Genomic DNA, 113,165 nt, shown 5'->3' on the forward strand with positions numbered 1-113,165 from the left:
GTCGGTGAACAGGGCGAGCACCGTACCCTCGGCGAACTCGAACTCTTTACTCTCAAAAGGCAGTCCACCGATACCGAGCGGGGGGCCTATGGGCAGGTCGAGCGCCACAGCCTGTCGGGCCCCTGTCCCGCGGCCGGTGGCGACCGGCGGTAGGTGGCCCGCGCTGGCCATGGCGCATGTGCGGGAGGTGGGGTCGTACACGGCGTACAGGCAGGTCGCCCCCAGTGCTCTGTCCGTCGTCTCGTCGCCAGGTGTCCGGTGTATTCCCACGCGTGCCTGGCTCACCAAGTCGTCGAGTCGGGTGAGGAGTTCGTCCGGCGGCAGGTCGAGGGCGGCCAGCGCCCTCACGCTTGTGCGCAGTCGTCCCATGGTGGCCGCGGCGTCCACTCCTCGCCCCGCCACGTCGCCGACCACCAGCCCGACCCGGGCGCCCGACAGCGGGATCACGTCGTACCAGTCGCCTCCCACTCCGAGAGGGCCGGTGGTGGGGACGTAGCGGTGCGCGAGTTCGATCCCGCTCGGTTGTGGAAGCACATGCGGAAGGAGTCCGCGCTGTAGTTTCAGCGCTGTGGCGTGCTCGCGGACGTAGCGGCGAGCGTTGTCCACGCACACCGCGGTGCGCGATGCCAGTTCTTCCGCGAGTGCGCGGTCCTCCTCGGTGAACGGCGCGCGGGGCGGCTGCCGAATGAGGGTGACCGTGCCGAGCGCAGTGCCGCCGAGAAGTAGAGGCAATGCGAGCAGACGTTGGTGCTCAGTCGTCGACGGACCCCCGATGACGCCCAACAGCGGATCATTTCGCGCTACGGAAGGATCACCCTTGGTGTGCTCCACCATGAGTCGCAGGGGGGCCGTCGGTGCGCCGGAAGCCGAGGGCGGGGCTTCTTCTCCGGCCAGTACCGTCTCCGAGACCTCGATCCGTATGGAGTCGGCGAAATCCGGAACCACGAGCTCTGCGAGTTCCTGCGCTGTCTGCCCGATGTCGAGCCTGGTACCAATACCGCTGGCGCGGCTGAGCAGCGCCAGACGAGACTGTGCCTCGTAGCGTTCCGTGATGTCGACGGCCGCCTCACAAATGCCGAGTGGGTGGCTCGCGTCGTCCTGGAGACGGAAGTATGAGCACGAGTAGACCCGGTGGCGCTCGGAGGTGGCGGGGATGGGCCCACGCCAGTGGACGTCGAGTACGGTCTCGCCGGTGAGCCATACCCGCTCCACCACCTCCTCCATGTCGCGGTAACCCGGAGGAGAGAGGATGGTGCCATGCGGATAGATCACACTGCTGGCCTGTCCGAGCCACTCACCGGCGTCGGCGCGCCAGCCCATGACCTTCTGCACGAGGGCATTAGCCCATCTGAGCCGGCCGTCCGGGCCGTATACGCTCAGCGCGACCGGCGCCTGTGTGAAGAGGCCGGACAACATCGACTGGTCGGCCATCCACTCCCTATAGGGGGCGGCCGCCGCCGCCATCACGATCCAGGCGGGCCTTCCCTGTTCCTGCTCCACCGGAATGATGTGCAAGACCGTCTCCACCAGCGACCCATCCGGACGTCGAACGGTACGGGTCTCGCTCCGGGCTTCCTCGGGTGCCAGGGCTTCCGCTACCCCGAACGCTTGCGTGTCACCCTGGGCCCGAACGTCTCGCAGGACCTCGCTCACTGCGTGGCCGAGCACATCGGGGGTCTCGGCACCGTAGAGATCACGAGCCGCAGGGCTCCAGCCAACGATCTTCCCCTGCGCATCCACCAAGATCATCGCTGCCGCGGTCATGCCGAAAGGGTCCTGATGATCGGTCCCGCGTGATGTATGCGTCGTGGCCATGTGACCTGCCCAGTACGGGAGCATCTGAAAATAAGGCTACGCCCGGACACCCGGATCTGTCGTAGGTCAGGTCTCGCGACCGCGATGGCCCGGCGTCGTCCGACCACCGGGACCCGGGCGCAGGCGCTTCTTCCTGATGGGCGCAGGCGAGACGCATGCGTCCGCCTGCCGCGCCCTTCCCCGCTTACCACGCGCTTCGGTGACGCTGTCGTGGTGCCACGTGGAACACGCATATGGAAGCCCGCCCCTGGCCAAGGCCGGTGTCGGCCCGCAGTGCGCCGAGGGGGCGAATGCCCGGCGGTGGGCGGCGGTCGCGGAGGACGGCTTCCGTGCGCTGCGGCACGCCTGCGCATCGATGATGCCCGAGGCTGGGGACTCCGTCATGCACCTGGGCCCCTCGCGTGCCTCCCGACCGTTGTCCGTACGGCCCCCTCACAGCGGGGCTCAGCGGGTTCTGGCAGGGGACCGGTGTTCGGCGTCGAGGAGCCGAGATCGGCCTTCCGGAGGCACTCTGATGCTGACTTTTGCTGACTTTGGCGGACTCGGATGCCTCTGACCTGCGGAAACGCCGACTGATCAAGTGGTGGTGGAACTTCGTGGGCCGCACGGACGAGGAGATCCGCCAGGCGCGGGAGGACTGGATGACGGGCGACCGCTTCGGTGAGGTGAAGGGGTACGACGGGGGCCGACTGGACGCGCCGGAGGTCCCGGCGGCGCAGCTGAAGGCCCGGGGGCGCGTGCGCTGACCCGGGGTTTCGTCCACCGAGCCGAAAGAGAGCGCGAGTCGCTGCCCGTACCCCGGCGCGGCCTGGGCGTTACGGGGTAGGAGAGCGGCATGGACAGCACCCTTTGGCTCATCGTGGCCGTGGTTCTCGTGCTTGTGGTGGCAGGCGCCGCGGCCGTTCTGCTCGTACGTGTGTTCCGCGCCCGCAGGATGCTCATGGATGCCGGTGTCCCGTTGCAGTCCAAGGCACTGTTCTGGGCGGCGGTGGTCTACACGATCTCGCCGATCGACCTCATTCCCGACCCGGTCTACCTGGACGACATCGGCGTCCTCCTGATCGCCTTGCGGGCGCTGCACGCGGCAGCCGCCAGGAACGGGGCGAATCTCGAAAGGCAGCCCGCGCAATCGGAAGAACCTTGATCAGCGGCTCGGCGGGGGTGCCGCCGCGGCAACGAGGCCCGGCTCGATGGAGGCCTGCGACACGGTCGAAGGCGTCGTCGGGCGACACGACTCGACGACGGACCGCAGAGCCCGGTTCCTCACCGTGGCGGCGTCAGCCCTCGCGGTGCGGGTACAGAGACGCGAGCTTGTTCCAGCACTGCTCCAAGTGAGCGTCGGCTTCCCGCAGGGCCGGCTCCGAGAACGACGCGTGCAGCACGGCCACGCGGTCGGGAGCGGGACCCTCGCCGTCCGGTGGGGACGCCGCCGGCCGCCAGGACGCCTCGGCGGCGCCCGCATCGTGTGGGCCGCGGGCCGTGCGGATCACCCGCCGCCGGACGAACAGCACGGCGGTGGCGAGAGCGGCGGCGGCGGTGAGGGCGCGCAGTCCGTTGTGTGCGGCCAAGACTTCCTCCCGTGCTTCAGGCTCCAGAGGTGCGGCGGCGCCGGCCCTCGGGGAGGGGCCGGCGCCGCCCTGGGACGGTTCAGTCGGGCCAGGTCCCGGTCAGGCGGCGGACGCCGGTGGCTCCCGCCCGGTCGACGGCCGCCCTGACGGCCGCGAAGATCGCGCCTTGGAGGGCCGCGGAGACAAGGACCTCCTTCCAGGTGCGCTTCTCGTCGGTGGGGTCCGGGGCGTCGTCGTGGCCGATCACCTTCCACGCCTGCTTGAAGGCCGCGCCGGCGATCAGGCCGCTCGCGACGCCGAGTGCCAGGCCGATCGGCCTGTAGGTGATCTTGGATGGTTTCACCGTCGCCTCCGGCTGCGACGCAGGAGCACGAGGACGACGACGGCGGTCGCCGCGACGAGCAGGGGGGTGCGCTTGCCCTTGGCCATGGTCACGGCGGACCCGGCCTTGTCACGGACCGGCTCCGGGGTCCTCTCGGCGGCGAGGTGCCCGGCGCGGGTCGCGGTCTCGCGGACCTGCGCCGCGGCATGGGCCGCCTTGTCCAGGACCGGGTCCGGGGTCTTGTCCTTGACCAGCTGGGCGGCGTGCGCCGTCGTCTCCCGGATCCGGTCGGTGACGACGACGGCCTTCTCGGCGGCTTGGTCCTTGAACTCGGTCGCCTTCTCCTTGGCCTGTGTCTTGACGTCGGCCTTGGCCGCCAGCGCTTCCACGGTCATGCCGAGCTCATCACGGGTGTGCTCGACCTGCTCTCGCAGTTCTTCGGGAGTGGGGGCGGCTTCCTTGTCGCCCTTGGAGGGAGTGCTCATCGGTGTGCTGCCTCCTTGATCTCGGCCATGTCGGCCTTGACGCTGTCGATGGTCTGTTCCGGCACGGGGGCGCCGGCCTTGGCGATCTGCTTCTTCCCCGCAGCGGCCGTCACCGCCGCTACGGCCGCCAGCAGGGCGGCGACGATCAGGGCCGAAGCCCATACCGGGAGGAGCAGGGCCAGGGCTGCGATCAGGGCTCCGACCAGAGCCTGCGCGGCCAGGAAGCCGACCAGGCCGGCTCCGCCGAACAGGCCGCCTCCCACGCCGAAGCGCCTGCCCTTCCGGGTCATCTCCGCCCGGGCCAGCTGTATCTCCTCACGGACCAGTGCCGAGATCTGCTGTGACGCTCGGGAGACGAGGTCACCCACTGATTCCTCGGTGTGGTGGTCCGGGTGTCGTCCGACCGTCTCGTCCACTCTTCATCCTCTCCGTGTACGTGCCCGTCACGTGCCGCGGTGACCGCACCTCGGCCGCCGTTCGTGTCACCTCCGCGGTGCCGTGCCGGTCGGCGGTCGGAATCGGCGCTGGTGCCGTCGGGCGGGACATGCGTTCCGCTGTCACGACGCGCCTACCCTGCAAGTGGCCGCTCACCCGGCCGGAATGTCGGCCGCCCCGCCCGTAGGCGTCCCAGGCGCGCTTCACCCCAGGTGGCGGCGGTCCACATCGCTCCACTTCCGGTTTCCCGGGGCTCCGCATGTCGGCTGCGGGCCCGTACGGCGGGCGGGCCGTCAGGGGCCGGGCCGGACGCCCGGCGGGCGCGGCCCCGTGTCATCGGGAGCCGGGCCGGCCCATCGGCTCCGGGGAGTCCGTCACGATCTCGGGCTCCAGGCCTTCGGTGGGGGTGGTGCGGGAGCGGCCGATGTCGGCGCGCCACGCTTCGAAGGCGAGCGTGGTCGCGGTCACCACCGCAAGTCCCAGCAGCCAGCCCCCGACCACGTCGCTCACCCAGTGCACCCCGAGCGCGACCCGCGTGTAGCCCACGCCGAGCACCGCCACCGTCGCCAGGACCCACGGGAGCGGCCGCCAGGCACGCGGGACCAGGGGGAGCAGGACCAGCAGCAGGACGGCGCAGGAGGTGGTGGCCGTCATGGCGTGCCCGGAGGGGAAGGAGAAGCCGGGCGCGTGGGCGACGGGGTCCGGCAGGTGCGGCCGGGCACGCTCGACCACGTTCTTGACCAGCAGCCCCACCAGCCCGCCGGTCGTCGCGGTGACGGCCGCCCAGGCGGCGAGACGGAACGCCCGCCGCCACAGGAGCCACACCACCGCCCCGGCCACAAGCAGCCGCATGGTCAGCGGCCCCCACGCGACGTGCGTGAGGAAGTCGAGCACCCGTACCCAGGCCGGACTGCCGAGTGCGGAGCGGTGCAGCCGCTCGGCCACGTCCTGGTCGAGACGGTGCAGCGGGGCCCAGTGCGACTCCACCAGCACCAGGGCGAGGGAGAACGGCACGGCCGCCAGGGCGGTGAGGGCCGCGCCCGCCGCCAACCGCGCGCCGAACCGCGTGTCCGGCCCGCCGCGGCCGGTCACGAGCCGTCCGAGACGGTGCCGCCATGTCCGGGTGGAACGCTCGCTCATGGTCGGTACGGTTCCTTTCCGTCGGAGAGGTCGGGAGGACCGGTCGGCTCAGACCCCGGGGTCCTCGGTGATCGGTGTCGCCACCCCCGCCCGTACGGCCTCCAGCTGGGCGGCGAAGGAAAGGCCCAGGAACAGCGCGAGCGAGGTGAGGTACGACCACAACAGCAGCGCCATGAACGCGCTCAGCGGCCCGTACACGGTGGTGAAGGAGCCTCCGGAGCCGACGTACAGGCTCAAGGCCCACGTCGCGCCCAGCCACAGCAGCAGATGGACGGCGGCACCGAAGGCGAGCCAGGTGTAGCCCGGTTGGGCCCGCCGGGGCGAGCGGCGGAAGACGGCACTGGTGGCGATCACCGCCAACAGGATCCCCAGGGGCCAGCGCAGCATGTCCCACACGCGGGCGGTGGCCGGCTCCAGGTGGTAGACCTCGATCAGGGCCCGGTTCAGGTCGGATCCGAGGACGGTGACGCAGAAGCTCAGGCCGAGGGGCACTCCGGCCAGCACCGCCATCACCAGCCCACGGGCGTACTTGTGGAGGAACGGCCGGTCGCGCTCCACGCCGTATATGCGGTTCGCGCCGCGCTCCACCTGGCACATGGCCGTGGTGACGTTCGCGACGGAGAACAGCAGGCCGAGCCAGAGGGCCGCCGCGCCGCCCTCCCCGGCGTGCCGCCGGCTCTCCCGCAGGGCGTCGTCCACCACGCCCTGGCTCGGGCCGCTGATCCGGCGGATCGTCAGCTCGGCGATCCGCCCGATGTCCTCGGTGTGCAGCACTCCGGACAGCCCGATGACGGCGATGGCCAGCGGAAGGATCGCCAGGACGGTCTGCAGGGCGAGGGCCCGGGAGTGGCTGAACCCGTCGGCGTAGCGGAACCGGACGAAGGAGTCCCGTACGAGGGCCCAGCCTCCGTAGTGGCGGAGCGCGGCCCAGGCCTCCTCGCCCGACAGGGCGTCCCCCTGCTGCCGCAGTTCGGCCTCCACGGCGTGGACCTCACTGCGCTGCGGGACGCGCGTCGCGGTGCCCATGGGCTCCTCCTTCCTCTCCCGCTCGCGCCGGGACGTCTGCCCCTGTCGGGGTGCCTGCCGGGGCCGCGGCGTCCGCTCCCGCCGGATCGTCTGCTCGTGTCGGAATGCCTGCCTGTCTCGGGATGCCCGCCCGTGCCGGAACGCCTGCCCGTGCCGGGATGCCCGCCCGTGTCGGGAGGCCGGCTTCCGCCGGGGCGCCTGCCCGCGCCGGGGCCGGCAGGCACACCCGCAGCGCCCCCGGCTCGACCTCCGCGGTCAGCCGGGTGCCCGCGGGGAAGACGTCACCGTCGAGTTCGCGCGGCTGGGGCCGGGCGAAGCGGAGGTCGATCCGGGCCGCGGCGAAGTACTCCAGCGCGCCGTGCGCGAGGGTCCGTTCCCCCGCGCCGGACGCACGCTGCCGCCGTCCGCCAGGTAGGCGCGAGACGAGGTACCCGGCGGCGGCGAGCCAGCCGGTCAGCCCGCGCGGGTCGAGCAGGACGACCTCCAGCCTGCCGCTGTCGGGCCGGGCCTCCGGCAGCAGCGGCAACCCGCCCTGAAGGGTCCCGACGTTGCCGATGACGACCATGCGGGCCCGCCGCTCCAACGGGGCGCCCCCGTCCAGCCGGATCGACAGCCGCATCCGGGCGTCCCCCAGATGCCGTACGGCCGAGACCAGGTACGCGGCCCAGCCCAGGCTCTCCTTGAGCCCCGCCGAGGCGTCCCGGACCATGGCGGCGTCGAACCCGGCACCCGCCATGACCGCGAACCGGGTCGGCGCGATCCCGTCGCCCCGAATCCGTCCCACGTCGAGCCCGACGGCCCGTCCGAGGAGGGCCTCCCGCAGAGCGGTTACGGGCTCGGTCGGCAGCCGCAGGTTGCGGGCGAGGAGGTTCCCGGTGCCGCAGGGGACGATCGCCAGGGGGATCCCGGTCCCGGACACCACGTCGGCGCACGCGCGTACGGTGCCGTCCCCGCCGCAGACGACGACCAGGTCGGTGTCCGTTACGCCCAGGCACGAGGACAGGGCACCGGACGGATCCCCGGCCGTCGTCTCCGTCCACTGCTGCTCCGCGTACCCGTGCTCGTGCAGCAGGGCCCGTACCCGGGCGGCGGTCCCGTCGCCGCACGCGCGCGGGTGGCGCACCACCACGGCCCGCCGCGCGCCGTGGGCGGACGGGCCCGGGGCGGGCGGTGCCGCCTCCTCCCGTGGGCGCGGCAGCAGGGCGGCAGCCACGAGGGCCAGCGTGCAGGCCCCGTTCAGCAGTCCCGCCACCACGTCGGAGGTGTGGTGCATGCCGCGGTACGCCCGGGAGAACGCCACGAGCACCGGGATCACGAGGAGCAGCCCCACCAAGAGGTGTCGCCGAGCGCCCCGCAGGCGCCGGGACGCGAGGACGGCCAGTCCCCCGAAGAGGGCGACGGAGGCCCCGACGTGGCCGGAGGGGAAGCTGGAGGTCGGCGGCGCCGGGTCCAGGTGGGGCACCTCGGGGCGTTCGCGGCTCACGACGAGGGTGACGAGCAGGAAGACGGCGGACTGCGCGGCCACCGCCACGGCGAGGAACGCCGCCTCCCGCCATCGGGGCACATGGGGCACCAGGAGCAGGACGGCCGTGCACATGAGAGTGAGGGCGATCACGCTCTCCGTGCCGGCCAGCAGGGACGCCCCGTCGGTGAGCGCGGTGGCGAAGGGGGTGCGACGGTCGGCGAGGGCCCGGTTGACACCGTCCTCCGCCGACAGCGGCCAGTGGTGTGCGAGGGGGCCGGTCACCAGCAGCCCCAGCGCGGCGACCACGGCCGCCTGCACGGGCAGCAGCAGGAGCAGCCGCCCCGGCCTGGCTCCCGTCTCGTGTGAGTTCGTCATTGAGGCCGTGTTACCTGCCGGGCGCGGGTCATGCGCCCGCCGGGCCGTTCCGTACGCAGTACGCAGCACGCAGCAGGCGCTCGCTCAGGGCCCAACCGCGACCCGTCGGACACGACCTAATCGGTCTGTTCCTGGGGTGCCGGAGTACCCGGGCCGGCAACGGGACGGTCCTCGCCCTGTTCGCCGGTGTCCTTCTGCCGCTCACCGTCTTCCTCGGCTTCGTCGGTCCGGGGGCGCTCGCCTCCTGCGCCCGGGACGTCCGGGGCCTCCGGCCCCGGCGTGGGCAGGTCCGGCGTGACGGCGTCGCGCGTCGCCGGGACGGGGTCGGGAAGCTCCGGCTCGGGGGTGCTGGGCATCAGACTCTCCTCGTTCGATTCCACAGGGGTTCCGCACCTCGGCTGCCCCTCTCCGCGGCCCTCATGCCTCCGCTGTAGGGGGAGCAGACGGCTGATGCTCGGCCGGGCGGAGCGAACGCCGTCGACGGCGGCCGAGGGAACGGAGGGTGAGAGCGGTGACGCCGGGCAGGAGGGCAGCGTGACATCGAACACTCTCCGCACGCGCCGGACCACTCCGGGAAACCGGGTCGTCGAGCCGCTGAGACGCGCACGCGCGAACCTGCGGAACACCGCCGTACGCCTCTGGGACGACAACATCGCCGACTACGCGGCTGCCCTCACCTACTACGCGGTGCTGGCGCTCGTGCCCGCCCTGCTCGTCTCGGTCTCCCTGGTGGGACTGGCCGGGAACGACACCCGCGAGCGCCTGATCCGCGACCTCACCTCCTACGCCCCTCCCCAGTCGGCTCAGGTGCTGCGAGAGGCTTTGGAAGGCCTCACCTCGGCGCCGTCCTCCCTGTGGGCGCTGCTCGTCAGCGGCGTTCTGAGCGCGCTGTGGTCGGCCTGCAGCTACTTGGCGGTCTTCCGCCGCGCCCTGCACGCGATGCACCGGCTGCCCGACACGCGGCCGCCGCTGCGTGCGGCCCACGTCCTCGTCCTCACCGCCGGCGTGCTGTTGGCCCTGCTCGTCGCGGGCACCGCGAGCCTCGTCGCGACCGGCCCCGTGGCCCGTCGGCTCGCGGCGGCCGCGGGCTACTCGGGCACGGACGCCATGGCGATCCTGCGGTGGCCGGTGCTCCTGGTGATCGTCACGGCGCTGATCCTCGTCCTCTACCGGACCGGACCCGCCCAAGCCCGCGGCACGCGCCGGGGGTTTCCGGGCGGCGCCCTGGCGGCCTTCCTCTGGCTCGGCGCTTCGGCGCTCTTCACCCTCTACACGCAGTTCGGGACCTACAGCCGCCTCTACGGTTCGCTCGCAGGGGTCGTCGTCTTCCTCGTGTGGCTGTGGTTCGGCAACCTGGCCCTGCTCGCCGGCGCGCAGTTCAACGCGGTGCTCGCACGCACCGGAGAACGAACCGGCGAGGCGCCGACGGAGGCCGGGACCGCCTTCTCCTACAGGTAGCGGCGGATGGGGAGCACCGCGGTCTCCCGGGCGCGCTGCAGCAGCGAGCGCCGCTTCCAGCGGCCCGGGCGGATCGGTTCACTGAGCTCGATGTCCTCGTCGTAGTGCGCGTCGAGGGCGGCGGTGAACTCGGCGTCCATGACGGCGAGCATGACCTCCTCGTCGTGGTCGAGGGAGCGGCGGTTGAAGTTCGTGGAGCCGATGAGGGACACGACGCCGTCCATGGTGACGACCTTCGCGTGCATCATGGTCGGCTGGTACTGGTGGATGCGCACGCCGCAGGCGATCAGCGCCTCGTAGTGGTGCTGTCCCGCCAGTTGGCAGACGCGCTTGTCGGTGTGGGGGCCGGGCAGCAGGATCTCGACCTCCACGCCGCGCCGGGCCGTCGCGCAGAGCAGGTCGACGAAGTAGGTGTCGGGGGCGAAGTAGGCGGTCGCCAGACGGATCCGTTCCTCGGCCGATTCGAGGATCACGCGCATCAGGGTCTGCATGTCCTGCCAGCCGAAGCTGGCCGAGCCGCGGACGACCTGCACGATGGCGTTCCCGCTCGGGCGGTGGCTCACGAACCGGTCGCGCTCGTCGAAGAGTTCCGCGTGGCATTCGGCCCAGTTCTGGGCGAAGGCGGCGGCGATGCCGTCCACGGCGGGACCTCGGACCTCTACGTGCGTGTCCCGCCACTCGTCGGGGTTGCGCGCGTCACCGCACCATTCCTCGGCGATCCCGACGCCGCCGGTGAAAGCGGTCTGCTCGTCGACCACGAGGACCTTGCGGTGGCAGCGGTGGTTCTGCTTGAGCGGCGAGAGGTAGAGGGGCTTGCGGAACCAGGCGATCTCGACTCCGGCCCCGCTCATCCGGTCCAGCAGGTCCCGCTCTATCAGGCGGCTGCCGAAGCCGTCCAGCAGCAGCCTCACCCGTACACCCGCACGCGCCCGGTCGGACAGGGCCACGGCGAAACGCCGCGCGATGTCGCCCCGCCAGTAGACGAAGGTCATCATGTCGACGGTGTGACGGGCACTGCCGATCGCGTCCAGCATCGCGGCGAAGATCTCGTCCCCGTTGCGCAGGGGACGTACGGCGTTGCCCTCGGTCGCCGCGACGCCGATGAGCCTTTCCAGGCGCCGCCGTATGCGGTGGATCCGTTCGTCCGCCGGGCCGCTGCCGGCCGTTGCGGTCGTCGCACCGTCGAGCGGCGGCTCTCTGTAAGACATACCCGTACTCCTCGCTCGGGCCATCGGCGATCAGGACCCTATCCGACGGCGTCCCGCGCGACTCCGGCGCCGGATCCCGGAGTGCGCGCGGGACGGGGCCCCGCCCCGCCCGGAGGGGGCACGTGCTTCGGCCCGGACAAGGCCGAACAGCCTGGACGCCCCGGAGGGCCGGCGACGCCACTGGAGGCTCGGGGGCGGGTGAGCTGACCCGAGGTCCCCGACGTCGCCTGATCGGGCCGCACGTCAGGGCAGGGGGGTGCCGCCGGTGGCGTTGACGATCTCGCCGGTGATGTAGCTCGCCTGGGGTGAGGCCAGGAAGACATAGGCGGGTGCCATCTCCGCCGGTTGGGCGGGGCGGCCCAGCGGGGATTGCGTGCCGAACTTCGTCGTGTCCGGCATCGTCGCGGGGATGAGCGGCGTCCACACGGGTCCGGGGGCGACGGCGTTGACGCGGATGCCGCGTTCGGCGAGCATCTGGGCCAGGCCGTGGGTGAAGGAGATGATCGCCGACTTCGTCATCGCGTAGTCGAGGAGGTGGGGGCTGGGCTGGTAGCCCTGCACCGAGGTGGTGTTGATGATCGACCCGCCCCGTGGCATATGGGCCAGGACCCTGCGCGTGAGCCAGAACATTCCGTACAGGTTGGTCTTCATCACCCGGTCGAACTGCTCCGTGGTGATCGCCTCGATCCCGTCGGGCTGGGACATCTGGTAGGCGGCGTTGTTGACGAGGATGTCCACTCGCCCCAGCTCTTCCACGGCACGGTCGACCAAGGCCGCGCATTGGCTCTCGTCACGGATGTCGCACAGGACGGGCACCGCCGTCCGGCCGGCGTCGCGGACGAGGCGTGCGGTCTCGACGGCTTCCTCGGTCTCTTCGGCAAGGTGGGTGAAGACGACGTCCGCTCCCTCCCTGGCGAATGCCAGGCATACGGCCCTGCCGATTCCGGAGTCCCCTCCCGTCACCACAGCCGTACGGTCCGAGAGCACCTCGTGGCCCCGATAGGAGTCCTCACCGTGATCAGGGCGGGGGCGCATCTCCTCCGTCGTGCCGGGGTGCTCCTGATCCTGGTCGGGGAACGGGGGTCGAGGGTGGCGTGTCACCGGGTCGGGGGCCCCGGGTGGGTTCTCAGGCATGGAGGTCTCCGTAGGGCCGCCCGAAGCCGGGCCGGCGGTCGAGCTGTCGGCCATGGACGCGGGGCGCGACAGGGTCGTACCAGTGGCCCGGCTCTCGGGCAGTCGCTTCGTCGGATGCACCGGTCAGTGGCCGAGGGCGTTCTTGAGCTGCTGCTTGGTCATGGTCGAGCGGCCGTCGATACCGCGCTTCTTCGCCTCCTCGTAGAGCTCGTCCTTGGTCCGTTCGGAGGAGCCCCCGCCCCCTCCGGACTTCTGGCCACCCCGCTGCGAGGCGGACTTCCCCTGCGTGGAGCTGCGGCTGGCCGTCTTGCTCTCTCCCGACCGGGCGCGCTCCTTGTTGACCGTGCGCGAAGCCATCTCCTCGGCGCGGCTCTCCGACATACCGCGCTTCTCGCCGGACTCCTTGATGTGCTCGTACTGGCGCTCGCGCTTCGGGCTGGAACCTCGAGGCATGATGAATCCCTTCGTCGATGGGGTGCTGTTGTCAGGGTGCGGCTACCCGCATCGACCCGCACCTCACGAGACGCGGTCGGGTATTTCGTGCCGGGCGCCGTGATTCCCCGCGGTCGCCCTACCGAGCCCGCGTGCCGCATGGAATCACCGTCGGCGGTGAGTCGTAGGTCATGAAACCGACGACGAATCCTGAGCGAGGGGACCGAGAGCCCGGCACCGGCGGGTCCGGCACGGAGGGGCCGTCCAGCCTGGTCGAGGAGAGGGCGCCGGACAAGCTCTCGCAGATGCCCGGAGAATCCTGGAAGGCCGTGCTGCGCGGCACCCTGAAGGAGTTCAAGGAAGACGAGCTGATCGACCGCGCAGCGGCCCTGACCTACTACGGCGTCCTGGCCATCTTCCCGGCCATCCTCGTACTCGTGAGCATTCTGGGGATCGTGGGCGAGTCGGCCATCAAGCAAGTGCTGGAGAACCTCCAGAAACTTGCACCCGGCCCCGCACGTGACGTGATCACCGACGCGGTGCAGCAGCTACAGGGCAACAGCGGACTGGGATCCGTCACAGCCGTCGTCGGCCTGGTCCTCGCCGTCTGGTCGGCCTCCGGATACATCGCGGCGTTCATTCGGACATCGAACGCCGTCTACGACATGCCGGAGGGCCGTCCCGTATGGAAGATCCTCCCCCTGCGCCTTGCCCTGACGGTGACGCTCATGATCCTGCTCGTGGCCAGCGCGCTGATCGTGGTGTTCACCGGCGGCCTGGCACAGCAGGCCGGTGATGCCCTCGGGGTCGGGGACACGGCGATGACGGTGTGGTCGATCGTGAAGTGGCCGGTCCTGGTGCTCCTCGCCACCACGATGATCGCCCTCCTGTACTGGGCCGCACCGAACGCGAAGGGCCGCGGCTTCAGGTGGGTCACGCCGGGCAGCTTCCTCGCGCTCGTCCTCTGGATGATCGCCTCGGCGGGTTTCGCGTTCTTCGTGGCGAACTTCGGCTCGTACAACAAGACGTACGGCGCCGTGGCCGGTGTGATCATCTTTCTGGCGTGGCTGTGGATCACCAACCTGGCCATCCTCCTCGGCTTGGAGTTCGACGCCGAGATGACTCGCCAGCGCGCCATCGCCGGCGGCCACCCCAAGGACGAAGAGCCCTATGTCGAGCCCAGGGACACGCGGAAATGGACGGAGGAGGACCGCCGGCGCCTGGAGTGAGCGACGACGCCCGGGGTGAGCGCCGGGGGCCGGGTCAGTCGGTGGCGAGGATGATCGCGTACACGAGGAAGAACAGGGCGAGCACGACGGCCAGGGAACAGATGATCAGCAGGGGGCCTGCTGCCCAGCCCCGCCGCGGTGGGCGGTACGGGCCGGTGCCCGTGCTCGTACCCGACTCCGCCGGCGGAGTCGTGCCAGGCCCGGATCCGTCCTCGGCGGGGTTCCAGGGATCCGGGTTCGGGTCGGGGTTGCTGGGTCCGGTCATGACGTTCACCTCCGGCGAGCTGCCAAGGGTGGAGGGACGCACGGTCGACGGCGTCCATCCGATACGCACGATGCCCGGCGGCTGTCCGCTGCCGAGGTGTCCGAAACGGCCCTTCGCGACATTTGCCGAGGGGGGCGTTGCCGTCGGGAACGCCGGGAGTCGTGACGGACGTGCCCGCAGCCGTTCGGGCCGCCCCTGAGGGGAATCGCCGCCCGCGAGGGGAATCGGGGACGGGTGATCATGAGGTGCCTGGGTAGGCGCAAGGTGTGATCACTGTGGGCGTGGAGGAGGAATACCTGCTGGTGGACCCGGTGACGGGCGTCCCGGCCCCGGTGGTGGAGGCGGTGCGCCGCGTGGCAGGGCTCGGCCCCTTCGCGGAGGGCGTCGAGATCCAGGACGAACTCTTGCAGGCCCAGATCGAGGTGGCCACGCCGGTGTGCTGGAGCCTCGACGAAGTGGGGGGCCACCTGCTGCGGCTGCGCCACGCGGTCGCCGCTGCCGCCGAGACGAGCGGCTGCCGGGTCGCCGCCACGGGGGCGGCGCCGTTGCGCGGCGGCCTGCCCGTACCCGTGACCCCCACACCGCGCTACCTGAGGATGGAGGGCGAGGCTCGCCAGCTGGTCGACGAGCAGCTGATCTGCGGGATGCACGTGCACGTAGGAGTGCCCGATCCGGAGACGGGCGTGGCGGTGCTGAACCGGATCCGGGGGTGGCTGCCCACCCTGCTGGCGATGTCCGCGAACTCGCCCCTGTGGGACGGTCGGGACACCGGGTTCGCGAGTTGGCGCACCATCCTGTTCGGCCGCTGGCCCGTCAGCGGTCCTCCGCCGCACTTCGACGGGGTCTGCGACTACGAGGAGCGCATCGAGCGGTTGGTGGCCTCGGGGATGATCGCCGACCGGGGGCAGGTCTACTGGCAGGCGCGGCTGTCCGACCGCTACCCCACGGTCGAGGTGCGCTGCCTCGACGTCCAGCTTCGGGCCGACGACGCCGTCATGTTCGCCGGTATCGTCCGGGGGCTGGTGGCCACGGCGATCGCGGAGGAGAAGGCCGGTACGCCCCTGCCGGTGGTGGCGCCGGAGCTGGCGCAGGCCGCGAACTGGCACGCGGCCCGGCACGGTCTGAACGGGATCCTGCTGGATCCCCTCGGCTGCCCGCACCGCAGCGGAGACGTGCTGTACGACCTCCTGCGGCACATCACACCCGCCCTGGAGGAGGCCGGCGATCTCCGCGGAGTGAGCGGTCTCGCCCACCGGCTCCTGCGACTCGGCACGCCCGCCGAGCGCCAGCGCCGTGCTCTGGACGAGGCAGGGCTGCCGGGGCTGATCGACCTGGTGACCGGGGCTCGAGCGTTCGAATGAGCCGCTCGGCAGCAGTCACGCCGTTCCGGAGACCCCTCGGGAACGGGGGGGTACCGATCGAACGAGTGGCGCTGTCGGCTCGGCCTCCGCTCCAGCCGACAGCGGCACGAGACGAGAGATGGCGGCTCCCATGGCCCTTACAGCACTCATCGTGGTCGACATGCTCAACACGTACGCGCACGAGGACGCCGAGGCTCTGGTGCCGTCCGCACGCGAGGCACTTCCCGGGATCACGGCCTTGCTGCGGAAGGCCCGGGCCGGCGACTCGCCCGTCATCTACGTGAACGACAATTTCGGTGAATGGCGCTCGCACCACGGCGAGATCCTGAGGACCGCCCTCGACGGCCGCCACCGCGACCTGGTGGAGCCGGTCGCGCCCGACGAGAACGCGCTGTTCGTGGTCAAGGCACGGCACTCGATCTTCTTCGAGACACCGCTGGCCTACCTGTTGGGCCAGTTGAAGGCCGAGCGACTGGTCCTGTGCGGACAGGTGACCGAGCAGTGCGTACTGTATTCGGCTCTGGACGCCCACATCCGGCACTTCGACGTGGTCGTGGCGGCCGACGCGGTCGCTCACATCGACGCGGACCTGGCGGCGGCGGCCTTGCGGATGATGCGTGTCAACATGTCCGCGACCGTCTGCCGCGCGGACGAGATCGCCTTCGACGCACGACGGTCGGAGTGAAGCGGGAAGCCGACCGCGCCTCGACGACGGACGGACGTGACCTCACGACGCTTCGGGATCCCGAGGCTCGAGAGGGCTCAGCGCCGGTCCCTGAAGGATCTCGCCGTCGACGCCGAAGCGGGAGCCGTGGCAGGGGCACTCCCAGGTGCGTTCCGCGTTGTTGAACGCGACGAGGCACCCGAGGTGGGTGCAGACGGCGGACACCGCGTGAAGCACGCCCTGGTCGTCGCGATGCACGGCGCAGGGACCGCCCTTCCCGCGGACCACGGTTCCCTCGCCCGGCCGCAGGTCGCGGACGGGCCCGTCGGTGCCGTCGCCGAAGGTCTCCAGACGGTCCTTGACGAAGTGCTTGCCCGTCTCCCACTGGTCCTTGAGGAGCTCCGGCGCGGAACGGAGGGCCGAACCGAGGCGGCCCGGAGCGTAGAGATCGGTCCATGGCTCGCGCTCGCCGCGCACGAGGGCGGCGATGACCGTCCCCGCCATGACACCGCCCGTCATCCCCCAGCCGGCGAAGCCGGTGGCGACGTAGACGTTCTCGCCGCTGGTGGGCATGACGCCGATGAGGGGGAGGGTGTCCGTGGCGCTGTTGTCCTGCGCCGCCCAGCGGTGGGTGATCGTGACGTCGGGGAAGTGCTGCTTGCTCCAGTTCTGGAGACGGGCGTACCCGGCCTCGGTGTCCTCCCCGGTGCCGGGCCTGAACGCCTCTCCGGTGACGATCAGGAGCCGTCCGCCGTCCGGGAGCGGCGCCGTGCGGACGGAGCGCTTGCCGTCCTCCTCCGTGATGTACATGCCGTCCGGGTCCCGCGGGGCGGGGAGGGGGCCCGCGATCACCAGGTCGCGGTGCTGAGTCAGCCGCGTGGCGAGCAGCGTGTGGTCGAAGACGGGGTGGTGGGTGGCCACCACGACGTGCCGGGCGGAGACGGTGGCCCCGGTGTCGGTGTCGAGCCGGCAGGGATCCCCGCGGTCGAGTGCCACGACGCGGGTGCCCTCGTGGATCCGGCCGCCGCGGGCCACGATGTCGTCGACGAGCCCGCGCAGGTACGCGAGCGGGTGGAACTGGGCCTGGTCCTCCACCCTGACGGCGCCGGCGACGGGAAAGGGCAGGCCGGTCTCCGTGACGAACGAGGCGGTGAGGCCGGCCGCCCGTGCCGCCTCCGCCTCCGCGCGCAGGGCGGCGACGCCCTCGGGCTGCCGGCAGTAGGTGAGCGCCGGGCGTCGTTCCAGGTCACAGTCGAGGCCGAGTTCGTCGACCACCTCGACGACGTGCCGTAGCGCGGCGCTCTGGGAGGTCGCGTACAGGCGGGCGGCGTCGTCTCCGTGATCGGTCCGGAGCGTGTCGTACACGCTGGTGTGGAGAGCAGTGAGCTTTCCCGTCGTATGGCCTGTGACCCCTCCCGCGAGCCGGCCCGCCTCCAGCACGACGACGTCGAGCCCGGCCCGGGAGAGCTCCCACGCCGTGCTGAGACCGGCGATACCGGCCCCGATGACCACCGCGTCCGCCTCCACCGCTCCCGCGAGGGAGGGGAAGGACGGCAGGGCGGCCGTCTCCATCCAGTAGGAGCGTCCACTTTCCGTAAGTCGGTTCATGTGCGGCACCTGCCCGGTAAGGCCGTCCTGACGCGCCGGGGCGAGATCCTTCGGGAGAGCCGCTTGCGGTGGGCGCTCCGTGCGTACCGGACAAAAGATGGGGAATATGAGTTTTCGTTACAATTCACGTGTATTGATGGCGGTGATGTGTCAGGGTGGGCGAGCCCCCGACGCGAGCGGCGGGTCGATGTCCTTGTCGGATTCGGGGTGGAGGTGTCCCGTCCTATGAGCGATCCGGGGCCGACGGCCGTGTCGACGTCGAGTGAGGAGATCGCGGGCGCCCCGTGCTGGGTCAGCCTGCTGGCCCGGGATCTGGCTGCCGCGCAGCGCTTCTACGCAGGAGTTCTGGGCTGGGAGTTCCGGCCCAGCGGCCGCCTCGGGGACGGTTTCTCGGTCGCTCTGCGTGAGGGGGTGCCGGTGGCGGGTATCGGGGCACTCGCCGAGCGCTTCGACATGCCGGAGGCGTGGACGCCGTACTTCGCCGTCGCGGATGCCGACGTCACCGCCGCTCGGATCGGTGAACGCGGGGCGACCATGGCCGTGGGCCCCCTCGCCTTCGGCACCGGCCGTGCGGGACTGGCCGCCGATCCCGCCGGAGCGGTCTTCGGGTTCTGGGAGGGCGAGGTCGTCCCGGACTGGTCGGTGGGACGCGGCGGTGCCCCGGTGCGGCTGGATCTGCACACGCGCGACGCCTTCGAAGCCTCGATCTTCTACGGCGAGGTCCTGGGCTGGGCAGGGGGAGCGTCGGATTGCTGCGCGGCCTCGTACGAGCACGACCGCGTCGTCCTGCGCCGCGGCCGCGACACGGTCGCGCGCATCAGCGGCGGAGTGGTCGACGAGGCGCCGGACCCCGCGATCCGCCCCCGCTGGCACGTCAGCTTCCCCGTACCCGACCTGGAAGCGGCGATCACCGCCGCGAAGAGGTCGGGAGGCGCGGTCGTCACGCCCGTGGGTTCGTCCACAGCGGGTCGGTGGGCCGAGCTGGCCGCCCCCGGCGGAGCGCGCTTCACCGTGGTCGCGCCCCTGGACACACCGCACTCCGAAGCCCCCGAAGGCCGCGACGCCCCGGGCGGGGCCCGCCGGACGACGCCCTGAGAAGCGGACTCGCCCTGAGGAGCGGACCTGACGGGTTGTGCGCTGTCGTGCCAACCCCTGGGCGCCGGGGGGCAACCAGGTCGGTCGGGTCGCTCGTAGCGTGAAGAAGTGCCGAGCCGCTGACGTGGCGGGCACGTTACCGATTGCTTCGAGAGGACCCCTCATGTTCGACCTCGCCAAGGTGCACGCTGCCCCGAGCAAGGATCTGCTCACGCCCGACAACGCGGTCATGCTCTTCGTGGACCACCAGCCGCAGATGTTCTTCGGCACCGGCAGCGGCGACCGGGCCGCGATCATCAACAGCACCGTGGGCCTCGCCAAGGCGGCTCGGGCCTTCGACGTGCCGACCGTCCTGACCACGGTGGCCGCCGAGTCGTTCTCCGGACCCCTGCTGCCGCAGCTCGCCGAGGTGTTCCCCGAGAACGAGGTCGTCGACCGCACCTCGATGAACGCCTGGGAGGACGAGGCGCTCGTCGCGGCGGTCAAGGCGACCGGGCGCAAGAAGATCCTCCTGTCGGGTCTGTGGACCGAGGTCTGCCTGGTGCTGCCCGCGCTCTCGGCGCTGGAGCAGGGGTACGAGGTGTACGTCGTGACCGACGCCTCCGGTGGCGTCAGCCCGGCCGCCCACGAGCACGCGCTGCAGCGGATGGTCGCCGCCGGCGCCGTCCCGGTGACCTGGGTCCAGGTCCTCCTGGAGCTGCAGCGCGACTGGGCGCGTCAGGAGACGTACGGCGCGGTGATGGAGATCGTCAAGGCCCACGCGGGCGCGTACGGCCTGGGTGTCGTGTACGCGCAGAGCGTCATCGGCGCGCACGCGGCCGGCTGACCTCCGTGGACACCGGCATTCTGATCCTGCGTCTGCTGGTGGGACTGCTCGTCGCCGGCCACGGTGTGCAGAAGGTCAGTTCGCACCTGGGCGGCAAGGGTCTCGACGGCGGTACGGAGGAGTTCCGCGCCGACGGTTTCCGCGGCGGTGCCGTGACCGCCCTGGCGGCGGCCGGTGGTCAGATCGGCTCGGGCCTGCTCCTGGCCGCCGGCTTCCTGACCCCGCTCGCCGCGACCGGGGCCATCGGGGTCATGACGGTCGCGCTCACCGTGAAGTGGCGCCACGGTCTCTGGGTGCAGAACGACGGCTACGAGTACCCGCTCGTCCTCATCGGCACCGCCGCCGCGCTCGCCGCCACCGGACCCGGTGCCTGGTCCCTCGACGCGGCCCTCGGCCTCACGCCGTACCCGCTGTGGTGGGCGGCCCTCGCGCTCGCGGCCGGTCTCGGCAGCGGACTCCTCACCCGTCTCGTCCTGCACCGGCCCCCCGCCCCCGCGACCGCCGAGCGCTGAGCGCTCAGCGCGAGACGCACAGACCGGGCCCGGTCGCCCGCGCACCCCCCGACCGGGCGGCCGGGCCCACCCCACCCTCTTTCTCCCGAACAGGAGCACTCGATGGACACCCTCACGACCTCGCACGCCGGCGGCCAGCCGCTGCTGCACCAGAAGGGCGCCGAGACCCAGGCGTTCGGCACGCTCAAGCAGCTGCCGATCGGCCTCGGCCACGACACCCGCATGTACGGCTGCCAGCGGCTGAACCGCGTTCTCGCCGACACGCAGATCCTCTATTCGCTCTACAAGAAGCACCACTGGCTCATGCGCGGGGCGACCTTCTACTCGCTCCACCTGATGCTGGACAAGCACGCGGAGGCCCAACTGGCCATCGTGGACGCGCTGGCCGAGCGGGTCCAGAGCCTCGGCGGCGTCGCCGTCGGCGACCCACGCCACGTCGCGGAGCTGACGTCGATCCCCCGGCCGCCGGACGGCGTCGAGCCGGTGCCCGTCATGCTGTCGCGGCTCCTCGACGCGCACGAGCGGATCCTGATCGACGCCCGGGACGCCGCCGCCCGGCTCTCCGGGGAGGGCGACGAGGGCAGCGCCGACCTGCTCGTCTCCGATGTCGTCCGTACCGGCGAGGCGCAGGTGTGGTTCCTGGCCGAGCACCTCGTGGACACCCCTCTGGTGCGCGGCTGATGGACACGTACGACGTCGTCGTGGTCGGCGGCGGTCCGGCCGGCGAGGTCGTCGCCGACCGGACCGTCCGGTCGGGGCTGACCGCCGTCGTCGTCGAGGCCGAGGCGGTCGGCGGAGAGTGCTCCTACCGCGCCTGCGTGCCGAGCAAGGCCCTGCTGCGACCCGGCGCCGCCCGAGCGGGGGCCCGCTCGGTCGACGGGGCCCGGCAGACGGTCACGGCGCCACTCGACCCGGCGCGCGTCCTGGCCCGCCGCGACCGCTTCACCGGGCGCGGCGACGACACCGGCCAGGCCGACTGGCTCGACGGTGCGGGCGTCGCGCTCGTACGGGGACACGGACGGCTCGCCGGTGAGCGCCGCGTGGAGGTGACCGGCGACGACGGCACCGTCCGCACCCTGCGGGCCCGGCGCGCGGTCGTGGTCTGCACCGGCACGGAGGCCGCGCTGCCGTCGGTCGAGGGGGTCGACCGGATCGGCGTGTGGACCAACAGGCAGGCCACCACGGCGGACGCGGTGCCCGCGCGGCTCGTCGTCATCGGCGGGGGAGTGGTGGCCTGCGAGATGGCCACCGCGTGGCGCTCGCTCGGCTCCTCCGTCACCCTGCTCGTACGCGACCAGGCCCTCCTGACCGGCTGGGAGCCGTGTGCCGGCGAAGAGGTCACCCGGGGTCTGGGCGATCTGGGCGTCACCATCCGCTTCGGGGTGTCGGCCGTCCAGGTCGCCCGTGACGACGACACCCGCACCGTGACCGTGGACACCGACGACGGCACCACCCTCGTCTGCGACGAGGTCCTCGCCGCCGTCGGCAGGCGCCCACGCACCCACGACCTCGGCCTGGCCTCCGTCGGACTGCCGGCGGGCGGCCTGCTTCCCGTCGACGACACGTGCCGGGTCACCGGGGTCGAGGGCGAGTGGCTCTATGCCGTCGGCGACGTGAACCACCGTGCGCCGCTGACCCACATGGCCAAGTACCAGGCCCGCGCTTGCGCGGCGGCGATCGCCGAGCGAGCCGCCGGGCGCCCGGCCGACACCGGCCGCCGGCAGCCGTGGAGCGCGGAAGCCGACCAATTCGCCGTCCCTCAGGCCGTCTTCACCCGTCCCGAGATCGCGAGCGTCGGACTCACGGAACGCGCGGCCCGCGAAGCGGGTCTCTCGGTGCGCGCGGTGGAGTACCGCGTCGACGACGTCGCCGGGGCCGCGCTCCACGCGGACGACTACCGCGGCCTCGCCAAGCTCGTCGTCGACGAGACCCGCGGCGTCGTCGTCGGCTGCACGCTCACCGGCCCGATGGCGACCGAGCTCCTCCACACGGCCACCGTCGCCATCGTGGGCGAGGTCCCGCTGGAACGCCTCTGGCACGCCGTGCCCGCCTTCCCGACGGTGAGCGAGGTCTGGCTACGCCTCCTGGGGGCGTACGGCCTCTGAGTCGAGGCCCGCTTGACCGGCGTACGCGCTCGGCTTGACCGGCGTACGGCCTCTGAGCCCAGGCCCCGCTTGACCGGCGTACGCGCTCGGCCCGATCGGCGTACGGCCTCTGAGCCGAGGCCCGCTTGACCGGCGTACGCGCTCGGCCCGATCGCCGCACCCTCCCGCCCGGCCGCCACATTCCCCCGCCCGCCCGGCCGCCACATTCCCCCGCCCGCCCGCCCGGCCACACCCGACGAACGCTCCATCCCGACAAGGAAACCCCATGCATCCCACGAGGCGCACCCTCACCCTCGGCCTCGCCCTGCCCGCGACCCTGGCCGCCCTGGTCGGCGCCGCACCCGCGGGCGGCCCGGCCGCAGCCGCAACCGACCGGCACGGTCCCAAGCCGACGATCGTCCTGGTCCACGGGGCGTTCGCGGACGCCTCCAGCTGGAGCGGCACGATCAGGCGGCTGCAGCGCGCCGGCTACCCCGTCCTGGCTCCCGCCAACCCGCTGCGCGGTCTCGCCGCGGACACCACTTACCTGCGCGGCGTGCTGGCCGCCGTCGACGGACCCGTCGTCCTGGTCGGCCACTCCTACGGAGGCGCCGTCATCAGTGGCGCCGCGGTGGGCGACAGCCGTGTGAAGGCTCTCGTCTACATCGCCGCGTTCACCCCGGACAAGGGCGAGAGCGCGGGTGAACTCGCCGCCAAGTTCCCCGGCTCCACCCTCGGCGACACCGTGAACCCGCGGTCGTACCCGCTGCCCGACGGCGGCACCGGTACCGAACTGGTCATCGAACAGGCTTATTTCCAAAGGCAGTTCGCCGCCGACGTCCCCACGACCGAAGCGGCCGTCATGGCCGCGACCCAGCGCCCGGTAGCCACCGCGGCGCTGGAGGAGAAGGCCGGGGAGGCGGCGTGGAAGACGATCCCGTCCTGGGCGCTGGTCGCCACCGCCGACAAGAACATCCCGCCGGCCGCCGAGCGGTGGATGGCCCGGCGCGCCGGCTCGCACGTCACCGAAGTGGACGCGTCGCACGCCGTGGCCGTCTCCCGTCCGGCCGTGGTCACCGACGTGATCCTCGACGCCGTGCGGGCGACCCGCTGAGCCCCCGACCCGTGCCCCTCCGTACATCCCCTGAAGGAGACCCCTCATGAAGAACCGTCCGGTCCTCGAACCCGCCGCCCAGGTCTTCGCCGACGCGACCGCCCAGCCGCCGTACCTCTACCAGATCCCCGTCGCCGAAGGCCGGAAGGCCGTGGACGGCGTGCAGAGCGGCGAGGGCGTGCCCCTGCCCGAGGTCGACGAGGAGTGGGTCACCGTCCACGGCGGCCCGACCGGGGACGTCCGCGCCCGGATCGTCCGCCCGCGCGGCGCCACCGGCGCTCTTCCCGTCATCCTCTACATCCACGGCGCGGGCTGGGTCTTCGGCAACGCCCACACCCACGACCGGCTCGCCCGCGAACTCGCGGTCGGCACCGGGGCGGCCGTGGTCTTCCCCGAGTACGACCTCTCGCCCGAGGCGCGGTACCCCGTGGCGATCGAGCAGAACTACAGCGTCGCCCAGTGGGTCGCCCGCGAGGGCCACCACAAGGACCTCGACGGCACGCGGATCGCCGTCGCGGGCGACTCGGTCGGCGGAAACATGAGCGCCGCCCTCACCCTCATGGCCAAGCAGCGCGGCGACGTGACGTTCGTCCAGCAGGTGCTCTTCTACCCGGTCACCGACGCGAGCTTCGACACCGACTCGTACCACGAGTTCGGTGAGGGCTACTTCCTGCGCCGCGACGCGATGAAGTGGTTCTGGGACCAGTACACGACCGACGAGGCCGAGCGCGCCAGGATCACCGCCTCCCCGCTGCGCGCCTCCACCGAGCAGCTCACCGGCCTGCCGCCGGCCCTGGTCATCACCGCCGAGGCGGACGTCCTGCGCGACGAGGGCGAGGCGTACGCGGCGAAGCTCCGTGCCGCCGGAGTCCCCGTCACCGCCCTGCGCGTCCAGGGTGCCATCCACGACTTCGTCATGCTGAACGCGCTGCGCGAGACGCAGGCCGCGGAACTCGCCATCGGTCTCGCCACCGACGCCCTCCGCAAGGCCCTCGCATGACCGGCCCGTCGACGAGCATGCCCGTGGCGGGCCTCGTCCCGGCCCCGCGTCGGGAGCACGAGCACGCCGACCTCCTCGTCCGCAACGCGAAGGTGTTCACCGGTGACCCCGACCGGCCCGGGGCCCGTGCCGTCGCGATCCGCGACGGCCGGGTCGCGGCCCTCGGCGACGACCGCGATCTGGCCCACCTCGTCGGGCCGGGCACCAAGGTCGTCGACGCTCTCGGCCGCAGGGTGGTCCCCGGTCTCAACGACTCGCACCTGCACGTCATCCGGGGCGGCCTGAACTACGTACTGGAGCTGCGCTGGGACGGGGTGCGGAGCCTGCGCCACGCCCTGGCCATGCTGCGCGAGCAGGCCGGCCGGACCCCCAAGGGGCAGTGGATCCGCGTCGTGGGCGGCTGGACCGCCGAGCAGTTCGTCGAGCGCAGGATGCCGACCGTCGCCGAGCTGAACGCCGCCGCACCCGACACGCCCGTCTTCGTCCTGCACCTCTACCAGTCCGCCCTGATGAACCGGGCCGCCGTACAGGCCGCGGGATTCACCCGCGACACCCCCGACCCTCGCGGCGGGCAGATCGTACGGGGCCGGGACGGCGAGCCCAACGGCGTCCTCCTCGCGGCGCCCGGCGCACTCATCCTGTATTCGACGCTGGCTAAGGCGCCGGCCCTCGACGAGGCCGACAAGCGGACGTCGACGCGCCACTTCCTGCGTGAGCTGAACCGGTTCGGGCTGACCTCCGCGGTGGACGCGGCCGGTGGGTTCCAGAACTTCCCCGACAACTACGCCACGGTCGTCGACCTCGCACGGTCGGGGGAGCTGACCCTGCGGATCGCCTACCACCTCTTCCCGCAGACGGCCGGTCAGGAGCTGGCCGACCTCAAGCGGTGGACCGAGATGGTGAAGCCCGGGGACGGGGACGAGTGGCTCCGGCTGAACGGCGCGGGCGAGAACCTGACCTGGGCCGCCGCCGACTTCGAGAACTTCTCCGAACCCCGGCCCGAGCTCGCCGGGGGCTACGAGACCGAGTTCGAGAGCGCCGTCCGTCTCCTGATGGAGAACGGCTGGGGCTTCCGGCTGCACGCCACCTACGACGAGACGATCCGCCGCGACCTGGCCGTCTTCGAGAAGCTCGCGGCCGAAGGGCTCTTCCCCGGCGGCAACCGCTGGCTCTTCGACCACGCGGAGACGGTCTCGGCCGACAGCCTCGACCGGATCGCCGCCCTCGGCGGCGCCGTCTCCATCCAGAACCGCATGTCCTTCCAGGGCACCGCCTTCCGCGACCGCTACGGTGCCGAGGCCGCCGCCCACACCCCGCCGGTCCGGGCCATGCTCGACCGAGGCCTGACCGTCGCCGCCGGAACCGACGCCACCCGCGTCTCCTCGTACAACCCCTGGGTCGCCCTCCACTGGCTGGTCACCGGGCGCACCGTCGGCGGCACCGCGCTCTACCCGGCCGGGAACCTGCTCGACCGGGAGACCGCCCTCGGCCTCTACACCCGGGGCGGAGCGCGGCTCACCGGCGAACAGGACGTCAAGGGAACCCTGCGAGAAGGCTCGTACGGCGACCTCGCGATCCTGTCCGACGACTTCCTCACCGTGCCCGAGGACGTCATCCCCGACATCGAGTCCGTCCTGACCGTCGTCGGCGGCCGCATCGTCTACGCGACCGCGGAGTACGAGGGTCTCGACGAGGCCGTTCCGCCGGTGAGCCCCGAGTGGAGCCCGGTGGCCCGCTTCGGCGGCTACCAGAGCGGCGCCCACCAGGCGTCGCTCGTGGCCGAGGCCGTCGCCGAGTCCGAGCAGCACCGCCGGTGGCGCGTCGCCCGCGGCTCCGTCCCCGAGACGACGCCGTCCTTCGTCGACCCCTGCTTCGACCACTGAAAGAGACCGCGCGATGAGTACCGCCTCCCCCGCCGCCGACGGCGGCGACACCCCGGTGACCCCGCCGGACGTCTCCCCGGGGCGCCGTTTCGAGCCGGACCTCCGGTCGATGACACGGATCAACCTGCACCCCATCGCCTCACCCATGCCGCTCGGTTTCTTCACGATCGCCATCGCGTCCGTGATGACGGGCTGCCTCCAGCTCGGCATCTTCGGTGAGGAGGCCCGTGCCGCGGTCGCCTTCACCGTGCTGCCGGCGTTCGTCCTTCAACTCCTGGTCAGTTTCCTGGCCTTCGGCGCCCGTGACGTCATCGCGGCGACGCTGATGGCGGTGTTCGCCGGCAGCTGGTTGCCCTACTCGCTCATCATGCTCACCGGTGCCGCCGACGGCCTTCGGGTCCTCGGGGTGTTCAACCTGGCGCTCCTCTGCTTCGGGGCCCTGATGACCGCCGTGACCCGACCCAAGCGCGCGCTGTGGTTCGTCCTCGCGGTCTCCCTCCCGCGCTGGGCGGCCACCGGCCTCGCGGGCATCACCGGCGCCGAGTGGCTGACCCGCACGTCCGGGGCGCTCGGCCTCGTGGTGGCGCTCGTCGCGATGTACACGGCGTTCGCCCTGATGCTCGAGGACATGCGCAGCGAGCAGGTCCTGCCCATCGGCCGCAGCGGCCCGGCCCACCTGGCCGTGGAAGGAGACCTCGGCGTCCAACTCCGCAACCTGGAACGCCAGGCGGGCGTGCGCCGCACGCTCTGAAGGTCCCACCCCGGCCCCCCCTCCCCTCCCCTCCCCTCCCCTCCCGTCACGCCCCGAGGAGTTCCCCCATGCCCCGACACGCCCGCCCCACCGTCGTCCTGGTCCACGGCGCCTTCGCCGACGCCTCCGGCTTCGCCCGCGTCGTCCCCGAACTGACCGCCGCCGGCATGGACGTGGTGGCGCCGGCGGTGCCCAACCGCGGCCTCGTCGACGACGCCGCGTACATCGCCTCGGTGATCCGGGCCGTCGACGGCCCCGTGATCCTGGTGGGGCACTCCTACGGGGGCGCCGTCATCACCCTCGCCGGGACGGAGGACAACGTCCGGGCCCTGGTGTACCTCGCGGGATACGCGCTGGAGGAGGGGGAGAGCCTGGGCGAGCTGCAGGGTCGCTTCCCCGACTCGGGTCTCGCGGACGCGCTCGTCCACACCCCGTTCCCGGTGGCCGGCTCCACCGAGACCGGCACCGACGTCTCGGTGGAGATCGAGAAGTTCCCCGCCCTGTTCGCGGCGGACGTCGACCCCGACCTCGCGGCGGTGCTCGCCGTCTCCCAGCGGCCGCTGGCCGCACGTGCCTTCTCGGAGGCGGCGCCCGTCGCGGCGTGGAGGACCAAGCCCTCGTGGGGCCTGGTCGCCTCCTCCGACCGCACGATCAACCCCGATGTGGAGCGCTTCGGGTACGAGCGGGCCGGCATGACGACCGTCGAGGTCGACTCCTCCCACCTGGTCATGCTGTCCCATCCCAAGGCCGTGGCGGAGCTGATCCAGGACGCGGCCCGGTCCACCGCCCACTGACCCGATCGTTCGAGATCGAACGATTAGTCGATATTGTTCGAGCGCTGGTAGCTTCTGACCGCCCCCCGAGAGCTCTTCGGCGGGGCGATCGGAGGAGATACACCCATGTGGTTCGGCGCGAGGCCCGCGCTCGTCGTCCTTGCCCTCGCCGCCCTCGCCGCCGCCTGCGGTGTACCGCAGGACGGTGGTTCGCGGTCGCACGCCGCCGTGGACTGCGGGCCGTACGCCAGGTACGGCAGGAACCCCGGCACCAAGGTCACCGTGTACGCGGAGAACAGGGACCGGGAAGCCGACCTGTTCGAGGAGACCTGGGCGGACTTCGCCGACTGCACGGGAATCGACGTCCAGTACGAGGGGGACGGGGAGTTCGAGGCCCAGATCCAGCTCCGGGTCGACGGCGGGAGCGCCCCTGACGTGGCGTTCTTCCCCCAGCCCGGGCTCCTGGAGCGCTTCGCGCGAGCCGGGAGGCTCAAGCCCGTGAGCGCCAGGGTCGCGGCCCTCGCGGAGCAGGGCTGGTCGGCTGACTGGAACGGCTACGCGACCGTGAACGGCACCCTCTACGGCACACCGCTGGTCGCGAACGTGAAGTCGTTCGTCTGGTACTCCCCGAAGTTCTTCCGCGACAGGGGACTGAGCGTTCCCCGCACGTGGTCCGAGCTGATGGCCGTGACGGAGAAGATCGCGGCGTCGGGCGTCAAGCCCTGGTGCGCGGGCATCGAGTCCGCCCAGGCGACCGGTTGGCCCGTGACGGACTGGATCGAGGACGTCCTGCTGCGCCAGCAGGGCACGGACGTCTACGACCAGTGGGTCGCCCACGAGATCCCGTTCAACGACCCGCGGGTGATCAAGGCCATGGACACCGTGGGGTCCATCCTCAAGAACGACCGGTACGCCAACGGCGGATTCGGTCCGGCCCGGTCGATGGCGTCGATCTCCTTCCAGGAGGCCGGCACACCGATTCTCTCCGGCGACTGCGCGATGCACCGCCAGGCCTCGTTCTACGCGGACATGTGGCCGAAGGGCACCGAGATCGGACCGGACAAGGACGTCTACACCTTCCTCCTGCCGGGAGCCGATGCGGCCGGCCGCCCCGTACTGGGCGGTGGGGTGTTCACCGCGGCGTTCGCCGACCGTCCCGAAGTGCGGGCGTTCCAGGAGTATCTGGCCTCCGCGGACTTCGCGAACGCGCGCATGAGGAAGGGCCCGTTCGTCTCGGCGAACAGGGGAGTGGATCCGGCGAACGCCGCGACCCCGGTCGACAGGCTCTCGATCCAGCTGCTCCAGGACCCCAGGACGCAGTTCAGGTTCGACGGTTCGGACCGCATGCCGGCGTCGGTCGGCGCGGGGACGTTCTGGAAGGGAGCCACCGACTGGATCGGCGGCGCGAGCACCCGACAGGTCGCCGACTCCGTCGAACGGTCCTGGCCGAGCCGCTGATGTCGTTCGACGCCGTCGCCCAGCAGCCCAAGCTGCTGTACCTGCTCCAGGGCGTCGCCGCCTTCGCGGCGGTGGTCTCCCTGATCCTGCTGGCGCTGCACCGGGGGCCGGTACGCAGGAGGGCCGCGGCCCTCCTCCTGCTCGCCCCCGCGCTGCTGCTGCTCACCGTCGGTCTCCTCCTGCCGGGTCTGCGAACCGTGGCGCTGTCGTTCACCGACAGCGGGGGAGACGCCTGGGCCGGCTTCGACAACTACGTGTGGATGGTCACCGACCCCCGGGCGCTGGTGGCGCTGCGCAACACCCTGACGTGGGTGGTGCTCGTGCCGCTGACGGCGACCGCGGTCGGTCTGCTCTACGCGGCGGCCGTCGCGCGGTCGCGGTTCGGAACGTTCGCGCTGTCCCTCCTCCTGACGCCGATGGCGATCTCGTTCGTCGGCGCGGGTGTCGTCTGGAAGTTCGTCTACGCCTACCGCCCCGCGGAGGTCGGCCAGATCGGGCTGCTGAACCGGCTCGTCGTCGCGTTCGGCGGCGAGCCGCGGCAATGGCTCGTGGACTCCCCCTGGAACGTCCTGTTCCTCATCGTGGCGATGGTGTGGGCGCAGGCGGGCTTCGCGGCCGTGCTGCTGGCCGGCGCGATCAGGGCCGTACCCGACGAGCTGACCGAGGCGGCCCGACTCGACGGCGCGTCCCCCCGGCAGATCTTCCGGCGGATCACCCTGCCGTCGATCAGGCCCACGCTGCTCGTGGTGGTCCTCGCCCAGGCGATCGGCACCTTCAAGGCCTTCGACATGGTCAGGAGCATGACCGGCGGACAGTTCGACACGGGCGTCATCGCCCACGAGATGTACGACCAGGCCTTCCGCTACGGCGAGACGGGCCGCGGCGCGGCGCTCGCCGTGCTCCTCCTCGTCCTCGTCACCCCCTTCGTCGCCCACCAGGTCAGGGCGCAGCGGAGGGCGGGGTGAACGGCGTCCGGGAGCGTCTGGCCTCCCGCGCCCTCACCTCGATCGCCGTGGTGATCGCGGTCCTCTGGACGACCCCGACCCTCGGTCTCCTGCTCTCCTCGTTCCGCCCCGAGGAGGAGGTCAAGACGACGGGCTGGTGGACCGTGTTCGGCAGCCCGCACCTCACTCTCGACAACTACGGCCAGGTGCTGTCCGGCGGCGCGAACGGGTCGGGGCGGCTCGCGGAGCACTTCGTCAACTCCGTCGTCATCACCCTGCCCTCGGTGCTGTTCCCGCTCGTCCTGGCCTTCTTCGCGGCGTACGCGCTGGCCTGGATCGACTTCCGAGGGCGCGACGCCCTCGTCGTCGGCATCTTCGCGCTCCAGATCGTGCCGCTCCAGATGGCCCTGGTCCCGCTCCTGAAGCTCTTCTCGCAGGGCTGGCTGTTCCTGCCCGCGTGGCACCTCACCGGTCCCGCGCGGTTCGGCCAGGTCTGGTTCGCCCACACGGTCTTCGCGCTGCCGTTCGCGGTGTTCCTCCTCCACAACTTCCTGTCGGGGCTGCCCCGGGATCTGATCGAGGCCGCCCGCGTCGACGGCGCGTCGCACGGGACGCTGCTGCTCCGGATCGTGCTGCCCCTGGCCCGCCCGGCCCTGGTCACCTTCGCCGTCATCCAGTTCATCTGGGTGTGGAACGACCTCCTCGTGGCACTGACGCTGTCGGGGGGAACGGCCGAGACGGCGCCGATGACGGTCAGGCTGGCGGGCATGGCCGGGACGTACGGCGACGAGTGGCAGCGGCTCACCGCAGGAGCCTTCGTGGCGGCGTCCGTCCCGCTGCTCGTGTTCTTCTCCCTCCGGCGGCACTTCGCACGGGGGCTGCTCGCGGGATCGGTCAAGGGGTGAGGGCCGCCCGGACCGAAGGCCACGGTGTGGCGGCGGGGCTGAGCCGGCCCGGGCTGCGGGGCCGCGAAGCCGAGCTGGCGCGGCTGCGCGCCCTGGTCGAGGCGGTGCGCGACGGCGAGGGAGGAGCCGTCGCGCTGCTTCTGGGCGAGCCCGGCATCGGGAAGACCGCGCTGCTGCGGGAGACCGTCTCGCTCGCACGGGCCCACGGATTCGTCGTCAGCCATGGACGCGCCGAGGAACTGCACGAGCTGGCGCCGCTCGCCTCCCTGGCCTCGGGCCTCCTGCACGGTGACCCGCCGCTGCTGTCCGGCGCGGACTTCGCGGACCTCGCCGGCCACCACGACCAGCGCATCTGGCTCGTCGAACGGCTGGCCCAGCTGATCGAGGAACGCTCGGCGGGCACGCCCGTACTGATCGCGGTCGACGACGTGCAATGGGCCGACCCGCTGAGCCGGTTCGCCCTGAGCGTCATGCCGGCACGGCTGAGCGGCTCCCCGGTCCTCTGGCTGCTCACGGGCAGGGAGGACCCGGAACCGTACGGGCAGGGGCAGCGGACGACGACCCTCCCCCTGCGCCCGCTGCCCGACGCGGCCCTGACCGAGCTGGCACGCGACGTCCTCGGCGGGGACGTGCCGGAGCGGGTCGCGGAGCTCCTCGACGGGGCCGGCGGCAACCCCTTCCTCGCGACCGAGATGCTCGCGGGCATCGAGGCGTCGGGCGCGGACGGGACGGAGCCGCCGGAGCGGCTGGTCCTCGGAGTGCGCGACCGGCTGGCCGACCTCCGGCCGGACACCCTCCACTTCCTGCGGATCGGCTCGGTCCTCGGCCGCGCGTTCTCGCTCGCGGACGCCGCCGCCCTGTGCGGCCGGCCCGCCTCCGGACTCAGCGCCGAAGTGGACGAGTCGATCGCCGCCGCCCTCCTCCACGACGACGGCGAACGCCTCCTGTTCCGCCACGACCTGCTCCGCCAGGCGGTGTACGCCGACCTCGCCCCCTCCGTACGCCGTGCGCTGCACCGGGAGGCGGCGAGCCGGCTCGTCGCGGCGGGCCGCAGCTCCGCCGACGCCGTCCCGCACCTGCTGAAGAGCGCCGAACCCGGCGACCAGGAGGCGATCGGGCTGCTCGACACGGCCGCCACGGACGTGATCTCCGTGATGCCCGACCTCGCCGCCGACCTGGCCGTACGCGCCCTGGAACTCGTACCGCCCCGTGCGCCCATGGCGTACGACGTCGGCGAGCGGGCCATCATCGCGCTGACCCGGGCGGGCCGCTACACCCAGGCACGGGACACCGGCGACGCGCTGCTCGCCCGGCAGCCGCCCCTCGACGTCTTCGCACGTCTGCAGTCCGTGCTCGGCGACACGCTGTGGCACCTCGACGACGTCCACGAGCTGACCCGCCGCTCGACGGCGGCGCTGGCAGCCGTCACCGACCCGGCGATCCGCGCCCGGCTCACCGCCCGGCAGGCCCTGGCCCGGTCCCGCGGACGCGACCTCGCGGCCGCTCGCGAGACCGGCGAACGGGCGCTCGCCGAGGCGGAGCGGGCCGGTGACCGGGAGGCCCGCGTCCTCGCGCTCTGGGGCCTCGGCGAGATCGCCCTCAACGCGGGCGACTGCGCCGCCGCCGTCGAACACCACACGGCGCTGAGCGTGTTCGACACGGCCTTCCTGCCCGAGGAGGCCGTCGCCCGGATCCACATGGACGACTTCGACACCGTACGGCGCACGCTCCGGACGGCCGGCGACGCTCCCCTGCGCCCCGCCATGCTGATCTGGGCCCAGGGAACCCTGAACATGGCGCTCGGCCGGCTCGACGACGCGGACGCCGACCTGGTCACCGCCGAGCGGCTCGAAGCCGACCTCCATGTGCCCGGCAACCTGGTCAACATCCGCGTCAACCGCGGTCTCCTCGCCTTGCTCCGCGGCGACCGCGAAGCCGCGCGGGACCACCTGGCCGTCGTGCGGGCGACCGTGGCCGACCGGCCGAACACCGGCAACCGTGCCACGCACCGGTACTTCGAGGCCGTCGTCGCCGACGCCGACGGCGACCACGCGACAGCGGCCGACCTGGTCCGATCGGCGCAGCGGGACCACCCCTTCCTCCGGTGGCGGCTCCTGCGCCCCCATGTCGTCCAGGCCGTGGGGATCGCCCTGCGCGGCGGGGACCGGAACCTGGCCGAGGCCCTCGCGGCCCAGGCCGCCGAACACGCCACCCGCAACCCCTCCGTGCCGACCGCCCAGGGGACGGCCGCCCACGCGGCCGGCCTGGTCAACGCCGACCGCGCACTCCTGGAGCGGTCGGTCCGCATCCTCCTCACCGGCCCTCGGCCGCTGCCCCTCGCCGCCGCCTCCGCCGACCTCGGGCGCGCTCTCCGCGCGGCGGGTGACCCCGCCGCGACAGCCGCCCTGACCAGGGCCCACGACATCTACGCCCAGGCGGGGGCCGACGCCGAGGCCGACCGGGTCCGGGCCGATCCGGAGCCCGCCGCACGACGCTCCGGTCGGCGCACGAGAAGCCCCCGGCCGCGCCCCGACCAGGGCTGGGACGCCCTCACGGCCTCGGAACGCAAGGTGGCCAGGCTGATCGCCGCAGGTCACACCAACCGGTCGGCCGCGGAGACCCTGGTCGTCTCCCCGCACACGGTCAACACCCATCTGGCGTCGATCTTCCGCAAGCTCTCGGTGCGGTCGAGGGTCCACCTGGCGCGGATCGTCCTGGCGGAGGACGACGCGGGAACGGCCACCGGCGGCTGAGCGAGCCCTGCGCCCCCGTGCAAGGAGTGGTGCGCGGTACGGCAAAACGAGGTGCGGGACCGGTCCTAGCGTGACGGTCACACCGCGCCGCTCCGACGCGCGGACCAGCCACCCCGAAGCGAGGAAGCACCTTCATGCCGTACATCACCGTGGGCCAGGAGAACACCAACCCCGTCGAGCTGTACTTCGAGGACCAGGGCGCCGGGCAGCCCGTCGTCCTCATCCACGGCTTCCCGCTCGACGGCCACTCCTGGGAGCGCCAGAGCGCCGCGCTGCTCGACGCCGGCTACCGCGTGATCACGTACGACCGCCGCGGATTCGGGCAGTCCTCGCAGCCGACCACCGGCTACGACTACGACACCTTCGCCGCCGACCTGAACACCGTGATGGAGACCCTCGACCTGAAGGACGCCGTCCTCGTCGGCTTCTCCATGGGCACCGGCGAGGTCGCCCGCTACGTCTCCGCGTACGGCTCCGGCCGCGTCGCCAAGGTCGCCTTCCTGGCCTCCCTGGAGCCCTGCCTGCTCAAGAGCGACGACAACCCGGAGGGCGTCGCCCCGAAGGAGTTCTTCGACGGCGTCGTCGCCGCGGTCAAGGCCGACCGCTACGCCTACTACACGGCCTTCTTCAACGACTTCTACAACCTCGACGAGAACCTGGGCACCCGCATCAGCGAGGAGGCCGTCCGCCACAGCTGGGACACCGCGGCCCGCGGCGGATCCTTCGCCGCGTCCGCCGCACCGGCGACCTGGTACACCGACTTCCGCGCCGACATCCCCGCCGTCGACGTGCCGGCCCTGATCCTGCACGGCACCGCCGACCGCATCCTGCCCGCCGAGGGCACCGCGCGCCCCTTCCACAAGGCGCTCCCGTCGGCCGACTACGTCGAGATCGAGGGCGCCCCGCACGGTCTGCTGTGGACCCACGCCGAGGAGGTCAACACCGCCCTCCTCGCCTTCCTGGCGAAGTGACGCCCCACCGTTGACCCGCCGGGTGACGCCGGAGCACCCGGCGTCACCCCGGCCCCCGGTTCCCCCGGGCGGGAACCGCACGAGCTCAGGAGAGCAGACACCCCATGCAGTTCGGCATCTTCACCGTCGGGGACGTGACCCCCGACCCCACCGACGGCCGCACTCCTACCGAACGCGAGCGCATCAAGGCGATGGTCGCCATCGCGCTCAAGGCCGAGGAGGTCGGGCTCGACGTCTTCGCGACCGGCGAGCACCACAACCCGCCGTTCGTGCCGTCGTCACCGACGACCATGCTCGGCTACATCGCCGCCCGCACCGAGAAGCTGATCCTGTCCACGTCCACGACGCTGATCACCACGAACGACCCGGTGAAGATCGCCGAGGACTACGCGATGCTCCAGCACCTGGCCGACGGCCGCGTCGACCTCATGCTGGGCCGCGGCAACACCGGCCCGGTGTACCCGTGGTTCGGCCAGGACATCCGCCAGGGCGTCCCCCTCGCCAAGGAGAACTACGCGCTGCTGCGCCGGCTGTGGCGCGAGGACGTCGTGGACTGGGAGGGCACCTTCCGTACGCCGCTCCAGGCCTTCACCTCGACACCGCGGCCCCTGGACGGCGTCCCGCCCTTCGTCTGGCACGGCTCCATCAGGTCCCCCGAGATCGCCGAGCAGGCCGCCTTCCACGGCGACGGCTTCTTCCACAACAACATCTTCTGGCCGGCCGACCACACCAGGCGCATGGTGCAGCTCTACCGGCGCCGGTTCGCGCACCACGGTCACGGCCGACCGGAGGACGCCGTCGTCGGCCTGGGCGGACAGGTCTTCATGCGCAAGAACTCCCAGGACGCCGTACGGGAGTTCCGTCCCTACTTCGACAACGCGCCGGTGTACGGCCACGGCCCCTCGCTCGAGGACTTCACCGAGCAGACCCCGCTGACGGTGGGCTCTCCCCAGCAGGTCATCGAACGGACCCTGTCGTTCCGGGAGACCGTCGGCGACTACCAGCGCCAGCTCTTCCTGATGGACCACGCGGGCCTGCCCCTGAAGACCGTGCTCGAACAGCTCGACATCCTCGGCGAAGAGGTCGTGCCCGTACTGCGGAGGGAATTCGCGAAGGGACGTCCGGCCGACGTGCCGGAGGCCCCCACGCACGCGTCCCTCCGAGCCGTCCGGGAGGTGTCCGCCGCATGAAGCTCCTCGTCGTCTCCGCGGGGCTGAGCACCCCCTCCTCCACCCGCCTGCTCGCCGACCGGCTGGCCGAGTCGGCCGGCGCCGAACTCGCCGCCCGGGGGCAGGCGGCCTCGACCGAGGTCGTGGAGCTGCGCGCCCTGGCCCGCGACATCGCCGACCACCTCGTCACCGGTTTTCCGTCGCCGCGACTGGGCGCCGCGATCGACGCGGTGACGTCGGCCGACGGCCTGATCGTCGTGACTCCGGTGTTCGCGGCCTCCTACAGCGGTCTCTTCAAGTCCTTCTTCGACGTGATCGACCCGGACGCCCTCTCCGGGAAACCGGTCCTGATCGCGGCGACGGGCGGCACCGCCCGCCACTCCCTGGTCCTGGAGCACGCCGTGCGCCCGCTCTTCGCCTACCTTCGCGCCGTCGTCGTCCCCACCGCCGTGTTCGCGGCCTCCGAGGACTGGGGCTCGGGGGGAGACGAGTACACCGACGGCCTGCCGGGCCGCGTCCGCCGGGCGGGCGCCGAGCTCGCCGCGCTCACGGCGGCGCGCCCGGTCGGGGAAGAGCCCGAGGACGACGTCACCGTCCTCGAACGGCAACTCGCCGACCTGCGCTTCGACTGAGACGGGCCCCCGGGGCCGGGCGGCGCCGGGGTGGTCCACATGGTTCATACTGTTCCGCCGTATGAGCGTAGACCGAGTGACGACAAGGACCGTGCCCGAGGGATCCGACGGTGTACGGACGCCCCTCCGCGGCAGGGACGCCGAACTGGCGTTCGTCGAGGCGCGGCTCGACGCGCTCGACCGGGGCGAAGGCGGGATCATCCGCGTCGAAGGCCCCGCCGGCATCGGCAGGTCCAGGATCCTCGCGGAGGCCGCGGCAGCCGCGCGGCGGCGCGGGACGAGGGTGTTCGAGGGAGCGGCGGACCCCGACGGACAGTTCGTGCCGCTCGGCCCGCTCCTCGACGGTCTGCTCTCCGGCGAGGAACCGCTGTCGGGAGCCGTCCGCCTCAGGGACCTCGCCACGACCCCGGGCCAGCGCTTCTGGCTGCTCCAGGAACTGGGGGACCGCCTGCGGGAGACGGCTCGAAACGGCCCCCTGCTCGTCGTCCTCGACGACCTCCAGTGGTGCGACGACCTGACCCTTCTCACCTTCAACACCCTCGCGGCCGGACTCTCCTCGCACGCCATCCTGTGGCTGGTCGCCGTGCGCGGCGGCAGCGTGCCGTCGGGCGTGCGCACGACCCTGGACAGGATCCGGCGGGCCGGCGCACACGAGCTGGCACTCGGAGCACTGGAAGACCGGGAGATCGCACGGATCACCGAGGACGTCCTGGGCGCCCCACCCGACCCGGACGTCCTCCGTCTCGCCCACCGCGCCGAGGGGGTGCCACAGCTCCTGGTCGAGCTCCTCGGCCGGCTTCGGGAGGAGGACGCGGTGACGATCCGGAACGGCACGGCCAGGCTGCCGGCCGGACCCCCGGCCCCCCGGGAACTCCCCTCTGTCGTACGCCGCCTCGACCAACTGTCCGACGAGGCACGGAAGCTGGTGCAGACGGCGGCCGCCGTGGGCGGCCCGGTCACCGTCGCGCTGCTGGCCGAACTGCTCGGCACGTCCTCCGCGGCGCTCATCACGGCCGTACGGGAATCCCTCGACGCCGACCTGCTCACCGAGAGCGGTGACCGCCTCGCCTTCCGCCACGACCTGATCCGCGAGGCGGTGGAAGCCGGCCTCCCCCTGCCCCTGCGTCAGGCCCTGCGTGGACAAGCCGCACAGGTGCCGCCGGGGAGCACGGCATCCCCCGCCGAGCGTCACGCGCCGCCGGCCGGGAGGGCACCCTCAGACGCGGCGGAGGCCCGGAGAGCGGGCGCAGGAGACGCTGCGGAGGCCGACCGGCTGCGCATCGCCGCGGCGGAACTCGCGGCCACCGCTCCCGGACCCGCCGCGGAGCACAGCCTCAAGGCCCTGGAACTCACCACGGCGGACGCTCCGGAGCGTCCTCGGGTCATCGCCGAGGCGATCCCGCTGCTCTGGCAGACGGGGCGGGCCGTCCAGGCGCGTGAGCTCGGAGCCTCCGCCCTGGCCGACGGCGGTCTCGGACCCGAGGACGAGGCGCGCATACGCCTCGCCCTGGCACGCCTCTCCGTTCCGTACGACTTCTCCGAGGCGGTCCGGCAGGCCCGCGCGGGCGCGGCACTGCCCGGGATCCCCGTGGACGTGCGGGGGCGACTGCTCGCCATGCTCGCCGTCGGTCTGTCGATGTCGGGCGAGCACGCGGCGGCCGAACAGGTCGCCGCGGAGGCGTGGGACACAGCTGCCGCGGCGGGGGACCGCACCGCCGAGGCCACGTTGACGACGGTCCGCTCGGCCGTGAGTTTCCACCGCATGGACCTGACCGAGGCGTTCCGGCAGGCCGAACGGTCCGCCGCGCTGGCCGAGGCCCTGGGCGTCACCACCTCGCTGTGGGTACCGGAGGCCTTGTGGCACGCGCTCCTGTCGCACACCACCGGGCGCTCCGAGGATGCGCTCGCCATCGCGGAGGAGGGTGTCCGCATCACCAGGGAGCAGGGCCGGACGGCCGCCACCCGCATGTGGCTCATGACCCGCTCCCGCATCCTGCTGGAAGCCGGACGGCTGGCGGACGCCCGGGCCGACGCCGAAGCCGCGTCGCCGACGACCGACGATCCCGGACCGGGAAACCTCGCCGACGTCACGCTCAGGTACGTGATGCTGCGCGTCGCCCTCCACAGCGACGACCAGCCGACCGCACGAGCGTACGCGGCGCAGGCGAGGCGCATGCGGAGCGACGGCGCACCCGTCGTCCGGCACTTCGGCTCCTGGATGCTGGCACTCATGGCCGACTTCGAAGGCCGGCCCGACCGTGCCATGGCCGAACTCGACGAGGTGATGATCTCGCCCGCCGAGGACCGGCCCGCCTACGCCGGCCTGATCGACCCCGCCGACGCCCCGGTCCTCGTCCGCCTGGCCCTGCGCGCCGGCGCCCACGAACGGGCCGCGCAGGCGGTCGCGCTTGCCGAGCGGCGAGCCGCGCTCAACCCCGACCTCACGTTCCTCGCCGCCACCGCCGCGCACGCCCGGGGGCTCCTCGACAACGACCTGGGGCAGTTGGTACGCGCCGTCCGGTTGTACGAGGACTGCCCTCGGCTGCTGGCCCGGGCCTCGGCACTGGAGGACGCGGGACGCAAGCTGGCGGCCACCCGCAGGTCCGAAGCGGTGCCGTACTTCGAGACGGCCCTCGCCCTCTACGCGCGAGCGGGCGCCGCACGGGACGAGGCCCGGGTGCGCCGGCGCCTGCGGGCCGCCGGTGTCCGCCGACGGCCCTCGCCGGCCGCACTCGACGGCGCATGGCCCGAGCTGACGGCCGCGGAGACGCGGGTCGTACGGCTCGTGGCCCGAGGGCTGACCAACCGACAGGTGGCCGAGCACCTCTCCGTCTCGCCGCACACGGTGGGCTCGCACCTGCGCCGGGCCTTCACCAAGCTGGACATCACCTCGCGCGTCGACCTGACCCGCCTGGTGAGGCATCGCGACAGCGGAGAGTAGTCGCTTCGTATCCCCTGCGGGTGCCACGGCGATGGACGATTCGTGTGATGTGCCCACGTCGCCCCTTCCTCAGAATGATCAAGAGCCGCGGAATGGAGAAGTCCGCGGGGAACCGTTGATCGAGAGAGGAACAGCGCATGACCGTCAGGCTCCAGCGGGCCCGCCCCGGCAGCCCCGAGCTCCAGGCACTCGTCGACGACCTCGCAGAGCGGCTCGGCCGGTCCGTCGCCGTCGACGACCCGCTGGTCCGCATGGTCTGCACGAGCCGCCACTTCGGCGACGAGGACCCGGTCCGCATCGGCACCCTGCTGCAGGGCCGCGCCGACAACGCGGCCATCCGCTACGTCCTCGCCCAAGGCGTGACCCAGTGGTCCCGGGCCGGATTCATCGGCGGCCGTGACGATCTCGGACTGCTGCCCCGTTACGTCGTACCCCTGCGCGAGCGCGGGCACCTCCTCGGTCTGCTCCTGGTGGTCGTGCCCGACAAGACGCTGGGGGAGCAGGAGACCACGGCCATCGCCCGGGCCGCGGACGCCATGTCGGCCCAGATGTACGGAGAGCGGATCGCCGCCGACACCCGGAAGACCGACGAACGGGACCTGGCCCTCGCACTCGTGGGCGCCGACGTCGCCGCACGCACCACCGCGCGTCGGCGCGGCATGGAACTGGGGCTGCTCGGGGCGGGGGAGCACGTCCTGGTCACCGTCGTCCAGCTGAGCTGCGGGACGGAGCTCGTGCGACAGTCCGAGGCCGCCCTGTGGGCGGCGTTGGAGGGCTTCCGGCAGACGCGCTCCGCCCAGGGTCTCGTCGCGATCGGCAAGGAGCGGGCGGTACTGCTCCAGCTTCGCGGCCGGCCGCCGCGCCCGGACGAGGTCGCCGCCCAGTCCGCTCGCATCCTCGACGAACTCCGCACCTTCCTCGATCCGTCGGCGGACCCCGTCATCGGTGTCGGTGGCCGGCACGCCGGTCTGGACGACGCGTGGACCTCGTACGAGCAGGCGCTGGTGGCGGCCCGCGCGGCTCGCCGACTGCCCTCCCTGAAGAGCGCCGGCGACTGGGAGCTGCTCGGGGAACTCGCCGTGCTGCTCCAGCTTCCCGAGCACACCCTGAACGCGTCCCTGATCCCGAAGCCGCTCCGTACGCTGACCGAGGCCCATGGCGGCGACCGCCTGCGGGACACCCTGCGCTGCTTCCTCGAACACGCCGGATCGATTCCCAAGACAGCGGACACGCTGGGCATCCACCGCACCTCGCTCTACTACCGCCTGCGGCAGATCCAGGAGATCACCGGACTCGACCTCGACGACGGCGCCCACCGGCTCACGCTCCACCTCGGCCTCAGGATCGGGGAACTCCTCGCGCCGGGCGCCGACGCAGCCGCCTGACCTCCGACCCGCTTCGACAAAGCGAGGAGGAACCACGGCCCGATTCCTACAGCTCGCGGTGGTGCGGGCGACGGGCCCCATTCGATGATGTGACGGACGGGCGGGGACGACGTACCGCCTCTGACCAGGGGAGAGGTCATGAAGGAACTGATCACGACGGACGGCGTACGGCTCGCCTACCAGGACACCGGCGGCGAGGACGTCCCCCTGGTGATGCTGCACGGCTGGGGGCAGACGCAGGCGATGTTCCGCCACCAGATCGAGGGGTTGGCGCCCGGTCGCCGCATCGTCACCGTCGACCTCCGCGGCCACGGGCAGTCCGGCAAGCCGCAGCACGGCTACCGCATCGCCCGGCTCTCCCGCGACGTGCTCGAACTCGTGGACCATCTCGGTCTCGACCGCTTCGACGCACTGGGCTGGTCCATGGGCGTCTCGGTGTGGTGGAGCTTCGTCGACCAGTACGGGACCGGACGGATCCGCCGCTTCGTCGCCGTCGACCAGCCCGCGGCGGTCGCCGCCGTGCCGTGGATGACCGAGCGGGAACAGCGGGACTCCGGTGCCATCTTCGACGTGTCGGGGCTGCTCTACCTGGGCGCGGCCCTCGCGGGGCCGGAAGGCGACACGGTCCGCGCCGACTTCGTGCGCGGCATGTTCTCCGGCGAGCCCGACCCCGAGCTGCTGGCCTTCGTCGCCGAGCAGATCGGGTCGACACCCGCCTACGCGGGCGTACCGCTGCTGTTCGACCACTGCGCGCAGGACTGGCGCGACGTGCTTCCCCGGATCGACGTGCCGACCCTGGTGATCGGCTGCGAGGGAAGCCATGTGCACCCCGATTCACAGCGCTTCGTCGCCGAGCGGATTCCCGGCGCACGCCTGCACGTCTTCCCCTCCGGCGTGGCGAGCTCGCACTTCCCCTTCCTGGAGAACCCGCCGGCCTTCAACGCCGTGGTGGAGAAGTTCCTGGCCGAGGAGCCGGCGAGAGGGGCGTGACCCCGTACTCCGCCCGCACGAACTCACAGCCAGGAATCCCCATGCCCCTCACACTGGTGTCACGTACTCCCGAACGGGTGCCCCGGCAGGCGTCCGACCCGACCCCGCCCTCCTCCCGCTCGGGGTGGCTGGTCCAGATGCTCTCCGAGATGCCGGATGCGTACGACCGGAACCACGTCTACCTCGGCGTCCACGTCCGCGGGCCCGTCACCGTCGTCCACGAGCGTGCCACGACCCTGTTGGAGCCGAACGACCTGGTCTTCTGCGACCCGGCCCGACGGCGCCTGCTGCGGTTCGGCGAGGACTGCCAGATGATCTTCTTCCGGGTGCCGCGCTGCTATCTGGGCGTCACGGAGCCGGAACTCGACCAGGTGCTCGGCGTGCCCGTGCGCGGCGGGGAGGGGATCGGGGCGCTGGCCTCCGACTTCCTGACCGCGCTGGCCGCCAAGGCCGAGTTCCGCCGGTCCACGATCGGGGACCGGCGTGCCCGGACGGCCGTACACCTCCTCTCCGTCCTGGTCATGGAGCTCCTCGAAGCGGACACGACGGACGACGCCGACGACGCGCCCGGGGCCGTCAACGAGATGCTGTCCCGCATCCACGCCCACATCGAGGAACACCTGACGGACCCGGACCTCTCGCCGGAGTCGATCGCACGCGCCCACCACATCTCCGTCCGGTACCTGCAGAAGCTCTTCCAGAACGACGGCAGCACGGTGAGCCAATGGGTGCGGCAGCGCAGGCTCGAGTCCTGCCGGTTCGAGCTGGGCCGCTCCACCCGGAGAACCACGATGGCCGCGGTGGCACACCGCTGGGGCTTCAGCAGCCCCTCGCACTTCAGCCGCACGTTCCGCGGGGCCTACGGCATGAGCCCCAGCGAATGGCAGGCCCTGGCGACCTCGGCCTTCGCACCGATGACCGCCGACGCCCAGGGCGAACGACGGCCGTGAGACGCGTGCGCGCCGTCCTGCCCGACACACCGAGAAGAGAAATCGCATGCCCCACCCCACCGTCGTCCTCGTGCACGGTGCCTTCGCCGACGCGACCGGCTGGATAGGCGTCATCGCGGAACTGCGGAGCAGCGGCATCCCGGTGATCGCCCCGCCGAACCCGCTCCGGGGCTTGGCCTCGGACGCCGCCTACCTCGCCTCCGTCCTGACACAGGTCGAGGGGCCGGCCGTACTCGTCGGCCACTCGTACGGCGGTGCGCTGATCACCGTGGCCGGCGCCGCGGAGAACGTCGTGGGGCTCGTCTACGTGGCCGCCTACGTGCCCCATGAGGGCGAGAGCCTCGGCCGGCTCCAGGCCCGCTTCCCCGATCCTCCGCTGACGGGCAACCTGAAGCAGCGGACCTACCCGCTCCACGACGGCGACCACGCGGTCGAGGTCACCGTCGACGAGACGGCCTTCCCCTCCGTCTTCGCGGCGGACGTGCCCGAGGACGTCGCCGGCGTCCTGGCTGTGACCCAACGCCCCCTCGCCGCAGCCGCGTTCACCGAGACCGCAGCCGTGGCGGCATGGCGGACGAAACCGTCCTGGGCCCTGGTCGCCGGAGCCGACCGCATGATCAGCCCCGACGTCCAGCGCTTCGGTGCCGCACGGGCCGGCGCCGTCGTCGTCGAACTTCCCGACGCCTCGCACGCCGTCGCCCTCTCCGAGCCCACCAGGGTCGCCGACCTGATCAGGGCCGCCGTACGAGCGACGAGCTGACCGACCGAACGCACCGGCTCCCGCCGAGGCCGAGCCAGTGCGTCACGTCAGTGCCCACGACGCCGGTCGAGCCGGTCCCTCGCGCTCCGAGCGCCCCTGGAACCCCTACGGCTTCTGGAAGCCGGCGTCCTGGAGGATCTTCTGGCCCTCGGGCGAGGAGAGCCAGGCGACGAAGGCGGCGGCGGCCTCGGCGTTCTGCGATTCCTTCAGCGTGGCGGCCGGGTACTGGGCGATGGCGTTCTGGTCGTCGGGGATCTCGACGGCGTCGACCTTGTCCTTGGCGCTCTCGGCGTCGGTCTTGTAGACGAGGCCGGCGTCGGCCTCGCCGAGCTCGACCTTGCTGAGCACGGCGCGGACGTTGGGCTCCTGGGAGACCGGCTTCACCGTGATCTTCCGGGCGTCGAGGATCTTCTTGCTGTACTTGCCGGCGGGCACCCCGGGGGCCGCGAGGACGACCTTGAGCTTGGTGTCCGCGAGGTCCTTCAGGTCGTCGACCTTGAACGGGTTACCTTCGCCGGTGGCGATCACGAGCCGGTTCTGCGCGATGATCGCGGGGGTGCCGGTGTCGGCCTTCACCTTGTCCATGCTCTTGGTGTCGGCGGTGACGAGGACGTCGGCGGGGGAGCCCTGGGCGACCTGGGCGACGAGCTCCTGCGAGCCGGCGAAGGAGAAGGTGATCTTCGTGCCGGGGTGGGACTTCTCGTACGCGGCACCGGCCGTCTTGAACACGTCGGTGAGGGACGCGGCGGCGAGGACGGTGAGGTTCGCCTTCGGCGCGGCGCTAGCCGAGCCGGAGGCGGTGGAGCCGGCGGAGTCCTTCTCGGTGTCGTCGCTCGACGAGCAGGCCGCGAGCGGCACGACGAGGGCGGCGGTAAGGATGGCGACGGCCGTACGGCGTCTGGCGGGGGTGAGGGACATGACGGTCTGAACTCCTTGGGAACGAACGGAAAGTTCGGGAGAAAGGCCGGCCGCGCCAACGGCTGAGACATCTCGGTACTGCGTGAGGGGAATCAGGTGCGGTCGATGTGCACGCTGGTCGACTTCACGCGGGCGGTGGCCTGCATGCCGACTTTCAGTCCCAGTTCCTCCACGGCCTCACGGGTGAGGAGGCAGACCAGCCGGTGCGGACCGGCCTGGACGGTGACCTGGGCCGCGATGTCGCCGAGCTTGATCGCCGTGACGATGCCCGGGAACGCGTTGCGCGCCGACGTGTACGACGCGTCGTCGTCATCGCCCTGCGCGATCTCCACGGAGAACGCGGCCGGCGACTTGCCGTCGATCATTCGTCGACCGCTCTCGTCGCGGTGGGTCGCGACCCGCCCGGCGTGCGCCCAGCGCCGCGCCGTGTCCGGGCTCACGCCCAGCAGCCGCGCGGCCCGCCCGATGGTGTAGGACTGCATGTGCGACACCGTAGGGCTCAATCGCGCTCATTTGCAACAAAGTCGTGGGAGTCTCCATGGCGAATGAGAGGGGGCTTGGAGGAAGCCCCGTACCGCGGAGCCGTATGTGACTCAGCTGAGCTGTACGACGGCACAGCCGCACTCTGGGCCACACCCCCGATCCTCCGGGATGCAAGGTCGGGAAGGGGGCGTCCGGCCGGTGTCGACGAGCACCTTGGGCCGCCGAAACCTAACGTGGGGGGTGAGAACGCATGTGACGGAGGGACCAGGGCATGGACGGCGCCATGGACAAGGCCAAGGGCAGGATCAAGGAGATCGCCGGGAGGATCACGGGGCATGAGCGCCTTGAGGCCGAAGGCAAGACGGACCAGATGAAGGTCAAGATCCGCCGGAAGGTGACGAACGTGCGGCACCGGGCGGAAGGCATCAGGGATTCGCTGAAGCGCGACCACTCGTAGCGTGCCCTGGAGGGGCGAGACAGCCGCCGGTGCGACAGCCAAGGACGGAACCTCCAGTGCCCTGCCGCGATCGCGACGATGCCGAGCGGCCCGTAGGACGAGGGCGCCCCACCGCGGACGGTCGCGCGCGCAGCGGGTGGACGCACAGCGGCCGGGCGCGCGGCCGGTGGCGCGGGCCGATCGGCACGTGGCCCGCCGTGGCCCTCACGGTCGTCGTCCTCGTCGTGGCGAATCTGCTGCTGAACCGCTGGAGCGGCACGATCCGCCTGCTGGCGGCCGTCGCGGTGAGCGCCCTGCTGCTCGGAGTGCTCCGCTGGGCGGGAGGCACCCTGGCGGACGCGGGGCTGGCGCCCGGGACACTGGCCCGCGGTGCGAGGTGGGCGCTGGCCTTGGTGGGCGTCCTCGCCCTCGTCTATGCCGTGGGAGCGCTGCTGCCGGACACCCGCTCGCTGTTCGAGGACCGGCGGTACGACGGGATGACGGGGAGCGAGATGGCGGCGCGCGTCCTCGTGGTGGTCCCCGTCGGCACGGTCCTCGTGGAGGAGATCGCCTTCCGCGGAGTGCTCTACGGACTGGTCCGCCGGGCCCGTGGAGCGGTCTGGGCGACCGCCGTGTCGAGTGTGCTGTTCGGCCTGTGGCACGTCCTGCCGTCCCTGCACCTGGCGACGGCGAAGCCCGCGCTGGGCTCGGTCCTGGGGGACTCCGCGCTCGGCGCGGTCCTCGCGATCCTGGGCGCCGTGCTCTTCACGGCGGCGTCGGGTGTCCTCTTCTGCGAACTGCGCCGCCGCAGCGGCAGTCTGCTGGCCCCGATGGGGCTGCACTGGGCGGTCAACGCGTTCGGCTACGTCGTCGGCTTCCTGCTGCGCTGAGCTGAGGCGACCTGCGCCGAGTCGCGCGCGTGACCCAGGCCGCGCGAGGCCGGCTCAGTTTTCCGGCGGCTGGATGACGTCCCGCAGCCGGTCCAGGTCCTGCGGCGTGACGTCCGGAGGCCGCATGACGGCGTTCCAGCCGTCGACGTACGCGGCCTTGTACGTGTGACCGTGGCCGTCCGGCACACCTGTGGAGAACGGCAGGTCCGCTGTGACCTGCCAGAAGGTCACGAAGGGGATCCAGACCATTCCTTCGAGGACGTCGCTGCCGGGCGCCTGGCCGATCCAGTCGGGTTCGGAGAGCGCCAGTTTCGGGCTCCACCAGACGATCGGGTCGGACGGGTGCATGAGGTAGAGCACGCGCGTGCCCTTCCACGGCGGGCCCTCGGGAGGGATTCCGGAGGCCGGGTCGTCGGTGAACCGTACGGTCCGCCCCTGCTGGTAGACGGGCTCGATCTCCGGGCTTCCGGCGTCGCGCCGGTCGCTGAACTCGCGGAACAGGGTGTTGAAGTTCGGCGGGCCGGCGAACAGGGTGCCGGCGGTGCGGTTGCGGAGGTCGTACTCGCCGCTGAAGGCCGCCTCGCCGCCGAACGACCCCAGGCTCTCGCCGGCGACGTACAGCCGGGGGCGCTGGTCCTGGGGCAGCTTGGACCAGACGTCGTAGACCGCGTCGAAGAGTTCGCGGCCGGCCTGGCGCGCCTTGGACTGGTCCACGAGATAGGAGAGCCACGACGGCAGGTACGAGTACTGCAGGGCCACGGTGGCGGAGTCGCCGTTGCCGAGGTACTCGAAGGAGTCCACGGCGGCCGGGTCGACCCAGCCGCTTCCCGTGGTGGTCATGACGAGCAGGTTCGCGCGCTCGAAGCCGCCGGCCCGCCGGAGGTCGGCGACGGCCCGTTCGGCGCGCGCCTCCGTGTCGTCGGCGGTCTCGAGTCCGGCGTAGGCCCGGACGGGCTCCTGCGCCGTGCGGTGGGTGAAGGCGCCGATGTCCCGGGCCGTCGGACCGCTGCCGGTGAAGGCCCGGCCCTGGTAGCCCAGCGTGTCCCACGGCACCAGGGAACCGGGCCCGCCGGAGCGCAGGGCGGACGTGGGCTGCCGCACGCCCTCCGGCGTCGTCGTGTCACGCAGCGAGAAGGCCTCGTTGGCCGCGTTCACGATCCCCGACAGCAGGACGCCGCTGACGACGGACCACGTCAGGCCGACCACCACCACCCAGCCGACCACCCCGGCCGCGCGCGGCCCGATCCAGCGGCGGAGGTGACGGGCGAGCCACCGGTACGCGCGCCGCAGTCCCCGGCCCGTGAACAGCAGGAGCAGGAAGACGAGCGCGGCCACGAACGGGCAGGCGACGGCGGCGAGGACGTTGTAGTCGGTGACCCCCATGAGCCCGCGGATCTCGTGCTGCCAGTACTGGCCGAAGCCGAACGAGAGGCCGAACACTCCGATCGCGCAGATGACGAGGACGCGCCACGACCCGTGCGACGCGTCGCGCGGGTCGCGGTCGGCGAACGCGCGCCACACGTAGGCCAGGAGCACGCCGAGCCCGTAACCGATGGCCGCGCTGATGCCGCAGATCAGTCCCTGGAGCACCCCGCCGCGAGGCAGCAGCGACGGGGTGAAGGAGAGGCACGCGAGGAGGAGCGCACCCCAGCAGCCGGGGAGCGTGAGCCGGGGCGACCGACGGCGTTTCCCGGAGTCGGTCGCCGGCTCGGCGCCCTCGGCTTCCGCGCTGCCCGGAGAGCCGTTCCCGGCTTCCCCGCGGCCCGGAGAGCCGTCCGGCGGGGGCGTGTTCGCGTCAGGGGCCATGGCTGTCCTCCGAGGGAAATGATCCCAAGCCCGGACCGGACGTGCCACCCGTGACTCCCCGCGCCGTACGTGCCCCGTGGCGGGGGCCGTCGGGTCAGCCGAGTGCCGCGGGGGAGTGGGCGTTGCGGAGGAGGAGGCGGGGGGTGCCGGCGCCGGTGGCGGGGACGGACCAGAGGTCCTTGGTGCCGTCGTCGTGCTGCTGGGCGTAGGCGAGGGTGGTGGGGGAGAGCCAGGCGGCCTGGTCGTCGACGCTGCGGGTTTCGGCGGTGGGCGTGACGCGCTGGGTGGTGAGGTCGAGTACGGAGAGGCGCCAGCCGTGGGCGGGGTCGCCGTCGATGGGGGACTTGAAGGCGATCCGAGTGCCGTCGGGCGAGAGGGAGGGGCATTCGACGCGGTCGCGGAGGGTGCGGACGGTGCGGGCGGCGAAGTCGCCTCGGACCAGGTAGCGGTGGCCCTTGGTGTACATGGTGGCGTAGAAGGTGTTGTCGTCCTTGGTGAAGGTCACGCCCCAGAAGTTGACGTCGGCGGAGCGGTAGGGCTTGCCGTCCTTGACGACGGAGAACGTCTCGAGGGTCTTGAAGAGGGTCCCGGTCCTGGTGTCGTAGATGCCGGTGCGGGTGGCGAAGTTGAGGGTGGCGTAGCTGTCCCCGCCGACGAAGGAGGTCCAGGAGACCATGCGGCCGCTGGCGGAGACGCGGACCCGGTTGGGGACGCCGCTGACGGGGATGGTCTTGCGTTCCTTGAGTTCCGGTGACAGCAGGCGCATCACGACGGTGCCGAGGACCCCGTCGGAGTACAGGCAGGCGACCGTGCCCGCGGCGGCGTAGACGCGGTCGCACTTGGTCGTGGACACGGCGCGCTCACCGCCGGGGTCGGCCTTGTCGGTGGTCGTGATCTGTCCGGTGCTCGTCAGGGTCAGCAGCCGTGGACCGGGCTTGAGCGACACGGTCTCGGCGGTGACGGTCGTGTCGGCGGCCTGGGCGGAGGAGCTGTGCCGGGCATAGCCGATCGCGACGGCGGCGAGTGCGAGGGCCGCGACCAGCGTGGTCGCGAGGCGAGCCGTCCGTCCGGAGCGGCGCGGCGCGGGGGACGGGTCGGGGTCGGGCTCGGCCTGTGCGGTCGACTGCTCGCTCATGCGGTTTCCTCGGTGTCGGTGTCGGTGTCGGTGTGGGTGCCGGAGTCGGAGTGGGAGCCGGTGCCGGTGTCGGTACGGGTGCCGGGGCGGACGATCAGCAGGAACGCGGTGGCGGCGACCACCGGTACGACCAGGGCGGCGGCGCACCGGACGGCGGTGGCCGGGCCCCACAACTGCCAGGCGAGGCCGAAGAGGACGGACGAGGCGAGATAGGCCAGGGCCTGTCCCGTCTGGATGAGGGCCAGGCCGGTGGTGCGGAGGTGTGCGGGGAGTACGGGGCCGGCCAGCGCCATCAGCACGCCGTCGGTGGCGGCGTAGAAGGTGCCGTAGAGCACGAGCACCAGTGCCACCAGCGGCATGCCGTGCAGGGAGCCGGACAGGAGCAGGTAGACGCCGAGCAGGGCGGTGTAGCCGCCGAGTACGACGGGCAGGCGGCCGACGCGGTCGGCGAGGGCTCCGACCGGGACCGCGAGGAGGAGGTAGACGAGGCTGGTGCCGACCGCGAGCAGGGGGAAGGTGCTCAGCGAGACCTCCTCCCGGCGCTGCAGGAGAAGGTAGACGAAGCCGTCGCCGATGACGGCGAAACCGAGGAGGCAGGCCGCGACGACGAGGCGGCGCACTGGGGCGGACCGCAGGAGGGTCAGGGCCTCGCGAGGTGTGGCGACGGCGGCGGGGGGCCGTTCGTCGTGGCGGTCCCGGACGAAGAGGACGAGGACGACGACGCCGAGGGCCGCGACGCAGAAGCTGGTGACCAGGACGGCGTCGAAGGCCTGACCGGCGGCCGCGAGGACGGCGAGGGCGACGAGCGGCCCGAGGAACGCGCCGAAGCTGTCCATCGCCCGGTGCACGCCGAAGGCGCGGGCCAAGGCGTGCGGCGGGGCCGACAGGGTGATCAGGGCGTCCCGGGGAGCGGTGCGGAGTCCCTTGCCGGCCCGGTCGACGGCGATGACGAGGCCGATGGCCCCGGCGCTGCGCCCGACGGCGAGCAGGCCGAGTTTGGCCAGCGCGGACAGCGCGTACCCGATGCCCGCCACGGTCTTGGGTCTGCGCGACCGGTCCGCGACGTAGCCGCCGACGAGCCGCAGCAGCGCGGTCGCTCCGGTGTGGAGGCCGTCGAGCGTGCCGTAGGCAAGGGGGCTCATGGACAGCCCGACGACGAGGTACACCGGGAGGATCGCGGTGACCATCTCGGCGGAGACGTCGGTGAGCAGGCTGACCGTGCCGAGCGCGAACACGTTGCCGCCGACGGCCTTGATCCCGCGGAGGCGGGAGCGGCCCGCGGTGGGTGCGGCGTCGGCCCCCGGCCTGTCGATCGAGGACAGATACATGCGGGCGGACCTTTCGGGGCGGGGGAGCGGGGTGGGGCACGCGGCGGGGCCGGGGGTGCCCTCCCGGTTCGGGGTGGGGCACGCGGCGGGGCCGGGGGTGCCCTCCCGGCTGGGGGAGGGCACCGATCTCGCCGGGGTGCCCGTCAGTGGCAGGAGTTGGTGCCGCTGTCGGTGAAGGTCTTGCCCGCCTGGGGGACGAACTTCCAGTCGTAGCTGTTCGAGTGGAGGGTCAGCTTCAGGACGCCCCACGTGCTGCTGTTGCGGATCTCGCTGTTGGGCTGGATGGTGCCGAAGCCGCCGAGGCCGGTGCCGCCCATGCCGGCGACGAACTGCCGGACGCCTCGGCTGTTGTCGAGGCCGCCGGTGGCGTTCATGGGGGCGAAGCGCTCGTAGTTGTGGTTGTGACCGGTCACGATCACCTCGGCGTTGTTGTCGTACAGCGCCTGGTACAGCGGCTGGACGGAGGTGGCGGGGCCGTGGCTGGCGCCGGAGGTGTAGCGGGGGTGGTGCCAGTACGCGACGGTGCACGGCTTGGTGCTGGCCGTGAGGTCGCCGCGGAGCCACTGCTCCTGTGCCGAGCCGGCCGCGCAGGACACGACCGAGCAGTTGGAGTTGAGCGCGACGACGTGCCAGTTGCCCAGGTCGAAGGAGTAGTAGCCCTTGTTGGGGTCACCGGCGGAGGCGCCGAAGTAGTTGAAGTAACCCGACGCGCCCGAGGTGTGGTACTCGTGGTTGCCGGTGGCCGGCTTGGTGCGGGCCTTGTGCCTGCCCCACGTCGGGTCGTAGCAGTTGGTGTAGTCGGCCGCGGTGCCGTCCGGGTAGGCGGTGTCGCCGATGGCCATGACGGTGCCGCCGATGCCGTCCAGGAGGTCGGCGGTGGCCTCGTCACCCCCGGTGCCGCAGTCGGCGATGTCGCCGGCGCCGACGAGCACCGGGTCCCCGGTCGGGGCCGAGGTGGACGTCGTGGGGGTGGGCGTGGGGGTGGTACCGGTGGTGACCACCAGCTGCGGGGCGTCGGCGCCGGACTCGCGGGCGTCGTAGTACGCGCCGTCGGAGCTGGCGGAGCTGCCGCCGAAGCCGAAGGTGCCGTTGCCGGTCACGACGGAGGTCACGTCGATCTCGACCCACTGGTCGTTCGCCACCGCGCCGAGCGACGCGAGCGAGGCGCCGTCGATGAGCGGCTTGTTGTTCCAGGTGACAGCGGTCTCGGACCAGGTGGTGTCGCTCATCGACTTCCAGGTGCCGCCGTTGCCGCTGTTGCCGGTGCTGGTGACGCGGATCCGCAGCTTGGCGCTGGACACGCTGCCGGAGAGGCCGCTGACCGAGAACTTCAGGAACGACTGGCGCACCGGCGAGTTGTCCACGGTGAACAGCGCCGAGGTGCCGTAGTTGGTCGACGGCGTGGTGTCCTGCACGTAGGTGTCGGCCGCCGGCGTGAAGGTGGTGGTGGCCGCGCTGGCGGTGGGCGCGAAGGTCAGCAGGGCGGCGACGGCGGCGGTGGTCGTGGCGACCGCCGCGGTGGCCAAGGACGCTCTTCGGATGTGGCGGGTGCCCATCACGTGAATCCCTTCCGAGGTGAGGGTGGCTGCCTCGTGCACGAGGCAGTGAGGAACCTAGGGATCCGCTATGAGCCACGACTACAGCCGCCACGTGAACCTTGGGTGCCGGGTACATGAGCGTTTTCCCGTGTGACGGGGACGTATTGACAGGCGCCGTGGGCGTGTTGCCATGCGCCGCGGGAGGGGACTCCGTCGCGGTGGTGTGTCGTCGAGAGTTCAACGGGGCAGCACGACCTGGACATGTGCACGCCATTCGGCCCTCTCCTCTCCCGGCTCCACTCCTCGGCGTGACGATCGCGACTCCGCCGCCGGGACATCGAGGCGCACCCTCCGGAACGACCAGCGCGTGGCTCCGCGTCGTGCTGGGTGCCGTGGTACTCGCCGGGCTCCTCCTGTCGGGGACGGCCCCGGCCGCGTCGGCGCACGTCCCGACGACGGACGGGACGTCCGTGATCCGCCAGGACGGGGCGGCGGTGCGTTACACCCTGGAGCTGGACTACGACACCCTGACGAAGGCCGCCGGCCTCGGCGCGCTGCCGCGCGACACGAAGGACGCCGAGCACACGGCCTTCCTCGCCTCCCACCGCGCGGGGCTCGCCACGTACCTCTCCGACCGCCTCACCGTCACCCTCGACGGCTCGCCGTGCCCCGCCGAGCTCGGCGACACGGGCATCACGAAGCGGCAGCGGTTCCTCTACGCGCGCCTGCTCCTCACCTACCGCTGCCCGGGCGCGGGAAGCGGCGAATTCACCGTGAGGTACGGGGTGTTCTCCGAAGCGGACGCCATCGGCGCCGAGCACACCAACATGGTCGACTACGAACTCGGCGGCTCCGGCGGCAGCGACGTCTTCGACACCGGCCACCGTGAACTGCGGGCCGGCCACGCCGCCGCGAGCCCGGGTGCCGCGCGCTCCGACGGCCCCGAAAGCTCCTGGTCGCCGACGGGCCGTTTCGCGTCCCTCGGCCTGGAACACATCCTGGGCGGCATCGACCACGTGCTCTTCCTGGTGCTCCTGCTGCTCGGCGCGGAAGGATGGCGCAGCGTCCTCCGGCTCGCCACCAGCTTCACCGTGGCCCACAGCGTGACGCTCGCCCTGGCCGTGCTCGGGTGGGTCGACGTCCCCACCGAGATCGTCGAACCCCTCATCGCCCTGTCCATCGTGTACGTCGCCGTCGAGAACATCACGCGCGGCGAATCGCGGCACCGCGTCCTCGTCGTCTTCGGGTTCGGCCTGCTGCACGGCCTCGGCTTCGCCGGCGCCCTCGACTTCACCGACGACTTCAGCGGTCGGCTCCTTGTCTCGCTCCTGAGCTTCAACCTCGGCATCGAACTCGGCCAACTCGCCATCGTGACCGTGGCGTTCCCCCTGATCCTGCTCGCGCGCCGACGCTCCTGGTCGACCCTCGCCCACATCGGCACGGCCGCCGCCGTCGGCGTCATCGGCCTCGTCTGGTTCGTCGAGCGCCTGCTGCCGTCGGGCGGCGCCGCGTAGCCGCGGGCGGGGTCCCCGTACTCCCGGGGGAGTAGTCACGGGCCCGGGCCGCCCCAGGGAGTAGCCCGCGAGTCGGTCTTCAGCGCGACGAATCCCCCTTCCGGCGGCGGGAGTCTGGGACGGACCCGATGAGGAACGACGGAGGGAGGCCCGCGATGGGGGGCCGTAAGAGGATCGTCGGCTGGGGGGTGCTGGCGCTGTGGGTGCTGGTGATCGCCCTGGCGGCGCCGCTCGCCGGGAAGCTCGGCGACGTACAGCGGGACCGGGCCGTGGACTACCTGCCGGCGAGCGCGGACTCGACGCAGGTGGCGAGGATCACCGAGCAGTTGCCCGGAGGGGACTCCACCGACCTCGTGCTGGTCTACCACCGGGACGGTGGACTGACCGCAGCGGAGCGGGACACCGCCGCACGGGAGGTGGCGAGGGTCGCCGCCGAGCACCGGCTGACGTCGACGCCGAGGCCCGTCCCCTCCGAGGACGGCACCACCGTGATGTACGCCGTGTCCAGCAACGAGCCCGGTATGGACGAGAAGGCCAGGGACGCCTTCGTGCACGACGTCCGTGAGACGGTGAGCGGCGAGGTGGGCGGCCCCGGCGCGCTCGCCACGGACGCGAGCGAGGTGTACGAGTCGCTCGACGGCCCGCTGCTCTACACGACCGTCGCGGTCGTCGCCGTCCTGCTGGTCGTCATCTACCGCAGTCCGTTCCTGTGGCTCGTGCCGCTGGCCGCCGCCGGGGCCGCGAACTTCCTGGCGAGGGCCGTGACCTACGCCCTCCACCAGGGCTTCGACATCAGCGTCTCGGGCCAGAGCACGGGCGTCATGACGATCCTCGTCTTCGGCGCCGGCACGGACTACGCGCTGCTGCTCGTCTCGCGCTACCGGGAGGAACTGCGCCGCACGGTACGCCCGTACGACGCCATGGCCGCCGCACTGCGCGGCTGCGGGCCCGCCGTCCTCGCGTCCTCGGGGACCGTCGCGCTCGGCATGCTCTGCCTGCTCGCCGCGGACATGAACAGCAGCCGGGGCATGGGGCCGACGGCCGCGGTCGGGGTGCTGTGCGCGCTGGTCGCGATGACGACGCTGCTGCCCGCCCTGCTCGTGGTGCTCGGGCGACGGGTGTTCTGGCCGCTGATCCCGGCGTACGGGAGCGAGCCGAAGGCCGCCCGGCGGTCGCTGTTCGCGGCGATGGGCTCCTCGGCGGGCCGACGGCCGCTCGCCGTCCTCGTCGCGGGCGCCGCCGCCCTGGCGGCCCTCGGGCTCGGCGCGCTGAACCTGCCCGGCACCCTGAAGCAGGAGGACTCCTTCAGCACCACCCCGGAAGCGGTCACCGCGATGAAGACGCTGGCCGCCGCCTACCCCGAGAGGGGCACGCAGCCGATCACCGTCGTCGCCCCGACGGCGGGCGCCGCCGGTGCGCTGGAGACCGTGCGCGCGACGGGCGGGGTCGCGCAGGCCGAGCGCGGCCGGAGCGGTGACGGCTGGACGGAGATCTCCGTCGTCGCCGCGCACCCGCCGCAGTCCGCCGCCGAGACCGCGACCATCGAGGAGCTGCGGTCCGCGCTGGGCGAGGGGGTGTACGTCGGCGGGCCGAGTGCCGAGCAGCTGGACATGGCCGACACGAGTGCCAGGGACCGGAACATCGTCGTCCCGCTCGTCCTCGTCGTCGTGACGATCGTGCTGATCGTGCTGCTGCGCAGCCTGGTCGCACCGCTGGTGCTGGTCGCCGCGGTCGTCGCGGTCTGGGGCGCGGCCCTGGGCATCGGGGGCCTCGTCTTCGAGTCCGTCTTCGGGTTCGAGGGCACCGACCCCGGCCTGGGCCTGCTCTCGTTCGTCTTCCTCGTCGCCCTCGGCGTCGACTACGGGATCTTCCTGATGCACCGGATGCGCGAGGAGTGCCTGAAGGGGACGGAGCCGGGTGCGGCGGCCCTGACCGCGCTGCGGACGACCGGCGGGGTGATCGCCTCGGCGGGGCTCGTGCTGGCCGCCACGTTCGCGGTGCTGGTCAACATGCCGATGGTGCAGCTGGCGGAGCTCGGCTTCGTGATCGCGGTCGGCGTCCTGCTCGACACCTTCCTGGTCCGCACGTACCTCGTCACCAGTGCGAGCGTGCTGCTCGGCCGGAAGGTCTGGTGGCCGGGTCCGCTGGCCCGGGGGACCGGGGCGGACCCCGGTTCGCGGGCCGCGGCCGAGCCGGCGCCCGTACGGGTCTGATCAGGGGCGGGTGGGGGCTCCCCGGGCTACCGGGGGCCCCTGCCCGCAGGGAGGATGGACGTCATGGACTTCGCAGCGGCCTTGATCCGCGACCCGCAGGCGGCGCCGTACCGGACGCGGTACGACGCGGCCGCCGCCGCCGGCTTCGCGCTGGTCGCGGTCGCCCTCGCGCTGACCGTCGACGACGGCCGTCGGCCGGACGCGCTCGGGTGGGTGCTGCTGCTCGCCGCGCACGTCCCGCTCGTCTGGCGGCGCAGGGCGCCGCTGGCGGTGCTGCTGGCGGTGGTGGCCTGCGTGGCCCCCTACCACGCGCTCGACTTCATGCACCTGGCGCCGATCCCGGCCTCGATGACCGCGCTGTACACGGTCGCGTCCACCGGCCGGCCGCAGCGCACGCTGATCGTGGGGCTGACGGTCACGTCCATCACGCTCACCATCCAACTCTTCGTCAACCCGCACGAGGTGGTCGAACTGCTGAGGGTCTCCGGCTGGGTGATAGCCATGCTCGTCTTCGGCGCGAGCATCCGGCTCTACCGGCAGCTGGTGGCGGGCGTGGTGGAGCGGGCCGAGCGCGAGGGCGAGCGGAAGGCGGCCGAGGAGCGCTTGCGCATCGCGAGGGACCTGCACGATCTCCTCGCCCACTCGATCACCCTCATCGGCGTACAGGCGTCGGTCGCGGCGCACGTCCTGGTCGCCGACCCCGACCGGCTCGACCGGGAGGCGCTCGTCCGGGCACTGGAGGGGATATCCGAGACCTGCCGGGACGCCCGCGCCGAAGTGCGCACGACCCTGGACGTCCTCCGGGCCGCCCCCGAGGGCCCGCTGCCGGACCTGGCCTCGCTGCCCGACCTCGTACGGCCCTCGGGCGCCGACCTGACGGTACGTACGGGGGCGGTGAAGGTCCCGGCGGCGGTGGGCGCGGCGGCGTACCGCATCGTGCAGGAGTCCCTGACCAACGCCGTGCGGCACGGAGGTCCGGACGCCCGCGTGCGGGTCGATGTCGGGCTGGCCGAGGAGGTGCTGACCGTACGGGTGACCAACAGCGGCGCGGCGGCCGGTGGCGGCGACGGGGGCGGTGGCCACGACGGGAGCGCAGGGAGCGGGGGCACCGCGGGGCCCGGTGCGTCCGGCGGATCCGGTGGGTCGGGGTACGGGATCGTCGGGATGCGCGAGCGGGCCAGGAGCGTGGGCGGCACACTGAGCGCGGGCCCGCGCGACGGCGGGGGCTTCGAGGTCACGGCGGCGCTGCCGCTCGCGGCGAGGGAGGTGGCGGCGTGATCCGGGTGCTGCTCGCGGACGACCAGTCGCTGGTGCGGGCGTCGTTCGCGATGCTCGTCGATTCGGCGCCCGACATGGAGGTCGTGGGCCAGGCGGCCAACGGCAAGGAGGCGGTGGAGCTGGCCCGCTCGGCGCGGGCGGACGTGGTCGTCATGGACGTCCGGATGCCGGAGCTCGACGGGATCGGGGCCACCCGGCTGATCGCCGCCGACGAGGACCTGGCCGGGGTGAAGGTGCTGGTCCTCACGACGTACGACACGGACGAGCACATCGTGGAGGCGCTGCGGGCCGGCGCGTCGGGCTTCGTCGTCAAGGACATCCGGCCGGCCGAACTCCTCGCCGCGATCCGTACGGTGGCGGCGGGGGAGGCCCTGCTGTCGCCGGGACCGACGTCCCGGCTGATCGCGCGTGCGCTGGCGCTGCCCGACCCTCCCGCGGCGGGCGGGCCGGAAGGGCTCTCGGACCGCGAGCGCCAGGTGCTCGCCCTGGTGGCGCGGGGGCTGAACAACACGGAGATCGCGGAAGCCCTCGGGCTGTCGCCGCTCACGGCGAAGACCCACGTCAGCCGGATCATGGGAAAACTCGCGGTCCGGGACCGGGCCCAACTCGTCATCGTCGCCTACGAGTCGGGCCTGGTGGTGCCAGGCGCGGCACCCGCGCCCGGTGGCCCGCTCGACTAGTTGCCAATTTTCGCAATTGACAGATTCGCTCTAGACTCGCCGGGTGAACGAGAACCTCCCTCCCTGCCCCGAATGCTCCGGCGCCTACACCTACGAGATGGGCGCGCTGTTCGTCTGCCCCGAATGCGGCCACGAGTGGTCCCTGTCGGCGGGAGCGGCCGACGGCGCCGGAGCCGGCGGCGAGAAGGTGATCAAGGACGCGGTGGGCAACGTCCTCGCGGACGGCGACACGGTCACCGTCGTCAAGACGCTCAAGGTCAAGGGCAGCCCGACCGGCATCAAGGCCGGGACCAAGGTCCGCAACATCCGGCTCGTGGACGGCGTCGACGGCCACGACATCGACTGCAAGGTCGACGGCTTCGGGCCCATGCAGCTCAAGTCCAGCGTGGTCAAGAAGGCCTGAGCGGCCCGAAGGCCTCAGCGGCCCGAAGGCCGTGGTGGCCCGCACACTCGCCGCGTACCGCAGCGCCGGTCAGGAGCTGCGAGAACGTGCGGCGACGCTCGGCCGGGCACGCGGAGCACCACGACCGCGCGAGGCGCGAAGATGGTTCCCATGGTGAAGAGCTCCGGATGGACGCGATGGATACGGCAGGCACACAGGCGGCCGTGCGGCGGGACGGCGGCCCCCTGTCCGGATCGGCGGTGGGCGCAGTGAGCACGCCGCTCTACCAACTGAAAGCCGAGTTCTTCAAGACGCTCGGACACCCGGTGCGCATCCGCGTCCTGGAGCTCCTGAGCGAGCGGGAGCACGCCGTCTCGGAGATGCTCGCCGAGGTCGGTGTCGAGCCCGCGCACCTCTCCCAGCAGCTCGCGGTGCTCCGCAGGTCGAACCTGGTCGTCGCCCGCCGCGAGGGCTCGGGCGTCCTCTACTCCCTGACCACTCCGCAGGTGGCCGAGCTGCTCGCCGTGGCCAGGACGATCCTGTCGGGCGTACTCGCCGGCCAGGCCGAACTCCTCGCCGACCTCCGCGCCGCCACCCCGGGCACACCACCCGCCACCTGACCGCGGCTCGCGGGGTGGACGCCGATGACCGATGCCGGCCCCCGCGCCCGGTGTGCGCGACCGGCAGGAAGACGGGGGCCGAAGTGCCTGGTGACGGCAGTGCGCCTCGACACCGCGATGCCTCAAGATGATGTGTGGCGGGGGGTGGGCGCGCCTCGGTGCCGGAAATCGAAAACGTCGACGTACCGGGGGAATGTCATGGCCAAGCCTGTGCACGCGGCGATCGGGGAGAAGCCGATCCGCTGCCAGATGTGCGACAACGACACGTTCCGCGAGCGGGAGGTGAAGCTGAACAGCACGGGCATGGAGTTCTTCAACATGGCGTGGGCCAACGAGTCGGCGACCGGCCTGATCTGCTGGTCGTGCGGGTACGTCCACCTGTTCGTCAACCGCGACATCAAGCTCTATCGGATAGCGGGATAGCGGGATAGCGGGACAGAGGGATGGGGGCCAGCGGCATGGCGGGATGGCCGGACAACTGCCGGATGGTCGGACAACTGCAGGATGGCCGCATAGCTGCCAGGTAGCCGGATAGCTGGCGGGTGGCCGCTGGGCTTTCGGGCCGCGCCGGGAGCGTGCACCCCGGCGTGCCTCCGACGCGCCCCGGGTGTGTCCGGGTCTCACCTGTTCGGGGCCTGTGCGCGGTGGTCGGGAGCTGGCTTCATGGGGCTGGCGCCCCGGTCGGGGCGTCGTCCGTGTGCTCCGATGCGTCGCGTGAGGTGATCTGGGATGGCGACCGACCGGTACGGCCACTTCCTGTACGAGGGTACGGAGGAGGGGGCGGCGCATCTGGACCGGGCGGTGGAGGCGCTGCTGTTCTTCAGGCCGGAGGTGGTCCCGGCCGTCGGCGCCCTGCTGGAGGCGGACCCGGTGTCGCCGGTGGGGCAGGCGTTCGCGGCCTATCTGGGGGTGCTGGGCACGGAGCCGGCCGACGCCGCCGTCGCCCGGGGCCGGTTCGCCGCGTACTCCGCGGGCCTCGACCGTACGGCGCTGCCGCCGCGCGAGCGCCTGCACACGGCCGCCGCCGAGAGCCTCCTCGCCGGCGACCTGCGGCGGGCGAGCGGACTCCTGGAGCGCCTGACCCTGGCGTACCCGCGCGACGCGCTCGCCCTGTTCGTCGGGCACCAGCTGGACTTCCTCACGGGTGACGCGGTGCGCCTGCGCGACCGTGTCGGCGGCGCCCTGTCCGCGTGGGACGCGGACGACCCGCACCGGGGGCCGCTGCTCGGCATGTACGCCTTCGGCCTGGAGGAGTGCGGCCACTACGACCGCGCCGAGGAGGTCGGCGCCGCCGCCGTCGCACGCCATCCCCATGACGTCTGGGCCGTCCACGCCGTCGTGCACACCCACGAGATGCGGGGCCGGTACGCCGACGGCATCGCCTATCTCGACGCGCGCACCGGCGACTGGGCGGCCGGCAACTTCCTCGCGGTCCACACCTGGTGGCACTACGCGCTGTTCGCCCTGGAAGCCGGCGACACCGGCACCGCGCTGCGCGTCTACGACGCGCACCTCCACAACGAGACGTCCGCCGGACTCGCCATGGAACTCCTGGACGCGGCAGCCCTGTTGTGGCGGTTCCACCTGGCGGGCCACGACCAGGCCCCACGGTGGGAGGCGCTCGCCGACTCGTGGATCACGCGCGCCGACCCGCCGTTCTACGCCTTCAACGACGTGCACGCCGTCATGTCCTACGTCGGAGCCGGCCGCCCTGCCGAGGCCGAGCGCCTCATCACCGACCGGCAGCGGTGGCTGGAGCGGACCGGGGCGGGCGACCTGACCAACGACGCCATGACGGCCGAGATCGGCCTCCCGGTCTGCCGGGCCCTGGTCGCGCACGCCCACGGCGACCACGACGCCGCCGTGGACCTGCTCTGGCCGCTCCGCCGCCGCTTCCACGAGTTCGGCGGCAGCCACGCCCAGCGTGACGCCGTCCAGAAGACCCTCCTCGAATCGTCCCTGCGGGCCGGCCGCCACGACCTGGCCCGCACCCTGATCAGCGAGCGGACCGGCCTGCGCCCGGACAGCCCGTACAACCGGCTGAGCCAGGCCCGCCTGGCCGCCGCGCTGAGCGACGGGCTTTCTATCTCCAACCCGCGTTGTTCCTAGAATGGGCGTGTGGAGGACATCGATGTGATCGCGGTGCTGCAGGATCCGGTGCGGCGCCGACTGTACGAGTACGTGGCCGCGCAGGGGCGTGAGGTCGGGCGCAACGAGGCCGCCGAGGCCGCCGGGGTGGCGCGGACGCTCGCCGCGCACCATCTGGAGAAGCTGACCGAGGTCGGGCTCCTGGAGAGCGGCAGCCGCCGGCTGACGGGCCGTTCGGGTCCGGGAGCGGGGCGTCCCGCCAAGGTGTACACGCGGGCGCGGGTCGAGCGGTCGGTGTCGCTGCCGGCGCGCGACTACCGCACGGCCGCCGAGCTGCTCGCCGAGGCCGCCGAAGAGGCCGGTCTCGACGCCGGGCTCTGCGCCGCCGCACGGCGCCGGGGCGAGGCCCTGCGGGGCTCGGCGCCGGCCTGCGGAGACCTGGACGAGGCCGTGGCGATGCTGACCCGGCGTGGGTACGAGCCGCATGTCGAAGGCGGCGAAGGCCGCGAAAGCCGCGAAAGCCGCGAAGGCGGCGATGGTGTCGATGGTGTCGATGGTGCTGTCGGCGGCGGCGCCGACCCGGGCGCTCGTGTCGTCCGGATGCGCAACTGCCCCTTCCACGCCGTCGCCGAACGCTTCCCGCCGCTCGTCTGCGGCATGAACCTCGCGCTGCTCGAAGGGCTGATCGGCGAGGGGGGTCCGCTCCGGGCCCGGATGGACGCGCGGCCGGGGGAGTGCTGCGTGGTGGTCGAGATTTCTAAAAACAATGAAGATTGACATAGAAAAGGGCGCCGTGCTGGGATGAGGCCATGACCGCATCCGAGCACGCCGCCCACCTCGCCCAGCTCAACGTCGCCACACTCCGCCACCCGCTCGACGACCCGCGCGTGGCGCCGTTCGTCGAGATGCTCGATCCGGTGAACGCCGCGGCCGACGGCGCGCCGGGCTTCGTGTGGCGGCTCGTGGAGGACGGGGCGGCCGACGCCACGGGGCTGCGCCCGTTGGGCGAGGACGTCATCGTCAACCTGTCGGTGTGGGAGACGCAGGAGGCACTGTGGGACTTCGCCTACCGCAGCGGGCACCTGGAGGTGATGCGGCGGCGCAGGGAGTGGTTCGCGCGGCACGTCGAGGCGCACCTGGTGCTGTGGTGGGTGCCCGCGGGGCACCTCCCCACCGTCGGCGAGGCGATGGAGCGGTTGGCGGACCTGCGGGAGCACGGGCCGTCCCCGCGCGCGTTCACCTTCGCCTCCTCGTACGCAGCCGCCGAGGCCGCCCCGTCCCTCCGGGCCGCGCCGCCGACGACCTGAGGCGGGGGGCCTTCTCAGGACCCGCCGCCGCGCCGATGGTCGGTGGCGGGGGCCTTTCGCAGGACCCGATGTCGACGGTCTGAGTCGGGGGGCCTCCTCAGGACCCGCCGCCCACGGTCTCCGCCCGGATTCCTCCTCAGGAGCCGATGCCGGCCGGGACCGTCAGTTCGGCGGCTGTGGCGGCCCGGACCTCGTCGAGGGTGACGCCGGGGGCGAGTTCGGCGAGGACGAAGCCGTTCGCGGTGACGTCGACGACGGCGAGGTCGGTGATGACGCGGTCGACGACGGACCGGCCGGTGAGCGGCAGGTCGCACGCGTCCACGAGCTTGGGGCTGCCGTCCTTCGCGGTGTGCTCCATGAGGACGATGACCCGGGCGGCGCCGTGGACGAGGTCCATCGCCCCGCCCATGCCCTTGACCATCCTGCCGGGGATCATCCAGTTGGCGAGGTCGCCCGAGGAGGAGACCTGCATGGCGCCGAGTACGGCGGCGTCGACGTGGCCGCCGCGGATCATGCCGAAGGACAGGGCGGAGTCGAAGAACGAGGCGCCGGGCAGGGTGGTGACGGTTTCCTTGCCGGCGTTGATCAGGTCGGCGTCCAGTTCGTCCTCGGTCGGGTACGGGCCGACACCCAGGATGCCGTTCTCGGACTGCAGGACCACCTCGACGCCGGGCGGCAGGTGGTTCGGGATCAGGGTGGGGAGGCCGATGCCGAGGTTGACGTAGGTGCCGTCGGCCAGTTCCCGGGCGGCGCGGGCCGCCATCTGCTCGCGGGTGAGCGCCATGTCAGGCACCGCCTTCCTGTCGAACGGTACGGCGCTCGATGCGCCGCTCGGCCGCGGGATCGCCGGGGGACACCCGGACCACGCGCTGGACGAAGATGCCGGGCAGATGGACCTCGTCGGGATCGAGTTCGCCCGGCTCGACGAGGTGGTCCACCTCGGCGACGGTGATCCGGCCCGCCATGGCGGCGAGCGGGTTGAAGTTGCGCGCGGACGACCGGAAGACGAGGTTCCCGTGCCGGTCGCCGAGGGTCGCGCGGACCAGGGCGAAGTCGGTGGTGATGCCGTGTTCGAGTACGTGCGGGCGGCCGCCGAAGTCGCGGGTCTCCTTGGCGGGCGAGGCCACGGCGACCGTGCCGTCGGCCGCGTAACGCCAGGGCAGTCCGCCCTCGCCGACCTGGGTGCCGGTGCCCGCCGGGGTGTAGAAGGCGGGGATGCCGGTTCCGCCGGCCCGCAGTCGCTCCGCCAGCGTCCCCTGGGGCACGAGTTCGACCTCGAGCTCGCCGCTCAGGTACTGCCGGGCGAACTCCTTGTTCTCCCCCACGTACGAGCTCGTCATGCGCGAGATCCGGCCGGCGGCGAGCAGCAGCCCGAGGCCCCAGTCGTCGACGCCGCAGTTGTTGGAGACGATGCCGAGGTCGTTCACCTCGCGCTGCCACAGGGCGTCGATCAGCGTGCCCGGTATCCCGCACAGCCCGAAGCCCCCCACCGCGAGGGAGGCGCCGTCGCGTATGTCGGCCACCGCCTCCGCCGCGCTCGCGACTGTCTTGTCCAGACCCATACGGTCCCTTTCCCTCGGGCGAGCCGGGTCGACCTCGCAGGTCAGAGCCGGTGCCGGTACAACCGAACGGCTGCGAGCCTAGGCAGGCGGCAGAAAGGCGGACCATGTCTTTCATCCACACATCAACCCCGGTGGAGGTGGTGGTGACCACCTGTGTGGGGGCGACGGGTGGGGGTGATGGGCGTGGGTGACGGGTATGGGTGGAACCGGTGTCGGGCCCCACCGTGGGGCCCGACGGCGACGCGACTCCCGGCCCCACGAAACCTATGGCGTGAGAGACCACTCGCCGACAGAGCTTTGTGGTGGCCGCTCACATGGGACGGGATCGAGGGGCTCCCTAATGTTTCCGGCCATGACGAACACATTTCTCGCCCCGGCTCCTCTGCCGCCACCCAGCGCCGCGGTCGACCTGAGCGGGCGTACGGCTCTGGTGACCGGTGGTGGAAGCGGCATCGGCAGGGCCTGCGTGCTGGCCCTGGCGCAGGCGGGGGCCGTCGTCCACGTGGTCGACCGGGACGCCGCCGCGGCCAAGGCCGTCGCGGAGATCGCCGGCGGCGAGGCACACGTGGCCGACCTCGCGGACGCGGGAGCCGTCGAACTCCTCCCGGTCGAGGTCGACATCCTCGTCAACAACGCCGGCCTCCAGCACGTGGCACCCCTCACGGAGTTCCCCCCGGAGCGCTTCGAGCTCATCCAGAAGGTGATGGTCACCGCACCGTTCCTGCTGATGCGCCGGGTCCTGCCGCACATGTACGCCGGTGGCTGGGGCCGGATCGTCAACGTCTCCAGCGTCCACGGACTCCGGGCCAGCGCCTACAAGTCCGCCTACGTCGCCGCCAAGCACGCCCTGGAGGGGCTCAGCAAGGTCGCCGCGATCGAAGGCGCGCCCCACGGCGTGACCAGCAACTGCGTCAACCCCGGCTACGTCCGCACCCCGCTCGTCGAGGGCCAGGTCCGGGACCAGGCCGCCGCACACGGCATCAGCGAGGGCGACGTCCTGACCGACGTCCTGCTGGCCCGCTCGCCCGTTAAGCGCCTCCTGGAGTCCGAGGAGGTGGCCGCCGCCGTCCTGTGGCTCTGCGGCCCCCACTCCGGCTACCTCACCGGCGTGTCCCTGCCCCTCGACGGCGGCTGGACCGCGGGCTGAGACCCCCGCTCGACCGCGGGCTGGAAACCCCGTCCGACCGCGGGCTGGAAGCCCTGCCCGACCGCGGGCTGAAACCCCGGCCCGACCGCGGCTGAAAGCCCTACCCGACCTCGGCGCGACCGCGGCCCCAACGCGGCCCCATCGCGGGCCCACCAAGGCTCGGCCCCCGGGCCGGACCCACCGGCCGACCCATGGCCCCCACACGTACCACCCGTACCATCCCGTCCCGTCCCCCCTTGTGAAAATGCGGTGAACCCATGTCTGACACCACCACGCCGAGAGGCGGCATCGGCCGCATCGTCGGCGCGAGCCTGATCGGCACCACCATCGAGTGGTACGACTTCTTCCTGTACGGCTCGGCCGCCGCCCTGGTGTTCAACACGCTGTTCTTCCCCACCGCCGACCCGCTGGTGGGGACGCTGATCGCGTTCATCACCTACGCGATCGGGTTCGCCGCCCGCCCGCTCGGCGGCATCGTCTTCGGCCACTTCGGAGACAAGATCGGCCGCAAGAAGCTCCTGGTGCTCAGCCTGCTCATGATGGGCGGCGCGACCTTCGCGATGGGCCTGCTGCCCACGTACGACACGATCGGCGTCTGGGCGCCGATCCTGCTGACGCTGCTGCGCCTGGTCCAGGGCTTCGCGCTGGGCGGCGAGTGGGGCGGGGCCGTCCTGATCGTCTCCGAGCACGGCGGCGACAAGAACCGCGGCTTCTGGGCCTCGTGGCCGCAGGCAGGCGCCCCGGGCGGCAACCTCCTCGCCACCGGCGTCCTCTCGCTGCTCGCCGCCGTGCAGTCGGACGCCGCCTTCCAGTCCTGGGGCTGGCGCATACCGTTCCTGCTCTCGGGCCTGCTCGTCATGATCGGCCTGTGGATCCGCGTCTCGGTCTCCGAGTCCCCGGTCTTCCTTGAGGCCCAGGCCAAGGCCGAGGCCGCCGCGGCGGCGGGCGCCAAGGAGGAGGCCCCGGTCGTCGAGGTGTTCAAGCGCAACTGGCGCGAGGTCCTGTCCGCGATCGGCACCCGCTTCGGCGAGAACATCTCGTACTACATCCTGACCTCGTTCCTCCTCGTGTACGTCACCACCCACCTGGGACTGCCGAAGAGCACCGCCCTGAACGCCGTCCTGATCGGCTCGGCCGTCCACTTCGTCACCATCCCCCTGTGGGGCGCGCTGTCCGACCGCATCGGCCGCCGCCCGGTCACCCTCATCGGGTCCACGGGCATGGCGATCTGGGCGTTCGTCTTCTTCGGCCTCGTCGACTCCAAGTCGTTCGTGGTGATCGCCCTGGCCGTCACCGCCGGTCTGCTCCTGCACGGCGCGATGTACGGACCGCAGGCCGCGTTCATCTCCGAGATGTTCGACACCAAGGTCCGCTACTCCGGCGCCTCCATGGGCTCCCAGCTCGCCTCGATCATCGCCGGCGCCCTCGCCCCGATCATCGCCGTCGAGCTCCTCAAGGACTACGGCAGCTCCACACCCATCAGCGTCTACCTCTGCGCCGCCGCCGTGATCACCACCATCACCGTGGCCGTCACCAGAGAGACCCTCGGCCGCGACCTCAGCCGCACCCGGGACGAGCAGACGGCCCCGGCCCCCGCGGCCGCCGCCCCCGCGAGCGACCGGGTCTAGGTCCTCAGGTATCGACCTACGCCTGCCGGGGCTGGTCCCTTCCGGACCCGCCCCGGCACCGCCTTGCTCGTGAGCCGCCCGCCCCGCCGCCATCCTGGGCGTGAACGCGACGGACCGGGCCACGCGCCGCACCCCACCACGCACGGCCCGCGAGGAGGCCTCATGACCGCCGACCGTCGAGCCGACGCCGGGACGCCGACGCCCGGCGACGGCCGTGTGCCGGCGCGTGGTGGGTTCGGGGTGCCTGCGTACGGCGAGGCCAAGGCCGCGGAGCAAGGTGAGGTCGGGGCGCCGGACCGTGGTGAGGCCAAGGCGCCGGACCATCGCGGGGCCGGGGCGCCGGCACCTGGTGGAGCCGGGGTGGCGGCGCGTGGCGTGGCACAGGTGGCGGCGCCGGCTGCGGCCGCGCGAAGCCTGCTGGACCTGCTCGCCGGGGGCGCGCCCGCAGAGCAGCTCGCCGCCGAACCGGCCCGGTCGCGGGCGGGCGGGGCCGGGGCGGCGGAGGCCGCTTGGATCGAGGAGACCACCGAAGTCGCCCTGGCCGTGCGGCGCGTACTCGACCAGTACCGCCGCCGGGAGGCGGAACTGGTGGCGCTCTTCGACACGGCGGGCGACCTGGCGGGGCTGCGGGACCTCGACGCCGTGCTCCGGGCCATCGTCCGGCGGGCGAGGACGCTGCTCGGCACGGACATCGCCTACCTGACGCTCAACGACCCGGTCGCGCAGGACACGTTCATGCGGGTCACCGACGGATCGGTCTCCGCGGCCTTCCAGCAGCTCAGGCTGGGCATGGGGGAGGGCCTGGGAGGGCTGGTCGCGCAGACCGCCCGCCCCTACGCCAGTACGGACTACCGCAGCGACCGGCGCTTCCGGCACACCGGCGCGATCGACGACGGGGTGGCCGAAGAAGGACTGGGCGGGATCCTCGGCGTGCCGCTGCGCGTGGGCCGGGAGATCATCGGGGTGCTGTTCGCGGCGGACCGGGCGCCCCGCGCGTTCACCCCCGACGCCATCGCGCTCCTCGGCTCGCTCGCCGACCACGCGGCCGTCGCCATCGACAGCGCCCGGCTCCTCGACGAGACCCGCTCCACCCTCACCCGGCTCGAAGCCGCGAACGCCACCGCCCACGCGCACAGCGAGGCACTGCACCGGGCCTCCGACGCCCACGACCGCCTCACCAAACTGGTGCTGAGGGGCGCGGGCATCGACGACGTGGCGGCCGAGATCGCGGCGCTGCTCGGGGGCGGGGTGGCCGTCCACGACATCGACGGCAGCGAACTGGCCCGCTCCCGCACCGGACCCGTCACCCCCTCCGCCGAGAGCCTGGCCGCCTCGCTCACCGACGGCCGGGCCGTCCACGCGGACTCCGTGTGGACGTGCGCCGTCCTGGCCGGAACCGAGGCCCTCGGCAGCATCGTGCTGACCGGACGGGCCGACCTCTCCGAGGCCGACCGGCGCCTCTTCGAACGCGCCGCGCTCGTCACCGCGTTGCTGCTCCTGATGCGCCGGTCCGTCGCCGAGACCGAGGACCGGGTGCGCGGCGAACTCCTCGACGACCTCCTCGTCGACCCCGCGGCGTCGCCGCGCCGGGACGGCGGGAGCCTCGCCCTCCGCGCCCGGCGCCTCGGCGTCGACCTCGCACGGCCGCACGCCGTCGCCGTTCTCGACTGCGAGCCGGCCCTGCGCGCCCGGCTCTCCGACGAGACCGCCCGCAAGGCCCGGGGCCTCGGCGGCCTCGCGGGCACCCGCCACGGCCACGTCGTCCTCCTCGTCCCCGGAGACCGCCCCGGCACCCTCGCCCGCGCCCTGGCGGCCGACCTCGCCCGTACCCTCGGCGCACCCGTCACCGTCGGCGCCGCCGGCCCCGGACACGGACCGGAGCACCTCGCCGCGCTCCACGCCGAGTCCCTGCGCTGCCTGACCGCCCTCCACGCACTCGACCGCACCGGAGAGGGCGCCGACATCGCCGACCTGGGCTTCATCGGCGTCCTCCTCGGCGACCGGTCCGACGTCGGCTCCTACGTCGAGCGCGTCCTCGGCCCCGTCCTGGCCTACGACGCCGAGCGCGGCACCGAACTGGTCCGGACCCTCCGCGCCTACTACGACCAGGGCGGCAGCCTCTCCCGCGCCAAGGCCGCCCTCCACGTCCACGTCAACACCGTCGTCCAGCGCCTCGACCGCGTCGCCCAACTCCTCGGCCCCGACTGGAACACCCCCGTCCGCGCCCTGGAGACCCACCTCGCCCTCCGCCTCCACCAGCTCGCAAGGAGGGCCGACGGGGGCTGATCCTGTACGGCGGTTGATCCTGTACGGCTCCACTTCCGCACGGCGTCGCTCCCGTACGTCTCCGCCCCCCCGCACGGCTCCACTCCCGCACGGCGCTGCTCCCGCACGGCGGCTTGGCGTGGCGGGCCGGGTCCGACGGCCCCCGAAGCGGTCGGCCGATGCCGTACGGCTCCGCACGGCGGCCGGGCAGGAAGGGCCGTCAGCCAGCGAACGGTCCTATCCCAGGGAGCCGCAGGCAGCCCCGGGCAGTTCCCGGTCAACTACCGGTCAGTCGCCGGTCGGTCCGTCGGCTACGCTGCGCCCGCGAGACCCGACCGGAGCGAGGGGCGGCACCGATGCGAGAGAGCGTGGAGCAGCGGCACCGTCGGATTCTGCGTGTGGTGCGTGAACGCGAGAGCGTGCGGGTCAGCGAACTCGCCGCGGCTCTGGGGGTGTCCGTGGAGACCGCCCGGCGGGACGTGGCAGCCCTGGCCGACGTGGGACGGGTGCGGCGCCTGCACGGCACCGTCACGTGGCCGACCGCGCCGCTCAACGCCCGCGACGCGCGCCTCGCGGGCCGGAGCGTGCCACGGAAACCCAGCGGACTGGTGCTCGGCATGGTCGTGCCCGTGTCCGACTACTACTTCCGCGCGGTCGTCCAGGGTGCCCGCCAGGCAGCGGCCGACGTCGGGGCGCGGCTGCTGGTCGGCATCACCGACTACGCGGCCGACCGCGACCTCCAGCACGTCGCCACCCTGCTCGACGCCGGGGTCGACGGTCTCTTCCTCGCGCCCAGCTGGTCCGTCGGCGGACCCACCGCCGAAGAGGCCGAACGCTTCGCGGAGCCCGCCGTGCCCGCCGTACTCGTCGAGCGCCGGATCCCGCTCGGCGTGCCCGGTTCCCACCTGGACCGCGTGGTGTCGGACCACGCCGGTGGTGCGGCCCTGGCCGTCCGGCACCTGGCGCGGCTGGGCCACCGCCGGGTCGCCCTGCTGGCCCGGCACACCCACACCCGCCCCGCGGTCCGCACCGGCTACCTCTCGGCGGTCCGCGCCCTCGGGCTCCCCGACGACGACCTCTCCCCGGCGCCGACCGGACCCTGGGGACACCCCGACGACATCGTCGGGGAACAGCTCCTCCGCCTCATCGCCTCCGGCGAGGTGCGCGCCGGGCTCGTCCACACCGACATCGACGCCCTCAACCTCCTCCAGTGGCTCACGGCCCACGGGGTCCGTGTCCCGCGGGACTTCGCCCTCGTCTGCCACAACGACGAGGTCGCCGCCCTCGCCGACGTCCCCCTGACCTCCGTCAGCCCCGCCACCTTCGCCGTCGGCGAGGCGGCCGTCCGCCTCCTCGTGCGCCGCCTCGAAGACCCCGACGCCGCCCACTCCGCCATCGAATGGCTGCCGCGGCTGGTGGTCCGCGACTCCTGCGGTGCCGCACAGGCGACAAGCGACCCGGAGACGCGATAGGCGTTGCCCGTTGCCCGTTGCCCGTTGCCCGTTGCCCGTTGCCCGTTGCCCGTTGCCCGTTGCCCGTCGCCCTCTGCCCCCTGCCCGGAAAACCCTTTGGCCGACGACGGCGCGCGCTGCTACGTTGCCGGAGGCCGTGCGAGAGAACGAGGAGGTGGTACCCGTGAACACAGAAACGACATGGGTGCTCTCCTCCGGGGTCACGGTCGGGCGATAGGTCGTCCGGGAGCGCCGTACCGCAGCACTCCCGAAAGGCACGACCATGGCCCTTCACTTCACGTCCGAGCAGCGCCTCGACGACGGCATCCTCGAACGCGCTTTCATCCTCGGCGAGATCCCCGGCACCTTGTGGACGCCGGCATCCGCCGCACCCGTCCCCCTGGTCCTCATGGCCCACAACAACGGCCTGCCCAAGAGCGACCCCCGGCTGATCGCCCGCGCCCGGCACACCGCGGCGGCCGGGTACGCGGTGGCGACCATCGACGCCGTCGGGTGCGGCGACCGGCCCCGCTCCGCCGCCGACGAGCAGGTCCGCGCCGAGCTCCGCCGGGCGATGCGGGCCGACGAGCCGGTCGACGAGATCTTCGAGTCCCTGGTCGGTCCGCTCGTCGAGCACGCCGTACCGGAATGGCGGACCACCCTGGACGCCCTTCTGGAGCTGCCCGAGATCGGCGGCCCGGTCGGGTACTCGGGGTGGACCGCCCTCGGCATCCGTCTCGCGGTGCTCGAACCGCGCATCGCGGCCGTGGGCTTCTTCGCCGGCGGATTCGTTCCCCGCGCCCAGCGCGAGCAAGCCCCGCAGGTCACCGTCCCGCTGCTGTTCCTGCTCCAGTGGGACGACGAAGGAAACCCGCGGCAGCGCGCCCTGGACCTGTTCGACGCCTTCGCCGCCAAGGAGAAGACGCTGCACGCCAACCTGGGCGGACACCTCGGCACCCCGTGGTTCGAGCTACAGGACGGGGCCCGGTTCTTCGGCCGGCACCTGAAGTAGGGCCGGGCCGGCCGCGGGCCCCTGCCCCCTGCCCACTCGGCAGGGGGCGGGGGTTCGTGCCTCCGCAGGGGCCACCCGTACGGCACCGTCCTCCGGCTGACCGAAAACTGCCCGATTCAGTGCCGTCCCTTGACGGATAGAAAGCGCTTGCGGAGGCTGCGGGGCAAGGCATTCGTCCCCCGACCCCCTCCCGTAAAGGCTGGTCTCCCATGGGCTCTTCCCTGCGGCGCCGTACGTTCCTTCAGGCAAGCGGAGGCACCGTGCTGACGCTCGGACTCGTCGGGGTCGGCGGCGCGCCGGCCGTCGCGGAGGAGGTGGACGCGCAGGAGTTCGCCGCGTTGCGTGCCACGTGGCGGGGGCTGGTCCTCGGCACGGGGTTCAGTCCCACGGCCGAGCCGTTCAAGGCGTTGCTGGCCGAGCTCGGCAGGACGGCGCGCGGGCATCTGGCAGCGATGGCGCCGGCCGAGGGGTCGCTGTGGCCGGACGCGGTGTGGCGGGACCCCGAGCCGGACACGGACGCGGAGTCGTACGCGTTCTCCGCGATGATGAACGAGAGCCTGAACCGGCTCAGCACGCTCGCGCAGGCGTGGGCGCAGCCCGGTACCGGTCTCACGGGGGATCCGGCGGCGCTGGAGGCCGTGCTGGCGGGGCTCGACCACGTGCACGCGCAGGTCTACAACGAGACGACGACGCGGTACGGGAACTGGTGGAACTGGCAGATCGGGGGAGCGCAGGCGCTGATGGACACGTGCGTGCTGGTCCACGAGCACCTGACGGCGGAACGGATCGCGGCGTACTGCCGGGCCGTCGACCACTTCGTGCCCGACTCGGTCTTCGACTCGTACACCGGGACGTCCACCGGGGCCAACCGCGTGGACCTGTGCCGGAGCGTGATCCTGCGCTCCGTCGTCGGGGAGGACGCCGACCGCCTCGCGCGCGCCGTCGCCGCGCTCAACCCCGTCTTCCCGTACGTGACGGGCGGCGACGGCTTCTACGCCGACGGGTCCTTCGTCCAGCACCGGAACGTCCCGTACATCGGCGGGTACGGCTCCGTCCTGCACGACGGCGTCGGTCGTCTGATGGCGCTGCTGCGCGGGTCGCGGTGGCCGGTGGACTCGCCGGACGCGCAACTGTTCCTCGACACCGTCGAGAACGCCATCGCACCGTTCGTGCACAACGGCCTGATCATGGACAACGTGTCCTCGCGCGGCATCAGCAGGGCCGGGAGCTCCGACCACACCAGGGCGCACGCGCTGCTCGCGACCATCGTGCTCGTCGGACAGGGCGCGAGCGACGCGGAGAACGCCCGCTGGCGCGCGATGGTCAAGGGATGGATGCAGCGCGACTCGTACGCCCCGCCGCTGGGGAACCCGAAGCTGAGCCTGGTCCGCGCCGCCCTGCTGCAGTCCGTGCTCGACGACACCTCGGTCAGGCCCGCGGCCGAACCGGTGCAGCACCGGCTCTTCCACCACATGGACCGGGCCACGCACCGCCGCCGCGGCTGGTGCGCCTCGGTCTCCATGGCGTCGGAGCGCATCGCGCACTACGAGTTCGGCAACGGCGAGCACGCCCGCGGCTACCACACCGGCGCCGGCTGGCTCTCCTGGTGGGGCGACGACCTCGGCCTCGAGCAGTACTCGGACGCGTACTGGCCGACCGTCGACCCGTACCGCCTGCCCGGCATCACGGCCTCCCGCAAGCCGCTCGCCGACGGCGAGGGCGGCAACTGGGGCCAGCCCATGCCGAACGCCGCCTGGGTCGGCGGCACCACCGACGGGGAGTTCGGCGCCACCGGGCAGCACCTCGTGGGCCTCTCCTCCACGATGAACGCGAGGAAGTCGTGGTTCTGGCTGGACGATTCCGTCGTCTGCCTCGGCGCCGGCATCACCTCAGCCGACGGCCACACCGTGGAGACCACCGTCGACAACCGCGCCCTCGGCACGGCGGGCGCGCCGGCGCTCACCGTCGACGGGCGGGTCCAGCCGGACGACCAGGGCCGGCAGCAGACCTTCGAGGACGCCGGCTGGGCGCACATCGCGGGCCACGCCGGCTACGTCTTCCCCCAGGGCATGACGCTGAGCGCCGTACGCGAGGAACGCACCGGTTCCTGGCGGGACATCAACACCGGCGGCCCCACCACGCCGCTCACCCGCCGCTACCTCACCCTCTTCACCGACCACGGCACCGACCCCGCCGACGCCGGCTACGCGTACGTCCTGATGCCCGGCGCGAGCGCCGCCGCCACCGCACGGCGGTCCGCCGACCAGGGCGCCCTCCGGATCCTCGCGAACACCGGCTCCCAGCAGGGCGTCCGCGTCCCCCGGATCGGCCTCACCGCCGTCAACTTCTGGGCCGCGGGCACCGTGGGACCCCTGACCGCCGACGCCCCCGCGTCCGTCCTCGTCCGCGAGCACCGCGACGGCACCGCTACCGTCGTCGTCTCCGACCCCGCCCGCCGGGCGACCTCCCTCACGGTCACCTGGGCCAAGCGCGTCTCCGCCGTACTCTCCAAGCCCGCCACCGTCACCGCCGCCACGACGGGCGCCACCCTCCGGCTCTCGTTCGGCGACCTCACCCGCGCCGCCGGCGCCCCCCAGAAGATCCGGGTCCGACTCGGCTGACCCCGGCCCGGCCGCCCCGCGGGCCGCGGCGTCCGACGAGGCCGCCGTGGCCCGCTCGCCGGCGCCGAGCGGGTCGAGCCCGTGCTCCCCGGGTACGGGGTCAGATGTCCGTGAACAGGTCCTCGCGTGCCTCGTCGAGGACGAAGCCGTTGTCGAGGCGGACGCGGACCGTCACGCGGAGGTGCTGCGACTGGTAGGCGAGCCAGTCGGCTTCGAGGGAGTCGACCTGGTCTTCGAGTTGCTTCCGGCTGCCCGGGGGCATCTGGGGGCCGAAGTCGTCGAGGAGGGACTTGAGCCGCAGGTACTCACGGACCTGGTGGCTCTCCTGCTTGGGGTGTTCGTGGACCCGCTCGACCGTTCCTTCGGTGCCGGCTGCGAGGGAGAGGGACCCCGCGACGACGTCCGCCGGGTCCAGGAAGGCCCCGGCGTCGGGGGTGTCGGGGGCGTCCGGGGAGCCCCCGGCGAGGGTGAGCGAGCCGGCGAGCCGGACGTCTGCCGCCAGCTTCACGCGCTGGCCGTCGTGGAGTGCCATCGATGCTTCGTCTCTTCGGTCGGGAGGTCGGGGGCTGGAGGTGGGGAAGAGGCCGGAAGGCCGGGTCGTACGTGTGTGGGCCCATTGTGGTTCGTCGCGTCAGGATCGTGTGCAGGCGGGAGAACTGAACGTCGTTCCGAACGGTCGGGGTGGAGTGAAACCGTCTCGGCGTTTGTACCGTCCTCTCCCCTGGGAGATGGTCGGAGCACACGGGGAGTGGGCAATCCATGGGGCAGCAGAACACGTACAGGACGCACATAGCCGTGGTGGCCTCGGCGGTGGGGATCAGTCTGGCGGTGTGGGCCGCCGCCGCGCTGACGGACACCGAGGCCGCCGCGAACGCGGGGGCGGGGCCGGGGGGACGCTCGCCGTCGAGCCAGGTGGAGAAGCCGGCGCGGGTTCCGGCGCAGCGGATGCCCGAGGGGATCGCGCACGCGGCCGAGGCGGGCGGAACGGCCGTCAACATCACCATCGACGACGGCCCCGACCCGCGGTGGACGCCCCAGGTGCTCGACGTCCTCCGGCAGAACGGCGTCAAGGCGGTGTTCTGCATGATCGGGCCGCAGGCGAAGGCGCACCCCGAACTCGTCAGGAAGGTCGTCGCGGACGGCCACCGGCTGTGCGACCACACCATGACCCACGACACGTCGATGGACAAGAAGTCCGTCGCGTACCAGAAGCAGCAGATCCTGGACGCGCAGAAGATGATCGAGGACGCCGCCGGGGGTGCGCCGGTCGAGTACTACCGGGCGCCGGGCGGCGCGTTCACCCCGGACAGCCGGCGGATCGCCGCCGCGGCGGGGATGCGGCCGCTCGGTTGGAACGTCGACACGAAGGACTTCGAGCAGCCGGGCGCGGCCTCGATCGTGAACACGGTCAAGAACGAGCTCCCCAACGGGCCGACGATCCTCTTCCACGACGGCGGTGGCGACCGCGGCCAGACCGTGGCGGCTCTGCGGCAGGTGCTGCCGTGGCTGAAGGAGCAGGGCCACGCCTTCAGCTTCCCGGTGAGGACGGCTCCCTGACCCACCGCCGCGCGGACCCCGGTGCCGCCCCACCCCCTCGCGAGTTACTCGCTGGTACGGAATGATGGCGGGCAACCATCCATACGGCCGGGGGCTGAGGTAGCTGTGACGACTTTCGAGGAACGGACCACGGTGCACGCGTTCCGGGACGACGCCCTGGGGGAGCACGACGCGGTGGGTCTCGCCGCGGCGATCCGGCGGGGTGAGGTCGGCGCGGCGGAGGTCGCGCGGGACGCGGTCGAGCGGGTGCGGGCGGTGGAGGAGCGACTGCACGCGGTCCAGGCGTACGTCGAGGCCCCGGCGCCGGCCGCCGGGGCGGGCGGTCCGTTCGCCGGGGTGCCGACCTTCGTGAAGGACAACACCGACTACCGGGGCCTGCCGACCGGCCACGGCAGCGCGGCCTTCACCCCGAGGGACGCGCGCCGGCACGCGCCGTTCGCCCGGCAGTTCCTGAGCAGCGGGGTCACCGTGCTGGGCAAGACCCGGCTGCCCGAGTTCGGTTTCAGTCCGACGACGGAGTACGAGGACGCCGAGCCGGTCCGCAACCCGTGGAACACGGGTCATTCGGCCGGGGGTTCGTCAGGCGGGAGCGCGGCGCTCGTCGCCGCCGGAGCGGTGCCGATCGCCCACGCCAACGACGGTGGGGGATCGATCCGGATCCCCGCCGCCTGCTGCGGCCTGGTCGGCCTGAAGCCGACCCGAGGCCGGGTGGTGGCGAACGCGCAGAGCCGCCAACTGCCCCTCGACATCGTCTCCGACGGCGTGGTGAGCCGTTCCGTGCGCGACTCGGCCGCCTTCCTGGCCGCCGCCGAGACCTACTGGCGCAACCCCGAGCTGCCGCCCGTCGGCCTGGTGGAGGGCCCCTCGGGAAAGCGGCTGCGCGTCGGATTCATGCTGGACTCGCCGAACGGCGTGCGGGCCGACGCCGCCACCCGGGCGGCCGTCACCGACACCGTGGCGACGCTCGAACGGCTCGGCCACACCGTGGAACCCGTGGCGCCGGCCATCGACCCCCGCTTCACCGACGACTTCCTCACCTACTGGGGACTGCTCTCGTTCCTCATCGGGCTCACCGGCCGCACCCTCGGAACGGACTTCGACCGGCGCCGGATGGACGGCCTCAGCCGGGGACTCCACGAGACGTACGTGAAGAACTGGCGGGGCACCCCGGGCGTGCTGCGCCGGCTGAGGCGGACGAAGGAGGCGTACGCGGCGGCGTTCCGCGGCTTCGACCTCCTGCTGTCGCCCGTCCTCGCCCACACGGCGCCGCCGATCGGCCACCTCAGCCCCACCGTCCCCTACCCGGAGCTCGTCGAACGGATCCTGAGGTACGTCGCCTTCACCCCCGTCGACAACATCGTCGGCACCCCGTCGATCTCGGTGCCCACCCCCGGGGCGACGGAGGACGGGCTGCCCGTCGGCGTCATGTTCTCCGGCCGCCCGGGCAGCGAGCGCACGCTTTTGGACGTCGCCTTCGCCCTGGAGGCCGACCGCCCCTTCCGGCGCGTCCAGGACGTCTGACGGGACACCCTCAGGGGCCGGCCGGATCCGGGACCTTCTCCCCCGGACCGGTGACCCTCTCCTCCGGACCCACGGCCGTCTCGGCCGGATCCCCGGCGGTCTCCGCCGGACCCGCGGCCTGCTCCGCCGGGGTCCGGCCCAGGCCGCGGATGGCCGGGAGGGCGAGCATGACGGTGAGGCAGACGACGCCCATGACGGAGGAGAAGAGGAGCACGCGGTCGGCTCCGAAGGACTCGGCCGCAGGGCCGGCCAGGACGCGGCCCAGGGGGATGACGATGATGGAGCCGGCGATGTCGTAGGCGGAGACGCGGCTGAGGACGGCCAGCGGGATGTGCGACTGCACGCTGGTCGCCCACATCACACCCCAGAAGGCGAAGCCGCAGCCGGCCACGACACCGGTGAGCGCGGTCACCGTGAACGACCAGCCGAGCGCGGGGGCCAGGGGGTTGAGGGTGAAGAAGAACATCGCGCAGGCTCCCGCGACCAGCGGCCTGGCGGGCCGGACGCGCATGCCGAGCAGGCCGCCGACGATCGTGCCGGCGCCGTCGGCGGACGCGATCCAGCCGTAGCCGCCGGCCCCGTGCTGCTCGGTGAGCAGCGCGGCGCCGAGCGGCACCGACGGGCCGAAGACGAACAGGCCGTAGACGGCCCAGACGACGATGACGCCCCAGAGCCAGGAACGGGAACGGAACTCGTGCCACCCCGTGGCCAGCCGCCGCAGCAGCGGGTCGTCACTGTCGTCGCCGCTCTCCGCGGCGCCGCTCAGGTGGCGCAGCGACAGCAGACCGAGGGCGCTGATCGCGTAGGCCGCCGCGATGACCAGGAAGGAGCCGGCCACGCTCCAGTAGCCCGCGAGGAGGCCGGCGAGACCGGGGCCGAGCAGGGTGCAGATCGCCTCGGAGATCCGCAGCAGCGCGTTGGCCCGCTGGATGTCCTCGGCGACCTGGGGGACCAGGGCCGCGAGGCCGGGCTGGAACATGGCGGTGGCGGCGCCGCTGACCGCCATCAGCGCCATGACGTGCCAGAGCCGTATCCCGCCGCCGGCCAGCAGACCGGCGAGGGTGAGCATGGTCGCCATCCGCACCGCGTCGGCGCCGACCATCATCACCTGGGGGGTGAACTTGTCGGCCAGCGCCCCGCCGAACAGGATCAGCAGCACGATCGGGGCCATCCACGCGGCCAGCGTGTAGCCGACGCCGCCGGCGCCGTATCCGGCGGCCAGTACGGTCGTCGTGATCGAGACCATCAGCATGCCGTCGGCGAGGAGCGACGTGCTGCGGGCGGTGAAGAAGCGGCGGAACCGGCCGGACCGCCAGGGGCTGGGGAGAGCGTCGGGCTTCCGCCGGACGGTCGTGTCGTCCATCGTCATGTCACATCGGCCGGTCGCGGCCGGTCCCTTCCATGAGTGTCCGCCGCCGCAGCCACGCGCTGCTCGGCTCGGTGTCGCCCGGCGGGTCCTGGACGATCACGTACCGGCGCGGGGCCAGCACTCCGGGACGGCCGGGCAGGGTCTTCATCAGCGCGGCGTGGGCGCGCGCCGGGGTCGGTGGGGAGTCGCCGGCGGCGATGTACGCCGTGAGGCCCGGCTGGTCGCCGTCACCGGACGGCGCGTCGAGGGCGACGTGGACGGGCAGGCCGCCGAGGGCCCGGCTCAGGGCGTCCGCCACGGCGGGCGGCGAGACCCAGGAGCCGTCGACGACGCTCCAGTCCGGGCCGCGCTCGACCGGGTGAACGCCCGTGACCTCGGTGAGCCGGGCGAGCGGCACGTCCGCGTCGGCCGCCGCCTCCAGGAGCCGTACGAGTCCGGTGAGGAAGGCCTCGGCCTCGGCGCGGGGGAACAGCGCGGGGTCCGCCCACAGCGAGAGGTGGAGCAGGGGGTCGGCCTGGTGGACGAAGGTGAGGAGCCGGGTCGGCAGGACCTGGTCGGGCCCGCGGCTCAGCTCCAGGTCGGGCCCGGGTTCGGCCACCGGGGGCGCCGACGGGGACGCGAGGCTCGCGGGGAGCGTGCTGACGTCGTTGAAGACGACGTCGCGCGCGAACGCGCTGCCGCGCTCGAAGGTGGTCCGCCCGATCATCTCCCACAGGGCCACCGCGTCGAACCGGCTGTGCCGGTAGGCGTTGAGCGCCGCGCCCCACGTCTTGCCGAGGAGCGTGTCGAAGGACGGGACGCGCAGGTCGAGGCAGAGCAGCGCGTCCTGCGAGAGCGTGTTCACGGAGCGGGTCAGCCGGGGCTCGTACCGGTTGGAGGTCGGCACGGCCGTGACGCAGGCGGTCTGGCCGGCGCGGTGGGCGACGAGCGCGCACCAGGCCGTCAGGAGCACGGTGGCGGGCAGGCCGCCGGTGCGTTCCGCCACGCCGGCCAGCGCCCGGGCGCCCCGCCGTGACCGCAGGACGACGGACGGCGTCTTCACGTCGGTGCCCTCGGCGCCCGGCTCCGCGAACATCGCCTGGGGCCCGCCGCGGATGATCCGCTCCCAATGGGCGAGCGACGCACGGGACTTGCGCACGTCGGCCGGAGTCGCCTCCTCGGCGGCCAGGCCGAGCGGCGTGAGGGCCGTGACGTCCGGCAGGTGCGCGCCGGCCAGCAGCGCGAGCCATTCCTCCCGGAGTACGGCGAGGGCCCCGACGTCGGTGACGGCGTGGCTCGCCGCGAGGGCGACGAAGGCCGGCGCGCCGGCCGCCGAGACCAGGGACACCCGCAGGGGGAAGTCCCGGTCGAGGTGGAAGCGGTCGGCACGGGCCGCGCGTGCCAGCGACTCCGCGTAAGCCGCCGCGTCGGCCGGCAGCTCGTCGTGGTCGAGGAGGGTGAGCGTGAACTCGCCCTCGGACGCCACCACTTGCTCGCGCGGTACGCCTTCGTCAGGGGGGTCGGGAAACGTGGTGCGCAGTGCCTCGTGCCGAACCACCAGGGCGCGCAGGGCGTCGATCGCCGTGTCCGTACGGGTCTCCGCCGGCACCTGCCAGACGTCGTGGATGTTGATCTGCACGGGCTCGTCGCGCAGGATGCAGCGGATCATGTTGGCCTGCCCCATCGTGACGGGGCCCCGACGCGCCTCGCCGCCCGTGTACGGCACGGTGACGGTCCTTGGGCGGCGGCTCATGCGATGCCCTTCACGGAGTGCGTGGCGCGGACGAGGGGCTCCCAGGCGTCGATCAGGAAGGCGAACTCCTCCATGTCCTGCCTCGCCTCGTCGAGGAGCCGCCCGGCGCGCGCGGCGAAGACGTCCGCGGCTGCGGCGTAGCGGCCGCCCAGCTTGCGGTAGGAGCGGTCGAGCACGTCGAGCCGTTCGACGTTCTCGGCGGGGTCGAGCCGGGTGCTGTCCCGGACGAACGCGGCGACGGCGGAGGCGCGGACGTGTCCCGCGTCGTCGAGCAGCGTGTCGCCGGCCGCCGCCATCCGGGCGTACACGGCGTTGAAGTACGCGGTGGACAGCAGGAACTTCGCGAGGCGCAGCTGGTAGGCGAGGAATCCCCGGTCGGAACGGCGTTCCCCGGTGTGGTAGTTGACGATGTGCCGGTTGTGCAGGACGCCGGGCAGCCGGGCGTCCTGCACCAGGTGGATGAGGAAGTAGTCGCTGCCGATGGTGTCGGTCGCCGGGGGGAGCGGTACCCGGCCGTAGACCTCGCGGTCGAAGCCGATGTTGCACATGTCCACCCGCGTGGGGCTGACGCTGGTGAGCGTCGTCCGGTCGGCGGTGAACGCGGCGGTCCCGGCGCCGCGGAAGGACTCCTGGATCAGGTGTGCCCGCCAGATCTCGGGATGGCCGTCGGGGATCGAGAGGCCGATGACGTCGCGGTAGACGGCGGGGTCGAGCCGGTGGATCTCCTCGACGTCCACGGACATCTCGCCCACGAACGATCCGCCGACCATGGCCACCGGCCGGTCCGCGCACGCGGGGTCGAGCCGGCCGCGGGTCACCAGGCCGGCCACGTCGACGGCCGGGCGCCCGAGGGCGGCGAGCTCGTGGTGGAGGGGGAAGACCGGCTTCCCGTCCAGGTACTGGTAGCGGCTGTCGGAGTCCCTGCGGTGCACCGACGTGCACCCGAGGGCCTCCGCGACGAGGAACGCGCGGTCGGTGCAGGCGCCGTAGGACACGCGGTCCGGCAGCAGCAGGCCGAGCACCCGCTCGGGTTCCCCGACGCCTGAGGCGGCGATCGACGCGCGGAGGAAGACGCGCTGCTCGTCCTCGTCCAGGTGGTGGACGACCACGCCCGGGACCGGGGGCAGCGCGCGTACCGCGGCGCGGTGCCGGGCGCGTACCGCCTCGTCGGAGGAGTCCAGGATCAGGAGCCGTACCTCGACGCCGAAGTGGGAGGCGCCGTAGGCGGCCTCCTCGGCGACGGCCGCGATGGTGTCCGCGCACGCACGGTCGGTCGGGAGGGTCAGGCAGATGCGGCGCACGCCGGTTCTCCGCTCTGCGCGGAGGCGTCGGATCCAGCGGAGGCATCGGCGGTAGCGGCAGCGGCAGCGGAAGCACCGGAACCGGCGGGGACCGCGGTGGTCCGGCCCGCGTCCTTCCACGACGTGAGTCCGAGCAGCCGGCTGCCGAGGTCGGTCAGTTCGGCGGTGGGGTAGCGCTTGGACTCGTGGAGGACCGGGTCGCCGACGAGGGTGCGGTTCCAGCGCGGGGTGCGCAGGTGGCGCCAGGAGTCGACGCGGGACTTGCGCAGCCGCTCGTGCTCTTCGAGCGCCGGCATCATCGACAGGTACTGGACCGCGCGGACGCCGTCCCGGGAGACGTTGCGCGCCACGCCGTGGGCGAGGAGGCCGTTCCAGATCAGCAGGTCGCCGGGGTGCAGGTCGGGCCGTACGACGGGGAACTCGGCGCGGTCCACGGCGGGGCGGAGGGGGTCGCGGTCGGCGGGCTGGCCGAGCTTCCACTCCTCGAACCGGCGGAAGAGCTCCGGGTCGCACTGGAAGCCGCCCGTCTCGGGCCGGGTGTCGTTGAGCGCGATGATCCCCTGCACCCGCTGGGGCGGGACGCCGAGCGTGGTGTCGATGTCCCAGTGCAGCTCGATGTCGAAGCCGCGGTCCCGGGTGTCGATCAGGGCGCGGTCGCGGTTGCGGACGTTGGGCGGGTTGAGGTTGAGCCGGTCCAGGGTCACCCACAGCTCTTCGCAGTCCCACACGTCGACGAAGGCGTCGTAGACGCGCTGTGCCTGGCGGCTGTCCCAGAGGAGCTGGTGGTGGTACGCCTCCACGAAGCCGTACACATGGAGCTGTCGGTCCAGCGCGGAGCGGAACGGCCGGTCCTCGTACCAGCTGTCCGGGCGGTCGGGGTCGAGCCCCTGGAAGTCCCAGGTGAAGTCGAGCAGTCGCCGCGCCGCCTCGGCGGGGACGGCCTCCCGTACGACGACGTATCCGTACGTCTGCCAGTGCGCGAAGTCCTCCTCGGAGAGGACCCGAAGGGGCCTCGACTTCTTCAGCTCCCGGAGGGTCGTCTGTGCCAGGTAGGCCTCGCCGTCGGCGCTGAAGTAGGGGCGGTCGGACGCCGCGCGGTGGAGGTGGGGGAGGCGCGGGCGGCGGTCTGCGGCGGGTGTCGTCATGGGGTCCCTCCGGGGCGGGTTTCGTGGCCGAGGACGGTCGCTTCCGGCGGTGGTTCGGCGGCCGCGCGGGCGCGACGCCGGCGCCACGGAGAGGGAAGGTCGTGCCGCGGCGGGGGTGCTGAAGCCATGTCGTTCAGCAGAATTGGTGTAGACCAACTGTTCTGTCAAGTGGGGTGCCGACATGCGGAGTTGTGTCGCTTTCGCGCGGCATAAGCGGGGGGTGAGGGGGTCCCGGGCCGGTTCCGGGTGGGCCGACTTTGGTCTAGACAACTCGCCGACGACTGGCCTAGTGTCCTGTGTGCGGACCATGACCTGATGGGTCATCAGCCACTCGTGCCGCGGCGCGCGTCCGTGCGCCGGTCCGGCCGGCCCCGGCCCGTCCGGCACCTTCCCGGCTTCCGGATCCCCTGACTGTTCGTCCACGCCCTGAGGGAGCGGTTTCCATGAGCACACCCGGCACCACGGCCTTGCCCGACGGCGGCCTGAGGAACCCCGGTGCGGGCCTGATCACGCTGGATCCGGTCCACACCGCCCTGCTGCGCGGCCTCGACGGCCTGCTGACCGGACTGGCCGGGCGCCTCTCCGCCCCCGAGGTGACGGGGCCGCCGCTGCTCTCCGTCGAGAGCCTCGCGCGCCTCGACTTCTTCCGGAACTTCCCCCACCTCGGCGTCTCCGCCGGACGGTTCACCCCCGAGGCGCTCGACGGCCTCGCGGCCGGCGAGGAGCCGGGCGCGCTGCCGCTCCGTCCGACCGGATACCTCCTGCCGTCCGCCACCTGCTACGGACTGCTCCTCTCCCTGGAGGGCCGGGACGTCGGCGAGGGCGGCCTGCGGCTCTCGGCCGCCGGCCGCTGCTTCCGCAACGAGACCCACTACGACGGACTGCGCCGCCTGTGGGGCTTCCACATGCGCGAGGTCCTGTACCTCGGCACCAAGCAGGGCGCGGTCGAACACCTGGAGAGCGGCGCCGAGTTCATCCGGGAGCTGGCCGACCGCCTCGGCCTCACCCTGACCCGGGCCACCGCCGACGACCCCTTCTACGACAAGGGCGGCTCCCGCGCCCGCCTCATGGCGCTCGACCCGGTCAAGCACGAGTTCAGCGCCCCCGACGGCACCGCCATCGCCTCCGTCAACCGCCACCGCAACTTCTTCGGCGAGCGCCTCGACATCCGCGCCGGCTCCCACGGCCCCGCGTACAGCGCCTGCGTCGCCTTCGGCGTCGAACGCTGGGTCCACGCCATGATCCTCGCCCACGGCACCCCCGAGCGGGCCCTCGACCGGGTCCGCGACGCCGCCGCGCTCTGACCGGCGAACCCGACCACCACGCCCCGCCCCGCCCGCCCCGATCCGACGCGCCATCCCGGTACGACGACACAGGAGCACTCCCGCACCATGGAACGCATCTCCGACTGGCTCCACGAGAAGAACCCCGGCCTCGACGGCCCGATCGACGCCGACGAGGACCTCATCGAGGCCCGGCTCATCGACTCCATGGACTTCCTGGAGTTCATCGACCTCCTCGAGGACATGTCCGGCAGCACCATCGACCTCCAGGAGGTCACCATCGACGACTTCCGCACCCTGAACCGGGTGCGGGCACGCTTCCTGGACGCCACCGGACCGGCCGCCGCCCCGGCCGTGGCCGGATGAGCGCCCGCCGGTGACGAGCGGCCCCGCGGCGCAGGGGGAGGGCGGCCCCGCGGCGCGGGGGAAGGTCCGGGCCGCGCTGGCCGTGCTGGCGACCACCGCGGAGGTCCTGTCCCACCCCGAGCTGCACGAGGGGCTGCTCGCGCCGTGGGAGCTGCGGCGGCTGGCCCCGATCCGGTCGCCCGCCCGCCGTGACGACGTCCTGGCGGCACGGCTCCTGCTCCGGCTCTGCGTGGCCCGGTTCACCGGCCGGCCTCCGCACGCGTCCGCCCCGGCCCAGTCCTGCGCCGCGTGCGGACGGGCCGGGCACGGCCGCCCCTTCCTGCCCGGCCGCCCCGAAGTCGGCCTCAGCGTGAGTCATGCCGACGGCCTCGTCGCCGCGGCCGTAGGCCTCGGCGCGGTCGGCGTCGACGTGGAACCCTCGGCGCGGCGGCCCGGCCCCGTGTCCGTCCTGCGTCGGCTCCTCCCCGAGGCCGACGTCCGGGCCGCCGCCGCCCGTCCCGACTCCGACGCGGCCCTCGTCCGCCTGTGGGTGCGTCACGAAGCCCACGTCAAAGCCGGTGATCCCGCGCTCCCGCTCCTGGAATGGACCGACCCCCACCGCGCGGCCGTCGTCGCCGTCGCCTGCGCCACCCCGGTCACCGCCTTCTCCCCGGCGCCGGGCGGAGCCTGGTCCCGTGTCACGGAGGTCCCCGGGTCCGTCAGGGAGCCGTCCCGTCCGCGTTGAGGATCAGTCGGAGGAGCGCCTCCGGGGTGGTGACGCGGCCGGCGTCGGCCTGCGCGGCCCGGGTGAAGGCGATGAGTGCCTCGGGTGGGCGAGCCTCCGGGCGTCGCGAGTGTTCAACGAACCCTCACCAGGGTGTCGTGTCGGGGGTCTTGCGCCCGACTGCCGGGCTCTCTAGTGTCCGCCAATGGTTAGGAATACTTCCTATCTATTGTCCAGGGAGAGAAAGGGAGTTGTCATGCGGAGACGAAGTGCCTCGCTTCTCGGACTCGCGGGCCTGCTGGCGTTGCCCCTGACGGTCATGCCCCAGGCGGAGGCGGCGGACGGTCTGGTGTCGGGCGGGAAGGCCGTCACGGCCTCGTCCGTCGAGACCTCGGCCTTCGGGGCCGGACTCGCGGTGGACGGGAACACGGCGACCCGCTGGGCGAGCCTCGAAGGGGTCGACCCGCAGTGGATCCGGGTGGACCTCGGGGCGAACCACACGATCTCGCGGGTCAAGCTCAACTGGGAGGCCGCGTACGGCAAGGCGTACCGCATCCAGACCTCGGCCGACGGGACGACCTGGACCGACGTCTACTCGACGAGCGCGGGCGACGGGGCCACCGACGACCTGACGGTCTCCGGGAGCGGCCGGTACGTGCGGATGTACGGGACCGGTCGGGGGACGGCGTACGGCTACTCGCTCTGGGAGTTCGAGGTGTACGGCGCCCCGTCCGGCGGCGGTGGCGGAGGAGGCGGGACGGCCGTGCCGTTCGGCAGCCACCTCAAGCCGTACACCGCGGGCATGCTGAAGCCCTCCGGCGCGCAGGCGACGAACGACCAGAAGGTGGTCGACTACTACAACCGGTGGAAGGCCGCCTTCGTCCGGCAGAACTGCGGCAACGGCTGGTACCAGATCATCTCGCCGGACGCCGACCACCCGTACGTCGCCGAGGCGCAGGGCTACGGCATGGTCGTGACCGCGACGATGGCGGGCGCCGACCCGGACGCGAAGAAGATCTTCGACGGGCTGGTGAAGTGGAAGATCGACCACCCGTCGTCGGTCAACCCCAACCTGCTCGCGGCCGAACAGGACACCGCCTGCAAGAGCGTCAACGGCGGTGACGGCGCCACCGACGGCGACATGGACGTGGCCTACGGCCTGCTCCTCGCCGACAAGCAGTGGGGCAGCACCGGCACGTACAACTACAAGGACCTCGCGCTCAAGCACATCGCCGCGATCAAGAAGGACGAACTCAACGCCACGACCAAGCTGTTGAAGCTCGGCGACTGGAGCAGCTCCGGCGACCAGTACTACTGGATCACGCGTACGTCGGACTGGATGGTCGACCACTTCCGCGCCTTCCGCACCGCCTCCGGAGACACGACCTGGGACGCCGTGCGCACCGCGCACCAGACCCAGATCTCCCGGCTCCAGTCCACCTACGCCTCCGGCACCGGACTCCTGCCCGACTTCGTCGTGGACACCAACACCACGCCCAAGCCGGCCCCGGGCCAGGTCCTGGAGGACCCGAACGACGGCGCCTACTGGTGGAACGCCTGCCGCACCCCGTGGCGCATCGCCGACGACGCGGTGACCAGCGGGGACGCCACGTCCCTCGCGGCCGCGCGCAAGCTCAACGGCTGGATCAAGACGAAGACCGGCGGCGACCCGAACAAGATCGCCATCGGCTACAAGCTCAACGGCACCCAGATCTCCTCGGGCAGCGAGGCCGCCTTCTTCGCCCCGTTCGCGGTGGCGGCGATGACCGACTCCGGCAGCCAGGCCTGGCTGGACGCCCTCTGGAACAAGATGGTGGCCACGCCGATCGACACGAGCAGCTACTTCTCAGCGAGCATCCAGCTCCAGGTCATGATCACCGTCTCGGGCAACCACTGGGTCCCGTAGTGCCCGGGGGACGGACAGGGCCCTGAGGTAGGCGGACAGCGCGGCCGCGGTCCCGGCGAGCGGGAACCGGGCGCCGAGCTGTCCGTCCGGACGGACCACGAGACCGGTCGCGCCGTCGGGGAGGTAGAGCCGTGCGAACTCCCCCGCGGCGTCACGGTAGAAGGCCGCGGGAGGTCCGGCGGGAGCGCCGTCCGGCGCCTCCCCGGCCAGGACCGCGAGCGTCGGAAGCCCGCTCGCGGTCCTGGCCGCGTCGGCAGCCCGTGCCAGCGCGGTCGCGTCGTCCCCGTACAGGAGCACCACATGACCGACCCGGCCGCGCAGCACGTCGAGCAGGCGCAGCGGGTAGTGGGCGATCGGCGTCGTCAGGCCCCCGCAGTCAGGGGCGCGGTCGCCGGGCTGCGGTGCCTCGTCCGGTCCGTACGGGGCGCCGGAGAGCGGGCCGTCGCGGTAGCCGACGAGCAGCTGGGCCTCGCGCAGCAGCCGTGTCCGCCCCCGGTCGGGACCGGTCTCCATGCCCTGGACGGCATGGCGGACGGTCCTCCCCACGACCTCCTCGCCGACCGGGCGACGTTCCGCGTCGTAGCTGGCGAGCAGGGCGGGTCCGGCCTCGCCGCGGAGGACCAGGGCCAGCTTCCAGGCCAGGTTGCAGGCGTCCTGCACGCCGGTGTTCATGCCCTGGGCGCCGACCGGCGGATGGATGTGGGCCGCGTCGCCCGCGACGAACACCCGCCCCTCCCCGTAGCGGTCGACGATGCGGTGGCTGATGCGGAACACCGACGACCAGCGCAGCGCGGAGAGCCGCGCGGGCCGGGGCGCCAGGCGGTCGACGACGGCCTGGAGATCGGCGAGCGAAGGGCCGGCGCCGCCCTCCAGGCCGTGCGCGACACCGTCTCCGGCGCGATCCGGGGCCGCGGACGCGGGAGGTGCCTTCATCGACATGCGGTAGCGCCCCGCGCCCGGCAGGGGGATGCACACCAGGAGGTCCTCGCCGGCGCCGTCCGGCGACGGCCCGCTGGAGCGCACGCCGTACCCCGGGGGCAGGTCCCAGTCGGCCTCGACGTCGCCCAGCATGTACGTCTCGGGGAACGCGGACCCCTCGTAGGCCAGGCCCAGCGTCTTGCGGACCACGCTGTGCGCGCCGTCGCAGCCGATCAGACAGCGCACCCGCAGCTCCTCCTCGGCACCCGCGGCGGTGCGCAGCCGCGCGGTGACCCCGTCGGGGTCCTGGGCGAACGACAGCAGTTCGGTGCCGCGCTCGATCTCCGTGCCCAGACCGGCGACGTACGCCTCCAGGAGCCGTTCGGTCTCGTACTGGGGCAGCGCGGCGAATCCGTACGGCACCTCGGGCGGCAGTGAGAGCTCGATCCTCGCCCGCTCCCGCCCGTCGGCGTAGATCAGCTGCCCGCGCAGCGGAACGGCGGCCTCCAGGACGTCCCCGACCAGGCCCATCCGGTCCCAGAGCTCCAGCGTGCGCGGCTGGATCCCGACCGCCTTCGCGTACGGCAGCCTCTCCGGCAGCCGGTCGACGAGCCGGCAGCGCACACCCCGGCGGCGCAGCTCGGCGGCGGCGCTCAGGCCGACCGGCCCCGCGCCCACGACGAGTACGTCGGTGGTGGTGCCGCGGGTGTCCGTGGGGGAGTGGGCCATCGCTGCCTCCCGTCGCCGCCCGGCTTCCGGTCGGATCCGTACGTCCATGGTCACCCGGGGCCGCCCGCCCGGCGAGTGCGGCGGGGCGCCCACGGGCCCCGGAGGTCCCGGCCGTGCGGAACCGGACGGGACCCCGCGGCGTCCGTCACCGGCATGAGCGAGAACCCTTCACACCGGGCCGAGCGGCACGGAGACCAGGAGCCCGGGGACGAGGAGCACGGAGACGGCCGGGCCGAGAGCGCCGTCGGCTGTCTGCTCGCCGTCGCCGGCGTCGCGGTCGTGGGGGCGTTCGCGCTGACCCGGGCCGCGTACACGATCGACGGCGGCTTCGAGGCGCACGCCAGGGACTGGGGAGTGATCCTCGTCGAACTGCCGCTGATCCTGTGCGCCGGCCTCGTCGTACCGCCACTGACCTACGCGGCGGCCGTCCGGTGGCTGCGGCCGTACCAGGCGGCGCTCGTCTGCGCGGCCGTCGTCGGCCTCGGCCTCTGGGGTCTGGCGGCCGGCTGGAACCCGCCGCAGGGCCCCGATCCCGGGTACGGGCCGGGCATCTGACGGATCGTCGAGGCCGTTCGCCGGAAGGAGTACGGTGCGGGGGCGTCCGGTCCGGACGGCCTGGTGCACCGGCGTACGGAACTCGAACTAGGGTTTGCCCGTGCGTGTACTGCTGGTGGAAGACGACGAGCCGGTCGCGGAGTCCCTGCGACGCGGGCTCCTGCGCTACGGGTTCGAGGTGGAGTGGGTCACCACGGGAACGGCGGGGCTCGCCGTCACCACCCCCTACGACCTCGTGCTCCTCGATCTCGGGCTGCCCGACACCGACGGGCTCGACGTCTGCCGGGCGCTGCGGCGCCGCGGCGACGTCCCGATCATCGTGATCAGCGCGCGCAGCGACGAGACGGACCGGGTGGTCGGCCTGGAGATCGGCGCCGACGACTACGTCTCCAAGCCCTTCGGGGTCCGCGAGGTCATCGCCCGGATCCGCGCCGTGATGCGCAGGGTCCGCCCCGCCGAACAGCCCTCCGGGCCGCAGCGGTACGGGGCCAGGCTGACCGTCGACCGCAAGGCGGCCCGGGTCGGGCTCGACGGCGCCGACGTCGCGCTCACGCCCAAGGAGTACGACCTCCTGGCCTTCCTCACCGAGGAACCCGGCGCGCTCATGTCCCGCGAGCAGATCATGGAGGCCGTCTGGGACGCCAACTGGTTCGGGCCGACCAAGACCCTCGACGTGCACGTGGCCGCGCTCCGGCGCAAACTCGCCGGCGCGGTGGTCGTCGAGGCCGTCAGGGGCGTCGGCTTCCGGCTGGTCGTCGTAGAGGACGAACCGGCCGACGGCAGGGGCGGAGCCGGTACGGAGGCGCCGGCCGGCGCCCCCGGTACGGACCGCACGTGATCAAGCGGCTGATCGTCAGCTACGTGGCACTCGTCGCGGTGGCGCTCGCCGCCTTCACCGTGCCGGTCGCCTTCACGCTCACGGCCCAGCTACGCGGTGACACCGAGGAGTCCGTACGCCGCGAGGCCACCACGATGGCGCTGCTGCTCGGCGACGGCGACGCCCCCGCACGGCAGGCGCTGGCCCGGATGGCGGCGGCGTACGCGGACGAGACGCCCGGGACGGTGGAGGTGGTGGCCGCCGACGGCAGGACAGCGATGCCGCCGCTGCCGCTGCCAGGCGATCCGGACGACCCGGCCTTCGACAGCGCGCTCGCGCACGGCCTCACCACCGTCGACTGGGGGTCGCGGCTCGTCTGGGGACCGGAACTGGTGGTCACCGTGCCGGTGTACGCGCGGAACGGGACCGCGCACGAGCGGATCGTCGGCGCCGTCCGCGTCCGGTACGAGACCGACGACCTGACCGACCGGCTGTGGCGGATCTGGGGCTTCCGGGCGATCCTCGCGGTCGGTGTGCTCGCGGTGGCGGCCGGGCTCGGCGCGATCGTGGCCCGGCTCCTGACGAAGCCGCTGCGGCAACTCAACGACATGGCGAGCCGGTTCGGCGACGGCGACCTCACCGCCCGGTCCCCCGTCACGGGACCGCAGGAGACCCGGACGCTCGCCCGCACCCTCAACCAGGGCGCCGAACGCCTCGACACGCTCGTCGCCTCGCAGCGCATCTTCGTCGCGGACGCCTCGCACCAGCTGCGCACCCCGCTGACCGCCCTGCGGCTCTCGCTCGACAACATCGCGGACGGTGTCGAGGACGAGTTCGTACGCGAGGACGTCGACCAGGCGACCGCCGAGGTCGTACGGATGAGCCGCCTGGTCAGCGGCCTGCTGGTACTGGCGAGGGCCGAGGCGAAGGTGTCCGCGCCCGAACCGCTCGCGCTCCGCGAGCTGGTCGAGGAGCGCCTGAACGTGTGGCGCCCGGCCGCCGACGAGCGCGGCGTGACGATCGTCCTCACCGGGGACGCCGACGCCCGGCCCCGGGTGCTCGCCGGGCCGGGCAACCTCGACCAGGTCCTCGACAACGTGCTCTCCAACGCCCTGGAGGTCTCCCCGGACCGGGGCACGATCACCGTACGGGTGGAGACGGGCGGCCCCGAGGAGACGGTCCTCGACATCCTCGACCAGGGCCCCGGGATGTCCGCCGCCGAACAGGCCCGCGCCTTCGACCGGTTCTGGCGCGGCCAGGGACTGACCGGCCGCACGGGCTCGGGCCTCGGCCTCGCCATCGTCAAACAGCTGGTGACGGACGACGGCGGCCGGGTCGCCCTGCGGGACGCTCCCGGCGGCGGACTGTGCGTGCGGATCGGCCTGCGGACCGATGCCGACGCGCCGCGCCGGATCAGCCCTCGGCCGGCAGCACCGAGGAGTGGTGGTTGACGATCAGCCAGCTGCCGTCCCGCTTCTCGTACTCGTAGGTGTACCGGGCGTCGACCGCCTTGGTGACCCCGGTCTCGGGGTCGGTGAGGTGGAAGCGGTAGACGCCGGCGTCGAGCGCCGAGTTCCCGTCGAGGACGTGGATCACCGAGCGGACCTTCTCGCCCCGCGGCTTCTTCTGCAGGAAGTGCTCGAAGTAGTCCGCGATCTCCGCGTGGTTCGTGCGGATCCGGGGCGACGCGGTCGGCAGCAGCACGGCGTCGTCGGCGTACAGGTCGGCGACCTTCTCCGGGTCGCCGGTCAGCAGCGCCGCGTTCCAGCGGTCGAACAGTCCGGCTATCTCCCGCTCGGTCACCCTGCCCTGCCGGTCGCCGCCGTCCCTGCCGCGGTCCTTCTCGCCGGCCTGGGCCACGCCCACACCGGCGGCGAGGGCGCCGAGCGCGGTCACGGCGACGCCGGCGGCGACGGCCGCGCGGATACGAGGCCTACGGTTCATCGGAGCTCCTGAGGTGAGTGGACTTCCCCCGTACGCGGGCGCGTTCGGGTGGGGCCACTCTCGCCGCGCCCGGGTTAGGCCCCGTACAGCGGACGGCCAGGGCCCGGACAAGGCTCGGGAAAGATCCCCGTCAGCGGGCGCCGACCGAGTCGATGACGCCGTGCCAGGTGCGCCGGTAGCCCTCGCGCAGCGGGCCGCCGACGAGGCCGAGGACCGTGGAGGCCGCGTCGGCGAGGGGCGCGGGATCGCCGGAGGCGCACAGGCTCAGATGGCCGTCGAGGAGGGCGGCGCCCAGGTCGGGGTCCGCCGCCAGGAGGCGCCGGGGAAGCCACTTCCCGCTGCCGAGCCACGCGCGGCGGTGGTCGCACAGCAGGTCGGCCGCGCCGTCGAGGACGAACGCGCCCACCGCGAGCCGCTCGACCCGGTCGCCCGTGTGGGCGAGGTCGTCCAGCGCGTCCGTCAGGCCGTACCGCTTCGTCTCGACGGTCTCCGGGGCCAGCGGGCGCGGCCCCTCGCGGAGGTCGGCCTCCGCCAGCGCCCGGGCCCCGGCGGCGGCGCCGTCCCGGTCGACGAGGACGAGCCCGTCGGCGTACATGCTCTGCAGGACCGCCCGCCGGGCGGCGACGTCCGCGGCGAACAGCTCGCCGAGACCGGTCCTGGTGTGGACGAAGAACTCCACGACCCGCCCCTCGAACCGGACCGTCTCCCGGTACGACTCGCCGCCGTCCGGCACCAGGACCGCGAGGTCCAGGTCGCTGCCCGCGGTGGCCCGGCCCGCCGCGGTCGAACCGGCGAGGATCACGGCGAGGGCGTCGGGGAAGCGGGCGTGTACGAGACGTCGAGCCTGGTCGACGGGGTCTGCGGTCATGCCGCACAGGATGCCGAATCCCCTGGTCCTACGCGACCCCATTCCGGCCTCTGACGTGCGACGACGGGCTGCCGACCACGCACGGGGCCCGTCGTCCGAACGCGCTCAGGGCTTCACGATGCCGCGGACGACCCCCAGGTCCAGGAGGTCACGTGGCCGCAGCCGGAGTTGGTCCGCCGTCGCGTCGGCCTCCTCCGGCGCGCGCTTCAGGATGGATGCCGCGAGCTCGGGGGCGATGACCGAGAAGTAGCTGTCGGGGGTGGCCCAGAGGTTGTCGGGGGCGGCGAGGGCGAGGGCGCCGCCGGAGCCGCCCTCGCCGATGAGGAGGGAGGTGAGGGGAACGCGGGCGGTGACGACGGCGGCGAACAGGTCGGCGATGGCGGGGCCGGCGCCGGCGTGCTCCGCCGCCGGGTCGTTGGCGGCGCCCGGGGTGTCGACGAGGGTGAGGACCGGGATGCCCAGGCGGTCGGCGAGCCGGACGAGCCGCGCGGCGGTACGGAAGCCGGCCGGGCGGGTCGCGGTGCCGCACTGCGCGGCGAACGCGACGGTACGGCCGTCGGGGAGCCGCCCGAAGCCGCAGCGCATCCCCGGGTCGACGCCGCCGCAGCGGTCACCGGAGATCTCCTCGCGCAGCGTGAAGTGGGCGTCGAGGTACGCGGGGGCCCGGGGGCGGTCGGGGTGCCGGGCGTCCGCCACGGCCTCCCGGCCGCTCGCGGCGGGCTCGGCGCCCGGGGCGGAGAGCGCGTGCGGCGGCGGGACCGGCCCCTCGGCGGGCCGGGTGAGCAGACCGAGCCAGCGCCCGAGGGTGGCGCGCAGCGCGTCGGGAGTCACGATCGCGTCGACGTGGCCGTGGGCGAGCTGTGCCTCGGCGGTGTACGCGGCCGGGTCGGCGTCCGGCGGGCGCACCCGCGAGCCGGCGAAGCCCACCTGGGCCCCGGGCAGCGCGAGCACGACATCGGATCCGGCGCCGAGCGTCGCCCAGCCGCCGCCCGTCGTCGGGTTCCGCAGGACCGCGATCTGCGGCAGCCCGGCGGCACGGGTGAGCGCCGACTCGCGGGCGAGGTACTGGAGCTGGAGGAGCGCCCGCATGCCCTCGTGCATCCGGCTGCCGCCGGTCGCCGGCAGGACGACCACGGGCAGTCGGCGTGCGCGGGCCAGCGCGTGGGCGGCCGCCGCGCGCGCTCCCGTCCGCTCGCCGAGGGAGCCGCCGAGGAACCGGAACTCGAAGGAGATCAGCACCACCCGTACCCCGCACACCGTGCCCGTGCCGCAGACCACCGACTCGGTCTCGCCGGTGCGTTCGGCGGCGCGCGCGTGCGCGGCGGAGTAGCCGGGCCAGTCGATCGGCCCGTCGCCGGCCAGAGGCCCCTCCCCGTGCGGGAGTTCGGTGAAGTCGTCAGCCACGAGGGCGATCGCCTCGCGTGCCGTCCTCGGGTCGCTCATGGGGGCCTCGCCGCTCGTCGCCGGAGTGTGCGTACGGGTGGGGTCGGGGCCGGCGCGCAGGCACGGCCCGATCGTGCGTTCCCACCGTACCGCCCGGTCGGGCGAGGGCCGGGTCGCGCCGGTCGTACGGCGTTCGAGTGCGGAGGCCCGCCCCCGGGGCCTCGCCCGGCCCAGGCCTGCCTCCGCCGGGCTCACCTCCCTCAGGCGGGGTCCGGAGCCGGGTGCGTCCGGCCGGGAGCGGACCCGGCAGGGAGTGGACCCGGCAGGGAGTGGACCCGGCAGGGAGTGGACCCGGCCGGGAGTGGACCCGGCCGGGAGTGGACCCGGCAGGCAGTGGACCCTGCCGCGCGGTGCGGGAGGGGCGTTCAGGCCGTCCCGGCCGCCGTCGGTGCGTCCGTCGCGCGTCCGGCCGTCCCCGGCTTCCGGCGCCGGAAGAGCCGGCGCTGCCGCGGCGGCCGGTCCGGGAGCCAGCCGAAGGCGAGGGAGCTGCCGATGAGCCCCAGCATCATCCCCACGAGGAACCCGCCCAGGTTGGAGGTCACCCAGCTCCCGAGGGACGCCAGGACTCCGACGACCGAGTAGAAGAGCCGTTGGCGGGGGTTGAGGACGACGAGCAGTCCGCAGATCACCATGAGGCCGGGCAGGACGTAGCCCACCAGGCTGTCGGCTCCCGCCGTGAGGATCACGTTGATGCTCGCCCGCTGGGTCAGCAGGATCTCCGCCCCGCCCAGGGCGAGCGTGACACCGGCGCCGAAGGGGCGGCGGTGCCGCCAGCGCCGGAAGGTCCGCCAAGGGTGCCGGGGACGGCCGGGCGCCACGCTCAGCAGCCCTTCGAGCTGAAGCTCATGTGCAGGTCGGGCAGGGTGAACCGGACGGCGGTCGTGGCGTAGTTGGTCTGGCGCAGGTCCTTGATGGTGACGGTGTCGGCCTGCTGCCCGAAGGAGCCGAGGGGGCCCTTGACCGGCGGCTTCTCGAAGGTGCTCGCGTCGCCGCCGATCTCGATGTTGTCGAAGTCGGCGACCTTGCCGCTGATGTCGGTGGAGTCGGTGGTGAGCCCCGAGGCCTTGACCGGGGTTCCCTTGCCGCCCGCCGTGATGTGCAGGTAGGTACCGCCGAGCTCCACGCTCTGGCAGAGGTTGGTGAGCTTCGCCTCGCGGATCGCGGTGACGATGACCAGCACCTGGCCGCCGGTGTCGCCGGCGTTGGGGCTGCCCTCGGCCATGTTGTCGAGGGCGCCGAACTGACCGAAGCCGGTGCCCTCCATGGAGTCGGCGGCGACGGTGAACGGCATCCCGGAGATGGCGAACTGGGCGGCGAGCGCCCCTTGCGCGGTGAGGACGACGAGGGTGGCGGCGATGGCCAGGGCGGGGCCGCCCATCAGCGCCGCGCGGCGGTAGCGGACCCGGCCCCGTCTGCCGGAACCGTCCTCGGTCGCGGCGGGGTTCGTGGGCTGGTCGGGGGTGCCTTCGGACAGGGCCATGCGGTGCTCCTGACATGAGTGAGGAAACAGACCTGCGCGGCGACGTCCTGGCGCGGACCGTCCCCCAACCCGCCCGGGTCTTCCTCGCGTGGTGCGGAGGCAGACGTGCCGCAGGGGACCGATCGGACCGTAAGGCTTGCTGTTACCCGGGGTCAACTCCTCTGCATGCACGGCCTGTTGGGGACGCGACGATCGATCATTCGGACGTGAAGGGGGCCACCACGACGTGCACCAGGCTGTCGAGGAGGAGCGGGATGCCGGTGAACCGCCCCTCGTCGACCGCCCGGTGGACCGCGGCGTGGACGGCACCCACCACGATGTCGACCAGCTCGCCCCGCGGCACCCAGGCCGGCCCCGGCGGGGCATCGGTGAAGAAGCGGCGAAAACTGGCCAGAAGTTCGGCGCGGGCACGGCGTCCCGCCGGCCCCAGGGACTCGATCTCGACCACCATCGTGGCGAACGCCGGGGTCTGGGTGAGCAGGGTCAGGAGCACCCGCAGTCCGGCGCGTACCGCGGCCGGCCAGTCCGCCGCGCCACCCGCCTCCTCGTACGCCTTCTGCATGGCCCGCACCACCTGCTGCGTGCCGCCCCGGTACGCGGCGAGGACGGCGTCCTCCTTGCCGGAGAACAGCTCGTAGAAGACGGGGCGGGTCACTCCGGCGGCCCGGCAGATGTCGCTGATGCGCGCGCCCGCGTAGCCGTTCGCCGCGACCGTCCGCGCGACTCCGTCGAGCAGTCGTTCCCGCTGCCGCGAGGCCACCTGTTCGGGCGTCAGCCGGCGCGGTCCGGGGCGGAGCGAGCGCTCCGGCTCGCGTCCTGAGCGGGCACCCGGCAGGACGAGATCCTCGTCGGTTCCGCGAGCACTCGTCATCGGCCACATCCTCCCGGGGTTGTTGACGTCGCATACTCGACAGGATTACAACCCTCATGGGTTTTCCTCTCGGTGTGCCGAGCGGTGGAGCCGCTCCCCGTGGGACGGGGCGCGTCCCCGCCGCGCTCCGCACCGAGTATCACGCTCCCGCACCTCTCGCGACACCGCTGCCGGACATCCGTGGCGCCGGATCGTCCGGCGGCGGCCGCGCACCACCCCTCGGAGCGGCACACCGTCGCGCCGCGCACCACCCCGTACAGCGGCACGACTTCGCGCCGCGCACCACCGTCAACCGCGGCACACCGTCACGTCACGCCGCGTACCGCCTCATCGAGCCGCACACCGTCACGTCACGCCGCGTACCACCTCATCGAGCCGCGCACCCCCACGCCGGCCCCCTTCACGGGCATCCCCAAGTGCGCCCGGTACCACCCCCGCACCGGTCCGCGCTGCCCCAGAACTCCCCGCGTACCCACGCGCACCGCCGAGCACAGCCGAGTTCCGCACCCCCACTCCGTACGGAAGGAAGCACCCTCATGCGCAAGCGCGCTCTCCTCGTCTCCATCGGCCTCGCCGTCACCGCCACCTTGGCCGCGACCGCCCAGGCCGGCGCCTCGGGCGCCGCCGCCGGCGACGTCCTCACCACCGGCGGCGCGGGCGGCACCTCCGTCGCCGTCGGCGACGTCCTCTCCGCCTCGCTCTCGACCGGGACCAAGGCCAGGATCGCCACCACGGCCGGCGGCAGCACCGGCATCACCTGCAGCACCTCGGCCTTCACCGCCACCGTGACCGGCAACCCCGCCGCGCCCGGCACCGCCACCGAGTCCGTCACCGCTCACACCCTGAGCAGCTGCACCACCAACATCGTCGGCGCGACGGGCGTCCAGAGCATCACCGTCAACAACCTGCCCTTCGTCGCCGCCGTCGCCTCCGGCGGGGCGCTCACCGTCACCGCGGGAGCCGCGGGCCCGATCCAGACCACCCTGAAGATCAACACCATCCTCGGCCTGACGACCTGCGTCTACCGCGCCACGAGCCTCACCGCCACGCCCTCCAACACGGACAACTCGCTCACCTTCACCGACCAGCTGTTCAGCAAGACCAGCGGACCGGGCACCTGTCCCGGCAGCGGATACTTCTCCGCGAAGTACGGGCCCGTCCTGGACACCAGCCAGGCAGGCAGCCCCGCCGTCTTCGTGAACTGACCGGCGTCCCCGCGCCGTGCCCCCTTCCGCGCCGTACACGGAAGGGGGCACGGCTCACGCCAGGATGCCGCTCCCGTGGGGGGCGTAGAGGTCCAGGAGCCGGACCCGGGTCACATGGAGACGGTGGGCCAGGATCGCACCCACCCAGAACACGACCGCCGCGCCGAACTCCGTGTCCGAGCGGCACATCGACCGGACGGCCTGCGCGTCGAACTCGTACGCCCGCACGGGCGTCATCGCCTCGGCCCCCGACTGGCACAGATACGGCGGGAACAGCCAGGACAGGCCCACCAGCTCGCCGTGGCGGAGGGTCTCGATCACGGGCGACCCGCGGCCCGGCACCTTCGCGTCGAGCGTCACGGCGCCCGTCTTCACGATCCAGAACCGGTCGGCGTGCTGCTGCTCCTCGAAGAGGCGGTGGCCGGAATCGAAGTACACGTCCACGGCGAACGCCATCAGGCGCTCCCGGTGCTCCGGCGGCAACGTGCTGACCTTGGGTGCGGAAATGCTCATGGCGGACCCTCCTCGCACACTCGACTCCACCCCCAGTGTCCGCCAGGGCGCCGAGGTGCGCAGGCGTCCGGCGGCCCGGCGCCCGGAAGCGGGCGGCGGCGGGTCTCCGGCACCCGGGGAGACCGCCGGACGTGCGGCTCCGCCACCCTGCCCGTAGCGTGGCCGCGGGGGTCACGGGGCGGGACCAGGGGCGGGATCCATCCCTCGCGCAGATCGGTACGCAACCCATGGCAGACAAGCCCACGATCGTCCTGGTGCACGGCTTCTGGGGCGGCGCCGCCCACTGGGCCGAGGTCATCGTCGAGCTGAGGAAGCGCGGCTACGACAAGCTGCGCGCCGTCGAGAACCCGCTCACCTCCCTCGCCGACGACGCCGAACGCACCCGGAAGATGGTCAAGCAGGTCGACGGCCCCGTCGTCCTCGTCGGCCACTCCTACGGCGGCGCCGTGATCACCGAGGCGGGCGACCTGCCCAACGTCACCGCCCTCGTCTACATCGCCGCCTTCGCCCCCGACGCCGGCGAGAGCCCCGGCCAGATCAGCCAGGAGCATCCGCCGGCAGCCTTCGAGAACATCGCGCCCGACTCCGACGGCTACCTCTGGGTCGAGCCGGACAGGTTCCACGAGAGCTTCGCCCAGGACCTCACCGAGGACGAGGCCCTGGTCATGGCCGTCACGCAGAAGGCCCCGCTCGCCTCCACCTTCGGGGACACGGTCACCGAGCCGGCCTGGCGGGTCAAGCCGTGCTGGTACCAGGTCTCCACCGAGGACCGCATGATCCACCCCGACAACGAGCGGCGCATGGCCCAGCGCATGAACCCGCGCAAGGTGATCGAGCTCGACGCGAGCCACGCCTCGCTGGCCTCCCGGCCCGCCGAGGTGTGCGACCTGATCGAGCTGGCCGTGCAGGGGACCGCCGCCTGACCCCTGCCGTGCCCTACGCGCGCGCGTGAAGCCCTCCCGGGCATCACACGCGCGCGTACGTGCGTGCACTCCCCGTACCCACCGTCCGGCGTGCGCGGGGCGGGTGGAGGGCGGAGCATGAACGTGGGAGGGAGCGGCAGAACGGGGGCGTGACGCAGGAGGGTGCCATGCCCGTTCCGGACGGCGGTGACGAGCTCGTCGTGCTGCGTGGCGTCGACAAGCACTTCGGCAGCCTGCACGTCCTCCAGTCCATCGACCTCACGATCCACCGCGGCGAGGTGGTCGTGGTCATCGGCCCCTCCGGCTCCGGCAAGTCGACGCTCTGCCGGGCGATCAACCGCCTGGAGACCATCGACGCGGGCGAGATCGTCGTGGACGGGCGCCCGCTGCCCGCCGAGGGACGGGAGCTCGCGGCCCTGCGGGCCGACGTGGGCATGGTCTTCCAGTCGTTCAACCTCTTCGCGCACAAGACCGTCCTCGACAACGTCACGCTGGGGCAGACCAAGGTCCGCAAGAAGGACCGGAAGACAGCCGAGCAGCGGGCCCGCTCCCTCCTCGACCGGGTCGGGGTCGCCAACCAGGCCGACAAGTACCCCGCGCAGCTCTCCGGGGGCCAGCAGCAGCGCGTGGCCATCGCCCGCGCCCTCGCCATGGATCCGAAGGTGATGCTCTTCGACGAGCCGACCTCCGCGCTCGACCCCGAGATGATCAACGAGGTACTGGAGGTCATGCAGCAACTGGCCAGGGACGGCATGACGATGGTGGTCGTCACCCACGAGATGGGCTTCGCCCGCTCCGCCGCCAACCGGGTCGTCTTCATGGCCGACGGGAAGATCGTCGAGGAGACGACCCCGGACGAGTTCTTCAGCAACCCGCGCAGCGACCGCGCCAAGGACTTCCTCTCCAAGATCCTCCACCACTGAACCCGCGGAAGCCGCCCGACCAGCAGCCCCAGGGGTGATCCTCATGAACCCGCTCAGGACCAGCAGGGCCACCGTGGCCGTCGCCGCGGCCGTCGTCCTCTCCTTCACCTCCGCCGGCTTCGCGCACGGCGCCGCCGGCGGCGCGCCCCGCGACCACGGCGGCGGCGACGAGATCACCATCGGCATCAAGTACGACCAGCCCGGCATCGGCCTGAAGACCCCTGACGGCGACTACACCGGCTTCGACGTCGACGTGGCGACCTACATCGCCAAGCAGCTCGGCCACGACCCGTCCGACATCGTGTGGAAGGAGGCCAAGAGCGCCGACCGGGAGACGCTGCTCCAGCGCGGGGACGTGGACTTCATCGCGGCCTCGTACTCGATCAACGACAAGCGCGCCGAGAAGGTCGACTTCGCGGGCCCCTATCTCCTCGCCCACCAGGACGTGCTGATCAGGGCCGATGACGACTCGATCAAGAAGCCGTCCGACCTGAACAACAAGAAGCTCTGCTCGGTCACGGGCTCGACGTCCGCGCAGAACGTCAAGGACAAGATCGCCCCCGACGCCCAGCTCCAGGAGTACGGCGGCTACTCCGAGTGCCTGACCGGACTGGAGAACGGCGTCATCGACGCCGTCACGACCGACGACTCGATCCTCGCCGGATACGCCTCGCAGCCCGAGTTCAAGGGCAAGTTCAAGCTCGGCGGCTTCGAGATGAGCAACGAGAACTACGGCATCGGCGTCCAGAAGGGCAGCGAACTCAAGGCGAAGATCAACACCGCCCTGGAGAAGATGGTCGCCGACGGCTCCTGGGAAGCGGCGGTCAAGAAGAACTTCGGGCCCGCCGGCTACGAGAACGAACCGGCCCCGAAGATCGGCGTCATCGTCAAGTGAGCCGGCCGCCGTGTTCGACTTCCTCGAAGGCTACGACCTGCTGGGAGCCTTCTGGACCACCGTCCAGCTGACCGTCTACTCCGCGATCGGCTCCCTGGTCTGGGGGACGATGCTGGCCGCCATGCGCGTCAGCCCCGTCCCCCTCATGCGGGGCTTCGGCACCGTCTACGTCAACATCGTCCGCAACATCCCCCTCACCGTCATCATCGTCTTCACCTCGCTCGGCCTCTTCCAGACCCTCGGCGTCAGCCTGGGAGCCGACCGGTTCACCGTCATCAACTTCCGGCTCGCCGTCCTCGGCCTCACCGCCTACACCAGCGCCTTCGTCTGCGAGGCCCTCCGCTCGGGCATCAACACCGTCCCCCTCGGCCAGGTCGAGGCGGCCCGCGCCATCGGCCTCGGCTTCCCGCAGATCCTGCGCATCATCGTGCTCCCGCAGGCCTTCCGCTCGGTCGTCGGCCCCCTCGCCAACGTCCTCATCGCCCTCACCAAGAACACCACCGTCGCCGCCGCCATCGGCGTCGCCGAAGCCGCCCTGCTGATGCGCGAGATGATCGAGAACGAGGCCCAGCTCATCCTCATCTCCGCGATCTTCGCCGTCGGGTTCCTCTGCCTCACCCTGCCCACCGGACTGTTCCTCGGCTGGGTCGCCAAGAAGGTGGCGGTGAAACGGTGAAGGACACGCCGACGGTCCTCTACGACGCGCCCGGCCCCCGGGCCCGGCGCCGCAACCTCCTGTGGACCCTGCTGTTCCTCGCCGCGCTCGCCGCCGTCGTGTGGTGGGTCGTCGCGAGCCTCGCCGCGAAGAACCAGCTGGAATGGTCCAAGTGGGCGCCCTTCTTCACCGACGCCCGCGTGTGGGAGACGTACATCCTGCCCGCCCTCAAGAACACGGTGATCGCCGCCGGGCTCGCCATGGTGATCGCACTGCCCATGGGCGCCCTCCTCGGCGTCTCCCGGCTCTCCGACCACCGCTCCGTGCGCGGCGCGGCCGGCGTCGTCGTCGAGTTCTTCCGGGCCATCCCCGTGCTGATCCTCATGCTCTTCGCCAACGCCGCGTACTCCGAGTTCACCGACATCAGCCCGGACACCCGCCCCCTCTACGCCGTCGTCACCGGCCTCGTCCTCTACAACGCCTCCGTCCTCGCCGAGGTCGTCCGCGCCGGCATCCTCGCCCTCCCCGCCGGCCAGACCGACGCGGCCAAGGCCATCGGCATGCGCAAGGGCCAGACCATGGCGTACGTCCTCCTCCCGCAGTCCGTCACGGCCATGCTCCCCGCCCTGGTCAGCCAGCTCGTCGTCATCGTCAAGGACACCGCCCTCGGCGGCGCCATGCTCGGCTTCTCCGAACTCCTCGCCTCCGTCCGCCCGATGAGCGCCAACTACGGCGCCAACACCATCGCCTGCTTCACCGTCGTCGCCGTCATCTTCGTCATCCTCAACTTCGCCCTCACCACCTTCGCCTCCTGGCTCGAAGGCCGGCTCCGCCGCGGCAGGAAGTCCACCGGCGCGGTCGTAGGAGCCGACGCGGTGGAGGACCTGGCGACCCCCGGCGAGCACCTCGACAAGCCGTAGGAGGTGCGTCCCGCCGATCAGGCCCGGCGAGCCCGACCTGATCGGCGGGAGGCCCCGCAGCGCGCGGCGCGCCGGCCCGTTCGCTCGGCCATCCGGGTGAAGCACCCCGCGGGGACCAGCCCCGGCGGCCCGGCGTGCCGAAGTACCCACCATGAACGCCACCAGGACCGCGCGCGAGCCGGTGTACGAGCCCACCCGCACCGACCGGCTCCTCGCCGCGCTCGGCGGCCTGATCTCCGCGTACGTGTCGCTGGCCGTCGCGGACGTCGTCGCCGCCCGGGTACGGCCCGAGGCGGGCCCCGTGCCGGCCGTCGGCGGCGCGGTCGTCGACCGGACGCCCGCCGGCCTGAAGGAGTGGGCGATCCGCGCCTTCGGCGAGAACGACAAGGCCGTCCTCCAGCTCGGCATCCTCATCCTCCTCGGGCTCCTCGCCCTCGGCGTCGGGCTGCTCGCGCTGCGCCACCGCAGGCTCGGCGCGGCGGCCGTCGGCGCCTTCGGCGTCCTCGGGGCGCTCGCCGCCGTCACCCGCCCCGACTCGGACTCCGCCGTGGACGCCGTGCCCTCCCTCGTAGGGGCCGCCGCCGGCGCGGCACTGCTGTACGTCCTGATCGGCCGCCTCCGCACCCCGAGGCCCGGCACCGAGAGCGCGGACCGGCGCGGCTTCCTGATCGTCGCCGGCGCCGCCGGACTCGCCGCGACCGGTGCCGCCGCACTCGGCAGGACGGCCGGCACCCCCGTACAGGAGCACGCGGAGGCCTCCCGCGCGGCGCTGCGACTGCCCCGGCCGGACTCGCCCGCGCCCGCCGTGCCCGCCGGTGCGCAGCTCCGTGTGCCCGGCATCAGCCCCTTCGTCACCCCCAACCGCGACTTCTACCGCGTCGACACCGCGCTGGTGGTCCCGAAGGTCGATGCCGACCGCTGGCGGCTGCGCCTGTACGGCGACGGCGTGCGCGAGGAACGCACCTACAGCCTGGAGGAGTTGACGGCTCGGACCACGGTCGAGCGGGACATCACACTGGCCTGCGTCTCGAACGAGGTCGGCGGCCCGTACGTCGGCAACGCCCGCTGGCTCGGCGTACGCCTCGCCGACCTGCTCCGCGAGGCCGGCGTCCGCCCGCCCTCCGAGGGCGGCCCGGCCGACCAGCTGGTCGCCCGCTCCGTCGACGGCATGACCATCGGCACCCCCGTCGAGGAGGTGATGGACGGCCGCGACGCCCTCCTCGCCTTCGGCATGAACGGCGAACCCCTGCCGTTCGCCCACGGCTTCCCCGTCCGCATGGTCGTCCCCGGCCTCTACGGCTACGTCTCCGCCTGCAAGTGGATCCGGTCCATCGAACTCACCACCTTCGACGCCTACGACGCCTACTGGGTCCCCCGCGGCTGGGCCGCCCAGGCCCCCGTCAAGACCCAGTCCCGCATCGACACCCCCCGCTCCCTCGCCCGCCCCGCCGCCGGCACCGTCATGGTCGCCGGCGTCGCCTGGGCCCAGCACCGGGGCATCCGCCGCGTCGAGGTGCGGATCGACGACGGACCCTGGCACGACGCCACCCTCGCCGCCGAGGACAGCCGCGACATCTGGCGCCAGTGGGCCTACCCCTGGACCGCCACCCCCGGCCGCCACACCCTCACCGTCCGCGCCACCGACGGCACCGGCGCCACCCAGCCCGAACGGCGCACCCCCACCATGCCGGACGGCGCACAGGGATGGCACTCGGTGGTCGTCAGGGTCGAAGGTGGGTAACGAACGGACTCCGCACCCCCGTTCACGGCGTTCATGAGGGACACTGCTCCCGTGCGTGGACATCTGCCGGACGAGAACCCCGGTTTCGTGGGGCGCCGCACGGAACTGGAGCGAATATCCGTCGCGTTGACGGAGCACCGCCTCGTCACCGTGACCGGCGTCGGGGGAGTGGGCAAGACCCGCCTCGCGCTCCGTGCGGCGCACCGCGTCGCCGACGGGTACCCCGACGGGGCGTGGTGGACCGATCTCACCCCGCTCGACGGCGACCGGCTGCTCGTCGCGCTCGTCGCCGACTCCGTCGACCTGTCGGACCACACACCGGGCATGGCGACCACCGGACTCTGCCGGCGGCTCGCCGACGACCGGTTGCTGCTCGTCCTCGACTCCTGCGAGCACCTCGCCGAACCCTGCGCGCGGCTCGTCACCGAACTGCTCGCCGCCGCACCCGGACTCACCGTGCTCGCCACCAGCCGGCGCCCCCTCGGCGTCGAGGGCGAGCACGTCATCGCCCTCGACCCGCTGCCGCCCGCCGGCCAGGACGCCCTCGAACTGCTCCGGAGGGCCGCGGGCGAGGACTTCCCCGCCGCGGGACCGGCCGGCGAGATCTGCGTACGCCTCGAAGGCATCCCGCTCGCCCTGGAACTGGCCGCCGCCCAGATCCGACTCCAGGGCGCCGAGGCCGTCCGTGACCAGCTCGGCAGCCGCTTCGACGCCCCGCCGGGCACCCGCCTCGACCTGCTCGCCCACACGGAACGCGTCTGGCCGAGCCGCCACCAGACCCTGCGCGCCGCGATCGGCTGGAGCCACGAACTGAGCGCGCCCCTCGAACGGCTCCTGTGGGCCCGGCTCTCCGTCTTCCGCGGCCCGTTCGACCTCGCGTCGGCGACCGCCGTGTGCGTCGGCGGCCCGCTGAACCGCGCGACCCTGCCCGGCGCCCTCGACGGCCTCGTCCGCGCCTCCGTGGTCCGGGCGGCCGACGCGGCGGGACGGCACCGGATGCTCGACACGATCCGCGAGTACGGCGCGACCTGGCTCGACCGCACCGGTGAGACGGGAACCGTCGCCGAGCGGCACGCCGCCCACTTCCGGGGCCTCGCCCGCAGGGCCGAGACGGAGTGGCACGGCGCCCGCCAGCTGCGCTGGTACCGGACGGTCGACGCCCACCACACCGACCTGCGCACCGCCCTCGACCGGCTGCTCCGCACCGACCCCGACGCCGCCCTCGACCTCGTCGGCTCCGTCGCCTTCGCCTGGTCCTGCCGAGGCCGCCTCAGGGAGGCCCGCGACGGCCTCGAACAGGCCCTGCTGCTCAGCGGCGTCCGCGGCCGCGTCCGGGCCCGCGCCCTGTGGGCCCTCGGCGTCACCCTCGTCCTCCAGGGCGAGTTCGGACCCGCCCAGGACGTCAGCGAGCGGTGCGCCCGCGAGGCACGGCACGCGGAGGCCGCCGAACAGGCCGGGCTCGCGGCGGACGCGGGATACGCCGACCACGCGGGACCCCGCCGCGGCAGCGTGCGCGACCGGCCCGGTGACCTCACCCTCGACGCCGCCGCCCTCGCCGGGCTCCTCGCCCTGACCACCGGCCGCGCCATGGCCGCGTACGTCGTCGTGGGCCATGTCCTCGACGCCGCGCCGGGCGGCCCCGCCGACTCCGCCGCCCGGCTCCGCTGCCACCTCGTGCGGGTCTTCGCCCTCACCGGCCTCGGCCGGCTCGACGAGGCCCGGGACCGCGCGCTCGCCCTGCGCGACCGGTGCAGGGAGCTCGACGAGCACTGGACCCGCACCGCGCTGGAGTACCAGCTCGCCCTCACCGGCCTCCTGGAAGGCGACCCCGCGGCCGCCTCGGGACACGCCCGCGCCATGCTCGAAGGGACCCGCAGCCTCGGCGCCAGCCTCGGCGTCGCCCTCGGCCTCGACGTCCTCGCCACCGCGCTCGCCGCGGCCGGCGACGGCGAGCGCGCGGCCGACGTCTCCGGCACCGGCGAGGCCTACTGGCGCTCCACCGGCCAGCCCCGGCGCGGCCTGCCGGGCCTGCGGGCCCTCCACGAGAAGTACACCGACACCGTGCGCGCGTCGATCGGCGAACCCGCCTACGAGGAGATCTTCGTCCGCGCCCTCACCGGCCTCCCCCAGGACGGCCTCGACCGCGCCCTGCGCGGCCCCCGGTACGGCTGACGGCCCGGGGTGCCGGGTCCCGGGGCGCGGCGCACCATGAAGGCATGGACGGATCCCTCAGCGGCCTGGGCGACATCAGCGCGCCGGGGCGCGTGGCCGACCCCGAGGAGGGCGTCAGCGAGCACGAGCTGGCCCTCGCCGCCCGCAACCACGGACTCCCGCTGGAGGCCCTGCGGTACGACGTCACCCCACCGGGGCTGCACTACGTCCTGGTGCACTACGACATCCCCGCCACGGACGCGGACGGCTGGCGGCTCACCGTCGGCGGCCGGGTGCTCCGGCCGCTCTCCCTCGACCTGGACGCGCTCCGCGCCCGTCCCGCCGTCACCCGCCGGGTGACCCTGGAGTGCGCGGGCAACGGCCGGGCCAGGCTCACGCCCCGGCCCGTCAGCCAGCCCTGGCTCGTCGAGGCCGTCGGCACCGCCGACTGGACCGGCGTCCCGCTGGCCGCGCTCCTCGCGGAGGCAGGGACCGCCGAGGACGCCGTCGAGGCGGTGTTCACGGGCGCCGACCACGGCGTCGAGCGGGGTGTCGAGCAGGACTACCGGCGCGCCCTGCCCCTCTCGACGGCCGCCGACCCCGCCCGCGACGTCCTCGTCGCGTACGCGATGAACGGCGCGCCGCTGCCCCCGCAGCACGGCAGCCCCCTGCGGCTCGTCGTCCCCGGCTGGTACGGCATGGCCCACGTGAAGTGGCTGCACGACATCACGCTCACCGACACCCCGTACACCGGCTTCCAGCAGAGCGTCGCCTACCGCCTGCGCCAGGAGGCGGCCGACCCGGGGGAGCCCGTCACCCTCATCGCACCCCGCGCCCTGATGGTGCCGCCCGGCTTCCCGGACTTCATGTCCCGCACCCGGGTCGTCCGCCCCGGCCCCGTCACCCTGACCGGACGCGCCTGGTCCGGCCACGGACCGGTCACCCGCGTCGAGGTCAGCGAGGACGGCGGGGCAGTCTGGACCGGCGCCGAACTCGCACCGGACCCCGCCCACCCCTGGGCCTGGTCCGCCTGGCACACCACCTGGACCGCGACCCCGGGACTGCGCCACCTCACCGTCCGGGCCACCGACGCCGACGGCAACGTCCAGCCGCTCACCCCGCCCTGGAACCGCGGCGGCTTCGCGAACAACCTCGTCCAGCGGGTCGAGGTGCTGTGCACCCCGGAGGCATCCGCGGGCTGACCGGGGCGGGCGTGCCCCGGAGGCGCGCCGCGTAGAGTCGACCCCGGTGCACGCCGTACAACCCGGTGTGCCGCCCCGTACATCCCGTACATCCCGTACGTCCCGAACACCCCGGTCCGCCGCCGACCGCCCCTGACGAGGAGACCTCCGTGACCGACCCGGCGCCCACCGCCCTCCAGCAGCAGATCGCCCGGGACCTCCAGGTGTCCGACACCTTCGACCCGGCGACGGAGATCGAACGCCGGGTGGCCTTCCTCGCCGAGCGGCTCACCTCCACCGGCCTGCGCTCCCTCGTCCTCGGCATCAGCGGCGGCGTCGACTCCACGACCGCGGGGCGGCTCTGCCAGCTCGCCGTGGAGCGGGCCCGCGCCGCCGGTCACGACGCCACCTTCTACGCGATGCGGCTGCCGTACGGCGTCCAGGCCGACGAGAAGGACGCGCAGACCGCCCTCGGCTTCATCCGCGCCGACCGGGTCCTCACCGTCGACGTGAAGGCGGCGAGCGACGCGGCCCTGGAGGCCTGCCTCGCCGGAGGGGTCGCCTTCCGCGACGCCCACCACCAGGACTTCGTACAGGGCAACATCAAGGCCCGGCAGCGGATGATCGCCCAGTACGCGGTCGCCGGCGCCCACGACGGTCTCGTCGTCGGCACCGACCACGCCGCCGAGGCCGTCTCCGGCTTCTTCACCAAGTTCGGCGACGGCGCCGCCGACGTCGTCCCGCTCACCGGCCTGACCAAGCGGCGCGTCCGCGCCGTCGCCGACGAGCTGGGCGCCCCCGCCGAACTGGTGTGGAAGACCCCCACGGCCGACCTGGAGACCCTCGACCCGGGCAAGGCCGACGAGGACGCGCTGGGCGTCACGTACGACGACATCGACGACTTCCTGCAGGGCAAGCCGGTCGCGGAGGCCGCCTACGCGACGATCGTCCGCCGCTACGAGCTCACCGAGCACAAGCGGCAGCTGCCGATCGCCCCCTGAGCGGCCCGCGGTCCTTCGGCGGATCCTGGAAGGGGGCCTCGGCAGAGTCCCCCGGAAGGGAGTACGCCATGTTCGGCGAGACCTCGGCATTCAGCGGCTTCTCGGTCGACGACCTGGACGCCGCCCGGCGGTTCTACGGCGAGACCCTCGGCCTCACGGTGGAGGAACGCGGCGAGGGCGAGATGCGCATGCTCATCCTGACCCTCGCCGGCGGGGCACCGGTCTTCGTCTACCCCAAGGAGGACCACGCCCCCGCCTCCTTCACGATCCTGAACTTCGCGGTCGACGACATCGACGCGGCCGTCGACGAGCTCACGCAGCGCGGCGTCACCCTGGAGCGCTACCCCGGCTTCGAGGCCGACGACAAGGGCATCGTGCGGAACGCGGGCGGCGGACCGGAGATCGCCTGGTTCAAGGACCCGGCGGGCAACGTCCTCTCCGTCCTCAACGGCCACATGTGACCGACCGACCGGCGCCGAGGCCGGGGCGTCGCCGGGGCCCGAGCGGCCCCCGAACGGCCCGGCCGGGCGTGCGCGGTGTCCGCGGGCCGTCTCGAATGGGAGGGTGACCGCGCCGCCCGACGACTGCCTCGCCCGCAACGAGTGGATCTGCGGGGCGTACGTCTCCACCCGGAGCGAGATCCTCGCCGACGCGGTCGTCCAGCACCTCGAACTGGCCGGGGCGTCCGTCGCCCTCGGCCTGCTGCTGGCGCTGCCCCTCGCGGTCGCGGCGCGCCGCTGGCGGTGGGCGGCGGGGCCGGTGCTCGGGATCACCACCGTGCTGTACACGATCCCCGCGCTGGCGATGTTCTCGCTGCTCCTGCCCGCGTACGGCCTGTCGGCCGCCCTCGTCGTGGCGGGGCTCGTCCTGTACTCCCTCACCCTGCTCGTCCGGAACATCCTCGCGGGGCTCCGCGCCGTGCCCGAGGAGACCCGGCAGGCGGCGCGCGGACTCGGATACGGCCCGATCCGGCTGCTCCTCGCCGTCGAACTTCCGCTCGCCGTGCCCGCCGCGATGGCGGGGCTCCGGATGGCGACCGTGTCCGCGATCTCGCTGGTCACGATCGGCGCGATCGTCGGGCACGGCGGCCTCGGGAACCTCATCTACGCGGGGATGAACACCTACTTCAAGGCGCAGGTCCTCACCGCGTCTGCGCTGTGCGTCGTCATCGCCGTCGTCGCGGACGTGCTGCTGCTCGGCGCGCAGCGGCTGCTGACGCCGTGGACCCGCGGGCGGGCGTCGTGACGGCCCTCGCCGACGCCTGGTCGTGGCTGACCACCGCCGCGAACTGGTCCGGCGAGAACGGGGTCTGGAACCGGCTTGGTGAGCACCTCTTCCTCACGGTCGTCTGCCTGCTGCTCAGCTGCCTGATCGCCCTGCCCGTCGCGCTGGTCCTCGGTCACCTGGGCAAGGGCGGCGCACTGGCCGTGAACGTGGCGAACGCCGGCCGGGCCGTCCCCACCTTCGCCGTCCTCGTGCTGCTCCTGCTGAGTCCGCTCGGCACGCACGGGCAGTGGCCGACGGTGATCGCCCTCGTCCTGTTCGCCGTGCCGCCGCTGCTGACCAACGCGTACGTAGGGATGCGCGGGGTCGACGCCGACGTCGTTCGGGCCGCCCGGGGCATGGGCATGACCGGCCGCCAGACGCTCGTCCGGGTCGAAGTGCCGCTGGCGCTGCCGCTGATCCTCACCGGGGTGCGGATCGCCGCCGTCCAGCTGGTGGCCACCGCCACGGTGGCCGCGCTCGCGGGCGGCGGAGGGCTCGGCCGGATCATCACCGCCGGGTTCAATCTCGCCTCGACCCCGCAGGTCGTCGCCGGGGCCTTTCTGGTCGCGGTGCTCGCGCTCCTCGTGGAGGGGGTCTTCGAGGGGGCCCTGCGCCTGGCCCCATCAGGGGCGCGCGGGAGCGGGGCGTGAGGCCGGTCCGCGGCGCCGCGCTCGCCGTCTGCCTCCTGGCGCTCGCCGGGGTCGCGGGCGGCTGCGCCGAGGGTCCGTCGCTGGAGGACCGGGACGCGGTCGCGGTTCCGCCCGGCGACAGCCGCGAGCTGATCGTCGGTTCGGCCGGATTCACCGAGAGCGACCTGCTCGCCGAGATGTACGCGCTGCTGCTCCAGGAGGCCGGGTACCGCACGAAGCTCCTCTCCGTCTCGAACCGGGAGCTGTACGAACCGGCCCTGGAGAACGGTCGGATCGACGTCGTGCCGGAGTACGCGGCCACCTTCGCCGACTGGCTGAACGCCAAGGCCAACGGAGCGGACGCGCCGACCGTGGGCTCGCCCGACCTGGCCGCCACCATGAGCGCCCTGCGGGCCCTCGCGGGGCCGCGCGGGCTCACCGTCCTCGACCCCGGGCGCGCGGTCGACCAGAACGCCTTCGCCGTCACCGCGGCCTACGCCGCCGAACACCGCCTGACGACGCTGAGCGACCTCGGAGCCGCCCGGCTCCCCGTCCGCCTCGCGGCCGGGGACGAGTGCGTCCGGCGGCCGTACTGCGCCCCCGGTCTGAAGGAGGTCTACGGCATCGACGTGACCGCGGTCGATCCCAAGGGCGTCGGGACCACCCCGTCGAAGCAGGCGGTCCAGAGCGGCCAGGCCCAGCTGATGCTCACCACGAGCACCGACGCCACGCTCGACGACTTCGGACTCGTCCTGCTCGCCGACGACAAGAAGCTCCAGAACGCCGACTTCGTCGTACCGGTGGTCAACCGCGCCCGCGCCGGGAGCGCCGGCGTCACGGGCGCCCTCGACCGGCTCAACGCGGTCCTGACCACAGCCGATCTGGCGCATCTCAACGAGCGGGTGGACAGCTGGCGGCGGCTTCCGGAGGACGTGGCGCGGAACTACCTCGTCGCCAAGGGCCTCCTTCCGCCCTGACGCGGCCCGGCCTCCCTGGAGCCCGCTCCGGCGTCCGGATCCGCGCCCGGATCAGGACCGCGGACGACTTCCCCGCCTCCTGACACCCCCGGCCTTCCGAGGCCGCCCGGCCCCGGCAGGCCCCCGCCGTGTGATCCACTGTCCTCGCGGGGGCGTACCGAACAGGAGCAGGCACAGCGTGACCACGTACCGGCAGCCGGGACTCGTCCTGACCGACCACCGATTCCCCGTCCCCCTCGACCACGCCCGCCCCGACGGCGAGCGGATCGAGGTCTACGGCCGCGAGGTCGTCGCGACCGGACAGGCCGGGAAGGACCGCGAACGGCTGCCCTGGCTGGTCTACCTGGAGGGCGGACCCGGTTTCGGCGCCCGCCGGTTCATCGGACCGCAGGCCTGGCTCGGCCGGGCGGTCCGGGAGTACCGCGTCCTCCTCCTCGACCAGCGCGGCACCGGCCGCTCCACCCCCGCCAACCGCCAGACCCTGCCGCTCCGCGGCACCCCGGCCGAGCAGGCCGACTACCTCGCCCACTTCCGCGCCGACTCCATCGTCAAGGACTGCGAGCTGATCCGCCGCCGGCTCACCGGCGGCGCCCCCTGGACCGTCCTCGGCCAGAGCTTCGGCGGATTCTGCGCCACCCACTACCTCTCCACCGCGCCCGAGGGCCTCGACACCGTCCTCGTCACCGGCGGCCTGCCCTCCCTGGACGCCACCGCCGACGAGGTCTACCGCGCCGCCTACCCGCGCATCCGGCGCAAGAACGAAGCCCACTTCGCCCGCTACCCGCAGGACGCCGAACGGGCCCGCGCGATCGTCGCCCACCTCCTCGACCGGGAGGTCGCCCTGCCCGGCGGCGGCCTCCTCACCGCCGAGGCCTTCCAGTCCCTCGGCATCCTCCTCGGCTCCGGCGACGGCACCCACCAGCTCCACCTGCTCCTGGAGGGCGCCTTCGTCCCCACCCCGAGCGGCCCCGCGCTCGCCGACGCCTTCCTGGAACAGGTCCAGGCACACCTCTCGTACGCGGGTCACCCGCTCTACGCCGTGCTCCACGAGGCCATCTACGCCCAGGGGACGGGGCCCACCGGCTGGGCCGCCGAACGCGTCCGCGCGGAGTACCCCGAGTTCGACGCCCGTACGGCGCTCGCCTCGGGAGCGCCGCTCCTCTTCACCGGCGAGACCGTGCACCCCTGGCACTTCACCACCGACCCCGCCCTGCGCCCGCTCCGCGAGACCGCCGAACGGCTCGCCGAACGCGACGACTGGACGCCGCTCTACGACCCGGAGCGCCTCGCCGCCAACCAGGTCCCGGTCGCGGCCGCCGTCTACCACGACGACCTGTACGTGGACACCGCGCACTCCCTGGAGACGGCGCGGGCCGTGCGCGGGCTGCGGACCTGGGTGACCGACGAGTTCGAGCACGACGGGGTGCGGGCCGGCGGGCCGCGCGTGCTCGACCGGCTCCTCTCGCTGGCCCGCGGCGAGGTCTGACCT

At 72.8% G+C, this 113,165-nt stretch carries 104 protein-coding genes and 1 pseudogene (1 of these 105 cut by a window edge); 70 read left to right on the top strand and 35 right to left on the bottom strand.

The annotated features are described in order from the left end of the window. A protein-coding gene (locus MRBLMG1_RS28895) for an ATP-binding SpoIIE family protein phosphatase (RefSeq protein ID WP_367827076.1) crosses the window boundary here: on the bottom strand, positions 1-1,764 show its 5' portion. 588 nt of this gene lie to the left of the window's left edge; the window shows 1,764 of its 2,352 coding nt (coding positions 1-1,764); it begins with the start codon at positions 1,762-1,764; its stop codon lies off the left edge, out of view. A 635-nt stretch (positions 1,765-2,399) separates the two neighbouring features. Here MRBLMG1_RS28895 and MRBLMG1_RS28900 point away from each other — a divergent pair. Beyond that, positions 2,400-2,561, top strand: a pseudogene (locus MRBLMG1_RS28900) (pirin); the annotation flags it as partial. Between the two features lie 89 nt (positions 2,562-2,650). Further along, complete coding sequence (locus MRBLMG1_RS28905) at positions 2,651-2,959, top strand: YkvA family protein (RefSeq protein WP_367827077.1); 309 nt, start codon at positions 2,651-2,653, stop codon at positions 2,957-2,959. Positions 2,960-3,092: 133 nt separating this feature from the next. Here the strand turns inward: MRBLMG1_RS28905 and MRBLMG1_RS28910 are convergent, their stop codons facing one another. From MRBLMG1_RS28910 to MRBLMG1_RS28945, 8 genes are all read right to left on the bottom strand, one after another. Beyond that, a complete protein-coding gene (locus MRBLMG1_RS28910) occupies positions 3,093-3,383 on the bottom strand; it encodes a hypothetical protein (protein WP_367827078.1) in 291 nt (96 codons plus the stop codon). A 79-nt stretch (positions 3,384-3,462) separates the two neighbouring features. Next, on the bottom strand, positions 3,463-3,726 hold the full coding sequence (locus MRBLMG1_RS28915; protein ID WP_367827079.1) for a DUF4235 domain-containing protein: 264 nt from the start codon (positions 3,724-3,726) through the stop codon (positions 3,463-3,465). Next, positions 3,723-4,190, bottom strand: a complete 468-nt coding sequence (locus MRBLMG1_RS28920) for a DUF3618 domain-containing protein (protein ID WP_367827080.1) — start codon at positions 4,188-4,190, stop codon at positions 3,723-3,725. Before MRBLMG1_RS28920 ends, MRBLMG1_RS28915 begins: the two co-directional genes overlap by 4 nt. Then, positions 4,187-4,606, bottom strand: coding sequence for a phage holin family protein (locus MRBLMG1_RS28925; RefSeq protein WP_367827081.1), 420 nt, complete (start codon positions 4,604-4,606; stop codon positions 4,187-4,189). The genes MRBLMG1_RS28920 and MRBLMG1_RS28925 overlap by 4 nt, the downstream gene beginning before the upstream one ends. Positions 4,607-4,958: 352 nt before the next feature. Then, positions 4,959-5,765, bottom strand: a complete 807-nt coding sequence (locus MRBLMG1_RS28930) for a phosphatase PAP2 family protein (RefSeq protein ID WP_367827082.1) — start codon at positions 5,763-5,765, stop codon at positions 4,959-4,961. A gap of 48 nt (positions 5,766-5,813) precedes the next feature. Beyond that, positions 5,814-6,791: a YihY/virulence factor BrkB family protein gene (locus MRBLMG1_RS28935; RefSeq protein ID WP_367827083.1), complete on the bottom strand. Its 978-nt coding sequence runs from the start codon at positions 6,789-6,791 to the stop codon at positions 5,814-5,816. Next, positions 6,757-8,631 (bottom strand): diacylglycerol kinase family protein, encoded by a 1,875-nt coding sequence (locus MRBLMG1_RS28940; protein ID WP_367827084.1) that lies wholly within the window; start codon positions 8,629-8,631, stop codon positions 6,757-6,759. Before MRBLMG1_RS28940 ends, MRBLMG1_RS28935 begins: the two co-directional genes overlap by 35 nt. A gap of 116 nt (positions 8,632-8,747) precedes the next feature. Further along, positions 8,748-8,987, bottom strand: a complete 240-nt coding sequence (locus MRBLMG1_RS28945) for a hypothetical protein (protein WP_367827085.1) — start codon at positions 8,985-8,987, stop codon at positions 8,748-8,750. Between the two features lie 178 nt (positions 8,988-9,165). Between MRBLMG1_RS28945 and MRBLMG1_RS28950 the strand changes: the two genes are divergently transcribed. After that, positions 9,166-10,089: a YihY/virulence factor BrkB family protein gene (locus MRBLMG1_RS28950; protein ID WP_367827086.1), complete on the top strand. Its 924-nt coding sequence runs from the start codon at positions 9,166-9,168 to the stop codon at positions 10,087-10,089. Here MRBLMG1_RS28950 and MRBLMG1_RS28955 read toward each other — a convergent pair. From MRBLMG1_RS28955 to MRBLMG1_RS28965, 3 genes are all read right to left on the bottom strand, one after another. Beyond that, positions 10,080-11,297 carry a phospholipase D-like domain-containing protein gene (locus MRBLMG1_RS28955; protein WP_367827087.1) on the bottom strand — a complete coding sequence of 406 codons (1,218 nt, stop codon included), beginning with the start codon at positions 11,295-11,297 and terminating at the stop codon, positions 10,080-10,082. The genes MRBLMG1_RS28950 and MRBLMG1_RS28955 overlap by 10 nt on opposite strands. A 243-nt stretch (positions 11,298-11,540) precedes the next feature. Continuing rightward, positions 11,541-12,431 (bottom strand): glucose 1-dehydrogenase, encoded by an 891-nt coding sequence (locus tag MRBLMG1_RS28960; RefSeq protein WP_367827088.1) that lies wholly within the window; start codon positions 12,429-12,431, stop codon positions 11,541-11,543. A 123-nt stretch (positions 12,432-12,554) separates the two neighbouring features. Further along, on the bottom strand, positions 12,555-12,884 hold the full coding sequence (locus MRBLMG1_RS28965; RefSeq protein WP_367827089.1) for a plasmid stabilization protein: 330 nt from the start codon (positions 12,882-12,884) through the stop codon (positions 12,555-12,557). A gap of 170 nt (positions 12,885-13,054) precedes the next feature. Here MRBLMG1_RS28965 and MRBLMG1_RS28970 point away from each other — a divergent pair, with 170 nt between their 5' ends. Continuing rightward, on the top strand, positions 13,055-14,092 hold the full coding sequence (locus tag MRBLMG1_RS28970) for a YihY/virulence factor BrkB family protein (RefSeq protein ID WP_414721668.1): 1,038 nt from the start codon (positions 13,055-13,057) through the stop codon (positions 14,090-14,092). A gap of 34 nt (positions 14,093-14,126) precedes the next feature. On the opposite strand, the gene MRBLMG1_RS28975 is transcribed toward MRBLMG1_RS28970, so the two are convergent. Beyond that, positions 14,127-14,357, bottom strand: coding sequence for a DUF6480 family protein (locus MRBLMG1_RS28975; RefSeq protein WP_367827091.1), 231 nt, complete (start codon positions 14,355-14,357; stop codon positions 14,127-14,129). A gap of 266 nt (positions 14,358-14,623) precedes the next feature. Here MRBLMG1_RS28975 and MRBLMG1_RS28980 point away from each other — a divergent pair, with 266 nt between their 5' ends. Then, positions 14,624-15,718, top strand: a complete 1,095-nt coding sequence (locus MRBLMG1_RS28980; RefSeq protein WP_367827092.1) for a carboxylate-amine ligase — start codon at positions 14,624-14,626, stop codon at positions 15,716-15,718. A gap of 130 nt (positions 15,719-15,848) precedes the next feature. Continuing rightward, entirely contained in the window at positions 15,849-16,403 is a 555-nt protein-coding gene (locus tag MRBLMG1_RS28985) for a cysteine hydrolase family protein (protein ID WP_367827093.1), read from the top strand. Positions 16,404-16,445: 42 nt separating this feature from the next. Here the strand turns inward: MRBLMG1_RS28985 and MRBLMG1_RS28990 are convergent, their stop codons facing one another. Beyond that, a complete protein-coding gene (locus MRBLMG1_RS28990; protein ID WP_367827094.1) occupies positions 16,446-17,990 on the bottom strand; it encodes an FAD-dependent oxidoreductase in 1,545 nt (514 codons plus the stop codon). A 225-nt stretch (positions 17,991-18,215) separates the two neighbouring features. Here MRBLMG1_RS28990 and MRBLMG1_RS28995 point away from each other — a divergent pair, with 225 nt between their 5' ends. The 22 genes from MRBLMG1_RS28995 (at position 18,216) to MRBLMG1_RS29100 (ending at position 43,886) form a co-directional block, all read left to right on the top strand. Beyond that, on the top strand, positions 18,216-19,085 hold the full coding sequence (locus tag MRBLMG1_RS28995; protein WP_367827095.1) for a VOC family protein: 870 nt from the start codon (positions 18,216-18,218) through the stop codon (positions 19,083-19,085). A 163-nt stretch (positions 19,086-19,248) separates the two neighbouring features. After that, complete coding sequence (locus MRBLMG1_RS29000; RefSeq protein ID WP_367827096.1) at positions 19,249-19,911, top strand: hydrolase; 663 nt, start codon at positions 19,249-19,251, stop codon at positions 19,909-19,911. A gap of 5 nt (positions 19,912-19,916) precedes the next feature. Beyond that, positions 19,917-20,423: a DoxX family protein gene (locus MRBLMG1_RS29005; protein WP_367827097.1), complete on the top strand. Its 507-nt coding sequence runs from the start codon at positions 19,917-19,919 to the stop codon at positions 20,421-20,423. 102 nt (positions 20,424-20,525) lie between these two features. Next, positions 20,526-21,104, top strand: coding sequence for a Dps family protein (locus MRBLMG1_RS29010; protein WP_367827098.1), 579 nt, complete (start codon positions 20,526-20,528; stop codon positions 21,102-21,104). Beyond that, complete coding sequence (locus MRBLMG1_RS29015; protein WP_367827099.1) at positions 21,104-22,528, top strand: dihydrolipoyl dehydrogenase family protein; 1,425 nt, start codon at positions 21,104-21,106, stop codon at positions 22,526-22,528. The genes MRBLMG1_RS29010 and MRBLMG1_RS29015 overlap by 1 nt, the downstream gene beginning before the upstream one ends. Before the next feature lie 265 nt (positions 22,529-22,793). After that, a complete protein-coding gene (locus MRBLMG1_RS29020; RefSeq protein ID WP_367827100.1) occupies positions 22,794-23,621 on the top strand; it encodes an alpha/beta fold hydrolase in 828 nt (275 codons plus the stop codon). A gap of 46 nt (positions 23,622-23,667) precedes the next feature. Continuing rightward, entirely contained in the window at positions 23,668-24,621 is a 954-nt protein-coding gene (locus MRBLMG1_RS29025; RefSeq protein WP_367827101.1) for an alpha/beta hydrolase, read from the top strand. Further along, on the top strand, positions 24,618-26,504 hold the full coding sequence (locus MRBLMG1_RS29030) for an amidohydrolase (protein ID WP_367827102.1): 1,887 nt from the start codon (positions 24,618-24,620) through the stop codon (positions 26,502-26,504). Before MRBLMG1_RS29025 ends, MRBLMG1_RS29030 begins: the two co-directional genes overlap by 4 nt. A 13-nt stretch (positions 26,505-26,517) precedes the next feature. Further along, complete coding sequence (locus MRBLMG1_RS29035) at positions 26,518-27,255, top strand: GPR1/FUN34/YaaH family transporter (RefSeq protein ID WP_367827103.1); 738 nt, start codon at positions 26,518-26,520, stop codon at positions 27,253-27,255. A 68-nt stretch (positions 27,256-27,323) separates the two neighbouring features. Then, positions 27,324-28,049 (top strand): alpha/beta fold hydrolase, encoded by a 726-nt coding sequence (locus tag MRBLMG1_RS29040; protein ID WP_367827104.1) that lies wholly within the window; start codon positions 27,324-27,326, stop codon positions 28,047-28,049. Positions 28,050-28,154: 105 nt separating this feature from the next. Next, positions 28,155-29,486: an ABC transporter substrate-binding protein gene (locus MRBLMG1_RS29045; protein ID WP_367827105.1), complete on the top strand. Its 1,332-nt coding sequence runs from the start codon at positions 28,155-28,157 to the stop codon at positions 29,484-29,486. After that, entirely contained in the window at positions 29,486-30,451 is a 966-nt protein-coding gene (locus MRBLMG1_RS29050) for a carbohydrate ABC transporter permease (protein WP_367827106.1), read from the top strand. Before MRBLMG1_RS29045 ends, MRBLMG1_RS29050 begins: the two co-directional genes overlap by 1 nt. Next, entirely contained in the window at positions 30,448-31,335 is an 888-nt protein-coding gene (locus MRBLMG1_RS29055; RefSeq protein ID WP_367827107.1) for a carbohydrate ABC transporter permease, read from the top strand. The genes MRBLMG1_RS29050 and MRBLMG1_RS29055 overlap by 4 nt, the downstream gene beginning before the upstream one ends. Next, positions 31,332-34,088 carry a helix-turn-helix transcriptional regulator gene (locus MRBLMG1_RS29060; RefSeq protein ID WP_367827108.1) on the top strand — a complete coding sequence of 919 codons (2,757 nt, stop codon included), beginning with the start codon at positions 31,332-31,334 and terminating at the stop codon, positions 34,086-34,088. Before MRBLMG1_RS29055 ends, MRBLMG1_RS29060 begins: the two co-directional genes overlap by 4 nt. Before the next feature lie 134 nt (positions 34,089-34,222). Continuing rightward, positions 34,223-35,059, top strand: a complete 837-nt coding sequence (locus tag MRBLMG1_RS29065) for an alpha/beta fold hydrolase (RefSeq protein ID WP_367827109.1) — start codon at positions 34,223-34,225, stop codon at positions 35,057-35,059. Positions 35,060-35,163: 104 nt separating this feature from the next. Beyond that, the gene (locus MRBLMG1_RS29070) at positions 35,164-36,249 is read left to right on the top strand and encodes an LLM class flavin-dependent oxidoreductase (protein WP_367827110.1); all 1,086 of its coding nucleotides are present in this window, start codon (positions 35,164-35,166) and stop codon (positions 36,247-36,249) included. Then, the gene (locus MRBLMG1_RS29075; protein ID WP_367827111.1) at positions 36,246-36,860 is read left to right on the top strand and encodes an FMN reductase; all 615 of its coding nucleotides are present in this window, start codon (positions 36,246-36,248) and stop codon (positions 36,858-36,860) included. The genes MRBLMG1_RS29070 and MRBLMG1_RS29075 overlap by 4 nt, the downstream gene beginning before the upstream one ends. Before the next feature lie 61 nt (positions 36,861-36,921). Then, positions 36,922-39,801 (top strand): helix-turn-helix transcriptional regulator, encoded by a 2,880-nt coding sequence (locus MRBLMG1_RS29080; protein WP_367827112.1) that lies wholly within the window; start codon positions 36,922-36,924, stop codon positions 39,799-39,801. Between the two features lie 137 nt (positions 39,802-39,938). Continuing rightward, entirely contained in the window at positions 39,939-41,186 is a 1,248-nt protein-coding gene (locus MRBLMG1_RS29085) for a PucR family transcriptional regulator (protein WP_367827113.1), read from the top strand. A 138-nt stretch (positions 41,187-41,324) separates the two neighbouring features. Next, positions 41,325-42,176: an alpha/beta fold hydrolase gene (locus MRBLMG1_RS29090; RefSeq protein WP_367827114.1), complete on the top strand. Its 852-nt coding sequence runs from the start codon at positions 41,325-41,327 to the stop codon at positions 42,174-42,176. 41 nt (positions 42,177-42,217) lie between these two features. Then, positions 42,218-43,126 carry a helix-turn-helix domain-containing protein gene (locus MRBLMG1_RS29095; protein ID WP_367827115.1) on the top strand — a complete coding sequence of 303 codons (909 nt, stop codon included), beginning with the start codon at positions 42,218-42,220 and terminating at the stop codon, positions 43,124-43,126. Positions 43,127-43,172: 46 nt separating this feature from the next. Then, positions 43,173-43,886, top strand: a complete 714-nt coding sequence (locus MRBLMG1_RS29100; RefSeq protein ID WP_367827116.1) for an alpha/beta fold hydrolase — start codon at positions 43,173-43,175, stop codon at positions 43,884-43,886. Between the two features lie 105 nt (positions 43,887-43,991). On the opposite strand, the gene modA is transcribed toward MRBLMG1_RS29100, so the two are convergent. Beyond that, positions 43,992-44,804, bottom strand: coding sequence for a molybdate ABC transporter substrate-binding protein (modA, locus tag MRBLMG1_RS29105; protein ID WP_367827117.1), 813 nt, complete (start codon positions 44,802-44,804; stop codon positions 43,992-43,994). Between the two features lie 92 nt (positions 44,805-44,896). Next, the gene (locus MRBLMG1_RS29110; RefSeq protein ID WP_367827118.1) at positions 44,897-45,286 is read right to left on the bottom strand and encodes a TOBE domain-containing protein; all 390 of its coding nucleotides are present in this window, start codon (positions 45,284-45,286) and stop codon (positions 44,897-44,899) included. 272 nt (positions 45,287-45,558) lie between these two features. On the opposite strand from MRBLMG1_RS29110, the gene MRBLMG1_RS29115 reads away from it, so the two are divergent. Continuing rightward, positions 45,559-45,744, top strand: coding sequence for a CsbD family protein (locus MRBLMG1_RS29115; protein ID WP_367827119.1), 186 nt, complete (start codon positions 45,559-45,561; stop codon positions 45,742-45,744). A gap of 197 nt (positions 45,745-45,941) precedes the next feature. Further along, entirely contained in the window at positions 45,942-46,613 is a 672-nt protein-coding gene (locus MRBLMG1_RS29120; RefSeq protein WP_367827120.1) for a CPBP family intramembrane glutamic endopeptidase, read from the top strand. Positions 46,614-46,667: 54 nt separating this feature from the next. Here MRBLMG1_RS29120 and MRBLMG1_RS29125 read toward each other — a convergent pair whose 3' ends face one another. The 4 genes from MRBLMG1_RS29125 to MRBLMG1_RS29140 all read right to left on the bottom strand — a co-directional run bounded on the left by MRBLMG1_RS29125 (position 46,668) and on the right by MRBLMG1_RS29140 (position 52,408). After that, positions 46,668-48,419, bottom strand: a complete 1,752-nt coding sequence (locus MRBLMG1_RS29125; RefSeq protein ID WP_367827121.1) for an alpha/beta hydrolase — start codon at positions 48,417-48,419, stop codon at positions 46,668-46,670. Between the two features lie 94 nt (positions 48,420-48,513). Next, entirely contained in the window at positions 48,514-49,554 is a 1,041-nt protein-coding gene (locus MRBLMG1_RS29130; protein ID WP_367827122.1) for a hypothetical protein, read from the bottom strand. Then, on the bottom strand, positions 49,551-50,882 hold the full coding sequence (locus MRBLMG1_RS29135; RefSeq protein ID WP_367827123.1) for an MFS transporter: 1,332 nt from the start codon (positions 50,880-50,882) through the stop codon (positions 49,551-49,553). The genes MRBLMG1_RS29130 and MRBLMG1_RS29135 overlap by 4 nt, the downstream gene beginning before the upstream one ends. A gap of 143 nt (positions 50,883-51,025) precedes the next feature. After that, the gene (locus MRBLMG1_RS29140) at positions 51,026-52,408 is read right to left on the bottom strand and encodes a DUF7594 domain-containing protein (protein ID WP_367827124.1); all 1,383 of its coding nucleotides are present in this window, start codon (positions 52,406-52,408) and stop codon (positions 51,026-51,028) included. A 320-nt stretch (positions 52,409-52,728) separates the two neighbouring features. On the opposite strand from MRBLMG1_RS29140, the gene MRBLMG1_RS29145 reads away from it, so the two are divergent. From MRBLMG1_RS29145 to MRBLMG1_RS29190, 10 genes are all read left to right on the top strand, one after another. Then, a complete protein-coding gene (locus tag MRBLMG1_RS29145) occupies positions 52,729-53,934 on the top strand; it encodes a HupE/UreJ family protein (protein WP_367827125.1) in 1,206 nt (401 codons plus the stop codon). Positions 53,935-54,089: 155 nt separating this feature from the next. After that, positions 54,090-56,147, top strand: a complete 2,058-nt coding sequence (locus tag MRBLMG1_RS29150; protein ID WP_367827126.1) for an MMPL family transporter — start codon at positions 54,090-54,092, stop codon at positions 56,145-56,147. Between the two features lie 63 nt (positions 56,148-56,210). Continuing rightward, a complete protein-coding gene (locus MRBLMG1_RS29155) occupies positions 56,211-57,425 on the top strand; it encodes a sensor histidine kinase (protein WP_367827127.1) in 1,215 nt (404 codons plus the stop codon). Next, entirely contained in the window at positions 57,422-58,105 is a 684-nt protein-coding gene (locus MRBLMG1_RS29160) for a response regulator (RefSeq protein ID WP_367827128.1), read from the top strand. Before MRBLMG1_RS29155 ends, MRBLMG1_RS29160 begins: the two co-directional genes overlap by 4 nt. Positions 58,106-58,148: 43 nt before the next feature. Then, on the top strand, positions 58,149-58,508 hold the full coding sequence (locus tag MRBLMG1_RS29165) for a zinc ribbon domain-containing protein YjdM (RefSeq protein ID WP_367827129.1): 360 nt from the start codon (positions 58,149-58,151) through the stop codon (positions 58,506-58,508). A gap of 248 nt (positions 58,509-58,756) precedes the next feature. After that, the gene (locus tag MRBLMG1_RS29170) at positions 58,757-59,107 is read left to right on the top strand and encodes an ArsR/SmtB family transcription factor (protein WP_367827211.1); all 351 of its coding nucleotides are present in this window, start codon (positions 58,757-58,759) and stop codon (positions 59,105-59,107) included. Between the two features lie 198 nt (positions 59,108-59,305). After that, on the top strand, positions 59,306-59,530 hold the full coding sequence (locus tag MRBLMG1_RS29175; RefSeq protein WP_367827130.1) for a hypothetical protein: 225 nt from the start codon (positions 59,306-59,308) through the stop codon (positions 59,528-59,530). A 306-nt stretch (positions 59,531-59,836) separates the two neighbouring features. Continuing rightward, complete coding sequence (locus MRBLMG1_RS29180) at positions 59,837-61,216, top strand: tetratricopeptide repeat protein (RefSeq protein ID WP_367827131.1); 1,380 nt, start codon at positions 59,837-59,839, stop codon at positions 61,214-61,216. A 9-nt stretch (positions 61,217-61,225) separates the two neighbouring features. Next, positions 61,226-61,972: a helix-turn-helix transcriptional regulator gene (locus tag MRBLMG1_RS29185; RefSeq protein WP_367827132.1), complete on the top strand. Its 747-nt coding sequence runs from the start codon at positions 61,226-61,228 to the stop codon at positions 61,970-61,972. A gap of 32 nt (positions 61,973-62,004) precedes the next feature. Beyond that, a complete protein-coding gene (locus MRBLMG1_RS29190; RefSeq protein ID WP_367827133.1) occupies positions 62,005-62,502 on the top strand; it encodes a DUF3291 domain-containing protein in 498 nt (165 codons plus the stop codon). Positions 62,503-62,638: 136 nt separating this feature from the next. Here the strand turns inward: MRBLMG1_RS29190 and MRBLMG1_RS29195 are convergent, their stop codons facing one another. Both MRBLMG1_RS29195 and MRBLMG1_RS29200 read right to left on the bottom strand, forming a co-directional pair. Continuing rightward, positions 62,639-63,286 carry a CoA transferase subunit B gene (locus tag MRBLMG1_RS29195; protein WP_367827134.1) on the bottom strand — a complete coding sequence of 216 codons (648 nt, stop codon included), beginning with the start codon at positions 63,284-63,286 and terminating at the stop codon, positions 62,639-62,641. A 1-nt stretch (position 63,287) separates the two neighbouring features. Continuing rightward, positions 63,288-64,064 carry a CoA transferase subunit A gene (locus MRBLMG1_RS29200; RefSeq protein ID WP_367827135.1) on the bottom strand — a complete coding sequence of 259 codons (777 nt, stop codon included), beginning with the start codon at positions 64,062-64,064 and terminating at the stop codon, positions 63,288-63,290. Between the two features lie 352 nt (positions 64,065-64,416). Between MRBLMG1_RS29200 and MRBLMG1_RS29205 the strand changes: the two genes are divergently transcribed. From MRBLMG1_RS29205 to MRBLMG1_RS29230, 6 genes are all read left to right on the top strand, one after another. Next, positions 64,417-65,211: a 3-hydroxybutyrate dehydrogenase gene (locus MRBLMG1_RS29205; protein WP_367827136.1), complete on the top strand. Its 795-nt coding sequence runs from the start codon at positions 64,417-64,419 to the stop codon at positions 65,209-65,211. 257 nt (positions 65,212-65,468) lie between these two features. Beyond that, entirely contained in the window at positions 65,469-66,839 is a 1,371-nt protein-coding gene (locus MRBLMG1_RS29210; RefSeq protein WP_367827137.1) for an MFS transporter, read from the top strand. A 375-nt stretch (positions 66,840-67,214) separates the two neighbouring features. Then, positions 67,215-69,125: a helix-turn-helix domain-containing protein gene (locus MRBLMG1_RS29215; protein WP_367827138.1), complete on the top strand. Its 1,911-nt coding sequence runs from the start codon at positions 67,215-67,217 to the stop codon at positions 69,123-69,125. A 335-nt stretch (positions 69,126-69,460) separates the two neighbouring features. Further along, positions 69,461-70,576: a substrate-binding domain-containing protein gene (locus tag MRBLMG1_RS29220; RefSeq protein ID WP_367827139.1), complete on the top strand. Its 1,116-nt coding sequence runs from the start codon at positions 69,461-69,463 to the stop codon at positions 70,574-70,576. 262 nt (positions 70,577-70,838) lie between these two features. Next, on the top strand, positions 70,839-71,567 hold the full coding sequence (locus MRBLMG1_RS29225) for a dienelactone hydrolase family protein (RefSeq protein ID WP_367827140.1): 729 nt from the start codon (positions 70,839-70,841) through the stop codon (positions 71,565-71,567). A gap of 209 nt (positions 71,568-71,776) precedes the next feature. Next, on the top strand, positions 71,777-74,188 hold the full coding sequence (locus MRBLMG1_RS29230; RefSeq protein ID WP_367827141.1) for a polysaccharide lyase 8 family protein: 2,412 nt from the start codon (positions 71,777-71,779) through the stop codon (positions 74,186-74,188). Positions 74,189-74,288: 100 nt separating this feature from the next. Here MRBLMG1_RS29230 and MRBLMG1_RS29235 read toward each other — a convergent pair whose 3' ends face one another. Continuing rightward, a complete protein-coding gene (locus MRBLMG1_RS29235) occupies positions 74,289-74,720 on the bottom strand; it encodes a hypothetical protein (protein WP_367827142.1) in 432 nt (143 codons plus the stop codon). Between the two features lie 227 nt (positions 74,721-74,947). Between MRBLMG1_RS29235 and MRBLMG1_RS29240 the strand changes: the two genes are divergently transcribed. Together MRBLMG1_RS29240 and MRBLMG1_RS29245 are read left to right on the top strand one after the other, a co-directional pair. Further along, positions 74,948-75,745 carry a polysaccharide deacetylase family protein gene (locus MRBLMG1_RS29240; RefSeq protein WP_367827143.1) on the top strand — a complete coding sequence of 266 codons (798 nt, stop codon included), beginning with the start codon at positions 74,948-74,950 and terminating at the stop codon, positions 75,743-75,745. A gap of 105 nt (positions 75,746-75,850) precedes the next feature. Next, complete coding sequence (locus MRBLMG1_RS29245; protein WP_367827144.1) at positions 75,851-77,266, top strand: amidase; 1,416 nt, start codon at positions 75,851-75,853, stop codon at positions 77,264-77,266. Positions 77,267-77,276: 10 nt separating this feature from the next. Here the strand turns inward: MRBLMG1_RS29245 and MRBLMG1_RS29250 are convergent, their stop codons facing one another. From MRBLMG1_RS29250 to MRBLMG1_RS29265, 4 genes are read right to left on the bottom strand one after another with little or no spacing between them, the layout of a single operon-like run. Next, positions 77,277-78,635 (bottom strand): MFS transporter, encoded by a 1,359-nt coding sequence (locus tag MRBLMG1_RS29250; protein WP_367827145.1) that lies wholly within the window; start codon positions 78,633-78,635, stop codon positions 77,277-77,279. A 1-nt stretch (position 78,636) separates the two neighbouring features. Further along, the gene (locus MRBLMG1_RS29255) at positions 78,637-80,367 is read right to left on the bottom strand and encodes a condensation domain-containing protein (protein WP_367827146.1); all 1,731 of its coding nucleotides are present in this window, start codon (positions 80,365-80,367) and stop codon (positions 78,637-78,639) included. Beyond that, positions 80,364-81,668 (bottom strand): DUF6271 family protein, encoded by a 1,305-nt coding sequence (locus MRBLMG1_RS29260; protein ID WP_367827147.1) that lies wholly within the window; start codon positions 81,666-81,668, stop codon positions 80,364-80,366. Before MRBLMG1_RS29260 ends, MRBLMG1_RS29255 begins: the two co-directional genes overlap by 4 nt. Continuing rightward, entirely contained in the window at positions 81,650-82,813 is a 1,164-nt protein-coding gene (locus MRBLMG1_RS29265; protein ID WP_367827148.1) for a phytanoyl-CoA dioxygenase family protein, read from the bottom strand. The genes MRBLMG1_RS29260 and MRBLMG1_RS29265 overlap by 19 nt, the downstream gene beginning before the upstream one ends. Before the next feature lie 443 nt (positions 82,814-83,256). Between MRBLMG1_RS29265 and MRBLMG1_RS29270 the strand changes: the two genes are divergently transcribed. The 4 genes from MRBLMG1_RS29270 to MRBLMG1_RS29285 all read left to right on the top strand — a co-directional run bounded on the left by MRBLMG1_RS29270 (position 83,257) and on the right by MRBLMG1_RS29285 (position 87,071). After that, positions 83,257-84,117 carry a hypothetical protein gene (locus MRBLMG1_RS29270; RefSeq protein ID WP_367827149.1) on the top strand — a complete coding sequence of 287 codons (861 nt, stop codon included), beginning with the start codon at positions 83,257-83,259 and terminating at the stop codon, positions 84,115-84,117. Positions 84,118-84,204: 87 nt separating this feature from the next. After that, positions 84,205-84,462, top strand: a complete 258-nt coding sequence (locus MRBLMG1_RS29275) for an acyl carrier protein (protein WP_367827150.1) — start codon at positions 84,205-84,207, stop codon at positions 84,460-84,462. Positions 84,463-84,472: 10 nt separating this feature from the next. After that, complete coding sequence (locus tag MRBLMG1_RS29280; RefSeq protein ID WP_414721669.1) at positions 84,473-85,186, top strand: 4'-phosphopantetheinyl transferase family protein; 714 nt, start codon at positions 84,473-84,475, stop codon at positions 85,184-85,186. A 235-nt stretch (positions 85,187-85,421) separates the two neighbouring features. Beyond that, entirely contained in the window at positions 85,422-87,071 is a 1,650-nt protein-coding gene (locus MRBLMG1_RS29285) for a glycosyl hydrolase family 8 (RefSeq protein WP_367827151.1), read from the top strand. On the opposite strand, the gene MRBLMG1_RS29290 is transcribed toward MRBLMG1_RS29285, so the two are convergent. Continuing rightward, complete coding sequence (locus MRBLMG1_RS29290; RefSeq protein ID WP_367827152.1) at positions 87,012-88,718, bottom strand: FAD-dependent monooxygenase; 1,707 nt, start codon at positions 88,716-88,718, stop codon at positions 87,012-87,014. The two genes, MRBLMG1_RS29285 and MRBLMG1_RS29290, sit on opposite strands and share 60 nt — an antisense overlap. Positions 88,719-88,871: 153 nt before the next feature. Here MRBLMG1_RS29290 and MRBLMG1_RS29295 point away from each other — a divergent pair, with 153 nt between their 5' ends. The 3 genes from MRBLMG1_RS29295 (at position 88,872) to MRBLMG1_RS29305 (ending at position 91,541) form a co-directional block, all read left to right on the top strand. Beyond that, complete coding sequence (locus MRBLMG1_RS29295) at positions 88,872-89,273, top strand: hypothetical protein (protein WP_367827153.1); 402 nt, start codon at positions 88,872-88,874, stop codon at positions 89,271-89,273. Between the two features lie 100 nt (positions 89,274-89,373). Beyond that, the gene (locus MRBLMG1_RS29300) at positions 89,374-90,111 is read left to right on the top strand and encodes a response regulator transcription factor (protein WP_367827154.1); all 738 of its coding nucleotides are present in this window, start codon (positions 89,374-89,376) and stop codon (positions 90,109-90,111) included. Beyond that, positions 90,108-91,541, top strand: a complete 1,434-nt coding sequence (locus tag MRBLMG1_RS29305) for a sensor histidine kinase (protein WP_367827155.1) — start codon at positions 90,108-90,110, stop codon at positions 91,539-91,541. The genes MRBLMG1_RS29300 and MRBLMG1_RS29305 overlap by 4 nt, the downstream gene beginning before the upstream one ends. Here the strand turns inward: MRBLMG1_RS29305 and MRBLMG1_RS29310 are convergent. From MRBLMG1_RS29310 to MRBLMG1_RS29335, 6 genes are all read right to left on the bottom strand, one after another. Further along, on the bottom strand, positions 91,504-92,034 hold the full coding sequence (locus MRBLMG1_RS29310; protein ID WP_367827156.1) for an SgcJ/EcaC family oxidoreductase: 531 nt from the start codon (positions 92,032-92,034) through the stop codon (positions 91,504-91,506). The two genes, MRBLMG1_RS29305 and MRBLMG1_RS29310, sit on opposite strands and share 38 nt — an antisense overlap. A gap of 130 nt (positions 92,035-92,164) precedes the next feature. Continuing rightward, a complete protein-coding gene (locus tag MRBLMG1_RS29315; RefSeq protein WP_367827157.1) occupies positions 92,165-92,902 on the bottom strand; it encodes a nucleotidyltransferase domain-containing protein in 738 nt (245 codons plus the stop codon). A gap of 105 nt (positions 92,903-93,007) precedes the next feature. Then, complete coding sequence (locus tag MRBLMG1_RS29320) at positions 93,008-94,345, bottom strand: carboxyl transferase domain-containing protein (RefSeq protein WP_367827158.1); 1,338 nt, start codon at positions 94,343-94,345, stop codon at positions 93,008-93,010. 365 nt (positions 94,346-94,710) lie between these two features. Next, positions 94,711-95,163 carry a DUF6114 domain-containing protein gene (locus tag MRBLMG1_RS29325; RefSeq protein WP_367827159.1) on the bottom strand — a complete coding sequence of 151 codons (453 nt, stop codon included), beginning with the start codon at positions 95,161-95,163 and terminating at the stop codon, positions 94,711-94,713. Positions 95,164-95,165: 2 nt separating this feature from the next. Then, the gene (locus tag MRBLMG1_RS29330) at positions 95,166-95,825 is read right to left on the bottom strand and encodes a DUF6230 family protein (RefSeq protein WP_367827160.1); all 660 of its coding nucleotides are present in this window, start codon (positions 95,823-95,825) and stop codon (positions 95,166-95,168) included. 196 nt (positions 95,826-96,021) lie between these two features. Next, positions 96,022-96,696, bottom strand: coding sequence for a TetR/AcrR family transcriptional regulator (locus MRBLMG1_RS29335; protein ID WP_367827161.1), 675 nt, complete (start codon positions 96,694-96,696; stop codon positions 96,022-96,024). A gap of 536 nt (positions 96,697-97,232) precedes the next feature. Between MRBLMG1_RS29335 and MRBLMG1_RS29340 the strand changes: the two genes are divergently transcribed. Then, positions 97,233-97,901, top strand: coding sequence for a Tat pathway signal sequence domain protein (locus MRBLMG1_RS29340; RefSeq protein WP_367827162.1), 669 nt, complete (start codon positions 97,233-97,235; stop codon positions 97,899-97,901). Between the two features lie 54 nt (positions 97,902-97,955). On the opposite strand, the gene MRBLMG1_RS29345 is transcribed toward MRBLMG1_RS29340, so the two are convergent. Beyond that, positions 97,956-98,414, bottom strand: a complete 459-nt coding sequence (locus MRBLMG1_RS29345; protein WP_367827163.1) for a Crp/Fnr family transcriptional regulator — start codon at positions 98,412-98,414, stop codon at positions 97,956-97,958. Positions 98,415-98,641: 227 nt separating this feature from the next. Between MRBLMG1_RS29345 and MRBLMG1_RS29350 the strand changes: the two genes are divergently transcribed. From MRBLMG1_RS29350 to MRBLMG1_RS29415, 14 genes are all read left to right on the top strand, one after another. Continuing rightward, on the top strand, positions 98,642-99,337 hold the full coding sequence (locus MRBLMG1_RS29350) for an alpha/beta hydrolase (protein WP_367827164.1): 696 nt from the start codon (positions 98,642-98,644) through the stop codon (positions 99,335-99,337). A gap of 167 nt (positions 99,338-99,504) precedes the next feature. Beyond that, positions 99,505-100,260 (top strand): amino acid ABC transporter ATP-binding protein, encoded by a 756-nt coding sequence (locus MRBLMG1_RS29355; RefSeq protein ID WP_367827165.1) that lies wholly within the window; start codon positions 99,505-99,507, stop codon positions 100,258-100,260. A 43-nt stretch (positions 100,261-100,303) separates the two neighbouring features. Next, positions 100,304-101,155: a glutamate ABC transporter substrate-binding protein gene (locus MRBLMG1_RS29360; RefSeq protein ID WP_367827166.1), complete on the top strand. Its 852-nt coding sequence runs from the start codon at positions 100,304-100,306 to the stop codon at positions 101,153-101,155. Between the two features lie 10 nt (positions 101,156-101,165). Continuing rightward, on the top strand, positions 101,166-101,831 hold the full coding sequence (locus MRBLMG1_RS29365; RefSeq protein WP_367827167.1) for an amino acid ABC transporter permease: 666 nt from the start codon (positions 101,166-101,168) through the stop codon (positions 101,829-101,831). Further along, positions 101,828-102,730, top strand: a complete 903-nt coding sequence (locus MRBLMG1_RS29370; RefSeq protein WP_367827168.1) for an amino acid ABC transporter permease — start codon at positions 101,828-101,830, stop codon at positions 102,728-102,730. The genes MRBLMG1_RS29365 and MRBLMG1_RS29370 overlap by 4 nt, the downstream gene beginning before the upstream one ends. A 151-nt stretch (positions 102,731-102,881) precedes the next feature. Then, a complete protein-coding gene (locus tag MRBLMG1_RS29375) occupies positions 102,882-104,471 on the top strand; it encodes a molybdopterin-dependent oxidoreductase (protein ID WP_367827169.1) in 1,590 nt (529 codons plus the stop codon). A 33-nt stretch (positions 104,472-104,504) separates the two neighbouring features. Further along, on the top strand, positions 104,505-106,643 hold the full coding sequence (locus MRBLMG1_RS29380; RefSeq protein ID WP_414721670.1) for an ATP-binding protein: 2,139 nt from the start codon (positions 104,505-104,507) through the stop codon (positions 106,641-106,643). A gap of 44 nt (positions 106,644-106,687) precedes the next feature. Further along, positions 106,688-107,824, top strand: coding sequence for a sulfite oxidase (locus tag MRBLMG1_RS29385; RefSeq protein WP_367827171.1), 1,137 nt, complete (start codon positions 106,688-106,690; stop codon positions 107,822-107,824). A 149-nt stretch (positions 107,825-107,973) separates the two neighbouring features. Next, positions 107,974-108,804, top strand: coding sequence for an ammonia-dependent NAD(+) synthetase (gene nadE / locus MRBLMG1_RS29390; RefSeq protein ID WP_367827172.1), 831 nt, complete (start codon positions 107,974-107,976; stop codon positions 108,802-108,804). 68 nt (positions 108,805-108,872) lie between these two features. Beyond that, positions 108,873-109,265, top strand: coding sequence for a VOC family protein (locus MRBLMG1_RS29395; protein ID WP_367827173.1), 393 nt, complete (start codon positions 108,873-108,875; stop codon positions 109,263-109,265). Positions 109,266-109,368: 103 nt separating this feature from the next. Next, positions 109,369-110,049: an ABC transporter permease gene (locus tag MRBLMG1_RS29400; protein WP_367827174.1), complete on the top strand. Its 681-nt coding sequence runs from the start codon at positions 109,369-109,371 to the stop codon at positions 110,047-110,049. Further along, positions 110,046-110,720 (top strand): ABC transporter permease, encoded by a 675-nt coding sequence (locus MRBLMG1_RS29405; RefSeq protein WP_367827213.1) that lies wholly within the window; start codon positions 110,046-110,048, stop codon positions 110,718-110,720. The genes MRBLMG1_RS29400 and MRBLMG1_RS29405 overlap by 4 nt, the downstream gene beginning before the upstream one ends. Continuing rightward, positions 110,717-111,676 (top strand): ABC transporter substrate-binding protein, encoded by a 960-nt coding sequence (locus tag MRBLMG1_RS29410; RefSeq protein WP_414721671.1) that lies wholly within the window; start codon positions 110,717-110,719, stop codon positions 111,674-111,676. The genes MRBLMG1_RS29405 and MRBLMG1_RS29410 overlap by 4 nt, the downstream gene beginning before the upstream one ends. A gap of 178 nt (positions 111,677-111,854) precedes the next feature. Next, positions 111,855-113,162: an alpha/beta fold hydrolase gene (locus MRBLMG1_RS29415; RefSeq protein WP_367827175.1), complete on the top strand. Its 1,308-nt coding sequence runs from the start codon at positions 111,855-111,857 to the stop codon at positions 113,160-113,162. Positions 113,163-113,165: the final 3 nt, after the last annotated feature.

The organism is Streptomyces sp. LMG1-1-1.1 (genome assembly GCF_040815545.1).
GTDB lineage: Bacteria > Actinomycetota > Actinomycetes > Streptomycetales > Streptomycetaceae > Streptomyces.

Bases quoted from the DNA above. Each gene is read 5' to 3' on its own strand.
- MRBLMG1_RS29015 (WP_367827099.1), top strand. From the start codon at position 21,104: ATGGACACGTACGACGTCGTCGTGGTCGGCGGCGGTCCGGCCGGCGAG.
- MRBLMG1_RS29290 (WP_367827152.1), bottom strand. From the start codon at position 88,718: ATGGCCCACTCCCCCACGGACACCCGCGGCACCACCACCGACGTACTC.
- MRBLMG1_RS28990 (WP_367827094.1), bottom strand. From the start codon at position 17,990: ATGAACCGACTTACGGAAAGTGGACGCTCCTACTGGATGGAGACGGCC.
- MRBLMG1_RS28945 (WP_367827085.1), bottom strand. From the start codon at position 8,987: ATGCCCAGCACCCCCGAGCCGGAGCTTCCCGACCCCGTCCCGGCGACG.
- MRBLMG1_RS29355 (WP_367827165.1), top strand. From the start codon at position 99,505: ATGCCCGTTCCGGACGGCGGTGACGAGCTCGTCGTGCTGCGTGGCGTC.
- MRBLMG1_RS29285 (WP_367827151.1), top strand. From the start codon at position 85,422: ATGCGGAGACGAAGTGCCTCGCTTCTCGGACTCGCGGGCCTGCTGGCG.
- MRBLMG1_RS29190 (WP_367827133.1), top strand. From the start codon at position 62,005: ATGACCGCATCCGAGCACGCCGCCCACCTCGCCCAGCTCAACGTCGCC.
- MRBLMG1_RS29220 (WP_367827139.1), top strand. From the start codon at position 69,461: ATGCGAGAGAGCGTGGAGCAGCGGCACCGTCGGATTCTGCGTGTGGTG.
- MRBLMG1_RS29090 (WP_367827114.1), top strand. From the start codon at position 41,325: ATGAAGGAACTGATCACGACGGACGGCGTACGGCTCGCCTACCAGGAC.
- MRBLMG1_RS29045 (WP_367827105.1), top strand. From the start codon at position 28,155: ATGTGGTTCGGCGCGAGGCCCGCGCTCGTCGTCCTTGCCCTCGCCGCC.
- MRBLMG1_RS28965 (WP_367827089.1), bottom strand. From the start codon at position 12,884: ATGCCTCGAGGTTCCAGCCCGAAGCGCGAGCGCCAGTACGAGCACATC.
- MRBLMG1_RS29175 (WP_367827130.1), top strand. From the start codon at position 59,306: ATGGCCAAGCCTGTGCACGCGGCGATCGGGGAGAAGCCGATCCGCTGC.
- MRBLMG1_RS28975 (WP_367827091.1), bottom strand. From the start codon at position 14,357: ATGACCGGACCCAGCAACCCCGACCCGAACCCGGATCCCTGGAACCCC.
- MRBLMG1_RS29210 (WP_367827137.1), top strand. From the start codon at position 65,469: ATGTCTGACACCACCACGCCGAGAGGCGGCATCGGCCGCATCGTCGGC.
- MRBLMG1_RS29050 (WP_367827106.1), top strand. From the start codon at position 29,486: ATGTCGTTCGACGCCGTCGCCCAGCAGCCCAAGCTGCTGTACCTGCTC.
- MRBLMG1_RS29110 (WP_367827118.1), bottom strand. From the start codon at position 45,286: ATGCAGTCCTACACCATCGGGCGGGCCGCGCGGCTGCTGGGCGTGAGC.
- MRBLMG1_RS29270 (WP_367827149.1), top strand. From the start codon at position 83,257: ATGAGCACACCCGGCACCACGGCCTTGCCCGACGGCGGCCTGAGGAAC.
- MRBLMG1_RS28920 (WP_367827080.1), bottom strand. From the start codon at position 4,190: ATGAGCACTCCCTCCAAGGGCGACAAGGAAGCCGCCCCCACTCCCGAA.
- MRBLMG1_RS29195 (WP_367827134.1), bottom strand. From the start codon at position 63,286: ATGGCGCTCACCCGCGAGCAGATGGCGGCCCGCGCCGCCCGGGAACTG.
- MRBLMG1_RS29085 (WP_367827113.1), top strand. From the start codon at position 39,939: ATGACCGTCAGGCTCCAGCGGGCCCGCCCCGGCAGCCCCGAGCTCCAG.
- MRBLMG1_RS29385 (WP_367827171.1), top strand. From the start codon at position 106,688: ATGGACGGATCCCTCAGCGGCCTGGGCGACATCAGCGCGCCGGGGCGC.
- MRBLMG1_RS29315 (WP_367827157.1), bottom strand. From the start codon at position 92,902: ATGACCGCAGACCCCGTCGACCAGGCTCGACGTCTCGTACACGCCCGC.
- MRBLMG1_RS29080 (WP_367827112.1), top strand. From the start codon at position 36,922: ATGAGCGTAGACCGAGTGACGACAAGGACCGTGCCCGAGGGATCCGAC.
- MRBLMG1_RS29275 (WP_367827150.1), top strand. From the start codon at position 84,205: ATGGAACGCATCTCCGACTGGCTCCACGAGAAGAACCCCGGCCTCGAC.
- MRBLMG1_RS28995 (WP_367827095.1), top strand. From the start codon at position 18,216: ATGAGCGATCCGGGGCCGACGGCCGTGTCGACGTCGAGTGAGGAGATC.
- MRBLMG1_RS28930 (WP_367827082.1), bottom strand. From the start codon at position 5,765: ATGAGCGAGCGTTCCACCCGGACATGGCGGCACCGTCTCGGACGGCTC.
- MRBLMG1_RS29320 (WP_367827158.1), bottom strand. From the start codon at position 94,345: ATGAGCGACCCGAGGACGGCACGCGAGGCGATCGCCCTCGTGGCTGAC.
- MRBLMG1_RS28940 (WP_367827084.1), bottom strand. From the start codon at position 8,631: ATGACGAACTCACACGAGACGGGAGCCAGGCCGGGGCGGCTGCTCCTG.
- MRBLMG1_RS29295 (WP_367827153.1), top strand. From the start codon at position 88,872: ATGAGCGAGAACCCTTCACACCGGGCCGAGCGGCACGGAGACCAGGAG.
- MRBLMG1_RS29380 (WP_414721670.1), top strand. From the start codon at position 104,505: ATGAGGGACACTGCTCCCGTGCGTGGACATCTGCCGGACGAGAACCCC.
- MRBLMG1_RS29345 (WP_367827163.1), bottom strand. From the start codon at position 98,414: ATGAGCATTTCCGCACCCAAGGTCAGCACGTTGCCGCCGGAGCACCGG.
- MRBLMG1_RS29350 (WP_367827164.1), top strand. From the start codon at position 98,642: ATGGCAGACAAGCCCACGATCGTCCTGGTGCACGGCTTCTGGGGCGGC.
- MRBLMG1_RS29130 (WP_367827122.1), bottom strand. From the start codon at position 49,554: ATGAGCGAGCAGTCGACCGCACAGGCCGAGCCCGACCCCGACCCGTCC.
- MRBLMG1_RS29265 (WP_367827148.1), bottom strand. From the start codon at position 82,813: ATGACGACACCCGCCGCAGACCGCCGCCCGCGCCTCCCCCACCTCCAC.
- MRBLMG1_RS29340 (WP_367827162.1), top strand. From the start codon at position 97,233: ATGCGCAAGCGCGCTCTCCTCGTCTCCATCGGCCTCGCCGTCACCGCC.
- MRBLMG1_RS29230 (WP_367827141.1), top strand. From the start codon at position 71,777: ATGGGCTCTTCCCTGCGGCGCCGTACGTTCCTTCAGGCAAGCGGAGGC.
- MRBLMG1_RS29200 (WP_367827135.1), bottom strand. From the start codon at position 64,064: ATGGGTCTGGACAAGACAGTCGCGAGCGCGGCGGAGGCGGTGGCCGAC.
- MRBLMG1_RS29330 (WP_367827160.1), bottom strand. From the start codon at position 95,825: ATGGCCCTGTCCGAAGGCACCCCCGACCAGCCCACGAACCCCGCCGCG.
- MRBLMG1_RS29150 (WP_367827126.1), top strand. From the start codon at position 54,090: ATGGGGGGCCGTAAGAGGATCGTCGGCTGGGGGGTGCTGGCGCTGTGG.
- MRBLMG1_RS29180 (WP_367827131.1), top strand. From the start codon at position 59,837: ATGGCGACCGACCGGTACGGCCACTTCCTGTACGAGGGTACGGAGGAG.
- MRBLMG1_RS29375 (WP_367827169.1), top strand. From the start codon at position 102,882: ATGAACGCCACCAGGACCGCGCGCGAGCCGGTGTACGAGCCCACCCGC.
- MRBLMG1_RS29335 (WP_367827161.1), bottom strand. From the start codon at position 96,696: ATGACGAGTGCTCGCGGAACCGACGAGGATCTCGTCCTGCCGGGTGCC.
- MRBLMG1_RS29225 (WP_367827140.1), top strand. From the start codon at position 70,839: ATGGCCCTTCACTTCACGTCCGAGCAGCGCCTCGACGACGGCATCCTC.
- MRBLMG1_RS29075 (WP_367827111.1), top strand. From the start codon at position 36,246: ATGAAGCTCCTCGTCGTCTCCGCGGGGCTGAGCACCCCCTCCTCCACC.
- MRBLMG1_RS28985 (WP_367827093.1), top strand. From the start codon at position 15,849: ATGGCCCTTACAGCACTCATCGTGGTCGACATGCTCAACACGTACGCG.
- MRBLMG1_RS29395 (WP_367827173.1), top strand. From the start codon at position 108,873: ATGTTCGGCGAGACCTCGGCATTCAGCGGCTTCTCGGTCGACGACCTG.
- MRBLMG1_RS29025 (WP_367827101.1), top strand. From the start codon at position 23,668: ATGAAGAACCGTCCGGTCCTCGAACCCGCCGCCCAGGTCTTCGCCGAC.
- MRBLMG1_RS29030 (WP_367827102.1), top strand. From the start codon at position 24,618: ATGACCGGCCCGTCGACGAGCATGCCCGTGGCGGGCCTCGTCCCGGCC.
- MRBLMG1_RS29070 (WP_367827110.1), top strand. From the start codon at position 35,164: ATGCAGTTCGGCATCTTCACCGTCGGGGACGTGACCCCCGACCCCACC.
- MRBLMG1_RS29035 (WP_367827103.1), top strand. From the start codon at position 26,518: ATGAGTACCGCCTCCCCCGCCGCCGACGGCGGCGACACCCCGGTGACC.
- modA (WP_367827117.1), bottom strand. From the start codon at position 44,804: ATGTCCCTCACCCCCGCCAGACGCCGTACGGCCGTCGCCATCCTTACC.
- MRBLMG1_RS28955 (WP_367827087.1), bottom strand. From the start codon at position 11,297: ATGTCTTACAGAGAGCCGCCGCTCGACGGTGCGACGACCGCAACGGCC.
- MRBLMG1_RS29000 (WP_367827096.1), top strand. From the start codon at position 19,249: ATGTTCGACCTCGCCAAGGTGCACGCTGCCCCGAGCAAGGATCTGCTC.
- MRBLMG1_RS29020 (WP_367827100.1), top strand. From the start codon at position 22,794: ATGCATCCCACGAGGCGCACCCTCACCCTCGGCCTCGCCCTGCCCGCG.
- MRBLMG1_RS28960 (WP_367827088.1), bottom strand. From the start codon at position 12,431: ATGCCTGAGAACCCACCCGGGGCCCCCGACCCGGTGACACGCCACCCT.
- MRBLMG1_RS29310 (WP_367827156.1), bottom strand. From the start codon at position 92,034: ATGAACCGTAGGCCTCGTATCCGCGCGGCCGTCGCCGCCGGCGTCGCC.
- MRBLMG1_RS29360 (WP_367827166.1), top strand. From the start codon at position 100,304: ATGAACCCGCTCAGGACCAGCAGGGCCACCGTGGCCGTCGCCGCGGCC.
- MRBLMG1_RS29235 (WP_367827142.1), bottom strand. From the start codon at position 74,720: ATGGCACTCCACGACGGCCAGCGCGTGAAGCTGGCGGCAGACGTCCGG.
- MRBLMG1_RS29255 (WP_367827146.1), bottom strand. From the start codon at position 80,367: ATGAGCCGCCGCCCAAGGACCGTCACCGTGCCGTACACGGGCGGCGAG.
- MRBLMG1_RS29095 (WP_367827115.1), top strand. From the start codon at position 42,218: ATGCCCCTCACACTGGTGTCACGTACTCCCGAACGGGTGCCCCGGCAG.
- MRBLMG1_RS29155 (WP_367827127.1), top strand. From the start codon at position 56,211: ATGGACTTCGCAGCGGCCTTGATCCGCGACCCGCAGGCGGCGCCGTAC.
- MRBLMG1_RS29135 (WP_367827123.1), bottom strand. From the start codon at position 50,882: ATGTATCTGTCCTCGATCGACAGGCCGGGGGCCGACGCCGCACCCACC.
- MRBLMG1_RS28905 (WP_367827077.1), top strand. From the start codon at position 2,651: ATGGACAGCACCCTTTGGCTCATCGTGGCCGTGGTTCTCGTGCTTGTG.
- MRBLMG1_RS29125 (WP_367827121.1), bottom strand. From the start codon at position 48,419: ATGGCCCCTGACGCGAACACGCCCCCGCCGGACGGCTCTCCGGGCCGC.
- MRBLMG1_RS29250 (WP_367827145.1), bottom strand. From the start codon at position 78,635: ATGACGATGGACGACACGACCGTCCGGCGGAAGCCCGACGCTCTCCCC.
- MRBLMG1_RS28935 (WP_367827083.1), bottom strand. From the start codon at position 6,791: ATGGGCACCGCGACGCGCGTCCCGCAGCGCAGTGAGGTCCACGCCGTG.
- MRBLMG1_RS29240 (WP_367827143.1), top strand. From the start codon at position 74,948: ATGGGGCAGCAGAACACGTACAGGACGCACATAGCCGTGGTGGCCTCG.
- MRBLMG1_RS29010 (WP_367827098.1), top strand. From the start codon at position 20,526: ATGGACACCCTCACGACCTCGCACGCCGGCGGCCAGCCGCTGCTGCAC.
- MRBLMG1_RS29040 (WP_367827104.1), top strand. From the start codon at position 27,324: ATGCCCCGACACGCCCGCCCCACCGTCGTCCTGGTCCACGGCGCCTTC.
- MRBLMG1_RS28970 (WP_414721668.1), top strand. From the start codon at position 13,055: ATGAAACCGACGACGAATCCTGAGCGAGGGGACCGAGAGCCCGGCACC.
- MRBLMG1_RS29115 (WP_367827119.1), top strand. From the start codon at position 45,559: ATGGACGGCGCCATGGACAAGGCCAAGGGCAGGATCAAGGAGATCGCC.
- MRBLMG1_RS29100 (WP_367827116.1), top strand. From the start codon at position 43,173: ATGCCCCACCCCACCGTCGTCCTCGTGCACGGTGCCTTCGCCGACGCG.
- MRBLMG1_RS29205 (WP_367827136.1), top strand. From the start codon at position 64,417: ATGACGAACACATTTCTCGCCCCGGCTCCTCTGCCGCCACCCAGCGCC.
- MRBLMG1_RS29065 (WP_367827109.1), top strand. From the start codon at position 34,223: ATGCCGTACATCACCGTGGGCCAGGAGAACACCAACCCCGTCGAGCTG.